This window comes from Rhodococcus sp. G-MC3 (genome assembly GCF_030063335.1).
Classification (GTDB): Bacteria; Actinomycetota; Actinomycetes; order Mycobacteriales; family Mycobacteriaceae; genus Rhodococcoides.
The window spans coordinates 288,356-380,519 of sequence record NZ_JASISW010000001.1; the positions used below are offsets into that span (position 1 = coordinate 288,356).

The 92,164-nt window shown below is 62.6% G+C and carries 84 protein-coding genes, 1 tRNA gene, 1 other RNA gene and 3 pseudogenes (1 of these 89 only partly in view); 28 read left to right on the forward strand and 61 right to left on the reverse strand.

From position 1 onward, the window contains the following. Positions 1-783, forward strand: the end of a protein-coding gene (gene ilvD, locus QMK17_RS01380; protein ID WP_283506541.1) for a dihydroxy-acid dehydratase. 1,059 nt of this gene lie to the left of the window's left edge; the window shows 783 of its 1,842 coding nt (coding positions 1,060-1,842); the start codon falls outside the window, past its left edge; its stop codon occupies positions 781-783. A 69-nt stretch (positions 784-852) separates the two neighbouring features. Here the strand turns inward: ilvD and QMK17_RS01385 are convergent, their stop codons facing one another. Beyond that, positions 853-1,728 carry a DoxX family protein gene (locus QMK17_RS01385; RefSeq protein ID WP_283506542.1) on the reverse strand — a complete coding sequence of 292 codons (876 nt, stop codon included), beginning with the start codon at positions 1,726-1,728 and terminating at the stop codon, positions 853-855. Positions 1,729-1,841: 113 nt separating this feature from the next. Here QMK17_RS01385 and QMK17_RS01390 point away from each other — a divergent pair, with 113 nt between their 5' ends. After that, positions 1,842-2,987, forward strand: coding sequence for a PQQ-dependent sugar dehydrogenase (locus tag QMK17_RS01390; RefSeq protein ID WP_283506543.1), 1,146 nt, complete (start codon positions 1,842-1,844; stop codon positions 2,985-2,987). On the opposite strand, the gene QMK17_RS01395 is transcribed toward QMK17_RS01390, so the two are convergent. The 3 genes from QMK17_RS01395 to QMK17_RS01405 are packed head-to-tail and all read right to left on the reverse strand — an operon-like array spanning position 2,984 to position 7,091. After that, positions 2,984-4,702, reverse strand: a complete 1,719-nt coding sequence (locus QMK17_RS01395) for a glycerol-3-phosphate dehydrogenase/oxidase (protein WP_283506544.1) — start codon at positions 4,700-4,702, stop codon at positions 2,984-2,986. The genes QMK17_RS01390 and QMK17_RS01395 overlap by 4 nt on opposite strands. Next, positions 4,699-6,219 (reverse strand): glycerol kinase GlpK, encoded by a 1,521-nt coding sequence (gene glpK, locus QMK17_RS01400; RefSeq protein ID WP_283506545.1) that lies wholly within the window; start codon positions 6,217-6,219, stop codon positions 4,699-4,701. Before glpK ends, QMK17_RS01395 begins: the two co-directional genes overlap by 4 nt. Positions 6,220-6,257: 38 nt before the next feature. Next, positions 6,258-7,091, reverse strand: coding sequence for an MIP/aquaporin family protein (locus QMK17_RS01405; RefSeq protein ID WP_283506546.1), 834 nt, complete (start codon positions 7,089-7,091; stop codon positions 6,258-6,260). 150 nt (positions 7,092-7,241) lie between these two features. Between QMK17_RS01405 and QMK17_RS01410 the strand changes: the two genes are divergently transcribed. Further along, positions 7,242-8,222 (forward strand): sugar-binding transcriptional regulator, encoded by a 981-nt coding sequence (locus tag QMK17_RS01410; RefSeq protein ID WP_283506547.1) that lies wholly within the window; start codon positions 7,242-7,244, stop codon positions 8,220-8,222. Positions 8,223-8,346: 124 nt separating this feature from the next. Here QMK17_RS01410 and gatB read toward each other — a convergent pair whose 3' ends face one another. After that, on the reverse strand, positions 8,347-9,852 hold the full coding sequence (gene gatB, locus QMK17_RS01415; protein WP_283506548.1) for an Asp-tRNA(Asn)/Glu-tRNA(Gln) amidotransferase subunit GatB: 1,506 nt from the start codon (positions 9,850-9,852) through the stop codon (positions 8,347-8,349). Between the two features lie 93 nt (positions 9,853-9,945). Here gatB and QMK17_RS01420 point away from each other — a divergent pair, with 93 nt between their 5' ends. Further along, entirely contained in the window at positions 9,946-10,410 is a 465-nt protein-coding gene (locus QMK17_RS01420) for an acyl-CoA thioesterase (protein WP_283506673.1), read from the forward strand. A 51-nt stretch (positions 10,411-10,461) separates the two neighbouring features. Here the strand turns inward: QMK17_RS01420 and QMK17_RS01425 are convergent, their stop codons facing one another. The 3 genes from QMK17_RS01425 to QMK17_RS01435 form a co-directional block, all read right to left on the reverse strand. After that, the gene (locus QMK17_RS01425) at positions 10,462-11,493 is read right to left on the reverse strand and encodes an ATP-dependent 6-phosphofructokinase (protein ID WP_283506674.1); all 1,032 of its coding nucleotides are present in this window, start codon (positions 11,491-11,493) and stop codon (positions 10,462-10,464) included. Positions 11,494-11,596: 103 nt separating this feature from the next. Continuing rightward, positions 11,597-12,259 carry a response regulator gene (locus QMK17_RS01430; RefSeq protein ID WP_283506549.1) on the reverse strand — a complete coding sequence of 221 codons (663 nt, stop codon included), beginning with the start codon at positions 12,257-12,259 and terminating at the stop codon, positions 11,597-11,599. A 10-nt stretch (positions 12,260-12,269) separates the two neighbouring features. Further along, positions 12,270-13,451 carry a sensor histidine kinase gene (locus QMK17_RS01435; RefSeq protein ID WP_283506675.1) on the reverse strand — a complete coding sequence of 394 codons (1,182 nt, stop codon included), beginning with the start codon at positions 13,449-13,451 and terminating at the stop codon, positions 12,270-12,272. A gap of 293 nt (positions 13,452-13,744) precedes the next feature. Here QMK17_RS01435 and QMK17_RS01440 point away from each other — a divergent pair, with 293 nt between their 5' ends. Next, on the forward strand, positions 13,745-14,413 hold the full coding sequence (locus QMK17_RS01440) for a hypothetical protein (protein ID WP_283506550.1): 669 nt from the start codon (positions 13,745-13,747) through the stop codon (positions 14,411-14,413). Then, the gene (locus QMK17_RS01445; RefSeq protein ID WP_283506551.1) at positions 14,410-15,837 is read left to right on the forward strand and encodes an alpha/beta-hydrolase family protein; all 1,428 of its coding nucleotides are present in this window, start codon (positions 14,410-14,412) and stop codon (positions 15,835-15,837) included. The genes QMK17_RS01440 and QMK17_RS01445 overlap by 4 nt, the downstream gene beginning before the upstream one ends. Here the strand turns inward: QMK17_RS01445 and QMK17_RS01450 are convergent. From QMK17_RS01450 to gatC, 3 genes are read right to left on the reverse strand one after another with little or no spacing between them, the layout of a single operon-like run. After that, positions 15,834-16,973 carry an alpha/beta hydrolase gene (locus tag QMK17_RS01450; RefSeq protein ID WP_283506552.1) on the reverse strand — a complete coding sequence of 380 codons (1,140 nt, stop codon included), beginning with the start codon at positions 16,971-16,973 and terminating at the stop codon, positions 15,834-15,836. The genes QMK17_RS01445 and QMK17_RS01450 overlap by 4 nt on opposite strands. 19 nt (positions 16,974-16,992) lie before the next feature. Beyond that, positions 16,993-18,465 (reverse strand): Asp-tRNA(Asn)/Glu-tRNA(Gln) amidotransferase subunit GatA, encoded by a 1,473-nt coding sequence (gene gatA, locus QMK17_RS01455; RefSeq protein ID WP_283506553.1) that lies wholly within the window; start codon positions 18,463-18,465, stop codon positions 16,993-16,995. Continuing rightward, positions 18,462-18,761 carry an Asp-tRNA(Asn)/Glu-tRNA(Gln) amidotransferase subunit GatC gene (gatC, locus tag QMK17_RS01460; RefSeq protein WP_283506554.1) on the reverse strand — a complete coding sequence of 100 codons (300 nt, stop codon included), beginning with the start codon at positions 18,759-18,761 and terminating at the stop codon, positions 18,462-18,464. The genes gatA and gatC overlap by 4 nt, the downstream gene beginning before the upstream one ends. Positions 18,762-19,025: 264 nt before the next feature. On the opposite strand from gatC, the gene QMK17_RS01465 reads away from it, so the two are divergent. Beyond that, positions 19,026-19,676: an ACT domain-containing protein gene (locus QMK17_RS01465; protein WP_283506555.1), complete on the forward strand. Its 651-nt coding sequence runs from the start codon at positions 19,026-19,028 to the stop codon at positions 19,674-19,676. Between the two features lies 1 nt (position 19,677). Here the strand turns inward: QMK17_RS01465 and ligA are convergent, their stop codons facing one another. From ligA to QMK17_RS01505, 8 genes are all read right to left on the reverse strand, one after another. Beyond that, the gene (gene ligA, locus QMK17_RS01470) at positions 19,678-21,870 is read right to left on the reverse strand and encodes an NAD-dependent DNA ligase LigA (protein ID WP_283506556.1); all 2,193 of its coding nucleotides are present in this window, start codon (positions 21,868-21,870) and stop codon (positions 19,678-19,680) included. 81 nt (positions 21,871-21,951) lie between these two features. Further along, entirely contained in the window at positions 21,952-22,971 is a 1,020-nt protein-coding gene (locus QMK17_RS01475) for a methionine synthase (RefSeq protein ID WP_283506557.1), read from the reverse strand. Next, complete coding sequence (gene mnmA / locus QMK17_RS01480; RefSeq protein ID WP_283506558.1) at positions 22,968-24,059, reverse strand: tRNA 2-thiouridine(34) synthase MnmA; 1,092 nt, start codon at positions 24,057-24,059, stop codon at positions 22,968-22,970. Before mnmA ends, QMK17_RS01475 begins: the two co-directional genes overlap by 4 nt. A 43-nt stretch (positions 24,060-24,102) precedes the next feature. Then, positions 24,103-25,341 (reverse strand): cysteine desulfurase family protein, encoded by a 1,239-nt coding sequence (locus tag QMK17_RS01485; protein WP_283506559.1) that lies wholly within the window; start codon positions 25,339-25,341, stop codon positions 24,103-24,105. Positions 25,342-25,396: 55 nt separating this feature from the next. Next, positions 25,397-26,311, reverse strand: coding sequence for a lysophospholipid acyltransferase family protein (locus QMK17_RS01490; RefSeq protein ID WP_283506560.1), 915 nt, complete (start codon positions 26,309-26,311; stop codon positions 25,397-25,399). After that, the gene (locus tag QMK17_RS01495; protein ID WP_283506561.1) at positions 26,308-27,162 is read right to left on the reverse strand and encodes a GNAT family N-acetyltransferase; all 855 of its coding nucleotides are present in this window, start codon (positions 27,160-27,162) and stop codon (positions 26,308-26,310) included. Before QMK17_RS01495 ends, QMK17_RS01490 begins: the two co-directional genes overlap by 4 nt. A 138-nt stretch (positions 27,163-27,300) precedes the next feature. Beyond that, a complete protein-coding gene (locus QMK17_RS01500; protein ID WP_283506562.1) occupies positions 27,301-28,257 on the reverse strand; it encodes an electron transfer flavoprotein subunit alpha/FixB family protein in 957 nt (318 codons plus the stop codon). Positions 28,258-28,301: 44 nt separating this feature from the next. After that, on the reverse strand, positions 28,302-29,102 hold the full coding sequence (locus tag QMK17_RS01505) for an electron transfer flavoprotein subunit beta/FixA family protein (protein ID WP_283506563.1): 801 nt from the start codon (positions 29,100-29,102) through the stop codon (positions 28,302-28,304). Between the two features lie 281 nt (positions 29,103-29,383). On the opposite strand from QMK17_RS01505, the gene QMK17_RS01510 reads away from it, so the two are divergent. From QMK17_RS01510 to QMK17_RS01520, 3 genes are read left to right on the forward strand one after another with little or no spacing between them, the layout of a single operon-like run. After that, positions 29,384-30,211 carry a class I SAM-dependent methyltransferase gene (locus QMK17_RS01510; RefSeq protein WP_283506676.1) on the forward strand — a complete coding sequence of 276 codons (828 nt, stop codon included), beginning with the start codon at positions 29,384-29,386 and terminating at the stop codon, positions 30,209-30,211. A gap of 32 nt (positions 30,212-30,243) precedes the next feature. Next, positions 30,244-31,764 carry a glycoside hydrolase family 57 protein gene (locus tag QMK17_RS01515; RefSeq protein WP_283506677.1) on the forward strand — a complete coding sequence of 507 codons (1,521 nt, stop codon included), beginning with the start codon at positions 30,244-30,246 and terminating at the stop codon, positions 31,762-31,764. After that, on the forward strand, positions 31,761-33,008 hold the full coding sequence (locus QMK17_RS01520) for a glycosyltransferase family 4 protein (protein WP_283506564.1): 1,248 nt from the start codon (positions 31,761-31,763) through the stop codon (positions 33,006-33,008). The genes QMK17_RS01515 and QMK17_RS01520 overlap by 4 nt, the downstream gene beginning before the upstream one ends. 51 nt (positions 33,009-33,059) lie before the next feature. Here QMK17_RS01520 and QMK17_RS01525 read toward each other — a convergent pair whose 3' ends face one another. After that, complete coding sequence (locus tag QMK17_RS01525; protein ID WP_283506565.1) at positions 33,060-33,821, reverse strand: acyltransferase; 762 nt, start codon at positions 33,819-33,821, stop codon at positions 33,060-33,062. A 133-nt stretch (positions 33,822-33,954) separates the two neighbouring features. Between QMK17_RS01525 and QMK17_RS01530 the strand changes: the two genes are divergently transcribed. Then, positions 33,955-35,262, forward strand: coding sequence for an outer membrane protein assembly factor BamB family protein (locus tag QMK17_RS01530; RefSeq protein ID WP_283506566.1), 1,308 nt, complete (start codon positions 33,955-33,957; stop codon positions 35,260-35,262). Here QMK17_RS01530 and QMK17_RS01535 read toward each other — a convergent pair. The 5 genes and pseudogenes from QMK17_RS01535 to QMK17_RS01555 all read right to left on the reverse strand — a co-directional run. Next, a pseudogene (locus QMK17_RS01535) lies at positions 35,250-36,410 on the reverse strand (THUMP-like domain-containing protein); the annotation flags it as partial. The gene QMK17_RS01530 and the pseudogene QMK17_RS01535 overlap by 13 nt on opposite strands. Positions 36,411-36,451: 41 nt before the next feature. After that, positions 36,452-37,501, reverse strand: coding sequence for a class I SAM-dependent methyltransferase (locus QMK17_RS01540; RefSeq protein ID WP_283506568.1), 1,050 nt, complete (start codon positions 37,499-37,501; stop codon positions 36,452-36,454). Between the two features lie 56 nt (positions 37,502-37,557). Then, on the reverse strand, positions 37,558-38,337 hold the full coding sequence (locus QMK17_RS01545) for an enoyl-CoA hydratase/isomerase family protein (RefSeq protein WP_283506569.1): 780 nt from the start codon (positions 38,335-38,337) through the stop codon (positions 37,558-37,560). 82 nt (positions 38,338-38,419) lie between these two features. Next, positions 38,420-39,220, reverse strand: coding sequence for an NUDIX hydrolase (locus QMK17_RS01550; RefSeq protein WP_283506570.1), 801 nt, complete (start codon positions 39,218-39,220; stop codon positions 38,420-38,422). A gap of 18 nt (positions 39,221-39,238) precedes the next feature. Next, positions 39,239-40,081 (reverse strand): ABC transporter ATP-binding protein, encoded by an 843-nt coding sequence (locus tag QMK17_RS01555; protein WP_283506678.1) that lies wholly within the window; start codon positions 40,079-40,081, stop codon positions 39,239-39,241. Positions 40,082-40,112: 31 nt separating this feature from the next. Here QMK17_RS01555 and glgX point away from each other — a divergent pair, with 31 nt between their 5' ends. Beyond that, positions 40,113-42,296, forward strand: coding sequence for a glycogen debranching protein GlgX (gene glgX, locus QMK17_RS01560; RefSeq protein WP_283506571.1), 2,184 nt, complete (start codon positions 40,113-40,115; stop codon positions 42,294-42,296). On the opposite strand, the pseudogene yczE reads toward glgX, so the two are convergent. From yczE to ctaD, 4 genes and pseudogenes are all read right to left on the reverse strand, one after another. Next, positions 42,287-42,889, reverse strand: a pseudogene (gene yczE / locus QMK17_RS26430) (membrane protein YczE); the annotation flags it as partial. The gene glgX and the pseudogene yczE overlap by 10 nt on opposite strands. 89 nt (positions 42,890-42,978) lie before the next feature. Further along, entirely contained in the window at positions 42,979-43,692 is a 714-nt protein-coding gene (locus tag QMK17_RS01565; protein ID WP_283506679.1) for a peptidyl-tRNA hydrolase, read from the reverse strand. Between the two features lie 74 nt (positions 43,693-43,766). Further along, positions 43,767-44,993, reverse strand: a complete 1,227-nt coding sequence (gene serB / locus QMK17_RS01570; RefSeq protein ID WP_283506572.1) for a phosphoserine phosphatase SerB — start codon at positions 44,991-44,993, stop codon at positions 43,767-43,769. Positions 44,994-45,131: 138 nt separating this feature from the next. Next, complete coding sequence (gene ctaD / locus QMK17_RS01575) at positions 45,132-46,922, reverse strand: aa3-type cytochrome oxidase subunit I (RefSeq protein WP_283506573.1); 1,791 nt, start codon at positions 46,920-46,922, stop codon at positions 45,132-45,134. A 298-nt stretch (positions 46,923-47,220) separates the two neighbouring features. Here ctaD and QMK17_RS01580 point away from each other — a divergent pair, with 298 nt between their 5' ends. After that, positions 47,221-48,285, forward strand: coding sequence for an ABC transporter substrate-binding protein (locus tag QMK17_RS01580; RefSeq protein ID WP_283506574.1), 1,065 nt, complete (start codon positions 47,221-47,223; stop codon positions 48,283-48,285). A gap of 1 nt (position 48,286) precedes the next feature. Continuing rightward, complete coding sequence (locus tag QMK17_RS01585) at positions 48,287-48,760, forward strand: NUDIX hydrolase (protein WP_283506575.1); 474 nt, start codon at positions 48,287-48,289, stop codon at positions 48,758-48,760. A gap of 122 nt (positions 48,761-48,882) precedes the next feature. Here the strand turns inward: QMK17_RS01585 and nrdF are convergent, their stop codons facing one another. The 6 genes from nrdF to QMK17_RS01615 form a co-directional block, all read right to left on the reverse strand. Then, a complete protein-coding gene (nrdF, locus tag QMK17_RS01590; protein ID WP_283506680.1) occupies positions 48,883-49,857 on the reverse strand; it encodes a class 1b ribonucleoside-diphosphate reductase subunit beta in 975 nt (324 codons plus the stop codon). A gap of 138 nt (positions 49,858-49,995) precedes the next feature. Beyond that, positions 49,996-52,158: a class 1b ribonucleoside-diphosphate reductase subunit alpha gene (nrdE, locus tag QMK17_RS01595; RefSeq protein WP_283506576.1), complete on the reverse strand. Its 2,163-nt coding sequence runs from the start codon at positions 52,156-52,158 to the stop codon at positions 49,996-49,998. Positions 52,159-52,185: 27 nt separating this feature from the next. Then, positions 52,186-52,614, reverse strand: coding sequence for a class Ib ribonucleoside-diphosphate reductase assembly flavoprotein NrdI (nrdI, locus tag QMK17_RS01600; protein ID WP_283506681.1), 429 nt, complete (start codon positions 52,612-52,614; stop codon positions 52,186-52,188). An 80-nt stretch (positions 52,615-52,694) separates the two neighbouring features. Further along, positions 52,695-52,928 (reverse strand): glutaredoxin-like protein NrdH, encoded by a 234-nt coding sequence (nrdH, locus tag QMK17_RS01605; RefSeq protein ID WP_283506577.1) that lies wholly within the window; start codon positions 52,926-52,928, stop codon positions 52,695-52,697. 523 nt (positions 52,929-53,451) lie between these two features. Further along, a complete protein-coding gene (ykgO, locus tag QMK17_RS01610; protein ID WP_283506578.1) occupies positions 53,452-53,574 on the reverse strand; it encodes a type B 50S ribosomal protein L36 in 123 nt (40 codons plus the stop codon). A 44-nt stretch (positions 53,575-53,618) separates the two neighbouring features. After that, positions 53,619-54,185, reverse strand: a complete 567-nt coding sequence (locus QMK17_RS01615; protein ID WP_283506580.1) for an NAD(P)H-dependent oxidoreductase — start codon at positions 54,183-54,185, stop codon at positions 53,619-53,621. Between the two features lie 117 nt (positions 54,186-54,302). On the opposite strand from QMK17_RS01615, the gene QMK17_RS01620 reads away from it, so the two are divergent. After that, complete coding sequence (locus QMK17_RS01620; RefSeq protein WP_442972672.1) at positions 54,303-54,884, forward strand: TetR/AcrR family transcriptional regulator; 582 nt, start codon at positions 54,303-54,305, stop codon at positions 54,882-54,884. Positions 54,885-54,925: 41 nt separating this feature from the next. On the opposite strand, the gene QMK17_RS01625 is transcribed toward QMK17_RS01620, so the two are convergent. Further along, positions 54,926-55,690: a fructosamine kinase family protein gene (locus QMK17_RS01625; protein WP_283506584.1), complete on the reverse strand. Its 765-nt coding sequence runs from the start codon at positions 55,688-55,690 to the stop codon at positions 54,926-54,928. Positions 55,691-55,747: 57 nt separating this feature from the next. On the opposite strand from QMK17_RS01625, the gene nadE reads away from it, so the two are divergent. Then, positions 55,748-56,587, forward strand: coding sequence for an ammonia-dependent NAD(+) synthetase (nadE, locus tag QMK17_RS01630; protein ID WP_283506586.1), 840 nt, complete (start codon positions 55,748-55,750; stop codon positions 56,585-56,587). Positions 56,588-56,653: 66 nt separating this feature from the next. Here nadE and QMK17_RS01635 read toward each other — a convergent pair whose 3' ends face one another. Then, positions 56,654-56,896 carry a MoaD/ThiS family protein gene (locus QMK17_RS01635; protein ID WP_283506588.1) on the reverse strand — a complete coding sequence of 81 codons (243 nt, stop codon included), beginning with the start codon at positions 56,894-56,896 and terminating at the stop codon, positions 56,654-56,656. After that, positions 56,889-57,959: a GTP 3',8-cyclase MoaA gene (gene moaA, locus QMK17_RS01640; RefSeq protein WP_442972668.1), complete on the reverse strand. Its 1,071-nt coding sequence runs from the start codon at positions 57,957-57,959 to the stop codon at positions 56,889-56,891. Before moaA ends, QMK17_RS01635 begins: the two co-directional genes overlap by 8 nt. Positions 57,960-58,113: 154 nt before the next feature. Here moaA and QMK17_RS01645 point away from each other — a divergent pair, with 154 nt between their 5' ends. Genes QMK17_RS01645 through QMK17_RS01655 form a run of 3 tightly spaced genes read left to right on the forward strand, consistent with a single transcriptional unit; the run spans position 58,114 to position 60,835 of the window. Then, complete coding sequence (locus QMK17_RS01645) at positions 58,114-59,388, forward strand: molybdopterin molybdotransferase MoeA (protein ID WP_283506591.1); 1,275 nt, start codon at positions 58,114-58,116, stop codon at positions 59,386-59,388. 11 nt (positions 59,389-59,399) lie between these two features. Beyond that, positions 59,400-60,413 (forward strand): bifunctional molybdenum cofactor biosynthesis protein MoaC/MoaB, encoded by a 1,014-nt coding sequence (moaCB, locus tag QMK17_RS01650; protein WP_283506593.1) that lies wholly within the window; start codon positions 59,400-59,402, stop codon positions 60,411-60,413. Between the two features lie 8 nt (positions 60,414-60,421). Next, positions 60,422-60,835, forward strand: coding sequence for a molybdenum cofactor biosynthesis protein MoaE (locus tag QMK17_RS01655; protein WP_283506595.1), 414 nt, complete (start codon positions 60,422-60,424; stop codon positions 60,833-60,835). 102 nt (positions 60,836-60,937) lie between these two features. Here QMK17_RS01655 and QMK17_RS01660 read toward each other — a convergent pair whose 3' ends face one another. Both QMK17_RS01660 and QMK17_RS01665 read right to left on the reverse strand, forming a co-directional pair. Further along, on the reverse strand, positions 60,938-61,981 hold the full coding sequence (locus tag QMK17_RS01660; RefSeq protein ID WP_283506597.1) for a CobW family GTP-binding protein: 1,044 nt from the start codon (positions 61,979-61,981) through the stop codon (positions 60,938-60,940). Between the two features lie 12 nt (positions 61,982-61,993). Further along, positions 61,994-63,046 carry an N-acetylmuramoyl-L-alanine amidase gene (locus QMK17_RS01665; RefSeq protein WP_283506599.1) on the reverse strand — a complete coding sequence of 351 codons (1,053 nt, stop codon included), beginning with the start codon at positions 63,044-63,046 and terminating at the stop codon, positions 61,994-61,996. 275 nt (positions 63,047-63,321) lie between these two features. On the opposite strand from QMK17_RS01665, the gene QMK17_RS01670 reads away from it, so the two are divergent. Together QMK17_RS01670 and QMK17_RS01675 are read left to right on the forward strand one after the other, a co-directional pair. After that, positions 63,322-65,025, forward strand: coding sequence for an FAD-dependent oxidoreductase (locus QMK17_RS01670; protein WP_283506601.1), 1,704 nt, complete (start codon positions 63,322-63,324; stop codon positions 65,023-65,025). A 180-nt stretch (positions 65,026-65,205) separates the two neighbouring features. Further along, the gene (locus QMK17_RS01675; RefSeq protein ID WP_283506603.1) at positions 65,206-65,553 is read left to right on the forward strand and encodes a histone-like nucleoid-structuring protein Lsr2; all 348 of its coding nucleotides are present in this window, start codon (positions 65,206-65,208) and stop codon (positions 65,551-65,553) included. 213 nt (positions 65,554-65,766) lie between these two features. On the opposite strand, the gene QMK17_RS01680 is transcribed toward QMK17_RS01675, so the two are convergent. From QMK17_RS01680 to prfB, 19 genes are all read right to left on the reverse strand, one after another. Continuing rightward, positions 65,767-65,839, reverse strand: a tRNA-Ala gene (locus QMK17_RS01680). A 114-nt stretch (positions 65,840-65,953) separates the two neighbouring features. Beyond that, complete coding sequence (locus tag QMK17_RS01685; RefSeq protein ID WP_283506605.1) at positions 65,954-66,706, reverse strand: DsbA family protein; 753 nt, start codon at positions 66,704-66,706, stop codon at positions 65,954-65,956. A gap of 37 nt (positions 66,707-66,743) precedes the next feature. Beyond that, positions 66,744-67,973 carry an MFS transporter gene (locus tag QMK17_RS01690; protein ID WP_283506607.1) on the reverse strand — a complete coding sequence of 410 codons (1,230 nt, stop codon included), beginning with the start codon at positions 67,971-67,973 and terminating at the stop codon, positions 66,744-66,746. Next, positions 67,970-69,610 (reverse strand): phosphoglucomutase (alpha-D-glucose-1,6-bisphosphate-dependent), encoded by a 1,641-nt coding sequence (pgm, locus tag QMK17_RS01695; RefSeq protein WP_283506609.1) that lies wholly within the window; start codon positions 69,608-69,610, stop codon positions 67,970-67,972. The genes QMK17_RS01690 and pgm overlap by 4 nt, the downstream gene beginning before the upstream one ends. 124 nt (positions 69,611-69,734) lie before the next feature. Next, positions 69,735-70,529, reverse strand: a complete 795-nt coding sequence (locus QMK17_RS01700) for a DUF1295 domain-containing protein (protein WP_283506610.1) — start codon at positions 70,527-70,529, stop codon at positions 69,735-69,737. Positions 70,530-70,531: 2 nt separating this feature from the next. Then, entirely contained in the window at positions 70,532-71,863 is a 1,332-nt protein-coding gene (locus tag QMK17_RS01705) for an SAM-dependent methyltransferase (protein WP_283506611.1), read from the reverse strand. Then, the gene (locus QMK17_RS01710; RefSeq protein ID WP_283506613.1) at positions 71,860-73,131 is read right to left on the reverse strand and encodes an SAM-dependent methyltransferase; all 1,272 of its coding nucleotides are present in this window, start codon (positions 73,129-73,131) and stop codon (positions 71,860-71,862) included. Before QMK17_RS01710 ends, QMK17_RS01705 begins: the two co-directional genes overlap by 4 nt. Then, positions 73,128-73,862, reverse strand: a complete 735-nt coding sequence (locus QMK17_RS01715) for a DUF1365 domain-containing protein (RefSeq protein ID WP_283506614.1) — start codon at positions 73,860-73,862, stop codon at positions 73,128-73,130. Before QMK17_RS01715 ends, QMK17_RS01710 begins: the two co-directional genes overlap by 4 nt. After that, entirely contained in the window at positions 73,859-75,139 is a 1,281-nt protein-coding gene (locus tag QMK17_RS01720; RefSeq protein ID WP_283506615.1) for an NAD(P)/FAD-dependent oxidoreductase, read from the reverse strand. Before QMK17_RS01720 ends, QMK17_RS01715 begins: the two co-directional genes overlap by 4 nt. Beyond that, positions 75,136-75,834, reverse strand: coding sequence for an alpha/beta fold hydrolase (locus QMK17_RS01725; RefSeq protein WP_283506616.1), 699 nt, complete (start codon positions 75,832-75,834; stop codon positions 75,136-75,138). Before QMK17_RS01725 ends, QMK17_RS01720 begins: the two co-directional genes overlap by 4 nt. Positions 75,835-75,964: 130 nt before the next feature. Next, positions 75,965-76,335: a transfer-messenger RNA gene (gene ssrA / locus QMK17_RS01730) on the reverse strand. Positions 76,336-76,416: 81 nt separating this feature from the next. Next, positions 76,417-77,784: an NAD(P)H-binding protein gene (locus QMK17_RS01735; RefSeq protein ID WP_283506617.1), complete on the reverse strand. Its 1,368-nt coding sequence runs from the start codon at positions 77,782-77,784 to the stop codon at positions 76,417-76,419. Positions 77,785-77,878: 94 nt separating this feature from the next. Continuing rightward, a complete protein-coding gene (locus QMK17_RS01740) occupies positions 77,879-78,730 on the reverse strand; it encodes a DMT family transporter (protein ID WP_283506683.1) in 852 nt (283 codons plus the stop codon). A gap of 67 nt (positions 78,731-78,797) precedes the next feature. Then, positions 78,798-79,271 (reverse strand): SsrA-binding protein SmpB, encoded by a 474-nt coding sequence (gene smpB, locus QMK17_RS01745; protein ID WP_283506618.1) that lies wholly within the window; start codon positions 79,269-79,271, stop codon positions 78,798-78,800. A 131-nt stretch (positions 79,272-79,402) separates the two neighbouring features. Then, positions 79,403-80,308, reverse strand: coding sequence for a permease-like cell division protein FtsX (gene ftsX, locus QMK17_RS01750; protein WP_283506619.1), 906 nt, complete (start codon positions 80,306-80,308; stop codon positions 79,403-79,405). 67 nt (positions 80,309-80,375) lie between these two features. After that, the gene (gene ftsE / locus QMK17_RS01755) at positions 80,376-81,065 is read right to left on the reverse strand and encodes a cell division ATP-binding protein FtsE (protein ID WP_283506620.1); all 690 of its coding nucleotides are present in this window, start codon (positions 81,063-81,065) and stop codon (positions 80,376-80,378) included. A gap of 79 nt (positions 81,066-81,144) precedes the next feature. Further along, complete coding sequence (locus QMK17_RS01760) at positions 81,145-81,612, reverse strand: hypothetical protein (protein WP_283506621.1); 468 nt, start codon at positions 81,610-81,612, stop codon at positions 81,145-81,147. Beyond that, on the reverse strand, positions 81,609-82,526 hold the full coding sequence (locus QMK17_RS01765) for a mechanosensitive ion channel family protein (protein ID WP_283506622.1): 918 nt from the start codon (positions 82,524-82,526) through the stop codon (positions 81,609-81,611). The genes QMK17_RS01760 and QMK17_RS01765 overlap by 4 nt, the downstream gene beginning before the upstream one ends. Positions 82,527-82,532: 6 nt before the next feature. Then, positions 82,533-83,645, reverse strand: coding sequence for a peptide chain release factor 2 (gene prfB, locus QMK17_RS01770; RefSeq protein WP_283506623.1), 1,113 nt, complete (start codon positions 83,643-83,645; stop codon positions 82,533-82,535). Positions 83,646-84,039: 394 nt separating this feature from the next. Here prfB and QMK17_RS01775 point away from each other — a divergent pair, with 394 nt between their 5' ends. Both QMK17_RS01775 and hisN read left to right on the forward strand, forming a co-directional pair. Then, positions 84,040-84,531: a beta-class carbonic anhydrase gene (locus QMK17_RS01775; protein ID WP_283506624.1), complete on the forward strand. Its 492-nt coding sequence runs from the start codon at positions 84,040-84,042 to the stop codon at positions 84,529-84,531. A gap of 59 nt (positions 84,532-84,590) precedes the next feature. Further along, positions 84,591-85,379, forward strand: coding sequence for a histidinol-phosphatase (hisN, locus tag QMK17_RS01780; protein WP_283506625.1), 789 nt, complete (start codon positions 84,591-84,593; stop codon positions 85,377-85,379). A gap of 21 nt (positions 85,380-85,400) precedes the next feature. Here hisN and QMK17_RS01785 read toward each other — a convergent pair whose 3' ends face one another. Beyond that, positions 85,401-85,769 (reverse strand): DUF1304 domain-containing protein, encoded by a 369-nt coding sequence (locus QMK17_RS01785; protein WP_283506626.1) that lies wholly within the window; start codon positions 85,767-85,769, stop codon positions 85,401-85,403. A gap of 125 nt (positions 85,770-85,894) precedes the next feature. Between QMK17_RS01785 and QMK17_RS01790 the strand changes: the two genes are divergently transcribed. From QMK17_RS01790 to QMK17_RS01805, 4 genes are all read left to right on the forward strand, one after another. Further along, positions 85,895-87,301 (forward strand): acyl-CoA dehydrogenase family protein, encoded by a 1,407-nt coding sequence (locus QMK17_RS01790; RefSeq protein ID WP_283506627.1) that lies wholly within the window; start codon positions 85,895-85,897, stop codon positions 87,299-87,301. A 45-nt stretch (positions 87,302-87,346) separates the two neighbouring features. Next, complete coding sequence (locus tag QMK17_RS01795) at positions 87,347-88,570, forward strand: acyl-CoA dehydrogenase family protein (RefSeq protein WP_283506628.1); 1,224 nt, start codon at positions 87,347-87,349, stop codon at positions 88,568-88,570. Between the two features lie 179 nt (positions 88,571-88,749). Further along, a complete protein-coding gene (locus QMK17_RS01800) occupies positions 88,750-89,085 on the forward strand; it encodes a YciI family protein (RefSeq protein ID WP_283506629.1) in 336 nt (111 codons plus the stop codon). 13 nt (positions 89,086-89,098) lie between these two features. After that, positions 89,099-90,367 carry an RNA polymerase sigma factor gene (locus tag QMK17_RS01805; RefSeq protein WP_283506630.1) on the forward strand — a complete coding sequence of 423 codons (1,269 nt, stop codon included), beginning with the start codon at positions 89,099-89,101 and terminating at the stop codon, positions 90,365-90,367. A 282-nt stretch (positions 90,368-90,649) separates the two neighbouring features. Here the strand turns inward: QMK17_RS01805 and QMK17_RS01810 are convergent, their stop codons facing one another. Further along, positions 90,650-91,933 (reverse strand): HNH endonuclease signature motif containing protein, encoded by a 1,284-nt coding sequence (locus tag QMK17_RS01810; RefSeq protein WP_283506631.1) that lies wholly within the window; start codon positions 91,931-91,933, stop codon positions 90,650-90,652. Positions 91,934-91,978: 45 nt separating this feature from the next. Here QMK17_RS01810 and QMK17_RS01815 point away from each other — a divergent pair. Continuing rightward, positions 91,979-92,164 (forward strand): annotated as a pseudogene (locus QMK17_RS01815) (IS3-like element ISPfr13 family transposase); the annotation flags it as partial.

Genomic DNA, 92,164 nt, shown 5'->3' on the forward strand with positions numbered 1-92,164 from the left:
CACACCAAGAGCTTCGACGAATGGCTCGACACCTGGGACATCCGTTCCGGCAAGGCGTCCGACGAAGCCATCGAGTTGTTTCACGCGGCTCCCGGCGGCGTCCGTACGGTCGAACCCTTCTCGACCGAGAACCGGTGGTCCTCGCTCGACACCGATGCTGCCGGCGGGTGCATCCGCGACAAGGAGCATGCGTACACCGTCGAAGGTGGTCTCGTCGTCCTGCGCGGAAACATCGCACTCGACGGCGCGATCCTCAAGACCGCCGGTATCGATGAGGACTTGTTCTCGTTCCAGGGTCCGGCACTCGTCGTCGAGTCTCAGGAAGAGGCCGTCTCGGCAATCCTGCAGAAGAAGATCAAAGCAGGCGACGTTCTGGTTGTGCGTTACGAGGGCCCCAAGGGCGGCCCCGGCATGCAGGAGATGCTGCACCCGACGGCCTTTCTGAAGGGCGCAGGGCTGGGCAAGCTGTGTGCGCTGATCACCGATGGCCGTTTCTCCGGAGGGACCTCCGGCCTCTCGATCGGTCACATCTCCCCCGAAGCCGCAGCAGGCGGCCTCATCGGGCTGATCGAGAACGGCGATCAGGTTCGTATCGACGTCGCCTCGCGTGCGCTCGAGATCCTCGTCGACGACGACGTTCTGGCCACGCGCCGAGCGAAGATGGATGCCTCCGAACGTCCGTGGCGGCCGGTGGATCGTCAGCGCACCGTCACGACTGCATTGCGGGCTTACGCAGCCCTCGCCACCTCGGCGGACAAGGGCGCTGTTCGTTACGTGCCGTAGAGCGCCCCGCGCATGTGCGTGAAAATACGTTCCCTGCGACGTATTTCCATGCACATGCGCCGAAGGCGCCTACTGAACGATCGGGTTCGCGCCGTTCAGGAAAATCCACATGCACGCGCCTGCGGCCACGCCGAGGATCAACGCGATGAACGAGCCGAAGCGTGGGCGCGTAGCCCAGCCGCGACGTCCGTCGAACGCAATCTTTCCCGGTCCGGTGAGGATGATCGCGGCCGCAGCGACGCCGAGAACGGTTTCGTACTCGACGCCGCTGGGTGCGAAGAACTGAAGGCCGGGCTCCATCACCTGCTTGAAGCACCACGCGTTGATGATCACGGCGAGGACTGCGGCACCGGCCAAGGGCGTCGCCAACCCCAGAATCAGCAGCGCACCGCCCGCTGTTTCACCTACCGCCCCGGCAATCGCCAGCACATTTGCCTGGTCGTATCCGGTGTCTTCCAGCAGTGAGCGGAAGCCGCCGAGCCCGGGTCCGTTCCAGATTCCGGTGAGCTTCTGCAATCCGTGGACGAGAAAAACTCCGCCGATGACGAGCCTGAGTAGAAGCAGCCCCAGGTCGGTCGTGCCTCGTCGCGCCGGAATCTCCACGGTCTCGGTCCGGACCACTGGTTCCGGGGCCACAGGCTCACTTGCGGGTGTAGCAGCCGATGTTGGTGGTACGTACGGCGTCGTTCCCTCGGTCGAGGTCTCGAGGTACTCAGTGGGCTTATCCGAGTATGCACTTCGGCTATCGGGTGCAATCGGCTCGTCGTACTTCGACGGGCGAAAGGACGGGATCTGCTCGGTGGGGTAGGAGCCCGATCCGCTTCGCCCGAAATCCAGCTCGTCTTCGGTTCGGGGCTGCAGCTGCTCTGTCGGTTGGTCGTACGGACTCGACGCGGGCTCGTAGCCGGAGTCGGGTCGGTCCTTGTCGCGGGGCTTGTCGGTCACGCCGTCCACAGTAGAACGGGTGAACACGGATTACGGTGCATTACGACAGGCGCGGCGTGCGAGCAACCGGCCGCGTGGCGCATCCGGACGAGGTTTCCGTAACGTTTGGTCATATGAAGCTGGCGCGAGCGTCCTCCCGTACATCGGCTGCCGCAGCCGCCGCCGTGGTGGTGGTTGCGACCCTCCTCGCGGGGTGCGCCCGCTTCGACGACTCCACCACCTCTCCCTTCACCCCGGAACCGTCGTTCGGAGCGGCCGAGATCAATCCAGCCGACCCCGATGCCCCCCCTACCTCGACGCCGCCCAATCCGAACGGTCCGCCGCCGGGGCCGTGTGTCGACCTCGATCCGAACGTGATCGCGACGTGCTTGGACACCACGGGTGGCCTCGTCATGCTCCCCGGTGGCGTGTCAGCGTTGGTATCCGAGCGCAGAACCGGCCGGATAATGCAGGTGACACAGGGTCAGTCTCCCATCGAGATCGCGCGCGTCGACGTCGATTCGAGTGGCGACGGAGGCCTCCTCGATCTGGCGTTGTCGCCGAGTTACAGCGAGGACGGGTTGCTGTATGCGTACATCACTACCTCTGCCGACAACCGAGTCGTGCGCATTGCTGCGGGCGACACCCCGAAACCGGTCGTGACAGGGATCCCGAAGGGGGCGCAGGGAAACCGCGGCGCACTCGATTTCTACAATCCGAGCCAACTTCTGGTGTTGACCGGCGATGCGGGCAATCCGGCATCGGCTGCCGACCCGTCCTCGCTGGGAGGAAAACTTCTCCGTGTCGAGTCGCTTGTACCTGCGCAGAGCGGTCCCGCACCTCAGGTAGCGCTCAGCGGTATCGGTACGGCCGGCGACGTGTGCATCGATCCGTCCGGCAGCATTTGGGTCACCGACCGGACTGCGGTGGAAGACCGTTTGCAGCGGATCGATCCCCTCGGTGCCGTCATCTCCCCTGTGTGGACGTGGCCGGATCGTCCGGGCGTCGCCGGGTGTGCCGCCGGGCCGGGAGCGGTGGCAGTAGCCCTCACCACCGGCAAGGCGATGGCAGTACTCACCACGGACAAGGACACCGGCGCGGTCACGGCGGCGCCCAGCCTTCTCGTCCAGGATCGATACGGTCAGCTCAACGGGGCCGCAATCGCCCCCGACGGCCAAATCTGGGCGAGCACCGTGAACAAGAACGGTGATGCGCCGGGACCGAACGACGATCGAGTCGTCAAAATCCCGATCCCGGCCGGCGGGGGCGGATTCGATTAACTTCCGGTTGCTCCGACGCCGGCACGAACGTCAGGAGCACCGAGCCTGGCGGCGTCGGCAGTGTCGTCGTCGGGCTGTTGCTGGGAATCTCGTTCGGCGAGAACACGCATTCGATAGTGCTCTATCTCTTCGTTCACGTGAGCCTCGGACCAACCCAGTACCGGCGCAACAAGTCGGGCGACTTCCTCCGCTGCCGCGTCACCACGGTCATCGACCTCGATCGAGATACGCGTCCGACGAGTCAGTATGTCTTCGAGATGACGCGCACCCTCGTGACTGGCGGCATAGTAAGCCTCTGCCTTCAGGTACTCGGGAGCGCTCGACAATGGTTCTCCCAGTTCCGGTTTGCGATCGATCAGGTCAAGGATTTCACCTGTGAGAGTTCCGTAACGCCCGAGTAGGTGTTCGATTCGCGACACCCTCATTCCAACCCGCTCGGCAGTGAGCGCGCGAGAGTTGAAGGCGCCGAAATATCCGTCGGCGCCCACTAGCGGAATACGCTCGGTGACACACGCCGGGACCGAACGCCCCAGTCCGTGCACCGCCGAATCCACTGCGTCCTTTGCCATCACACGATAGGTGGTGTATTTGCCCCCCGCGATGACCGTGAGGCCACGAACCGGACTCGAGACCGCATGTTCGCGAGAAAGTGTGCTCGTGGAATCCGATTCGCCGAACAGCAGCGGCCGCAATCCCGCATACACACCGACCACGTCGGCGCGATCGAGTGGATCGGCGAGCAGTTTGTTGACCTGTTCGAGGATGTAGTCGATATCGCTTCTGCTCGCGGCGGGATGGGCGAGATCGAGCTTCCAGTCGGTATCGGTGGTGCCGATAATCCACTGATTGCCCCACGGAATCACGAACAGCAGACTTTTCTCGGTTCGCGTGATGATCCCCGTCTCGCTGTTGATCCGGTTGCGCGGGACCACGAGATGCACACCCTTGGAGGCGCGAACCTGGAACTGCCCCCGTCCCCCGACCATCTGCTGAACCTCGTCCGTCCAGACACCGGCCGCATTGATAACCTGCTTTGCCCTGATCTCGATCGAATTGCCCGTCTCGAGGTCGGTCGCGGTAACCCCCACGACGCGATCGCCTTCCCGTAGAAAACCGGTCACACGGGTGCTGTTGACGATCGAAGCCCCGTAGCACGCCGCGGTGCGCGCCAACATCATCGTGTGGCGCGCGTCGTCGACTTGTCCCTCGTAGAAGCGGACCGCTCCGCGAATTGCCGATCTCTTGCCCGAGGGGAACGACTCGAGAGTCTTCTTCCGTCCGAGATGACGGTGATGGCCTGGCACCCCGCGCCCGGCGCCCATCACGTCGTACACGCCGATACCGAGTCCGACGTAGGGGCGGTCGATCCACTTTTCCAGCGGATAGATGAACGGCACCGGCCGAGCGAGATGAGGACACAACGTGTTCAACACCAGCGAACGTTCTTTCAGCGCTTCGAACACGAGCGAGAAGTTGAATTGCTCGAGATAGCGAAGCCCACCGTGGAACAGCTTGCTGGAGCGAGAGGACGTACCTGCGGCGTAGTCGCGGGCCTCCACAAGGCCGGTCCGCAAACCGCGAGTTGCGGCATCGAGCGCGGCCCCCGCTCCGACGACTCCGCCTCCGATCACGAGCACGTCCATCTCTTCCGTGGCCAAGACGCGCAGCGACGACTCACGCGCGGCGGGGCTGAGAGCATGTGCGAGAGAGGTCATTCGGTGTCTACCCAATCCAATGTTCGTGTGACGGCTTTCTTCCAGCCGGCGTAGAGCTTGTCGCGTACGGCATCGTCCATCGATGGCGTCCAGGTTTTGTCTTCGGCCCAGTTGGCTCTGATGTCGTCCTCGCCTTCCCAGAATCCGACAGCGAGGCCAGCGGCATAGGCCGCCCCGAGAGCCGTGGTCTCGGCCACGACGGGTCGGACCACATCGACGTTCAGGATGTCCGACTGAAACTGCATCAGAAGCTCGTTGACGACCATCCCACCGTCGACCTTGAGTACTTCGAGGTCGACTCCCGAATCGGCGTTCATCGCCTCAATTACCTCACGCGTCTGGTACGCAGTCGCTTCGAGGACGGCACGCGCAAGGTGACCCTTGTTGACGAATCTCGTCAATCCGACGATTGCGCCTCGGGCATCGGCGCGCCAGTGCGGAGCGAACAACCCCGAGAACGCCGGCACGAAGTAGGCGCCTCCGTTGTCCTCGACCGAGCGAGCATCCGTCTCGATATCGGCTGCGGTAGAGATCATTCCGAGGTTGTCCCGGAGCCACTGCACCAGCGATCCGGTGACCGCGATCGACCCCTCGAGAGCGTAGACGGTGTCCTGCTCGCCGATCTTGTAGCAGACGGTGGTGAGAAGACCGTTGTTGCTCATCACCTTTTCGGTACCGGTGTTGAGAAGCACGAAGTTACCTGTGCCGTAGGTGTTCTTGGCTTCTCCCGGCGAGAGACACGCCTGACCGAACGTTGCGGCCTGCTGGTCGCCGAGGATGCCCGCGATGGGAACCTCGCGAAGCGCACCTCGTTCGCGTACATGCCCGTACACCTCGGACGAGCTCTTTATTTCCGGCAGCAACGACATCGGGATGTCCATGTCGTTGCAGATCGACTCGTCCCATTGCAGCGTGTCGAGATCCATCAGCAGGGTGCGCGATGCGTTCGTCGGATCCGTGAAGTGCAGTCCGCCGTCGACCCCGCCGGTCATGTTCCACAGCACCCAGGTATCCATGTTCCCGAAGCAGAGCTCACCGGCTTCGGCACGCGCGCGCACACCGTCGACGTTGTCCAGGATCCACTTCACCTTGGGGCCGGAGAAGTACGTGGCGAGCGGCAACCCGGTCTTCGCGGTGTACCTGTTGGCGTCCCCGTCGCCGAGCGCCGTCACGATTCGATCCGTGCGGGTGTCCTGCCAGACGATGGCGTTGTAGACCGGCTCCCCGGTGGCGCGATCCCACACAAGCGCAGTCTCACGCTGATTGGTGATGCCGACTGCCGCGATGTCGGCGGCCGTCAGGTCCGCTGCGGCGAGCGCCCCAGCGGCGACGGCGCGGACGTTGCTCCAAATCTCTGTGGCATCGTGCTCGACCCAACCGGCCTGCGGGAAAATCTGTTCGTGCTCTTTCTGATCCACCGCTACGACGGCACCGCTGTGGTCGAAGATCATGCACCTCGTTGACGTGGTGCCCTGGTCGATGGCTGCTACGTACCGCGCCGATGCTCTGTCACTCATTCACTTGCTCCTTCGTGGTCGGAAAGACGATCGAGTAGTCATGCTGTCGCTTCTTCGACTTCGCGCTTGGGCTCGGGCTCGGGTTCGGATTCCGGAAGGAATCGCCCGATGAGCTTGTCGTACAAGAACACCCCGATGGGAGCACCGACCAGCGGACCGACGATCGGCACCCAGAAGTACAGGCTGCCGTATTGGTCTTTCCACGCCCCGTCATAGCCGGTGATGAACGACGCCAATCGTGGTCCGAAGTCCCTCGCCGGATTGATCGCGTAGCCGGCGTTCGTCCCCCATGCGAAACCGATTGCAACGACGATCAATCCAATGATGAATGGTGCCAGATTGGCCAGCGGTGGCGAGTTTCGACTGTCGGTGACTGCAACGATCAGGAACAGCAGGATTGCGGTACCGATGATTTGATCGAGCAGCGCCGACCCAACTCCGACGGGAAGTGTTCCGTTCCCGGGAAGCGTCGAGAAGATCGTCTGGGTAGCGGTCGTGTGCCCGGGGTCGATCGCGTTGATCATGTCGTTGTAGTTCCACCGCACGAGCAGCGCCGCAACGAAGGCACCCGACACCTGAGCCAGCACATACGGTGCAACCTTGCTCCACGGCAGGTCACGGAACAATGCGAACGCAAAGGTCACTGCGGGGTTGAGGTGAGCGCCGGTAGCACGCCCGGCGACATAGATTCCGAACATCACCCCCAGACCCCACGCCCACGCAATGCTGTCGTGATCGCCAAGACTTCCCCCATCGCCTCCTGACACCACCTGCGCCACAACGCCGGAACCGAACAGAATGAGAATCGCAGTACCGGCGAACTCTGCAGCCATCTGCGCCGGCAGACTCCACTTCGCGACTGTGCGCGACATACTTCTCCTTAGAACTTAAATGTGATGCGTGCCATAGCTCGCGCCATCCACGGTAATCATCGTGCACGTTCTTGCAAAGCTGATGCACATATGTGCATCTCTTCGGGGATCGATGGTGCTCTCGCCGGACGCGTGGGTCATGATCGCAGTATGCCGACAGATAATCTGGTCACTGCCGATCCGCGGTCGATCGACGCAGTTCAGGCAGCACGCATGTACTACTTCCAAGACATGACGATGGCCGCCATAGGCCGTGAAATGCGGGTATCCCGGTCCACGGTCTCCCGCTTGATCACCCACGCACGATCGTCCGGGCTAGTAGAAATCAAGATCAGCTCGATGTCGGGGCATTCGTCTGCGCTCGAGAAAGTGTTCGCCGATCGGTACAACGTTCGAGCGCACATCGTGCCCGTCGGCGAGACGGTAGGCGATCTCGATCGACTCGACCGCGTCGCAATGTTTGCCGGCCGCCTGGTGACATCGATGTTCGAATCCGACATGGTGATGGGAGTCGCATGGGGTACGACGGTCAGCGCCGTCAGCCGCTATCTGGCTCCGAAACGCACGCACAACTCACACGTCGTTCAGCTCAACGGTGCCGCCAACACACGAACTACGGGCGTCTCCTACGCGGCGGATATCATCAGGACCGTCGCTACCGCGTACGACGCTCTCCCCCAGGGTTTTCCGGTTCCGGCGTTCTTCGACTACCCGGACACCCGCCGAATGCTCTGGCGCGAACGCAGTATTCGAAGAGTCCTCGACCTGCAGGATCGGATGGATCTCGCGGTTTTCTCCATCGGGGTCATGGGCGGCGCAATCCCCAGTCACGTATACAGCGCCGGATATCTGGAGGACAGCGATATCGATGCACTCTCCGCCGACGGCGTCGTGGGTGATATCGCGACAGTCTTCCTTCGCTCCGACGGGAGCTACGACGGGATCGCCCTCAACGAGCGTTCCAGTGGGCCGAGCCTGCAACGACTGAAGGCCGTCCCGACCAGACTGTGCGTGGTGGCAGGTAATTCCAAGCGTGATGCGCTCCTCGGAGCTCTCGCGGGCGGACTGGTGACGGACCTTGTCATCGATGATGTCAGTGCGGCTTCTCTCGTCGTACAGGCCCGCTGGTGACCAGATCCGGTGCAAACAAAGTCGCTACGGCAAGGCAAGCATCGATACCGTGCTCACCCCTGCCGCAACGAGGACCGACGCCAGAACCGTGATGCTCGCGCCGAGGGCACCGCCCGACCGCAACTCAGCTGCAGGCAGCCAGAACCAGTTCTTTCACTCGGGCAGCGTCGGCCTGTCCACGTGTTGCCTTCATGACGGCACCGACAATGGCCCCCGCAGCCTGCACCTTGCCGGCACGAATCTTGTCCGCTACGCCTGGGTTCGCGGCGAGCGCCTCGTCGACCGCAGCCTGCAGCTTGGTGTCGTCCTTCTCCACGACCAGGCCGCGAGCCGCCATGACGGCCGCAGGCTCACCCTCGCCCGCCAGAACACCGTCGACGATCTGACGCGCCCCGTTGTTGTTGACCTTGCCGTCTGCCACGAGTGCGACCACCTCCGCCACCTGGGCAGGCGAGATGGCGAGCTCTACGAGCCCGACGCCGGCGATGTTGGCCTGCTGCGCCAGGTACGAGACCCACCAGGAGCGCGCCGACTGAGCAGGTGCACCCGCGTCGACCGTCGCGGCAACGAGGTCGAGCGCACCCGAGTTGACGAGGTCGCGCATCTCTTCGTCAGAGACTCCCCAGTCGGCCTGAATGCGTGCACGGCGCAGCCACGGCAGCTCCGGAAGGGTCCCGCGCAGCTCCTCGACCCACGCGGCATCGGGCGCGACCGGAGCCAGGTCAGGTTCAGGGAAGTACCGGTAATCCTCGGCTGTCTCCTTCTTCCGGCCCTTGGTGGTGGTGCCGTCGACCTCCTGGAAGTGACGCGTCTCCTGGGTGACCTCACCCCCGCTCTGGAGAACCGCGGCCTGCCTGCGCATTTCGTAGCGGACAGCAACCTCGACACTCTTGAGCGAGTTGACGTTCTTGGTCTCGGTTCGGGTGCCCAACTCGGTGGCAGTCTTCTCCATGAGCGATACGTTCGCGTCACACCGGAGCGAGCCCTGATCCATGCGGACGTCGGACACATCGAGCGACTCGAGCAGATCGCGCAGTGCGGTCACGTACGCCCGGGCGACCTCGGGCGCACGGGCACCGGTGCCGGTGATGGTCTTGGTGACGATTTCGACGAGCGGAACTCCGGCGCGGTTGTAGTCGAGCAGCGAGTGACTCGCCCCTTCGATCCGGCCGGTTGCACCACCGACGTGCGTGGACTTGCCAGTGTCCTCTTCCATGTGGGCACGCTCGATCTCGACGCGGAAGGTGCTGCCGTCGTCGAGAAGTACGTCGAGGTAACCCTCGGTCGCGATCGGCTCGTCGTACTGCGAGATCTGGTAGTTCTTCGGCTGATCCGGGTAAAAGTAGTTCTTCCGCGCGAACCGTCCCCACGGGGTGATCGAACAGTTCAACGCGAGTCCGATGCGGATCGCCGACTCCACGGCAGCAGCATTGACCACCGGCAGCGCTCCCGGAAGGCTCAAGCAGACTGGGCACACCTGCGTGTTCGGCTCGGCACCGAAGGCCGTCGGGCATCCGCAGAACATCTTGGTGGCTGTGCCCAGCTCGACGTGGACCTCCATGCCCAGAACGGGGTCGAAGCGGGTCAGCACGTCGTCGTAATCGATCAGATCGACCATGGCAGCAGTCATGCACAGAGTTTATGCGGTCTCCAGAACGCGCGGGTAACCACGGGTGCTCGCTACGGTTGGGCGGTGACCGATCCGCGCAAGCAAACATTGTTCATGACCGTGCTCATGACACCCGACATGGCTAATTTCTCGGGCAACGTGCACGGCGGAACGATCCTGAAGTTCTTGGATCAAGTCGCCTACGCGTGCGCAAGCCAATACGCCCGGGCATATGTTGTGACGTTGTCCGTGGACCGCGTCGTGTTCCGCGAGCCGATTCATGTCGGTGAGCTCGTCACCTTCTCCGCGGCGGTCAATTACACCGGGAGAACGTCGATGGAAGTGGGCATTCGAGTCGAAACCGAGAACATCCAGCGCGGTGAGACACGGCACACCAACAGCTGCTATTTCACGATGGTTGCCGTAGGCGACGATGGAAAACCATTGGAGCTTCCTCCGCTCCTACCGTCGACTGCTGTAGGCCGGCAACGTTTCGAAGCTGCACGACGGCGGCGAGACCTGCGGCGCGAGACCGAGCAGCGGGAGTCGGAGATCCAGCAAGCCGCCAGCCACATGTGAGCGAAAATACGTCCCCTGCGACGTATTTTCGCTCACATGCGCCGAAGGCGCCTAACCGAAGAACGCCGCCGCATCCACATAGCGGCTCTCCGGAACGCGCTTGAGTTGCTTGACCGCGTCAGCCAGTGACACGAGCCCGATTTCGCTGCCGCGAAGCGAGACCATTTTCCCGAAATCACCTGAGTGGGCGGCATCGGCAGCATTGACGCCGAAGCGGGTTGCCAGAACGCGGTCGTAGGGTGTCGGCGTTCCGCCCCTCTGGACGTGCCCCAGAACGGTCGTGCGCACTTCCTTGTTGATGCGGCGCTCGATTTCCTGGCCGAGTTGGTGTGCGACGCCAGTGAACTTGACGTGGCCGAATTCGTCGATGCCACCGTCGAGAAGCGACATCGACCCCTCCCTCGGCTTGGCACCCTCGGCGACGACGCAGATGAAGTGCGAGTCACCGCGCTGGAATCGTTTGCGCACCAAATCGCACACTTCGTCGACGTCGAACGGGTGCTCCGGGATGAGAGTCATATGGGATCCGGACGCGAGACCCGCATGAAGTGCGATCCATCCGGCATGCCGGCCCATCACCTCGACGAGCATGACGCGCTGGTGTGATTCTGCGGTGCTGTGCAGGCGGTCGATGGCATCGGTCGCAATCGTGAGCGCGGTGTCGAATCCGAAGGTGACGTCGGTGCAGTCGATGTCGTTGTCGATGGTCTTGGGAACCCCGACGACGGGCACGCCCTCCTCGGACAGCCAGTTGGCCGCGGTCAACGTTCCTTCCCCACCGATCGGGATCAGCACGTCGATGCCGTTGTCGTCGAGGGTTTGTTTGATGCGATCAAGTCCGGCGCGGAGTACATCGGGATTGGTGCGCGCCGTCCCGAGCATCGTTCCGCCCTTGGTCAGCAGACGGTCGTTGCGGTCGTCGTTGCGCAACTGGATCCGGCGGTCCTCCAGCAGTCCTCGCCATCCGTCCTGGAAACCGACGACGGTGGATCCGTAGCGCGCGTCCGCGGTGCGGACCACTGCCCGGATCACCGCATTGAGGCCCGGGCAGTCGCCACCCCCGGTGAGAACTCCGATGCGCAATTTCTGGCCTCTCGTCGACTCCATACTCATCACCCTAAATCTTGCCGCCTCGCACCGGTGTCGGCAGCGCAACTCGCAGCGCATGGCCCGGGGGGCGAAGCACTCAGCCCGGCGTGACCACGCCGGTCTCGTAGGCCAACACCACCGCCTGGGCACGATCTCGTAGATCGAGTTTGCCGAGCACTTTGCCGACGTGAGTCTTGACGGTTTGTTCCGCGACGAACAGAGCAGTAGCGATTTCCGTATTCGACATTCCCTTGGCGATCAGCTCGAGAACCTCACGTTCACGAGGAGTGAGCACCCCGAGCGTGGCCGCCGACGGCCGGCGGGTCCCACGCCTCGAAGTGACCTCGGCGATCAATCGACGTGTCACCGACGGCGCAAGCAGCGCTTCCCCTGCCGCGACTACGCGAACGCCGCGGATGAGTTCGTCGGCCGGTGCGTCCTTCAGCATGAATCCGCTGGCACCGATTGTCAGGGCCTCGTAGATGTAGTCGTCGATGTCGAACGTGGTGAGCATCAGGATCCGAACGGGGGGCACGAGTGCTGCGCCGAGGATCGCGCGGGCCGCATCGAGCCCGTTCATCTGCGGCATCCGCACGTCCATCAGTACAACGTCGGGTCTCAACCTTTTGACTTCGGTCACTGCCGTCGCACCGTTGTCGGCGTCGCCGATCACGCTGATGTCCGGCTGCGCCGCGAGTAAAGCGCCGAATCCTTGTCGGACCATTGCTTGGTCGTCGGCGATGAATACCGTGATTGCCACGGATGACACCCTATGCCGTGAGACCAGGCACCGGCATCGCAACTGCAGTCGACGGCAGCCGCGCAACCACTTCGAATCCCCCGTCCGGGCGCGGCCTGGCGTCGATCCATCCGGCCACCCCGAGTGCGCGATCGCGCATCCCTCGGACGCCATGACCACCCGTTGCACGCTCGTGCGACACCGCGGCGGACCCCGAGCCGTTGACAACCTCCAGGTAGACGACGTCGCTGCCGTAATCGAGCCGGACCCTCACGTCGGCTTCCGGTGCGTGCCTGGAGGCGTTGGACAGAGATTCCTGCAGGATCCGATAGAGCGCGAGGCCCGTGGTGGCCGAAACACCGTCGGGCGCTCCGGTCGACTCCCAGCTCAAGCGAACACCGGCACGCAGACGGCTCTCGAGGAGAGCGGGTACGTCCCCGACGCCTGGCGCAGGTGTGTCCTCGGCCGGGACCCCATCGCTTCGCAGCACCCCGAGCATTCCCCTGATTTCGTTGAGCGCCTCGCGAGCCGTAGCGCCGATCGCTTCGAATTCGGCTGCAGCCGATGGTGATACGCCTTCGATACGATACGGAGCGCTCTGTGCCTGGACGACAACGAGAGACATGTGGTGCGCAACTACATCGTGAAGATCGCGGGCAATCTTGGCTTTCTCTTCGAGAACGGTACGTCGCGCACGCTCGAGCTCGCTGACCTCTTCCTGCTTCGCCAGCTGCCGCCTGGAGAGCACGAGCCAGCGCACGAGAAGGCCGAACACCACAATCGCGGTGAAACCGACACCCCATCCGATGCCGTCCTCACCCGGTGCGTACCCGACAAACAGCAGCACCGTGGCCACCCACGACACGGCAACCACTGGAATCGCGCAACGCAGACTGACCGCGAACACCAGAACCATCAGCACCATGATGTGGGTGACCTGCCACGGGTAGTCCCACCCCGGTTGCAGATCGAATGCGAGCGGAATCACTACCGCCGACAGAGCCGAGATCGACCACCCCAGAGCCGGATTGGCGCGGATGAGAAGGAAGGGAAACACTGCGAGTGCAGACACGATCGGCAGCAGCGGAGCAGAAACCTGATGAGTCAGCAACAGTGTCGGCCACGCAACCGAATAGAGAATCAGCGTGACGACGACGATCAGGAAGTCGAGACGGCGGCCGACACCTAGTGTGCCCTTGGTCCGCGAGATCATTCCCGGTTCCGACGTTCGGCTCCCGCGGGAGAAGATTCTGATACCCATCCACAGAACACTAGGAACATTGCCTCGAAAAGTCCTCATACCTCGGAGTGAGATCGGACTACCTCTCCGGTAGTGCCTATCCGCCCTCGACGGGACATCGAGGGCACCCGAGAACAGCACTACAGAGCGACGACCCGCACGACTGCGTCTTCATAGCGTCACTCACCATGAGACGCAGAGCGGGGACACGGACAGCACGAACACGAGCAGCGGGGTCACGAGCAGCGGGGTCACGAGCAGCACGGATGTATGCCGGACTGGTCGTGATCGGCGCGGCTCTCGGAATCGGGGCGACAGTCGGAATTCCTGCAGCCGATGCCGAAGCGCCGACATCGATCAGAACCGCGGCGACGGTCGCCATCGATGCACTGACCAGCTCGAGCGCCGAAGATGCTCGCACCTCCATCCCGGCAGGATTCGCCGGCGCGTTCTACTCCCCGACGATCGAGAATGGCCTACTGGTGAACCCCGACGGGGGCTGCTCGTCACCGATCCCCCTTCCCCATGAGTTCGACACAGCCTGCAAGGCACACGATCTGGGATACGACCTTCTCCGATTCGGGTCGGCAGCGGGCGCGCCGTCCACTCGGGAGGCACGCAAAGCTCTCGATACGCAGTTGGCCGAACGCACACACGACACCTGCACTTCGCGTTCGGGAATCGGTTCTCGCACACTCTGCTACACCCTGAGCACGGTGGCATCCGATGCGGTCGAGTTCAACTCCTGGCGTCAACGCTTTGCGGCGCCGAGTCCAGAACCGATGCTTCCGTATCTGATTGCGAGCGGTCTAGGGGTAGGAGCGCTCATGGCGGCGTCCTGCTCGGTATCGATCGCGGCTCCACTGCGCGCCGAAAGAAGACGCGCCGAAAGAAGCCGCGCAAGAACACAGGGCGGAAGGGTCGCAGCGGCATGAGCACCAGGACACTCGTTCCCCACACCCCGCAATCAGAGACACCGCCGACGATGTCGACGCGCAACACCGCACCGCAAGGAACGGCGCAATCGGTTCCCCGCACCGCAACCTCAATTCTGGTGTCGGCTGCCGTTATCGCATCGCTGGTCCCCTCGCTTCTGCCACGCTCCTCGCTGATGCAGGCGATCGTGACCGGAGTGTTCGCCACCGCCGCACTCGGGTTCGCGGCGCTAGCGCATCGAATCGTCGCTGGGGTTCGAGGGACGGCGTTCCCGACGCCTGCCCCGCACCCGGTCGCTCGGCGTATCGCTGCAGCGGCGGGTGTTACCGCAATACTTGCTGCCGCGGTAGGCGATGCTCGGTGGCAGAACGATCTACGCGAAGCAATGGACGTCCCGAACGCAGGCGCGCTGCACTGGATCGGAGTGCTGTGCGGTTCGGTGTCGGTGTGCTCGATCCTGGTCGTCCTCGGACTCGGCATTTCCCGCGGAATCGGGCGCCTCGGACCCGCGAGAACCCTTGCGATGGTGACCGCGTGCACAGTCGTCGGATACCTCTTCGTGGTCCCTGCCGCACTATCGACACTCTCCCGAAGTTTCGCCGTCTCCGATGCGCTGATGGACACCTCGCTCGCAATTCCTGTGTCGCCGGCGAAATCCGGCAGTGCGGCATCGACCGTGTCCTGGGATCTGCTTGGACGCGAGGGGCGCAAGTTCGTAGCCGGTGGAACCAATAATGCTTCTGTTCGAACCTATGTCGGACTCGGTGCCGCGCCGACCGTGAGCGAACGCGCGGCCGCCGCGGTAGACGAGTTGAACCGTGCGGGTGGGTTCGCGAAGTCACACATCGTTGTCGCAGTACCGACAGGATCGGGCTGGGTGGACGAGAATGCCGTCAGCGGCGCCGAAGTGCGATTCGGCGGCGACGTCGCTACCGTGGCGCTGCAGTATTCCGCTGCCCCCAGCTGGGCGACGTTCCTGTTCGCCAAGTCGGAGGCGAACGATTCGGCAGCGGCATTGCTCGAAGCCGTGAGCCTCGAGATCGACTCGCTGCCCGAAGCCTCCCGGCCGTCCCTGTACGTCTATGGTCAGAGCCTCGGTTCGATCGGTGGTAGCTCGGCAGTGGCAAACTACTCCGATGACGTGTGCGGGACACTCTGGGCCGGACCACCCGCCAAGAACGTGATACTGGGAGATGCTGTGGTACTGGCCAATTCGTCCGACCCGGTGGTGCGATGGTCGTCGGATCTCCTCATGTCACCACCGGACCTCGATGCGGTGCGCGTCGATGCGCCGCTGCCGCAGTGGATACCGGTGGTGAGCTATCTGCAAACGACCATCGACATGGTATCCGCACTGGCCGCTCCGGACGGCCACGGCCACCGATATGGACGTGATCAAGGCATGTTGCTACCGCCGTGCTAGTCCGTGAGTCCCATTCTTACTCCTAACCAACCCATTTCGCCTTCCAGCGCAGGAGCCCACACATCCATCGAATGTCCGCCAGGCAGTTCGAGGTAACGCGAATCGATTCCCGCTGCCACCGCGGCATCGAATGCACGGTGAGTCTGGGGGCGAAACTCGTCGTCTTCGGCTCCCACCACAAAGGCTCCAGCGGAGCCCGAAAATGCGTTCTCGGACATCACGGTCAACGGCGCGACGTCGTCGAAGAGCTGCTGCGATCGTTCACTGTCGTCGCCGAACGCCGCCGTGATCGACTCTTCGCGCGAACCTCGCCGCGGTTCGTCTTCGCCGGAGATGTCGAGAAATGTCGGGTAGGTGATCGGGGCCCGGACGGCGGTCTGCAGCGCGCAGGTGCCCCCGTAGGAATAACCCCCGATGGCCCAGTTCTTCGTGTCGGTCGAAACCTGAAGGTGGTCCGCCGCCCATGCGGGCAAGTCGACGGACAAGTAGCTGAATACGTTTCCGAGAGCGGAATCCATACACATCGGATTGGCGTCGGCGTCGCCGAGTGCGTCCGCCACGATCACCACGGGTGCCAGCCCGTCGTGCCGAGCGGCGAAGGTGTCCATCGTTCGACCGAGATGCCCACCGTCGATCCAATCGACGACATGACCCGGCTGACCGGTGAGGAGAACCAAGACGGGAAGGTCCGCGCGCGGATCGGTCAGATACGCCGGAGGAACGTAGATCGATGCCGGTCTGGCGTGAAACCCAGACACCGGGCCTGGAATGTCCGCCTCGATGACGTCACCGATCGGTGGCATCGACCTGGGCGGAGTCCACCCGGCCTGTAGCGGCCCGTCGGCCACCACTAGGTCCGTCGGTGACTGGAGATCATCCAAATCCGCATCGACGACCGGAGGATGTCCCAGCACCGCGGCGATAGTCGGATACCCCACAAGGTGGGCATTGAGTTGCGCGAGGACCGCGGCTACCACCACGAGCGCGGCGACGATCCCGATCCGACGTTCTCGCACCAGCAGCCACAGCAGAACCGCCATTGCGGCAGCAACCGTGACGATCACCGGGAACACGTCGTCGACTCTGATGTGCACGACGTCCAGTGCGACGTCGTGCACCCAGCGATACGTCTGCATGCTTAATTCAGTCGCATTCTTACTTCAGTTGCCCGCGTGCAACCTCGTACGCGGCACCGATTCGGTATAGCCGATCATCGGCAAAAGCAGGCGCCATGATCTGCAGACCAACCGGAAGCCCGTCCTCGGCGGCGAGACCCGACGGCACCGACATCGCGCAGTGTCCTGCCAGGTTGGTCGGCAACGTGCACAGATCGTTGAGGTACATGGCGATCGGATCGTCGACCTTGTCTCCCAATGGGAATGCAGTTGTCGGGGTCGTCGGTGACACCAAAACGTCGACCTGCTCGTATGCCTTGTCGAAGTCGCGTGCAATGAGCGTGCGAACTTTCAGCGCCTGACCGTAGTACTCGTCGTAGTAACCAGCGGACAACGCGTAGGTACCGATCATGATGCGGCGCTTGACCTCTGCTCCGAACCTTTCCGCGCGCGTGATCGCCATGACCTGCTCCGCGCTGTGCTTTCCGTCGTCGCCGACCCGCGTGCCGTAGCGCATGCCGTCGAACCGAGCGAGGTTCGAGGACACCTCGGACGGCAGGATCAAGTAGTACGCGGCTAGCGCGTGCACGAAGTTCGGGCACGACACCTCGACAACCTCGGCTCCAAGCGACGTCAGCGTCGCGACCGCGGCGTCGAAGGACGAAATGACGCCCGCCTGGTAGCTGTCCGAGTGCAGTTCCCTGACCACTCCGACGCGAACGCCCACCAAGTCGCCCCGTGCACCTTCTCGCGCAGCTGCGACGACCGATGCGACCGAGGTCTCCACCGACGTCGAGTCGCGCGGATCGTGACCGGCGATCACCTCGTGCAGCAGAGCGGTGTCGAGCACGGTGCGTCCACATGGACCGCCTTGGTCGAGCGATGATGCGCACGCGATGAGGCCGTACCTGGACACGGTTCCGTAAGTGGGCTTGGTGCCGACGGTTCCCGTCAATGCGGCCGGCTGGCGGATGGACCCGCCCGTATCGGTCCCGATCGCGAGCGGAGCCTGGTAGGACGCCAAAGCAGCGGCACTACCGCCGCCCGAACCGCCCGGGATCCGGTTGGTGTCCCATGGGTTCTTGGTGGGGCCGTACGCAGAGTTCTCGGTGGACGATCCCATCGCGAACTCATCCATGTTCGTTTTCCCGAGCAAGGGAATTCCGGCTGCTCGCAGCTTGGACGTGACCGTCGCGTCGTACGGCGAGATCCATCCCTCGAGAATTTTCGACCCACACGTCGTCGGCATATCCGTGGTGGTGAACACATCTTTCAATGCCAGTGGAACACCAGCAAGCGCCGACGCTGGACGCTCACCCGCGGACAGCGAAGCATCGACTTCCTTGGCGGAGACAAGCGCTGCAGCCGCGGAGACGTGCAGAAATGCGTGGAACTCTCCGTCGACATTGTCGATGCGGTCGAGGTGAGCCTGCGTCACCTCGACCGCGGAAACCTCGCGGGAATGGATGCGCGTCGCGAGTTCGGACGCGTCGAGTGCGGTCAGGTCGGTCATTCGCTCTCTCCCAGGATCTGCGGCACTGCGAAACGGTCGTTCTCGGCATTCGGCGCACTCGACAACGCCTGCGCCGGAGTCAAACCAGGAACGATGATGTCCGGTCGCGTGACGTTGGTGATCTCACTGGGGTTTGCTGTCGGGGGAACGTCGCCGGTCGCGACTTCCGCAACCGCCTTCACGTGGTGAAGGATCGAATCCAGCTGGCCGGCGAACTCGTCCAACTCGGCTTCGCTGAGAGCCAGCCGAGACAGCCGGGCGAGGTGAGCAACCTCGTCGCGCGAGATATCAGGCACCGCGTAGACCCCTTTCACACATATATCGAGGCAGTCGCACAGCCGCACGACCCCTGCCAAGCCTAATGGCCGGACCCCGGGTCTCGTCATCCAGCAGTCACGAGGTGTGAGGAAGGTGTCGTAAAGGTCACGTGCGGCGCTGCGGTTTCGATCAGGGGGGCCGAGAATGCAAGGATGGCTCGCGGCACTTGCGCACGTGAGCCGCCGTTCGGGGCGCCGCTCGGCGAACCTTCGATCTCGAGAGTGTCACCGAAAGGGAGCGTTATGTCGTATCTGCTCCGCGTTCAGCTTCCCGATCGTCCCGGCAGTCTCGGATCGCTCGCCGTCGCTCTCGGTTCGGTCGGCGCCGACATTCTGTCGCTCGAGGTCATCGAACGCGGCGACGGCTATGCGGTGGACGATCTCGTGGTCGACGTGGCCCCCGGCGCACTGCCGGATACATTGATCACCGCGGCCGAGAACCTCGACGACGTACGCGTCGACTCGATCCGGCCGTATACGGGCGTCCTCGACACCCACCGTGAGCTCGAACTGATCGATCGCGTGGCTGCTGCATCGGACGACCGTCTTCAGGTACTCGTCGACGGCGCGCCACGCGTGCTCAGGGTGGGATGGTCCGTTGTGGTCGCGACAGGCAAGCACGGCGCGTACCGCGTGGTCGGCAGCTCGGGAGCGCCGGAGACTCACGCCACCGAGATGCCGTGGATGCCTCTCGCTCGCCCGGCTACGCTCGACGGCGAAGCCGAATGGGTGCCGCAGGTCTGGCGCGACATGGACACCAAAATCGCTGCCGCTCCACTCGGCTCCACCGGAACCGTCCTGATGCTGGGTCGCCCGGGCGGACCCGATTTCAGACCGTCCGAGGTGGCGAGACTCGGTTACCTCGCCGGCATTGTCGCCACCACTCTCGGCTGAACTACCCTTTCTTGTCAGCCTCTTTTTCGTCGGCCTCTGCTTCGTTCACACCCTGCTCCGGAGCAGTTCGGACTGCGTCGGGCCCTTCGGTGAGCAACAACGTGAACCCTGCTTCGTCGAGTACCGGCACTCCCAGTTCCACGGCCTTGTCGTGTTTGGTGCCGGGTGATTCACCGACGACGACGAACGCGGTCTTCTTCGACACCGACCCCGCTGCCTTGCCACCGCGAGCTAGGATCGCTTCCTTGGCCTGATCACGTGAGTAGGTTTCGAGCGAACCTGTGACGACAATGGACATCCCGTCGAGGTTGCGGACGATGGACTCGTCACGCTCGTCCTCCATCCGGACGCCTGCGGCACGCCACTTTTCGACGATGGTGCGGTGCCACGGCACACGAAACCACTCGGACACTGCCTTCGCGATTGTTGCTCCGACGCCATCGACGGCCGCCAGCTCTTCTTCCGTTGCGCTCTCGATGCGTTCGAGACTGCCGAATTCGCCTGCGAGCGCTCGCGCTGCGGACGGTCCGACGTGTCTGATCGACAGGCTCACCAGCACGCGCCAGAGCGGCCTGTCCTTGGCCTTGTCGAGGTTTGCCAACAGTCTGCGACCGTTCGCGGACAGCGCGCCCGCTTTGGTGCGAAAGATGGAAGTCTTCAGCAAATCTTCTTCGGTCAGCGAGAAGATGTCGCCCTCGTCGAGGATGGCCTCTGCTTCGAGCAGGTCCGAGGCGGCTTCGTAGCCGAGGCCCTCGATGTCGAAGCGTCCGCGCTCGGCAACGAAGAACACTCGCTCACGCCGTTGGGCCGGGCAGAATTCGGAGTTGGGGCACCGAAGATCTGCGTCGCCCTCCTTGGCCGGAGCCAACGGGGTGCCGCATTCCGGGCAGTTCTCGGGCATTACGAATTCGGTCTCGTCACCGGTACGAGCGTCGACGACGGGGCCCAACACCTCGGGGATGACCTCCCCCGCCTTGCGGATGGTGACGGTGTCGCCGATGAGTACACCCTTGCGCTTGACCTCGGAGCCGTTGTGCAGGGTGGCCAGCGACACCGTGGAGCCGGCTACGAGCACCGGTTCCATGTACGCGAACGGGGTGACGCGGCCCGTGCGGCCGACGCTCACACGGATATCGAGAAGCTTGGTCGTCACTTCTTCGGGCGGGTACTTGTATGCAATTGCCCACCGGGGCGCCCGCGAGGTGGTTCCGAGTCTGCGATGCAGCGACATCTCGTCGACCTTGACCACGAGCCCGTCGATTTCGTGTTCGACATCGTGGCGGTGATCGTCCCAGTAGGCGACCTTCTCGATCACGGTCTCGATGCCTTCGACTCGTGAGGTGTGTGAGGACACCGGAAGGCCCCACGCCTTCAGTGCCTCATATGCGTGCATCTGAGAGTCGGGAGAGAAGCCCTGCATGCGTCCGAACCCGTGACAGATCATTCCGAGACGGCGACGGGAGGTGACCGCAGGATTCTTCTGACGTAGCGAGCCTGCAGCCGAATTGCGTGGGTTTGCGAACGGGGGTTTGCCCTCCTCCACGAGGGAGGCATTGAGCGCTTGAAAATCCTCCAACCGGAAGAACACCTCGCCTCGCACTTCCAGCAACGTCGGCGTCGGGTAGTCGGGGCTTTCGGTCAGTGCCTCCGGAATGTCCTCGATGGTGCGAGCGTTGAGCGTCACGTCCTCACCTGTGCGGCCGTCGCCTCTTGTGGCGCCTCGCACGAGCTTTCCGTTCTCGTACACCAGGTTCAGAGCAACACCGTCGATCTTGACTTCGCACAGGTAGTGGAGGTTGGGGCCAGTCTCCCCTTCGACCCTCCTGGCCCAGGCACGCAGCTCATCGTGATCGAACACGTTGTCCAAGCTCAACATTCGATCGAGGTGATCGACTGCCGTGAATTCGGTGGCGAACCCGCCGCCGACCAGTTGCGTGGGCGAATCTGCGGTACGAAGTTCGGGGTGCGCATCTTCGAGGTCGTTCAGCTCACGAAGCCGGGTGTCGAATTCTCCGTCGGAGACGAGTGGTGAATCTCGTACGTAGTATCGAAACTGGTGGCCACGCACTTCCTCGGCCAACTTCTGCCACCGCTCGCGGTCCTCGCTCGTTGCAGGTGTACCCGCCGCTGTTTCCTCTGCACCGGGCTGCGCCCCAGCGTCGGTTCCTGGCGTAACTGCAGTCGATTCGTCCACTTGTGAAGATTAACGGAACCCTCCGACACTGATGATCGAACTCGGAGGCATCGGCTCCAACCGGACGATGCCGAACCTGCCCTACAAGGAATCGGGCGCGTCCTGGAACGCGTCGGCGACGTTGCCCGCCAGATCGAGTGCCTGGCGAGCCCAGGTGGGAGTGGCTCCGGAAAGCCCGCATGCCGGCGTGACCGATATCTGACTCGCGAGAACCGCCCGGGGGAATCCCAGTCGGTCGACGAGCGTCACGGCAGGGGTGGCCACCTCACGCCATGTCGGTTCGCGCTCTGGCGCGGCCGACGGGACCAACCCCAGCAGCAGCGTCTTTCCGGCCTGCAGGAATTCGCCGACAGAATCGAGATCTTTCGATGTCACCAGCGACATGTCGATGGACGCAGCTTCGGCAGCGGTGCGCCGAATCAGATCGAGGGGGGCATCGGAACTGCAGCAGTGGATCACCGTCGGAACGCCGATTTGCCGCACAACCGAGTCGAGCAGATCCACGGCTTCCGGCTCGGGAACTGCGCGCACCGTATCGAGACGGGTCACGCCCGACAGCGAACCAGCCAGTACCGCAGGAAGACTCGGCTCGTCGAGTTGCACCACCACATCGACACCGAGCCGCGCAGACACTTCGGCGCAGTGCCTACGCATGCCCTCGGCCAGAGACTCCGCAAAATCTCGCACGGCTCCTCGATCGGTGAGCACGCGGTGCCCGCCGCGGAGTTCCACCTGCGCTGCCATCGTGAACGGGCCCGCGGCCTGAAGTTTGAGCACGCGATGAGTGGCGGCAAAACCGCCTGTCTCCCATAGCTCTTCCAGTACGTCGAGATCCTCGTGCAGCAAGTCCAACGCGCGCTGCGCACTCTTCGACTTCCCTTGCGCCACGCGATAGCCCGATGTTCGTACATCGAGCTCGAGGTCCACCATCAAGGCGCCTGTCCGGCCGATGATGTCGGCACCGAGGCCCCGAGCAGGCAGTTCCACCAGATGGGGAAGTGCAGGAAGTTCACCCAGAACGATCGACGCCGCTTCCCGAATGTCCGTTCCCGGCCAGGACCCGATCCCTGTTGCCAACGCGCCGAAGACGCTGTTGCTCACTCGTTCTCGGAACGCGTGCCGGCGATGGTCGAGCTACCGATGACGATGTCTCCCTGCACGTCACTGCGGTAGAGAACCGCAGCTTGGCCCTTGGCCACACCGGTGAGCGCGGTGCGCAACTGGATGTCGACGCCGCCGTCCGCGGTGGCTTCGGCGACGGCTTCGGTCATTCCGCCGTGCGCTCGAACCTGGACGACGCATTCGATCGGGCCGGTCGGCGCAACGCCCTCGGTCCAGATCGCACGATTGCCGACGATTCCCCAGACATCGAGCCGCGTTGCGGAACCGACGATGACGTTCCCGCTCTCCGGCTCGATCGCCGTGACGTAGCGCGGCTTGCCGTCACCGGCGGGACCTTCGACGCCGAGCCCCTTGCGCTGCCCGATCGTGAAGCCGTGCACGCCGTCGTGATCCGCGAGCTCGGCGCCGGTGTCGGCATCGACGACCTTGCCGGGGCGAATGCCGATCTTGGCACCGAGAAACGCTCGGGTGTCGCCCGATGGAATGAAACAGATGTCGTGACTGTCGGGCTTGTCGGCAACCGCAAGTCCGCGTTCGGCTGCTTCGGCGCGGATCTCCGACTTGGGTGTGTCACCGATCGGGAACATCGCACGCGCAAGCTGGCCCCGCGTCAGGACTGCCAGGACGTAGGACTGATCCTTGTCCGCGTCGACTGCGCGGCGTAGAACACCGTCGTGCAGCTGCGCGTAGTGCCCGGTCGCGATTGCATCGAATCCGAGAGCGAGAGCTCGGTCGGCGAGGGCCGAGAATTTGATCTTCTCGTTGCAGCGCAGGCACGGGTTTGGCGTCTCCCCGGCGGCATAAGACTCGATGAAATCGTCGATGACGTCTTCCTTGAACCGATCCGCGAAGTCCCAGACATAGAACGGAATGCCCAGAACGTCTGCGGCGCGACGCGCATCGCCCGCGTCCTCCTTGGAGCAGCAACCGCGTGAACCGTTTCGCAGAGTCCCCGGCTCGGTCGACAACGCCAGATGTACACCGACCACGTCGTGACCGTCGTCGACGGCGCGCGCGGCCGCAACGGCCGAGTCCACTCCGCCGCTCATTGCAGCAAGTACCCGCATCAGGCCTGTCCTTTCCATACTGTCCTTCTCGCAGAACCACGCATCAGCGCTGTCCTCCCCGAGCTCCTACGCTCGCCAATCCCGCAGCACGGGCACGTTCGACAACCTGAGGCAACGCCGCCAGCAGGGCGTCCACATCCGAATCGGACGACTCGGTTCCCAGCGAAAACCGCAACGATCCGCGCGCGGTGGACGGGTCGGCGCCCATCGCGGTCAACACGTGGGACGCACTGGCCACCCCTGCGGTACAGGCGGAACCCGTCGAGCATTCTATTCCGGCGGCATCGAGCAACATCAACAGGGAGTCGCCCTCGCATCCGGGAAACGTGAAGTGAGCGATCCCGGGGAGTCGCTCGTCACCGAGCGCGCCATTGACGATCACATCGGGATCGATGTCCTCGACTCCCGAAATCATCCGATCGCGCAGCCGGCTCAGCTCAGCGCTACGCACGTCGAGACCGGTAACGGTGTCCGACAGTGCCGCAGCCATCGCAACGACGGACGCGGTGTCGTGAGTTCCGGATCTGACATCCCGCTCGTGGCCGCCGCCGTGCAGCAACGGTACACAGGCAACAGTGCGGCCGAGCAGAAGTGCACCGACGCCCTGCGGACCCCCGAACTTGTGGGCGGCGATGCTCAGCGCCGACAAACCGCTGTCCTTGAAATCGACCGGCAAGTGCGGCACGGCTTGGATCGCATCACTGTGGATGGGAATGTCGAACTCCCGTGCCACCGCAGCAAGTTCCCGGATCGGCATGATGGTGCCGACTTCGTTGTTGGCCCACATGATGGTGATCAGTGCGGTCTCGTCCGCGTGCAGCGCGAGTTCGGCGCGAAGTGTGTCTGGATGCACGCGTCCGAACGCGTCCACGGGCAACCAGGTGACCGAGGCCCCCTCGTGCTCGGCCAGCCACTCGACGGCGTCGAGGACGGCATGGTGCTCCACCGAGCTCGCCACGATCCGCGTTCGGCTGGAATCGGCATCGCGGCGTGCCGAATAGATTCCCTTGACCGCGAGATTGTCGCTTTCGGTTCCGCCTGAGGTGAAGATCACTTCGGACGGTCTGGCGCCGAGGTTCGCAGCGATGGATTCACGGGACTCTTCGACGCGGCGTCGCGCCGCACGCCCCGATCCGTGCAGCGACGACGCATTGCCGACGGTTGCGAACACAGCCGTCATCGCCTCGATCGCTACCGACGACATTGGTGTCGTCGCAGCGTGGTCGAGGTATACGGATGCACTCGTCGTGTGGGAAGCAGCCGAACTGCGTGCAGAAGGCATAACGTCCTTCAGGATAGCTGCTCGACGCCGGTCCTCTTCTCGACGCTCGACAACGTCAGAAGTCGACCGGGACCTCTGAGATTGCGAGTGCATCCGCATTCATCACGGCGTGCACCGCACGATCGTGGCCCTCACCGGCCCTGGCGGAGGCTTCGCACCGGCGAGCGAGATCACGACGATCGTTTCCCGGCGGCTCAGGCGCGGCCAGTTCGACGTGCGCGACGATGCCCTTCAGCCGGAAAACCCGACCGATCGACGTGCCGATCGTCTCGTCGCCCACGAAACACGTGGCGGTGGTCAAGATCCGATCGGAGTCGATGTACCGCAGACGCAGCGGCTGCACCCAGGTCTCCGTATCGACGGCCGCCTGGAACATCGCAGGCTTGAAAGATCCATATGCCCGCCCACACCAGGTCGTGCCTTCCGGAAACACGACCACCGTGCCGCCGCTACGGAGTCTCTGCGCAACCTGCTCGACGGTGTCCGGCAGTGAGCGCAGGTTCCGACGGTGGATCGGCAGCACCTTCATCGATCGTGCCAGCAGTCCCAGAATCGGCCAGTCGATCAGGTCGCCGCGGGCGACGAAGGTCGCCGGACGTAGGGCGGTGAGTACCAGAACATCGGTCCAGGAGACGTGGCCGGCAACCACGAGTGCCCCATCGTCGGTTCGTGACTTCTCGCGATCGGAGCGGAGATCGTTGACGGAGAGCCGAATTCCGACCGCGAAGAGCAGCATTCTGGAGCCGAATCCGGTGACTGTGCGCCGGGCCCGCGGCGACACGACGCCCACTAGGATCAGCACCGGTAACAGACTGAAAGCCAACAGCGCCACCATGACTCGCGCTACGACGACGACGTGACGGACAGTGACGAGATCACGCGGAACACACCCTTCGCCACACGGGCTCGACGGCATCCACGCGTGGTCGAATTCCTTCTGCGCTGGAGCGGGAAGTGCAGACCGGCTCATGCTCGCGTCCTCGTCTCGTAGGTGGTGGCAGCGCTTCTGAGTCGGTCGAGGTAGCGAGTGTTCGCCTCGTGCAGTCCCAGCAGGGCGACGAAATCCGCAACTCCGAAGTCGGGATCGTGAGCAGGCTCACCGCAAATGGTTGCACCGAGTCTGAGGTAGCCCTTGAGCAGCGGAGGAATGGCAGGGCGGACGGGCGCCGGGATATCTCCCAGAACGAGCCCGTTCACCACGACAGGGTTGTACGGCACTACCCGACGATCTTCCTCGGAGCCGTGCTTGGCCATGAGAAAGTCTCGGACAGCGTGGACGTTGGCACCCGCAGGGTCGTCCGGTTTTGCGTGCATGGGAACGGAGACGCATCCCATGCACCATTCGAGTCCGGTCACTTCCAGGTAGTGCAGAATCCCGGCCCACATGAGACCTAGCACCGATCCCGACCGGTGCTCGGGGCGTACGACGGCTCGACCCATCTCCACAACGCGGTTGCCTGCGGGATCGAGGGCGGACAGGTCGAATTCCGTTGCGGTGTAGTAGCCACCGGCTGCAATGGCAGCGTCGGGCGGAAGCATTCGGTAGCAGCCCACGAAACTGTCGTCGCTGTTGTCCCGTACGAGCAGGTGGTCGCAGTACTCGTCGAAGCGGTCTGCGTCCTTACCGTCGGTACCGTGGGGGATCTCGAAGCCCGGCTCGGAGGCGAAGACGTCGTAGCGGAGTCGCTGTGCGGCTTCGCGGTGGTCTCGGTCGGTGGAGAGAACGAGCGAGTACCGATCGGTCGCAGGCGGGGAGCCTGCGGACCGACCCAGGTGTACAGGCGGGGTGACTGCGTGCGAGGTCATGACTGAAGTGGTCATGATTGTGTGTCTAACGAGCCAGAACGGCGTCAGTGCGTCACGGGGGTAACGCGTCCACGGACGTTGCGTGAACTGCTGCAGACGCAGTTCGGCCCCCACCCTCGGCGAGGATGGGGGCCGAATCGACGAAACTGGGTGTCAGCCCTTGTGCTTCTTGACTGCTTCGGTGAGCTGCGGTGCGACGTTGAAGAGGTCTCCCACGATGCCGTAGTCGGCGATCTCGAAGATGGGTGCTTCCTCGTCCTTGTTGACCGCGACGATGGTCTTCGAGGTCTGCATTCCCGCGCGGTGCTGGATGGCACCCGAGATACCCAATGCGACGTACAGCTGCGGGGAGACGGTCTTACCGGTCTGGCCGACCTGGAACTGGCCCGGGTAGTAACCGGAGTCCACAGCAGCACGCGAGGCCCCGACAGCCGCACCGAGCGAATCGGCGAGTTCTTCGACGACGTTGAACTTGTCAGCGCTTCCGACGCCACGTCCGCCGGAAACGACGACCTTGGCCTCCGTGAGCTCCGGACGGTCGCCGCCGACGATCGGGTCGCGCGAGGTGACCTTGGTGACGCCCTCTTCCTGAGCCGGGACCTCTACGGTTTCGCGAGTGCCGGCGCCAGCCTTGGGCTGGGCTTCGATGGCGCCCGGGCGAATGGAGATGACCGGAGCGTCGCCGTTGGCCTTGGCCTCGACGGTGAACGCGCCACCGAAGATGGAGTAGGTTGCGCTGCCGTCGCCGTCGATGCCGACGACGTCGTTGTGGTAGCCGGACCCGAGACGCGCGGCGAGGCGGCCTGCGACTTCCTTGCCTTCGATGGTCGCTGCGGTGATGATGGCAGCGGGGCTCACGGACTCGGCGAGGGCGGACAACACGTCGACCTTCGGCGTGATGATGAAGCCGTCGATGTCGTCGGATTCGGCGGCGTAGATCTTCTCTGCGCCGGCTTCGGTCAGCGCGTCGGCAACCTTGTCCGTGGTTCCGGCGGGGCCGGTGACGACTGCGGACGGCTCGCCCAGCGCGCGGGCGGCGGTGATCAGCTCGAGGCTGACCTTCTTGAGGGTTCCCTCGACGTGCTCCACGAGCACGAGTACTTCTGCCATGACTTGCTCTCCTTATGTGGTGTGCGCGGCGTGTCTGGGTGAGATCAGATGATCTTCTGGCCGACGAGGTAGGTAGCGATCTTGTCGCCGCCGTCGCCCTCGTCGGTGACCCGCTCGCCTGCAGTCTTGGGAGGCTTCGGGGTGGACGACGTGACGGTGGTGCCTGCATTCTCGACACCGACGATGCCGTCCTCGACACCGATCTCCGCGAGAGTGATCGTCTGAACCGTCTTCTTCTTCGCGGCCATGATGCCCTTGAAGGAGGGGAAACGCGGCTCGTTGATCTTCTCGGTGACACTCACGATGGCGGGCAGCGACGCCTCGAGGCCGAAGATGCCCTCGTCGGTTTCGCGCTCGCCGGAAACCTTGCCGTCGGCGACGGTCAGCTTGCGCAGCTGGGTGAGGGCGGGGATCTGCAAGTACTCGGCGATGATGGCGGGCACGGCACCGGTGCGTCCGTCGGTCGCTTCGTTACCCGCGATGATCAGGTCGGCAGGCTCGTCGTTCTCGAATGCGACATTCCCGAGTGCAGCAGCCAGCGCGTACGCAGTCTGGATGGCATCCGAACCGTGCAGCGAAGGATCGTTGAGGTGTACCGCACTGTCGGCGCCCATCGAGAGTGCCTTCCGAATGGCGTCGGTTGCGCGATCAGGGCCTGCGGAGAGAACCTTCACCTCGCCCCCCTGCGACTCCTTGATGAGAAGGGCTTCTTCGACAGCGCGCTCGTTGATCTCGTCGAGCACAGCGTCGGCTGCCTCACGGTCGAGCGTGAAGTCCCCGTCGGTGAGCTTGCGCTCGGACCATGTGTCGGGAACCTGCTTGATCAAAACAACGATGTTCGTCATGGGTCTGCGTCGACCTCCTGGTCGTGTTCCATCTGATGCGGACGTGTAAATCGATGTCCTGCGTATGGGTTCTTGCTGTTCTAGGCCTTGCCGTAGATTACCCCATGTTTAGTTACTGGTGGGTAACTTACCGCAGATCTTGTCTGACCATACATCCGACCCGCAAGCGATGAACCGCCACTCTCCGATCCGGAGCCAACATGCGGCAGTGGACCGCCCCTGGCTGATTGAAGGGGCGAGGCACTACCCTCTCGTCGGTGAGCGATTCATCGAACGCCGAAATGCCAACGAACCCGGGGACGTCAACGAGCACGAGGACGTCAACGAGCACGGTCGTGGCCGCAGCACCCGAGCCACTTCCCCTCACCGGAGAGCGCACCGTGCCAGGGATCGCAGAGGAGAACTACTGGTTCCGTCGGCACGAGGTGGTCTACGAAGCCATGCGCGAGCGTTGCACAGGCCGTGTCGTGCTCGAGGCCGGGTCAGGAGAAGGCTACGGAGCCAACATGATCGCCGAAGTTGCATCGACGGTCCTCGGACTCGATTACGACGCTTCGGCCGCGTCTCACGTTTACGATCGCTACCCGAGGATCGGCATGCTGCGCGGCAACCTCGCGACACTTCCCATCGCCGACGGTTCCGTCGATGTCGTGGTCAATTTCCAGGTGATCGAACACCTCTGGGATCAGGCGCAGTTCCTGGCCGAATGCTTTCGCGTCCTCGCCCCCGGCGGGTTGTTGCTCATCAGCACACCCAATCGGATCACCTTCTCCCCCGGTCGCGACACGCCGCTCAACCCCTTCCACACTCGCGAACTCGACGCCGCGGAACTCACCGAACTGCTGAAAGAAGCCCGTTTTTCGGTGGACACCATGACCGGCGTTCATCATGGAGGGGCATTGCGGGCACTCGACGACAAGCACGGCGGGTCCTTCATCGACGCACAGATCGAACGCGCACTCGCAGGCGAACCTTGGCCTGCGGATCTGACCGCCGATGTCGCTGCGGTCTCCACCGCAGATTTCGACATCGAGTCATCCGACATCGACGCGAGCCTCGACCTCGTGGCAATCGCGATCAAACCTGAAGACTCACCGGTGAGCGGGTGAGCACACCCGATGCCGTCGTGACCGAGCCGGGCATGTTCTCTCTTGTTCTTCATTCCCACCTGCCGTGGCTCGCCAATCACGGCCGGTGGCCCGTCGGCGAAGAATGGCTCTATCAATCTTGGGCTGGTTCCTATCTGCCACTGACTTCGATGCTCAGCCGACTGGCCGACGAGGGTCGAACGAACCTACTGTCTCTGGGGATCACGCCGGTGCTCGCCGCACAGCTGGACGATCCACATTGCCTGTCCGGCATGCATCACTGGTTGGGGAATTGGCAACTCCGCGCCCACGAGGCGCAGAACCGAGAACTCTCGACACGAGAGCATCGCTCGGCATCGGCTGCGCTCCACGAATTCGAAACACACTGGCGCCATGGCGGTTCCGGGGTGATCAGGACTCTCGTCGACTCGAGAGCGGTCGAATTGCTCGGCGGCCCGCTCGCCCATCCTTTCCAACCTTTGATGGATCCTCGACTGCGCCAATTCTCCTTGACCGAAGGTCTTTCCGACGCGCAGGGACGGTGGGGCACGCGTCCCTGCGGCATCTGGGCACCGGAGTGTGCTTACGCCCCTGGAATGGAAAACGAGTACGCCACAGCCGGTGTAACCCACTTCATGGTCGACGGTCCGGCACTTCGCGGCGACACCTCGCTCGGTCGGCCGGTTCGTGATTCCGGCGTCGTAGCGTTCGGCCGCGACCTGAGCGTCAGCTACCGCGTCTGGTCACCGAAATCCGGATATCCCGGCCATGCTGCATACCGCGACTTTCACACCTACGACCACGACACCGGACTCAAACATGCTCGGGTGACAGGCCGTACCGTCGACTCTGCGGACAAGGCTCCGTACGACCCAGCCGCTGCTGCGGCGGCCATCGACAAACATGTGTTGGATTTCGTCGACGCTGTACGAATGCGCCTGAGGGAGGAATCGGCCCGCATCGGGCGACCAGCACTCGTCGTCGCCGCATTCGACACCGAGCTGTTCGGACACTGGTGGTTCGAAGGTCCTCAGTGGCTGGAGAAGGTCCTACGAGCACTCCCGGAAGCGGGCATCGACATCGGCACTCTCGAAGACGCTCGGACGAGAGGATACGTCGGAGCTCCGACGCAGCTCGAGGAGTCGTCCTGGGGATCGGGCAAAGACTGGCGAGTCTGGGCGGGCGAGCAAGTCCACGATCTCGTCACGCTGAACTCCGAGGTCGTTCTCGCGGCTCTCGATGCCATCGACAAGAACCGCGGACCCAGCGGCGGTGGACAACCCGAATTGCGCAACAGGACGAACGACCAGATTCTGCGTGAGACACTGATGGCAATAGCAAGCGACTGGGCTTTCATGGTCAGCAAGGACTCCGCCGCAGGCTACGCACGGGAGCGCGCACACATCCACGCCCACGCATCGAGGGAGATCGCCGATGCGGTGTCGCGGGGGCAGGGCGAACGTGCCGCGGAGCTCGCGGCGCAGTGGAATCGAGCAGACGGTCTCTTTCCTTCGCTCGATGCGAGGCGACTGCGCACGGAACGGTCGTATTGCAGGGACGGGGAAACCGAGTGAAGATTTTGATGGTGTCGTGGGAATATCCACCGGTTGTAGTCGGCGGACTCGGTAGACACGTCCACCACTTGGCCACCGAACTCGTCCGAGTGGGCCACGAAGTGGTCGTACTCTCACGCCGTCCGACCGGCACCGACGCCTCGACACACCCGACTCATCATCGAATCGAGGACGGCGTACTCGTCGTCGCGGTCGCCGAGGATCCCGCACACTTCGTGTTCGGCGAGGACATGCTCTCCTGGACTCTTGCCATGGGGCACGCGATGGTGCGCGCCGGAATCGCACTGGGAAAGCCTGGCCTCGGCGAAGGCTGGCAGCCGGACGTCGTGCACGCACACGACTGGCTCGTCGCTCACCCGTCGATCGCTCTGGCCGAACACTACGACGTGCCGCTGGTCTCGACGATCCACGCGACCGAGGCGGGGCGTCACAGCGGATGGATCTCGGGTCCGGTCAATCGTCAGGTGCACTCGATCGAATGGTGGCTTGCCAGCGACTCGGACGCCGTCATAACGTGTTCTGCGTCGATGAAAGACGAAGTCACGCGATTGTTCGGTGTCCGCCATTCTGCCGTGCACGTGATCCGCAACGGAATCGACATTCGAACGTGGAGCTACCGGCGCCGTGAACCCCGCCAGGAGCCCGCGAAACTTCTGTACGTCGGCCGTCTCGAATACGAGAAGGGCATCCAGGACGCGATCGCCGCGCTTCCACGGATTCGTCGCAGTCATCCCGGCACGACCCTCCACATCGCCGGCGAAGGCACCCAATTCGCCTGGCTCGCGCAGCTGGCGCGCACACACCGCGTCTCCCGCGCGGTCTCGTTTCTCGGCTCGCTCGACCACACCGAACTTCTCGGCTGGCTCCATGGCGCCGATGCGATCGTTCTACCGAGCCGCTACGAACCGTTCGGAATTATCGCACTCGAAGCAGCGGCCGCGGGGATTCCGCTCGTGGCGTCGACTGCAGGCGGACTCGGCGAGGCCATCGTCGACGGCGTCACAGGTCTGTCTTTCGAACCGTCCGATGTCGCCGGACTCGCCGCGGCCGTCCGCCGCGTCTTGGACAACGTGGACGCGGCACAGGACCGAGCGGCGGCGGCGCGGGAGCGGCTCACCGTCGACTTCGACTGGAAGCACGTCGCCGACGCCACCGCTCAGGTCTACCTCGCCAGCAAGCGCAAGGTTCGATTTCCACTGGCGCGGCCGGTCATCGTCGAGCGGGCTCTACCCGAGCGAGGCTGAGCCGCCTTTGACCCCGTAGAGGTCATCGTGGCACTACTGTGCCGGCACAGCTCAGTTTCTTCGGGCGGCCGCAGCCGCATCGAGTGCTTTCTTTCGTTCGATGTCCTCGAGGGCCGCGATGTACTTCGCCCGCTCGCCGGCACCGGCTTCCCAGTCCGCCTTGCGGTTGCGGACCACCTTTGCCGGGGCGCCGACGGCGATGCTGTAGTCCGGGATCGTGCCCTTCACCACTGCGTGCGCGCCGAGCACGCATCCGCGCCCGACGCTCGTTTCGCGTAGGACCGTGACCTTGGCCGCGATCCAGGTGTCGGGGCCGATCCGCACCGGTCCTTTCACGATGCCCTGATCCTTGATCGGAGTGTTGACATCGTCCATCCGGTGATCGAAATCGCAGATGTAGCACCAGTCCGCGACGAGAGTCGACGCGCCGATTTCTATGTCCAGATAAGTGTTGACGACGTTGTCCTTGCCGAACACCACTTTGTCCCCGATACGCAGCGAACCCTCGTGGCATCGAATCGCGTTGCCGTCGCCGATGTGTACCCAGCGTCCAATTTCGAGCCTGGCCAGCTCGGGAGTCGAGTGGATCTCGACGTTCTTACCGAGAAAAACCATGCCTCGGAGAATCACATGCGGGTTGGCGGCTTTGAAACGTGCCAACCTGAAGTAGCGCACCAGGTACCAGGGTGTGTACGCCTTGTTCTGGAGGACCCAGCGGAGCGAATCCAGAGTGAGGAAACGGGCCTGATCCTCGTCGCGGAGCCGCGATCCTCGCCACCGCGAACGCAGCGGCGCGTTCCACATACTCGTCATAGGAAGCCACACTAGTTTCGGATATGCCCTACGGTCCAACTCCCCCGCGAGCCGCCTCTCTGCTCCACCCGTCCGCCGCGATAGTCTCTGTCCTTGACGTTGGTGAAGAAAGAACAGCGAAGGAGAGCACAGGGTGCTTGGCGGCAGGGCGGATTTCGCTCGCGTAGCAGTGCTGGCGACGGTGGTCGCGCTGGTATCGGCAGCGTGCGGCGGTAGCGGCGACACCATCGACGCATTCGCCCCCGGAAGTTGGCCGGCAGTCCACGGCGACGCCCGAAACAGCAACAGCACCGGCCACACCGGCCTGTCCGATCTGTCACTCGAGTGGTCACGTCCGTTGGGCGGCACCGTGGTCACGCCACTGTCCATCGCGTCGAGCGGGCAGATGTTCGTTTCGACCACGACCGACGCGGGATGCAATGTGTTCTCGTTCGACATCGAATCGGGTAGGAAGCAGTGGTGCAACCGACTCGGGCCGTCGGTCGCCACGGCAACTCCGCTCGTCGATTCGGTTGCCAACGTGTACGTCGGGGATGACGGCGGGTTTTCCTCGTACAATGACCACGGCCAATTACGTTGGCGCACTCCGACGTACGGCGTTCCGCGCTCGGCACAGTTCCTCGGTGACGGAAGCGTTCTGGCGATCACCCAGCTCGGGCAGGTCAACATCCTGGACACTCAGACCGGGCAGTCCACCGTGGCGATCCACGACCTGATCTCACCGCCCGACTTCCTCGACGCCCCCGATACCGGATTCTCACCACCCGAGACCGGCCTCGCCGAATGCGCAACCGGCGCGGCCGACTGCCCCGTGGCCGCGGCGCCTGCCGTCGACCTGGAGGCGTCGAACATCTACCTGGTGCTATGGCGTCCAGGAGCCATTGCGCCGCAACTCGTTTCATTGCACTACGATGCCGATGCAACCCCGGCGGTCACCGAACGGTGGTCTTCGGATCTGCTCCCCGCAGGTGTCGCATCGTCTCCGGTGCTGTCGGAGGACGGAAACACCGTCTATGTGGCCGACGTCGACGGCAGACTCAACGCCTACAATTCCTCCGACGGATCCTCGAAATGGACGTTCGGCGCCGGCTTCGGCGCGTCCGCGACACCGTCGGTGGGTGCGGACGGATTCATCGTTCCGGCAGGGGGACCCGGCGTGCGGTCCATCAGCGACGACGGCGACCACGCGAGCGTGAGATGGTCCCGTGACGACATCGAGCAGGCAGGCACCCCGGTTCAGACCGCCGACGGTACGGCGTTGGTGGTCACTCGCCGCGGAGACGGGTTGATGCTCGAATCGCTCGATGCCAACTCCGGCAACACCACATCGAGCACATCCTTGCCCGGCGCGACAGGCTTCACTGTTGGCACCTCCATCGGCCCGGATGGTCAAGTAATCACCTCGACCTACCTCGGCGAAATCTTTACTTACACCGACTGATTCCATCCATCGGGGTGATTCTTACCGCCCGGCTTCCGCGCTTCACAGACGAACGCGACTGCCGAGCGGCCGATGCGGGTGATCACCACCGACATCGCCAGATCGCCCTCCAGCTTCAGCTTTGGCCTGAGCACTGCTGGATCGACATCGACTCCGCGGACCAGGATCTCGACCGATCCACAGCGGTGTGATGCCAACGCCTGCCGAAGAGTCTTCTCAGAGAACTTGATTCGATCGAGAACACGGAACCCGTTGACGCCACGGGGAACCGAATCACCCGTCAGGTACGCGATTCGGGGGTCGAGCTGCCACAGCCCGTGACGAGCGGCGTAGTGCCGAACCAGCCCCGCTCGAACGATTGCGCCATCCGGGTCGATCAACCACGCGCCCGGCTCGCGCTCCTCGATCTCATCGGATTCTGCTCCCGTGATTTCCTCGCAGGATCCGTCGGAGCTCAACACCGATGCACGCCGCGCGGTTGTGCTCGATCGCAGACTTCCGCGCGTCAGCTCTTGACTCGTCAATCCCGGCGACCACAGACATGCTTCCTTCACACCTCCGTCGAGGGACACCACTTCGATTTCTCCAGCCCAGTTCAGCGCATCGAAGTCCAGCCCAGGCGCGCACTTGACCACCAGATCACGACCTGAGTACACGTCGAGAAGCGCCGGTAGCGGCGGTTGCAATGCAGCTGGATCGCGGGTCCTGCGACCCCCGGCGCGCCTGCCAGGATCTGCGAGTACGACTGTGCCGCGGCTGGTCGGCGTCAGCGCATCGGCTCGGAAGACACTGGCACTCGGCGCATTGTGGGCTGCCATCCGCAGCCGAATCGAATCGAGATCGCTGCCGACGACGGCACCGGGTGTGGTCGACAACGCCGCCAGTTCAGTGCCGATCGAACAGGTTACGTCGTGAACGTCACGACCGGACAGTCGGACGGCCCGACGCGATGCGACGATCGACGGGGTCGCCTGCTGTACGGCGTCGTCGGTCAGCAGCCAGCTCTCACTGCCGGCGATCTTTGATTTCGCCTTGCGTCTGAGCGTCGCGGTTTCGACCAAGGACGCGCTGTGATCTCCGTACACACTGCGAGCGGACGCCACGTCGGACAGCAGTGAGGATGTCGTCAGCGGCATGCGATCGACGTCGAGCGTCGGTGAATGCGTAGGACATGGTTGCTAGGTGTAGATCAGTCGGACTTGACTCCGGTGATCATCACGTTGTAAAAGTATCCGCGAGGCACGACGTGCTTGAGCACCTTTTCGTCGACCCAGCTCAACGTCTTCCAACCACCGAAGGCGAACTTCGCCCAGTTCCAGCCGAGCTTCTCGGCCGGAACAGCGGCCTCGAAGGTCCGAACCGGCCATCCGAGCAACGCAGCGGCGAATTCTTCGGTGCGAGCCTCCACTTCCACCGCACCCGCACTGAGCGCAATGTTCTCGAGATCGGACGGATCGAAAGTGTGAATGTCCACCACGGCCTCGAGCGCAGCAGCGCGCGAGGACTCGTCGAGCTCCTCCTGCGGTTTGCGCCAACTGGCCAGGAACGGGAGCTTGGTAGTGCGTGTGGTGGCTTCCCAGGTGAGTCGGCCGAGCCAACGCGCGTAGAAGTTTCCGACGGTGGTCGGTTCGCCTGCGAAGACGAAGCGCCCACCGGGCTTGAGCACTCGCAGGACCTCGCGCAAAGACTGCTCCACGTCGGGAATGTGGTGCAGCACCGCATGCCCGACAACCAAGTCGAACGTGTTGTCCGCGTACGGAATGGTTTCGGCGTCGGCGACGCGGCCGTCAACGTCTAGCTTCAAGTGACCGGCATTGCGCAGTGCAACTTTCACCATGCCGGGGGAAAGATCGGTGACCGACCCCTTCTCGGCAACACCTGCCTGCATCAGGTTGAGCAGGAAGAAACCGGTGCCGCATCCGAGTTCGAGTGCGCGTCCGTACGGCAATGCGTCCTGGGCTCCCGGCTGCCCGGCGACGGCCTGGTCGAAACGACCGCGTGCGTACTCGATACAACGTTCGTCGTAGGAGATCGACCATTTGTCGTCGTACGTCTCCGCTTCCCAATCGTGATAGAGAACTTGGGCGAGTTTTGTATCGCTTCGCGCGGCCTCGACCTGCTCGGCTGTGGCGTGCGGATTCGGTGCGGGGTCCCCCGCGGCGTCGGAAACCACGTGCAGGGTGGCGTCAGCGCTTGTGGTCTCGGCGCTGTCGCTGCCGTCGTGAGAGCTTGCAGTCATCAGGGCAGCCTACTATCCAGTAGAGAATGAACAAGTTCCAGTTTGCGGAGCGACGATCACTCCCCGGTGAAGTCGGCCTTACCTGGACCGTTGGCGATGAACGATTCCATGCCGATTGCACGATCCTTCGTGGCGAACAGGGCTGCGAACTGCTGGGCCTCGATCTTCAGGCCCGTGTGCAAGTCCGTGTCGAGACCCTGATCGATCGACGCTTTCGCGGCGGCGAGTGCGCGTGATGCACCCTTGGTGAACTGCGACGCCCACTTCCTCGCGGCGTTGTACACCTCATCCGGTGCCACCACTTCGTCGACGAGACCGATGCGGAGCGCTTCCTCCGCACCGACGAAGCGACCCGTGAACACCATGTCCTTGGCCTTGCTCGGGCCGATGAGACGCGCGAGTCGCTGAGTTCCGCCGCCGCCGGGAATCACACCGAGCAATACTTCCGGTACTCCGAGCTTCGCGTTGTCACCGGCGATACGACGGTCTGCGCCGAGGGCAACCTCGAGTCCGCCGCCGAGAGCGTATCCGGTGATTGCGGCCACAACAGGCTTGGGAATCGCGGCGAGCGCGCCGAGACCCGACTGTAGATCGCCGGCGATGGCAGCCATCTGCGACGCCGACAGCTCAACCATTTCCTTGATGTCCGCTCCCGCGGCGAAGACCTTCTCGCCGCCGTAGACGATGACCGCCTTGACGGCGGAGTTCGTCGTCGCTTCCCGTGCTGCCAGCCGGATCTCTTCTTGGACTTGACGGTTCAATGCATTCATAGGGGGACGATCCAACCGGATCGTACCGATGCCGTCTGCTACCTCGAGTGCCACGAACTCTGCCATGGCCGCAACGGTACCGGTGTGGGAACTACCGACCGGTCCACGGGTGGGCACTGTCCGCGAAACAGGCCTCCGGCCCGGGACTTTACCTTCCAGACCACGGATGGACACTGTCCGCGTAATAGGCCTCCTGCCCGGGGAATTCCACACGAATCTCGCCATCCACGTGATGAATATTTGGCTGGATCGGCTCGATGACAGGAGTCGCGGTCAGTACGTCGGCCACGGTGCGAAAGGCGCTCAGTCCGTCCAATTGACTCCAGGTGGGAGGCAGCAGAATGGTGTGGCCTTCTCGCCATTCCTTCAGGGCCGATGCCAGCGAACGCCACCCGACCGACTTGGCCTCGCTGGTAGCGCCGTCGGCGTTCTGACCGTCCGGCTGAACTGCCACGAAGAATCGAGTGTCGTATCGACGTTTTTCGCCTACCGGGGTAATCCAGTTGGACCATGGCCGAAGTAGATCGGAGCGAAACACCAGTCCGTTCCGCGTCAAGAACTCACCGAATGTCTGCTCGCGGCGCTCGAGGCGACCTCGATCCTCGGCGTAACTGCTGGTGTCCGACACGACGGACTCGGCCGTCGCTCCGGCAAGCAGAATCCCGCACTCCTCGAATGTCTCCCGCGCCGCGGCGCATACGAGGGCCGCAGCTTTGCGCTCGTCGACACCGAACTTCGCGGCCCACCACGCTGCATCCGGGCCCGCCCACGCCAGATCGGCGTCGGCGTCCGATATGTCGACGCCGCCCCCGGGGAACACGGTCATTCCGCCCGCGAATGCCATCCCGCCCACGCGCTCGAGGAGAAAGACCTCCACCTCGTCGGTGCCGTCTCGCAACAAGATCACAGTCGAGGCGTCGCGCACGGGGGCCGCGTCGGTAGAAGTCATCCTCGGAACGTACAACGGCTAGAGGCGGTGCTGAGCGGCCGCCCTCGTTCGCCGCGCGAAAAAGCGACCGTCAACGCGATCCAAAGTAATCGACTGGCTGAACGCCTCTGTCAAGTTCTCCGCGGTAATGACGTCATCGACGAATCCCTGCGCGACGACGCCGCCCTCCTTCAGAAGCAACGCATGACTGAATCCCGGCGGAATCTCTTCGACGTGGTGGGTGATCAGGACGGTCGCAGGCGCGTCGGGGTCCGCCGCGAGATCGGCCAATCGAGCAACGAGTTCCTCGCGTCCACCGAGATCGAGACCCGCGGCGGGTTCGTCGAGAAGCAGAAGCTCAGGATCGGTCATCAGAGCGCGAGCGATGAGGACACGTTTGCGCTCGCCCTCGGACAACGTTCCGTAGGTTCGCTCCGCCAGGTGTTCGACGCCCAGACTCTCCAGCATGTCCACCGCACGCTCGGTATCCATCTCGTCGTATCGCTCACGCCAGCGGCCGAGCACGCTGTACCCCGCCGAGACCACGAGATCCTTCACCGACTCGTCCGCGGGAATCCGATGTGCCAGCGCAGAAGAGGACAGTCCGATTCTGGGCTTGAGATCGGCAAGATTCGCTGTGCCGATCACTTCACCGAGGACGTGGGCGGTGCCTGAGGTGGGATGAACCTCGGCGGCTGCGATACGCATCAGTGACGTCTTACCGGCTCCGTTGGGTCCGAGGACGACCCATCGTTCGTCGAGTTCCACCTGCCAGGTCACTGGACCGACAAGGGTCACTCCACCTCGTCGGATGAGAACGTCGTTGAAATCGATGAGCAAGTCGGGATCCGGTTCAGACACGTTGTCTATCTTGTCGCACATCAGTCGGGCTTTCACGGCAGGATCTGCATGCGTGTCGTCCAATTCTGATCACAGTGCCGTTTCAGCTGTCCCCGCTCCCGGATCGCCGTTCCCCCTCGGCGCAACACTGTCGGCAGGTGGCACTCAATTTGCAGTCCACTCGCCCGAGGCCGATGGTGTCGAGGTCTGTCTGATCGACCCGGACGGCAGCGAAACTCGGGTCGAGCTGCGTAGCCACACCTTCGGGATCTGGCACGGGTTCATCGGTGGAGTCGAAGCAGGTGCGACGTATGGCGTCCGCGCCCACGGACCGTGGGATCCGCCCACCGGGCGTCGGTTCAACCAGCACAAACTGCTGATCGACCCAGCTGCCCGACAGATCACCGGCTCGCTCGGATCGGCACAGGCACTGCTCCCCTACGACGACGAACCGTTCGGGCGGCCCAGTGCGATCGACTCGCTCGGGCACGTGCCCCTCTCCGTTGTCACCGCGAAGACCGACCGCAACGACCCCGACCGCAGTGGCCCCGACCGCAATAGCCCTCAGCGCAATAACATCGTGAAGCCCGATATTCCATGGGACCGAACGGTCCTCTACGAACTTCACGTCGGTGCCTACACAGCGCGCCATCCCGGCGTTCCGGTGGAACACCGCGGCACCTATCTCGGACTCACCGCCCCCGTGATACTCGAACATCTGACGCGAGTCGGTGTGACCACCGTCGAGTTGCTGCCGGTGCACGCCACTCTGACGGAGCCGGACGTGAGAGCGCGCGGGATGCGCAATCACTGGGGCTATTCCACGGGTGCCTACTTCGCACCCGATCCTCGTTTCGCCTCGGTGCCGGGATGCGAGGTGACCGAGTTCCGCACGATGGTCGACGCCCTGCACTCCGCCGGAATCGAAGTTGTGCTCGACGTCGTTTACAACCACACATGCGAGTCTTCGGTGTCAGGCCCGTCCATCAGTTGGCGTGGCCTCGATGCACCGGGTTACTACTTGCTCGACGGGCGTGGGTACGACGTCGATCTCACCGGGTGCGGCAACACACTCGATTCCGCGTCTCCTGCCGTAGTGAGGATGGTGTGCGACAGTCTTCGATACTGGACTCAGGAAATGGGTGTCGACGGCTTCAGGTTCGATCTCGCCAGTACCCTCGGCCGGCCCGGCGGCTGGCGGTTCGATACTCGCGCACCACTTCTGACTGCGATTACCAGCGATCCGGTGTTGTCGGAGGTCAAGTTGATCGCCGAGCCGTGGGACGCCACGGGAGCCGGTTATCAAGTCGGCGGTTTCGGCAGTATGTGGTCCGAGTGGAACGATCGCTACCGCGATACCGTGCGACGATTCTGGGCGGGTCAGACCGGTGTACGGGAACTTGCGTCGAGACTTGCCGGTTCTGAGGACATCTACGGAGGCGGCAGCCGGAAGCCCTGGGCCTCGGTCAATTTCGTGACCGCGCACGACGGTTTCACCGCTCGCGATCTGGTGTCGTATTCACACAAGCACAACGAGGCCAACGGCGAAGAGAACCGCGACGGCACAGACAACAACGTGTCGATGCACCACGGCGTCGAAGGACCGACCGACAACCCCGAGATCTCAGCTGCTCGTGATCGTCACGTCCGCGCACTGCTGGCAACCCTTACGCTGTCCACCGGAACGCCGATGCTGCTCGCAGGAGACGAGTTGGGGCACACCCAGTTCGGCAACAACAACGCTTACTGCGTACCGGCGGATACGTCCGCCGCCGATGCCTGGGCCCTCGACTGGTCGGCGGTGGACGAGCAGTTGATCTCGTTCGTTTCCCGCCTACTGAAGGTCAGGCGCAGCGCGCCCACCCTGCGACAACAAGAGTTCTTCATCGGTCGCGACACCCCCACCGGCCGACCGGACCTCGTATGGTTCGACGCCGCAGGCAGCGAACTGAGCACGGAGTCGTGGAACGACGATTCGGTGCGCACGCTTCAAGCGTGGGTGGACGGCGCCGACGTGCGATCCTACGAACCCGACGGTCGGCACGTGGACGATGCCAGTTCACTGCTGATACTGCATTCCGGCGCGCCCACCGAGGTGGTGCTCGCATGCCCGCCCTGGGCTGCCTCACGCTTCGTGCCGGTATTCGATTCTTCCACTGCCGACGGCATGCCTGCGGACACCACCCCAGTGGTTGCCGGGTCACCGATTTCACTGACCGGTTCTACGATCCTCGTACTGCGCAGCGACGGCAGGTAGTTCATGAACAGTTGCACGAGGGGCCCGATCCCGAAGGCGTAGAGCACGGTTCCGATACCGACATTGCCGCCGAGCAACCAACCCGTTGCCACCACGGTCAACTCGATGCATGTTCGCACCAACCTGACGGACAAACCGGTATGCGCAACCAACCCCGTCATCAACCCGTCCCGCGGTCCTGGTCCCATCCCCGCACCGATGTAGAGGGCAGTGGCGAACGCATTGATCACGATGCCGCCCGCGAGCATCGCGGCGCGAACAGCGACTCCGTCGACTTCGGGGAGCCAGGCCAGTGACACATCGACCGCGATCGCGATGACCACGACGTTGCTGATTGTTCCCAGCCCTGGCTTCTGCCGCAGCGGAATCCAGGCCAACAGCACAAGGACACCGGTGACCGCGGTGATCGCACCGAAGCTCGCGGCAACGTGTCTGCTCACTCCCTGGTGAAACACGTCCCATGGATCCAGACCGAGGCCCGCGGCGACCATCAGTGCCATCGAAAATCCGTACAGGCACAGTCCGACGTAAAGGGCGGCCAGTCGCAGTCCGAGTCGGCGGGCGTACAAAAGTCCAGGAGTGTTCGACGGCATGCATCAAGTCTCGGCGTTGACTGGCACTCCCAGAAACATCCAGTTTCGAAGTAGTGGACCCTGAACCTGTCCCAGCCGATGCTCAGGGTTCAAGCGTTGCGATGACCCGTCATCGATCCTGGCGCAACTTCGGTGAAGCCTGCGTCGCGAACGGCCACCGCGCGGCCGTCGTTCACACATTCGAGAGCGCCCAGCCACTGTTGTGGATCTGCGTCGCGCACCGAGCAGGCGAAACCGTTCGATGCCCAGGATTCGCACTGCTCGGTGGTCATGGCTCCGGCGAGGAGCATCGACGCGTGCCCAACCTGGGCTGCGGCTTTTCCCACGGTCATGTCGAGGGCGCGGTCGATCCACAGCACCGGCATCCCGGGACCGGCCTGACCAGGCTCGTTGTGCTCGAGGTCGGTACCTCCGATCTGGAGCTTCTTGATGCGTGTGTCCAAATCGCCAACTCGTCCGGGCACAAGGGCACGGGCCTGCGCATTGCCTACGGAGACCGTGACGCCGGGGATCTCCTGTGCGGCCGTCCACTGGGAGCCGCGCGCTCTCCGCGCCACCTTTCGGATGCGAGCTCCCGTCCAGGTCAGGAAAGCGTCCTGCCATTCACCACCGGTACCCACCCGCACGTCGAGACACAACGCGACCGCCGCCGATGCAGCGACCTGGAGAAGGTCCGTTCGAGAGGGTGTATCGACCTTGGGGATGTGCAGAATGACCGGCATCGCAAGGACATCGGCCGGGTCCGGTGGATCCTCCTGGCCTCCGTATCCTGCGGCGAGCACCGCGTGACGTTCCGCGAACAAGCTCGTCGGTGTCGGTGTCGGTGTCGGTGTCGGTGTCGGTTCGGGCGTGGGCGCGTCGTCGCCCACGGTGTCTGTCACAGAATCGGCACTCGCCGGACGCCGCCGTCGACGGCGTCGGCAGCTTCGATCTCACTGCGCGTGACACCGAGCATGAACAGCACCGCGTCGAGATACGGGTGCGAGATTGCAGTATCTGCGATCTCCCGTAAAGCGGGCTTTGCGTTGAAAGCCACGCCCAGGCCTGCTGCGGTCAGCATGTCGATATCGTTGGCACCGTCGCCGACTGCAACGGTCTGCTCCATCGGCACGCCAGACTGGGCGGCGAACTCGCGCAAAGCAGTTGCCTTCGCGGCGCGGTCGATAACCTCTCCGATCACTCGCCCGGTCAACTTCCCGTCGATGATCTCGAGAGTGTTGGCCTTGACGAAGTCCAGTTCGAGTTCGTGCGCAAGACCCTCGATCACTTGTCTGAAGCCTCCAGAGACGACGCCGCAGTGATAGCCGAGCCTGCGCAGCGTCCGAATGGTGGTTCGCGCACCGGCCGTGAGCTCCAACTCCTCGCTCACCTCGTCGATCACCGACGCGTCGAGGCCGGCAAGCGCCTGAACACGCTGATGAAGCGACTCGGTGAAATCGATCTCGCCCCGCATCGCCGCTTCGGTGACCGCGCGGACCTCGGCCTCACGCCCGGCCTTGGCCGCGAGCATTTCGATGACCTCACCCTGGACGAGTGTCGAATCGACGTCGAACACGATGAGTCGTTTGGACCGACGCGAGATTCCACCTCGTTCGACGGCGACATCGACTCCGACGCCTGCGGCGATCTCCGACAGACCGGTACGAAGCTGCTTGTCTGCGTCGGGCGAGGTATTGGTTGCGGTGACCGTCAACTCGAGCCCGGTCACCGGGTAGTCCGCGATGCCCCTGATGGAGTCGATGTTGGCGCCCTGTCTTGCCAGCTCACGTGAAATCGCGCTGAACGCACGTGCCGTCACGGGCCTCCCGAGAACCACGACGACGTGGGTCGCGAGCGTCTGGCGCCCCACCGGGTCCGCGTCGATCTCGACGTCGACGTGAACGCCGACGGTCGACATTGCCTCTTCGAGTTCCTCTTGGAGAGCTTCGGGGTCGTTGGGACACGTCAGTAGAACACCGAGGGTGAGACGCCCCCGAATGACCACCTGTTCTACATCGAGGAGGCTCACTTGATGCCGCGAGAGGGCCGCGAACAGAACCGAGGTGACACCCGGTTTGTCCGGGCCGGTCACCGTGACGAGTACTGCGGTGTCCTTCGACGGCACCGAATCTCCTTTCGATCCTGCGACACGACACCCTGCAGGGAGCGGGTCGAATGTTGACTGTGTGCTCGTAGGAGATTGTCGCAAGCGAAGAGCCCCGCCCGGATACCGGGAGGGGCTCTTCGCTGCTACTGAGAAACTCTACTTCGGATCTGAATCACCGGAGTGCTCGTGGTCGCTGGTTGCAAGTGGTGCTCGACGGGCCTGCTCGAGTACTTCGGTGGTGTGACCACCGTGGCTGCCCGGCCCGACGTGCGCTTCCGAGCGCATCCGCTCCACCATGTGCGGGTAGTGCAGCTCGAACGCCGGACGCTCGGACCGGATCCGGGGCAGTTCCGTGAAATTATGCCGCGGCGGCGGGCACGAGGTCGCCCACTCCAACGAATTTCCGTAACCCCACGGATCATCGACGGTCACCACCTCGCCGTACCGGTAGGACTTGAACACATTCCACACGAACGGCAACGTCGACGCACCGAGCACGAACGCACCGATCGTGGAAATGATGTTCAGCGTGGTGAACCCATCGGAAGCCAGATAATCCGCATACCGACGCGGCATACCTTCGTTACCGAGCCAATGCTGCACCAAGAACGTGCCGTGGAACCCGAAGAACGTCAACCAGAAATGCCACTTCCCGAGAGTCTCGTCCATCATCCGACCCGTCATCTTCGGGAACCAGAAGTAGATACCGGCATACGTCGCGAACACGACCGTCCCGAACACCACGTAATGGAAGTGCGCGATCACGAAATACGTATCGGTGACATGGAAATCGATCGGCGGCGACGCCAACAACACACCCGAGAGACCACCGAAGAGGAAGGTGATCAAAAAGCCGATGGAGAACAACATCGGAGTCTCCAACGTCACCTGACCACGCCACATCGTGCCGATCCAGTTGAAGATCTTCACACCCGTCGGTACCGCGATCAGAAAGGTCATGAACGAGAAGAACGGCAGCAACACCGCACCGGTGGCATACATGTGATGCGCCCACACCGCGATCGAGAGCGCCGCGATCGCAATCGTCGCGTAAATCAACGTCGTGTACCCGAACATCGGCTTACGCGAGAACACCGGGAAAATCTCGGACACGATCCCGAAGAACGGCAACGCGATGATGTAAACCTCGGGATGGCCGAAGAACCAGAACAGATGCTGCCACAACAACACTCCACCGGTCGCCGGGTCGAACAAATGCGCACCCAGATGCCGATCCGCCGCCAACCCCAACAGCGCCGCAGTCAGCAACGGGAACGCCAGAAGAATCAGGATCGAGGTGACCAGAATGTTCCAGGTGAAGATCGGCATCCGGAACATCGTCATACCCGGCGCACGCAAACAGATGACGGTGGTGATCATGTTGACGCCACCCAAAATGGTGCCCAGACCCGCGACCGCGAGACCCATGATCCACATATCCGCACCGACACCCGGCGAATGCAACGCCGACGTCAACGGCGTGTACGCAGTCCACCCGAAATCCGCAGCACCACCGGGAGTGATGAACCCGGCAGTGGTGATCAACGCACCGAACAGATACAGCCAATACGAGAAAGCATTCAACCGGGGAAACGCCACATCGGGCGCACCGATCTGCAACGGCAAAATGTAATTCGCGAACCCGAACACGATCGGCGTCGCATACAGCAACAACATGATGGTGCCATGCATGGTGAACAACTGGTTGTACTGCTCATTGGAGAGGAACTGCATCCCCGGAACAGCCAACTCGGCACGCATCAACAACGCCATCAACCCACCGACGAGGAAAAACGCGATCGACGTCGCGATGTACATGATCCCCAACACCTTGGGATCAGTCGTCGTCACCGCCTTGTGCAGAAAAGAACCCTTCGGTCCCATCCGCGGCGGAAAAGGCCGTGTTACGTCCACCACGGGAGTGGGCCTAGGCGCTAGGGCAGTCACAGATCCTCCTGAAGATGCGTCCGGTCCGAACGTGAGACGGGACGTCCTGATGTCTTGCGCTCCTCGAATCGTAGACGGTGAACCACGGGTCCGCCGAACCGGTCCTACGGTGCGTCGTATTGGACCGTTGACGCAGCAAGGGACCGTACAACTCCAAAATCTTGTCGTAGACAAATATCGGCAGCCTGCCCTCCTTGTAGTGACATCGAGGTGAATCCGCAACGAACGCAGCGACTGGATAAGGTGTGACCGCACCCCACTGGAGTTAGGAACGGACGAGTTGCCCAAACAGTCACGCATGACGTCGGTGTTCTCGGTGCGCAGTGCCGCCGTGGCACTCGCCGCGGGATCCGCACTGATTCTCTCCGGTTGCACCGACGCACCCGCATCCAGCGACGACGCGTCGACCATCGTGCGGAGTACGACGGTCGTCGCAGGCGCGGGAGTGGTCGGCAACAATCGAGAGACGGTCGGCCTGTGCCCCGAGACCGCTCCCGTCGATCCGACCGGAGTCGAAGGATCGGTCAGACCAGTGGGGCATGCCGAGGGAATCAGCGATGTGCCCGCCGACCCGATGCGAATCGTCGTACTCGATCCCGCCTCGCTCGATGCCGCATGCTCGGTCGGGTTGTGGGAACGCGTCGTTGGCGCGTCGACGATCGATCCCGATTTCAGGGGCGATGGTGACCAGGAACTGTATCTGGGGACAGGCATCGCGGAGATTCCAAGCGTCGGCGCCGTCGGATCACCGGACATCGACATGATCAAGGCCTTGTCCCCCGACCTCATCATCGGGGCCGATGCACTCGGGCCGGGCACATACGACGCACTGAGCGACATCGCCGCGACGGTATTCACCACATCCGACAAGGGCTGGAAAGACACGTTCCTGCAATCGGCGGCAGCCCTTGGTCGCGGCGACACGGCATTCGGTGAACTCGCACGCTTCAGCGCCGACGCCGAACGGGTTGGACGCGACGCCAATGCCACCCAGACCCAGGCTTCTGCGGTTCGGTTCCTACCGGACTCGATCGTCACCGACGGGCCGAGAACGTTCGCGAGCGAGGTCCTCACCGAGATCGGCGTACAACGACCACCGTCGCAGCGAAGCGAATCGGTGACCCTGTCCTCCGACGACGTATCCGCCGCCGAGGGCGACATCGTCTACGTTCGTTTCGACGGCGATGCCGGCCAGACTTACGGCACGTCCGTCATGACCGGCACACACTGGGAAGACCTGGGCGCGGTCAAGGATGGCCGAGTGTTCGCGGTGAACGACACGGTATGGTCCGGCAGCGGAATCGTCGCAGCACGTGCGATCCTCGCGGACGTGACCAACTCGCTCAACGCGTACGTTTCCTGATATGCCGATCCCCGAGTTCGTTCTCGCACTGCGTAGCAAGGTAGGAACGTCGCCACTGTGGCTGTCGGGTGTCAGCGCAGTCGTGCTCGACTCCGATGATCGGATTCTTCTCACCCGTAGACGCGACAACGGAATGTGGGCAATTGTGTCCGGAATCCTCGAACCCGGCGAGGAGCCAGGCCCCGCCGCCCTCCGCGAGATCGGCGAGGAAACCGGCATCGAGGCAGCGTTGGTTCGGCTCACGAGCGTCGATGTCACCGAGCAGATCACCTACCCGAACGGCGACGTCGCACAATATTTGGACATCACCTTCCTCGCCAGGCACATCGCCGGCGATGCCCGGGTCGCCGACGACGAGAACCTCGCGGTCGAGTGGTTCGACGTCGGTTCGTTGCCCGACAATCTGACGGACACCTCACGGCTTCGCATCGAGAAGGCCCTCGGCGGGGCGAGCGAAGCCTGGTTCCGCCGCTGATTCGGTCTTCTCGCTTTCGGACCGAATGCGTCATTCGGTGTCCAGGGTGAGCGCAAGCAAGGCCCCCCGGCTCGTAGCCGGAGGGCCTTGCTTGTCGAGCAGAACCGAATGATTCCAGTCCGTCAGAAATCCCAGTCGTCGTCTTCGGTGTTGACAGCTTTGCCAATGACGTACGACGAGCCGGAGCCCGAGAAGAAGTCGTGGTTCTCGTCCGCATTCGGTGACAGCGCCGACAGAATCGCGGGGTTGACGTCGGTCTCGTCCTTCGGGAACAGCCCTTCGTAACCGAGGTTGTTGAGCGCCTTGTTCGCGTTGTAGCGCAGGAACTTCTTGACGTCCTCGGTGAGCCCGATCTCGTCATAGAGGTCCTGGGTGTACTCGACCTCGTTGTCGTACAGCTCGAACAGCAGCTCGAACGTGTAGTTCTTGAGCTCCTCGCGCCGCGCCTCGCTGACCTTCTCCAAGCCCTTCTGGTACTTGTAGCCGATGTAGTAACCGTGAACGGCTTCGTCGCGGATGATCAGACGGATCAGATCGGCGGTGTTGGTCAACTTGGCTCGCGAGGACCAGTACATCGGTAGGTAGAAGCCGGAGTAGAACAAGAAAGACTCCAGCAGGGTCGATGCAACCTTCCGCTTGAGCGGATCGTCTCCGTGATAGAAGTTCAACACGATCTCTGCCTTGCGCTGCAGGTTCGTGTTCTCCTCGGACCAGCGGAACGCGTCGTCGATGTCGCGCGTGGAGCTGAGAGTGGAGAAGATCGAGCTGTAGCTCTTGGCGTGCACCGACTCCATGAATGCGATGTTGGTGTACACCGCTTCCTCGTGCGGAGTGATCGCGTCGGGTATCAGGCTGACGGCGCCGACAGTGCCCTGAATGGTGTCGAGCAACGTCAGCCCGGTGAAGACCCGCATGGTGAGCTGCTTCTCGACGGCGTTCAGCGTTGCCCACGACGGAATGTCGTTGGACACCGGCACCTTCTCGGGCAGCCAGAAATTACTGGTGAGCCGCTCCCAGACCTCGGCGTCCTTGTCGTCCTGGACGCGGTTCCAGTTGATGGCGGATACGCGGTCGATGAGCTTCGGTCGCCCCACCACCGCCGCTGGACTGGCTGGGCCGTTGTTCGCGACTGTCATTGAAAGATCCCCAGTTCGAGTTCTGTGCAGTTCTACAGTTCTGTGCAGTTCTATCGAGTATGCGCCGACGCCGAGTCGACCCCTACAACATCCCGCCGCCTACAGCATGCAGGAGACGCAGCCCTCGACCTCGGTGCCTTCCAGGGCCATCTGGCGAAGACGGATGTAGTACAAGGTCTTGATTCCCTTGCGCCATGCGTAGATCTGAGCCTTGTTGATATCGCGCGTCGTGGCGGTGTCCTTGAAGAACAGCGTCAGCGACAGTCCCTGATCCACATGCTGCGTCGCCGCCGCGTAGGTGTCGATGATCTTCTCGTACCCGATCTCGTAGGCATCCTGGTAGTAGTCCAGGTTGTCGTTGTCGAGGTAGGGCGCCGGGTAGTAGACGCGACCGATCTTGCCTTCTTTGCGGATCTCGATCTTCGACGCGACAGGGTGGATCGACGACGTCGAGTAGTTGATGTACGAGATCGAGCCGGTGGGCGGTACGGCCTGCAAGTTCTGGTTGTAGATGCCGTACTGCTGCACGGATGCCTTGAGCGTTGCCCAGTCCGCCTGAGTGGGGATGTGAACCTCGGAGTCGGCAAACAGCTTCGCCACCTTCGCGGTCGACGGCTCCCACACCTGATCGGTGTACTTGTCGAAGAACTCACCCGACGCGTACTTGGAGTCGGGGAAGCCCTTGAAGTAGCTGCTCCGATCCTTGGCGAGCTGGTTCGACGCCTGAAGCGCATGGAACAGCACTGTGTAGAAGTAGATGTTCGTGAAATCGATTCCCTCGACCGATCCGTAGTGAATCCGCTCACGAGCGAGGTATCCGTGCAGATTCATCTGGCCGAGGCCGATGGCGTGAGAGTCGTTGTTGCCCTGCTCGATCGACGGCACCGAGTAGATGTGCGTCTGGTCCGACACCGCAGTCAATCCACGAATCGCAACGGCGATGGTCTTACCGAAGTCAGGCGAATCCATCGTCTTGGCGATGTTCAGCGAGCCGAGGTTGCACGAGATGTCCTTGCCCACATGACTGTAGGAAAGGTCGTCGTTGAACTCCGACGGCGTCGAGACCTGGAGGATCTCCGAGCACAGGTTGGAGTGAGTGATCTTGCCCTTCACCGGGTTTGCGCGGTTCACGGTGTCCTCGTACATGATGTACGGGTAGCCGGATTCGAACTGCAGCTCGGCGAGCGTCTGGAAGAACTCACGCGCCTTGATCTTGGTCTTGCGAATCCGCTTGTCGTCGACCATCTCGTAATACTTCTCGGTGACGTTGATATCGGCGAACGGCACGCCGTAGATGCGCTCGACGTCGTACGGCGAGAACAGGTACATGTCTTCGTTCTTCTTCGCTAGCTCGAACGTGATGTCCGGGATCACAATTCCGAGGGAAAGCGTCTTGATACGGATCTTCTCGTCGGCGTTCTCACGCTTGGTGTCGAGAAACTTGTACACGTCGGGATGGTGAGCGTGTAGATACACAGCTCCTGCGCCCTGACGCGCACCGAGCTGGTTGGCGTACGAGAACGAGTCCTCTAGCAACTTCATGATCGGAATGACACCGGAGGACTGATTCTCGATGCGCTTGATCGGAGCGCCGGCTTCACGAATGTTACTGAGCAGCAGGGCAACACCACCGCCGCGCTTGGACAGCTGCAGAGCGGAGTTGATGGAGCGGCCGATCGACTCCATGTTGTCCTCGATACGAAGCAGGAAGCAGGAGACGGGCTCGCCACGCTGTTTCTTGCCGGAGTTGAGGAACGTCGGAGTAGCAGGCTGGAAGCGTCCGGCAATGATCTCGTCGACCAGATCGGTGGCGAGCGCCTCGCTGCCCGCAGCGAGCGTGAGGGCAACCATGCAGACACGATCTTCGAAACGCTCCAGGTATCGCTTACCGTCGAACGTCTTCAGCGTGTACGAGGTGTAGTACTTGAACGCGCCGAGAAACGTCGGAAAGCGAAATTTCTTCTTGTACGCGTGGTTGATGAGGAACTTGACGAACTCGCGCGAGTACTGATCGAGAACCTCGGGCTCGTAATAGTTTTCCTCGACGAGGTAGTCGAGCTTCTCGTCCAAGTCATGAAAGAACACGGTGTTCTGATTGACGTGCTGCAGAAAGTACTGGTTGGCCGCTTCGCGGTCCTTCTCGAACTGAATCTCGCCATTGGGGCCGTACAGATTCAGCATCGCGTTCAGCGCGTGATAGTCGAGATCACCGTCTGCTCGAACGGAATTGACAGGTGCTGCCTCGGTGATGGTCGGTGCCACGGCGATCGCTCCAGTTTCTGATTGTGACTAATGTGTGTGCGCTGCTCGGCGCGACTCTCGTTCCCAGAAGTCCGCGAGCCCTTCACGGACTCGCTCGACGTCTTCGGGAGTCCCCATCAGTTCGAATCGATAGAGATACGGAACTGCGCACTTCTGCGAGATGACATCGCCCGCAAAACAAAACGAATCACCGAAGTTGGTGTTACCCGCCGCGATGACCGCCCTGATCAGGGACCGGTTGTGCTTGTTGTTCAAGAATTTGATGACTTGCTTCGGGACGTAATTGGTATCCCGCCCAGCAAACGTGCTGCCGCCACCGTACGTGGGAACAACCAGCACGTACGGCTGATCCACGGTGAATTCTTCGGGGTGGTGAATCGGTACCCGACTCACCGGCATATCGAGCTTGGTGACAAATCTATGGGTGTTTTCTGACGCACTCGAAAAATAAACCAACGGGTGCGTCAACTGCGGGGCACGAGATGAAGTATTCAAACTTGCTCATCTCCATCGTCGGCTCCTGCAGCAGTGTCTGTTCACGCAACCTGTGCGGTGAGCAACCTGATGCGATCGGGACGGAATCCCGACCAGTGATCTTCGCCTGCAACGACGACGGGGGCCTGCAAGTAACCGAGCGCCATAACATAGTCCCGAGCTTCGGCATCCTGCGTGATGTCGATGACGGCGTACTCGATGCCCTCTTTGTCGAGAGCGCGATACGTGGCAGTGCACTGAACGCAGGCGGGCTTGGTGTAGACGGTGATGCTCATGAGGGGTTCCCTTCTCCCTGTCCGAAACCACGGTCTTCACCGAGATTTCGATATGCGCTGCGTGATGATTTCCTGCAAGTTGCGCCGGACCCGGGAACGAGCCCGGATTGGAGCAGTTTCGAGGCACTTTCACGTGTTTCAAGTCGATTGTTTCGGCTTGTCGTGTTGTGGCCTCTCGACTGCCCAAACACTACACCTAGTGTCCGACATATGCCTACAACACGAGATGTTGCGAACAACATCCATGGTATTTGCTGGTCAGCGCCTCATGAACCCAAAATCCCACGGCGGCGGCGGCGTGTCGCGGGTCACAGGCGATTCTTGTCCCGCGTCACACACGAAAGGGGTTCGGTTGGTGATCTGAAACAGCAAGCCGACACGCCGCAAACCGGCGGATGAAATCACCCTTTGCCAGTGCGTGATCCACTTCGCACCCGGACGGGCATGCACCGCAAACCCACCCCGCCTCACGAAAAAGGACCCCCGGCCCACTTCGGCCGGAGGTCCCCCTGGAGCGTCTACCTCAACGCTGGCGCGCCTTGAAGCGCGGCTCCTTCTTGTTGATGACGAACACCTTGCCGTGACGATGCACAACCTGCGCACCCGGCTTACCCTTCAGTGACTTCAATGAGTTGCGTACCTTCATGCAGGTGATACTACATGCAAACGATTCCCATTACCAGTAACAGCTCAGGCGCTGACGAGCTCATTGGAAGCCTTGACGAGTTCTTCGACGACGGTGGAGATCTGAGCCGACACTTCGGAGTTCTCGCGCGGGTGCGCAGAGCCGAACTTGTCGATGGTGCCGCCGATGGAGAGCACCACATCCTCGAGCACGTTGCCGCCGGCGATGCCGACAGCTTTGCGAGTGTCGTCGTGTGCCCACTTCGCACCGTTGCCACTCGGCGACGCGCTGATGACTGCGACGGGCTTGTTGCGCACGGCGCCTGCGCCGTAGGGGCGCGACAGCCAGTCGATGGCGTTCTTCAGGACGGCGGGAATCGTGCCGTTGTATTCGGGCGTGACGAGCAGGAAAGCGGTCGCCTTCTCGGCTTCGGCGCGCAAGTCGAGTGCAGCTGCCGGAACCTTTCCGTCGACATCGATGTCCTCGTTGTAGAACGGAACGTCGGCGAGCGCTCCATAGACGACTGCGGCAGCACCCTCGGGAGCGAGCGATACAGCAGTCTCGGCGATCTGCTTGTTGACGGAGTCGGCGCGGAGGCTTCCGACCAGGACCAGAACGTGTGCTTGCGACATAACCAATATTCCTTCGGGTTCGAATGACAGTCGGTGTTCGACCAATTCCTACCATCTAAACGGACCGCGGTCCACATCTGTTCCCGAGCGGGTACTGTAACCGTTGTGCCCGACTTCATGCTGCCCATCGTCGGCGAGGAGACCGAGCGATGTGACGCAGCTCGCAATCGCCGCCTCTTACTGGACGCGGCATCGGAACTGGTTGCGACCATCGGAGCCGACGCCGTCACAATGGATGGCCTCGCGTCCAAAGCCGGAGTGGGCAAAGGCACCGTGTTTCGACGGTTCGGAAGCCGCTCCGGGTTGATGCAGGCACTGTTGGATCACACGGAGAAAGAGCTGCAGCAGAGGTTCCTTTTCGGTCCCCCTCCGATGGGCCCAGGGGCAGATCCGATCGACAGGCTCGTCGCGTTCGGCCGCGCACGCCTGGATCTGGTCGAGGTGCAAGGTGAAGTGATGCGTGCCGCGGAGACATCGGCCGAGCTCCGGTACTCAGCACCGGCACACATGGTGAGCTACACCCACGTCCTCACCCTGCTGAGGGCGGCACATGTCACCGGCGATCTGGAGCTCCTCGCCTTTGGGCTTCTCATCCCTCTCGAAGCCACATTGGTACTGCACCAATTCCGCAATCTGAACATGTCCATGCAGCGCCTGGCCGACGGCTGGGAAGACCTGGTACGCAGGGCCACTCGGTGACCGGTGACCAACCCGTAATACAGGGCTGCACAGGGAGAAAGCTAGAGCATTCGCTGGACGGCAAGCGCTGCTCGATGAAGTTCCGCTCCGTAGGACGGACCGTGGCCAGCTGCATGCACAGCCAGCGGGTGGAGTTGGTGGAGCGGAATCCTCTTCTCCCATCCCCCGCGCAACGGGCACTCGGAGTGATATCCGTCGACTATGTCCGAGAGCAACGGACATCCGAACAATGCGAGCATCGCGAGGTCTGTTTCCCGATGGCCGCCGTGGGCTGCAGGGTCGATCATCACCACGCCTGCATCCGTCCACACCACATTGCCCGTCCAGAGATCGCCGTGTAGCCGCGCGGGTGGATCGTCGTCGTCGAATGCGCCGCCGGCCACGTCGGCGCAGACACGCTCGACGACTGCCGCGTCGGATTCCGAGAGGTTCCCGACCTCGACCGCGACCCGCACGTACGGCAGCACACGCTCGGTCACGTAGAACGCACCCCAAGACGGATGTACGACGCTCGACATCGGCCGCGCACCGATGAAGATCTGACCAACGAATCCTTCTGGTGGACAACCGAATCCAGGAGCACCTGACCGGTGGACCTCGGCGAGTTGCGCTCCGAACAGACGAGCGGCATCGGGACGCGGCGCCGAAGGAACGAGGCGAGCGAGATCGATGTGCGTCGGCCCGACGCTTCGAACGTCGACGACAGTGGCCCCACCTTCTCGCAGCCACCGCAGACCTGCAGCCTCGGCCGCGAAAAAATCCGGATGCGCGCTCGCATCGGTTTTGGAATACGTATCTGCTGGCATCCCCTGCGACCCTACCGCTCGCGGGTATTTGCGCAGGCCCCCACCTAGAATGGCCGAATGGCATTTCTTCGTTCGGAGTTGCGCACTCGTATACAGCGCGAACTGGCTGTCCAGTCCACCCTCGATCCGGCGACCGAGATCACGCGACGGGTCGAGTTCCTCAAACGCTATCTTCGCGCCACCCCGGCGAAGGGCTTCGTGCTCGGCATCAGCGGCGGCCAGGACAGCACCCTCACCGGAAAACTCTGCCAACGAGCAGCCGAGGAACTTCGCGCAGAAGGCGCGGAGGCACAGTTTCTCGCAGTACGACTCCCCTACGGCGTCCAGGCCGACGAGGACGACGCCACAGTTTCGCTCGGGTTCATCGCCCCCGACAGGACGGTGACCGTCAACATCAAAGGCGCCTCGGACGCTGCCGCAGCAGCAACGGCCGATGCCCTCGGAGCCAGTGAAATCCGAGACTTCGTGCGCGGCAACATCAAAGCACGCCAACGGATGGTCGCGCAGTATGCACTGGCGGGTGAGCTCGGCTACGTCGTGGTCGGAACGGATCACGCAGCCGAAGCGATCACCGGCTTCTTCACCAAGTTCGGCGACGGTGGAGTGGACATCACGCCACTCACCGGGCTGACAAAGCGTCAAGGCGCGGCTCTGCTGCGTGAACTCGGTGCACCTGAGAGCACCTGGAAGAAGGTACCGACGGCCGATCTGGAGGACGACCGCCCAGCACTTCCCGACGAGGAGGCACTCGGCGTGACCTACTCGCAGGTCGACGATTATCTGGAAGGCAAGGACGTCACCGACGAGGTAGCGGAGAAGCTCGAACGAATGTTCCTCGACACTCGGCACAAACGCGCAGTTCCCGTCACACCGTTCGACGAATGGTGGACAAGCTGAAACCGAGACTGCAGCAAAACCGAAACTGCAGCAAAACTGAAACTGCAGCAGGAGCTGAGCGGGCGCTCAGCCCCCGGCGAACGGCGGCAGGATGTCAACCCTGTCGCCGAACGTCTCGCTCAAATCGCGAGTGAGTTCGTCGCCGATGAGGTACGCCGACACGCGAAGCACGTCGGCCAGGGCATCGCCGTGGCGCGCCAACACCGCGTCCTTCAGCACCGCCAACTCCGAGCCTTCGGGTAGGTCGAATGTTTCCTTGGCACAACCGGATGCGTCGGCTGCGCCGGCAAAATAGCGAACCTCAACCACCGATGGCTCCCATACTCCTCGCAGGCGGAACGAAGTCTGCCGCGTCGATGCCGTGCCCGGCCCATTTGTTCCACATTGCGCCCCGCCACAGCTGCGCCAGTTCCTCGTCGGACGCACCTCCGCGCAATGCAGCACGCAAGTCGACTTCGTCGTCGCTGAACAGGCAGGACCGAACCGTGCCTTCGGCGGTCAGCCGCGTCCGGTCGCAGTCGGAGCAGAACGATCTCGTGACGGAGGCAATGATCCCGACGGTCGCGGAGCTCCCATCGACAGCCCACTCCTCGGCAGGGGCCGAGGGGTCTTCCCTGCCGATTTCACGCAGATCGAACCGGGTGGACAGAACGTCCAGCAAATTTTGTGCATCGAGCATGTTCGATCGCGCCCATTCTTGATCCGCATCGAGCGGCATCTGCTCGATGAATCGCAACGCGACACCTTCCTCCAGACACCATTGCAGGAGATCTGCGGCCCCGTGAAGGGTCTCGGGCATCAGAACGGCGTTGATCTTGACCGGCCTCAAACCCGCGCGGGCGGCAGCGCGGATACCCGCCAGTACCGACGGCAACCGATCGCGTCTGGTCAGCTCGGCGAAGTGTGCACGATCGATCGAATCGAGCGACACATTGACTCGGGTGAGCCCCGCGGCGACCAGTTTGTCGACGCGGTGCTCGAGACCCACGGCATTGGTGGTCATCGCCAACGGAATTCCCGGTACTCGCTGCGAGCAATGTTCCAGGATGTCGACGAGGTCGGCCCGCATCAGCGGCTCGCCACCGGTGAAGCGAACTTCCTCGACCCCGAGTCGATGTACAGCGACGGCTACGACTCGCCCGATTTCTTCCGGCGTCAGGAGATCCTGGGCCGGGATGGCGGGAAGTCCTTCCTCCGGCATGCAGTAGGTGCACCGCAGAGAACATTTCTCGGTTATGGATACACGCAGGTCACGCGCCACTCGCCCGAACCGGTCGATGAGGACCGGCACATCGGGGCGGTCGGCGACGGAGAAGCCCCGTACCCGGTTTACCGAGGGGATGCCCAGCCCCACGACACTCTCGACTGACACTGACCCTCCTTTTCGACATCGGTGTTCAGCACTGCTTCCATGCACACGCTTGGTCGTATGCACAACACCGAGCCTTGTTCCAGTATGCCGCTCATGGGAAATTTCGTACGATCCGCCGAACCTTCGACAGCCACGGCCCGCATAGGATCGTGACATGACGAGCCGCACCACAGGGCCGATTCGCACAACAGGGCCAGACCGAGACGCCCGCGGTGAATCGGCGTTCGAACCGACCGCAGACCGGCCCGTACCGGCCTCTGTCGAAGAGCACATCGACCACGTCCGACGGCTCCTGGACGCCTTGCGGACTCGCCCATCGGACACCGTGAGCGTTGCCGAGGCCTTGGGCCGCATTCCGACGTCGGACGTTGCGTCGCCGGTCGACCTTCCGCTGTTTCGGAACTCACAGATGGACGGCTACGCCGTCCGTGCAGTAGATGTCGCTGCTGTGCCGGTCAGCCTCCGTGTCGCTGGAACGATCGCGGCGGGGCCGTCCGACACGATTGTCGTCGAGCCCGGCACCGCGGTGAAAATCATGACCGGGGCTCCGGTTCCGGAGCAGGCCGACGCCATAGTGCCCGTCGAGAACACCGTCGCCGAGGGCGACTTCGTGACGATATCGATGTCGCGCGCCGCTGGAGAATATATTCGCGAGCAGGGCAGTGATGTCACCGCGGGCACCGTTCTCGTCCGTTCGGGGCAGACCCTGGAACCGCGCCACATTGCCGTGCTCGCTGCAGTCGGGCTCTCGCACATCGAGGTTCGCAGTCGGCCGAAGGTCGCCGTGATCACTACCGGTGCCGAGCTGGTCGATGCCGGATCTCCACTGCGACCAGGGCAGATCTTCGACTCCAACGGTGTGACTCTGGCCGCACACCTGCGCGCAAATGGTGCCGACGTGGTTGCGGTGCATCGCAGCTCCGACGTGCCGGAGGACTTTCGCCGAATACTGTTCCTCGCGACCTCGAAAGCTGAGCTCGTCATCACATCGGGTGGGGTTTCGATGGGCGACTTCGAAGTGGTCAAGGACGTGTTGGCTACCCTCGGTGGGCAATTCGGTTCGGTTCGAATGCAACCCGGCGGGCCCCAGGGCACCGCGGTGGTCGACGGCGTTCCGGTGCTGAGCTTTCCCGGCAATCCGGTGAGTACCGTGGTGTCGTTCCTGATGTTCGCGCGCGCTGTCATTCGCGAGTCGGCGGGACTCCCTCCGATAAGCGTCCGTTCTGTGCCGCTGGCACATTCGATCACCTCGATTTCAGGAAAACGGCAACTTCTTCGCGGCAAAGTCGAAGAAGACGGCGTCACGTTGATCGCGGGACCGGGATCGCATCTCGTCGCGGCGATGGCCTGGGCCGATGTGCTCGTCGACATCCCCGCCGATACCATCGAGCTGGCCGCCGGTACCAACGTCCGGGTTATCCCACTGTGAACGGCCATCACTTGTCGACGAATTCAAATTTCTCGCACCTCGATGCCGAAGGTCGCGCCCGGATGGTCGATGTCTCCCACAAGGCCGACACGGCTCGAATTGCGGTCGCTGCAGGTGAATTGGAGACCACCCCCGAGGTCGTCGCACTCGTTCGAGCCGACGGGATGCCGAAGGCGGACGTGCTCGCAACGGCGCGAATCGCTGGAATCTCGGGTGCGAAGAGGACATCGGAACTCATCCCGCTGTGCCATCAATTGGCGCTGTCCAAGGTGGACGTCGTATTCGGATTCACCGAGACCACGATCACCGTCGAAGCCACCGCGAAGACGACCGGCCCCACCGGCGTCGAGATGGAAGCCCTCACGGCCGTCGCCATCGCCGGCCTCACGTTGCACGACATGGTCAAAGCCGTGGACCCCGCTGCAACGATGAACGGCGTACGACTCATCAGCAAGGAGGGCGGTAAACGTGGCCGGTGGTCACGTGACGGCGTACCAGCACCTCTGGGTCCACAACTGGAGGCCAGGTCCGCCGTGGTGCTGGTCGCATCCACCGGCGGCGCGCGCGGTACCCGAGAGGACACAACCGGGCCCGTGATCGCCGCATGGTTGACGGACCGCGGCTTCTCGGTGCGCGGTCCCTTGGTGTTCGCCGACGCGGACATCGCGACAGGATTGGACGATGCCCTCACCGGCGGGCCGGCTCTCGTGATCAGCACCGGAGGTACCGGCGTGTCCCCGACCGATGCGACGCCGGAAGCGACGCGGGTCGTACTCGACCGCGAACTACCGGGCGTTGCCGATGCAATCCGGCTCAAGGGAACCGAAGTGACTCCGCACGCGACACTGAGCCGTGGCCTGACGGGAGTCTCAGGTCGCACCGTGGTCGTCAACCTGCCCGGTTCCCCAGGAGGGGTGAAAGATGGTCTCGCAGTGCTCGGACCAATTCTGGATCATCTTCTCGCGCAGGTCGCCGGACACGGTCTTCACGACCCCGATGTCCAGGATGCCGGCGAACGGAAGTGACCAAAAACATGACAGAACTGCTCGCACAGATTTCCGGTGAGCCACTCGACAGTGCGGTGGTCGAGAGCGCCGTGGCAGGCCCCGAGCACGGAGCTGTCGTGGTGTTCTCCGGAGTCGTTCGTAATCACGATGGCGGACAATCGGTGTCCGCACTGGAATATCAGGCTCATCCCGACGCCGAGCGCTTTCTCGCCGCGTGCTGTGCCGAAGTCGCGGCGGAGTCGGGACTTCCAGTCGCAGCGATCCACCGAGTCGGCGAATTGGTCGTCGGAGACATCGCGTTGGTCGCGGCAGTGGCATCGCCGCACCGCGCCGAGGCGTTCGCCACGTGTGCTGCGCTCGTCGAACGCATCAAGGCCGAAGTGCCGATCTGGAAGCGCCAGCACTTCGCGGCCGGCACATCGGAGTGGGTCGGGTTGTAGAAGGACCGAACCGCGCGGATTGCCACGGATCCCCAACCGCACCCGACGTCGACAAGCCACATTCCCGAGAGCCGAAACGTCTTCCAAGTCCCAGCAATATATTTAGTTTTGCGAAACATATCGGTGGACGGGAAACATCGCAGTCCCATCGAGAGGATCTCCGGATCGACGGACACAGTCGAGTAGACGGACCTCGACCAATTCTTCATCGATGTCCGTGCCGATCAAGACAAGTCGGGTGCCGCGTTCGTCCTCGGCACGCCAGTCCGTCTGCTCAATCCTGATGTGCCTGCCGACCGTGTTCAGCAGGTATTTGCCCATGTAACCTTCCGCCCCGAAGTAGACGATTCCTTTGATTCGATACACGTCACCGGAAGGATTCTCCAGCATCTCGACGAACCGCCGCGGATCGATTGGTTCGACTGTTTCGAAGCTGGCGGTGCTGTAGCGGGCATGAAGATGTTGCGAGTGATCGTCGTCCTCGTACATGAGCTCGTCCAACGACAGTTGACGTGCATGGCTCGGATCGTCGGCGCGTTCGGGGACCTCGAACAGCAACTCCGCGTCGACGCGGCCATGCTCGGTGGACAGAATGGGAACGTCGCCCACGATGGACCGCACCGACGCAAGGGCATTTTCTCGCGCTTCGTCATCCAGTCGGTCCGTCTTGTTGAGAACCACCAGATCCGCCAGTCCCAGATGTTGGTCGATCTCAGGGTGTGCGGACCGGGTCGTAGCGAACTCGACGGCGTCGACGAGACCCACCAGACCGCCGTAGGTGATGCGCGGATTATCACCCGCCAGCACCATACGGATCAGGTTTCGAGGTTCGGCGAGTCCGCTCGCTTCCACAACGATGACGTCCAGCCGAGACGAGCTGGTCGCGAGAGTGTCGAGCATCGCATCCATCTCACTCGCGTCGACGGCGCAGCACAGACAACCGTTCCCGAGCGAGACCATCGAATCGACCTGGCCGGCAACCATCATCGCGTCGATGTTGATGGACCCGAAATCGTTGACCACGACGCCGATCCGGATTCCGCGGTTGTTCCGGAGCAGGTGGTTGAGGAGCGTCGTCTTGCCGGCGCCGAGAAAGCCCGACACCAGTACGACGGGGATCTTTCGTAGTTCTCGCGTGCGCGCCACGCAGCGAGGTTACTAGCCTGCCATCAACTGCTTCAGCAGACCCTGCGCGAAGTTCGACACCGCATCGACGTTGTCCTCTGTCACCAAGTCGGACAAACCGTCGACACCCATCGAATCCACGTAGGGAGAGATGCCGGACAACAATCGAGCGAGCGCGCTTCCCCCGGAGGCGGGCGACCCACCCGCTGCTGCCGGGCTCGACGGCGCCGCGGTCGACGGCGTGGGCGCGGATACGTCCGATTGAGCGTCCCCTCCCGACGCCTCGACGGTGGTGTCCGGGCCGAGGAGATAGTCGATCACGCCGGTGGAGATCGCGATCGCGTGCTTCAGCTGACCTTCCGAGCTCTCCAAAACGGATGCGTCGCCGGGATTGGATCCATTGCCCATCTCGACGAATACGAGAGGCACGCCGGTCAGTGCCGGTCCTGCGATGTCGGCGCGTTCCTGCACACCGTCGTCGACGCCCGCGTAGTTCGCCGCGGTGAAGCCCGCGCGCTCGTACGAGTCACGCATCAGATTCGATGCCGCCCGGCCTCCTTCGGACTGCGCGGACTGGGCCGCAGCGTCGAGTATCGGCAGCGTCGGAACGATGAGGTGGAATCCGTGCTTGTCGTTGTCGGTGCCGGTCGTCGTCGAATCCGCGTGAATGCTGACCGCAACGTCTGCGCCCGATCGAGTTGCGGCGCGGGCTCGGTCGTCCACACACCCGCCCCAGCCCGAGTCGTCGGCCCGGGAGGTGACGACTGTGGCACCGAGGCTTTCGAGACTCGACTTCACCAGCTGCGACACATTCCAGTTGATGGTGTGCTCACCCACGCCGTCGATCGTGGTCATACCTGTCGTCTGGCAGTCCTTGGTGCCACCTCGACCGTCGTCGACCTGCTTGCTCAGATCCTCGGAATGCCCGGTCCCCTGATGACCGGGGTCGAGAAACACTGTCTTACCCGCAAGTTCGCTTCCCGGTGCCTGATCCGCGGCGGGCGCTGCGAGCACGGTGGCCGGGATGGTCACGGACAACGCCAGCACTCCTGCCGACACCATTGCGAGCACCGCAGATCTTTCCATCGACAATTTTGGTCGCACATGGTTTTGGACGCGCTCGGCCTAAGCGAACCGAGCAGGCCACTCCCCTTCCACATCGAGACTCCCGCAAACCCGGAACAAACCCAGGGCTCACACAGGTAACAGCAGACACTTCCGCACCAAGTGAAGCAGAGAAAGCGTTTTCCTTCGATTCAGGTCGAGGTTGACATCCGATCGTGAGCGCGCCGTGACTCAAATGTTGCACTCCGGGCAGCCGATCACTGCCCCCGCGACCGCGTCAGGCGGTAGAACAGATCATGACATTCGTGATTCTTCAGTCCTGCTGCAACGATGCCTCCTGTGTCGATGTATGCCCGGTCGACTGTATTCACCCGACCCAGGACGAACCCGAATTCATGCGGACCGAGATGCTACATATCGACCCGGGGGCCTGCATCGACTGCGGCGCGTGTGTGGACGAGTGTCCCGTCGACGCCATCAAAGCCGATCACGAACTCGACGTGGACGAAGGCCGATACGTCGACTTGAATGCGGACTACTTCGAGCAGCACCCCACCCGGACCACTGACTACACGAGCCAGATACCTGCATGGAAGGGAGTCGATTTTTCGGGCCGACGTGTCGCCGTCGTCGGATCGGGTCCTGCCGCGTTCTACGCCGCTACCGAACTCGCCGCCATCAGAGGCATCGAGATCGAGATGTACGAACGTGCGCTGACCCCCTACGGCCTCGTTCGCGCAGGCGTCGCGCCCGACCATCCGCAGACCAAAGCAGTGACCGATCTGTTCAGGTCGGTCGCAGGAAAGAAGTCCGTCCGCGTACACCTCGGAGTAGACATAGGAACCGACCTCACGCATCAAGACTTGATGGACCATCACGATGCCGTCGTCTACGCCACCGGCGCGGACGGAGACAGAGTCCTGGGCATCCCAGGGGAAGACTTACCAGGAAGCCACGCCGCCGCCGAATTTGTCGCCTGGTACAACGGGAACCCCGAGTTCACGGACAGAACTTTCGATCTGTCGTCGCATCGTGCCGTAGTGATCGGAAACGGAAACGTGGCACTCGATGTCGCCCGGATACTCACCATGCCCGTAGAAGAGTTGGCGCACACAGACATTGCCGACCACGCATTGCAATGTCTTCGCCACAGCAACATCGAGGAGGTCGTGGTTCTTGGACGACGTGGGTCGGCCCAGGCTAAGTTCACGAACCCCGAACTCATTGCTTTGTCGAATTCGTGTGATGTGGACATCGTGGTGCGCCCCGAAGAAGCAGAACCCGACCCCGAAACGCTGGCTGCGATGACACATCGAACAACGGAATCCGATGTCGCGACAAAAGTGAATCTCTTGCGCGAACTGTCGGGGCGACATCGCCGCGAAACCGGTAGCAATGCGAAAAAGAAACAAATAGTCTTTCGATTCTGCGCGACTCCAATCAGCCTTCTGGGCGATGAATCTGTTACCGGCATCCGGTTTGCACACAGTGAGTTGAAAAGGTCCGACGACGGAACCATCCGCGCTGAACAGACCGAGCGCGAGGAAACCTTGGACACGGGCTTCGTCGTGCGCTCGGTCGGCTACCGAGGACGGCCGGTATCAGGCGTGCCCTTCGATTCCCAGCGAGGCGTGATCCCCAATCTCAACGGCCGAGTGACCGACAATTCGGGGACAACTGTACCCGGCGTCTACGTCACCGGATGGATCAAACGCGGCCCAACGGGAGTGATCGGGACAAACAGACATTGCGCAACCGAGACTGTGCGCAACCTGCTGGCGGACTTGGCGACCGGAGTGGTGCACCCTTCACCGCACGGGCGAGATGCGCTCGATGAACTGTTGGCCCAGCGAGCGCCCTCGACGCTGGACTTTAGGGACTGGACCGCAATCGACAAGGCAGAGGTGTCGGCTGGATCGGAGTCCGGTCGTCCCAGAATCAAGTTCGTCGAACGTGAAGCGATGCGTGCAGCACTCTCACGAAACGGTGATCGTTACTGATTCGCTATCGGTCCGTTCCTGAAACTTGTTATTCGTAGCGGACGACAGGTAACTGCGTCCACTGATAACGGTAACCACACCTTCGGAAACCGTTACGTATGGATAAATAGCAGGCGCAGTCGTATAGTCGCCTAAAGTTCGATGCAGACGCACCCCGAATGATCATTGGAGAACTGCAGAATGGCCAAAAAAGTTTACGTGCAACTTGTCGATGATATCGACGATAGACCAATCGACTCCGGTGGCGAACACATAACATTTTCGGTCAACGGCGCGAACTACGAGATCGACCTCAGCGACAAGAACGCCAAAGAATTTCATCGCAAGCTGGACTACTACATCGAGCACTCCGCTCGAGTCGGCGGAAAACGAAACAAAAAGTCTGCGGGAACATCGGATTCCAGGTCGAAGCGAGACGCAAACCAGACAAAAGCGATCAGAGAATGGGCCAAATCCAACGGCCACACCATTTCTGCCCGTGGCCGCATCCCCGCGGACGTCGAGCAGGCATTCGACGCCGCGCACTGAGCGATACCTGTCGGCGGTGCAATACCTGTCGGCGGTGAGGCTGCCGAATCGTCGCGGTAAGTCCGCACCAGTGAAGGAAATATCTGCTGCCTTCACGAATAGCTCGGGAAAACCGCAATCTGCATGAGTCGAGATAACCCCGCTATCACACAGTGCCCGGCCTCGGAATCGAAAAAAGGAGTCACCTCGCGGTGACTCCCTTTTTCGTTCGAGTGGAGCTAAGGGGACTCGAACCCCTGACCCCCACACTGCCAGTGTGGTGCGCTACCAGCTGCGCCATAGCCCCGTACTTCACTTCCGCGTTACCTTGCGGTTGCTCGAACGAAGTTACACCATGTTCACTCGACGCGACAAATCCGCTGGTTGGCTTCGAGAGCGAGACTGGCGGTCCCCTGTCGGATCAGCCGATCGACTCCACCCAGCCGGAATCGCGCAGAGCGTCGACGAGGGAGCCGTCGACCAGCACACCGGGGGTTCCTGCGGCACCCGACGCTGCCAACGCTGCACGCGCAGTCTCGGCATCTGCTGCAGCAACTGTGGCCATCGAACCTGACGTGATGCAGTCGGCTATCTCTTCGCTCGCGCCGTTCTGCTTCGCCATATCGGCCAACTCGGCATCGCTGTGATCGGTGTCGCCGTTCTCCTTCGGTTGAAACTCGGAAGAGAACAACGTTGCGTGAAATGCCGAATAGACGACAGCGTCAGCAGAGTTCGACACGCAATGCGACGCGGCCACTGCCCTGCTCGAGTAGTTTCCACTGGCTGACGCTTCGTTCAGTTGCGGCAGGACCACCATGTGGTACCGAATTCCGATTGTTCCGTTGTCGATCTTCTGGGCCAGTTCCTGCCCGTGTTTCACTTCCAGCTGGCCGCAGAACGGGCACATGGGGTCTTCGAAGATGTCGACTGTTCGCGAAGCGCCAGGAACGGCTAATTGCACCACTCCGTCGCCTTGCACGACCAACTCGACTGCCGAATTGTTCACTGAGCCATAGCCGTCGTTACGCGGCTCGTCTCCACCTCGCTGCCACAGGATGGCCACGACGACAACAACGACGACGACCAACAACGCGACTCCGGCGAGAATGTACGTGAATCTGTTCGACGTCGGCTGCGGTGTGTATTTCGTATTCGAGGTTCTCTTTTGGCTCACCGTCCTCATGATACGTAGCCGGGTGGACGCCGATCGTTCACGAAGGCGGTTCGGCGACCTGTTTTCGGTCGGTCGTATCGGGGACGAGGAGCCACCCGCCTGCCGCTACCAGAAGTATGACCCCGGACAGTACGAACGCCGTGCCGTAGGAATACGCCTCGACCACGGCGCCCGCTACGACGGGGCCGAGAATCGCACCGACGTCGGCGGACATCTGAAACGTCGACAGGACCGGCCCTCCGCGAGCCTTGGATCCGATGACATCGGCAACCGATGCCTGCTGCGCCGGCGTCATCAGACCGGAACCGACCCCCGCAACGAACGAGGCGATCATGAACAGGACGATGTCATCGGCCAATCCCACCGCAGCGGTCCCCAGACCGGCGACGACGAGTCCGAACACGACGAACGGTTTACGCCCATGGGCGTCCGACAAGCGACCCGAAGTGATGAGCACCAACGCGTTGCCGACTGCGAAGACCGCGAGAGAGACCGCGGCAACGGCTGCCGATCGATCCAGAACCGCGATGACGAACAGAGGGACGAGGGCGACTCGAACTCCGAACACGGTCCAACCGGTGGCGAAGTTCGACGCGAGGGCCGCCCGGTACGCGGGAACGCGAAGCGCCGCCCGCAGCGACAGAATAGGAATGGACGAATCATGAGCACTCGCCGGTTCCTTCATGCTGTCCAGGCTGAAGAACACCACCGCCGCAGCGATCACGAGCGCAATCGCATAGATGATGAACGGCGCACGTAAACCGAGTCCGACGACTGCACCGCCCAACAACGGACCGCCGATCGATCCGAGTAGAAAACTGGTGGCGTACAACCCGGAAACGCGACCACGACTCTGCGACGGGCTCATTCGGATCAGCAGACCTAGCGCCGAGACGGAGAACATCGTCGAACCGACGCCACCGAGCCCACGGAACACGAGCAGCTGCCAGTAGGTCTGCGCGAATGCACATGCTCCCGTGGACAATGCGACGATCAACAATCCCGTCAAGTACACCGGGCGCTCGCCCAACTTCTGAACGAGCGCTCCGCTGGCAGGAGCGAAGAGCAGCCGCATCATCGCGAACGTGCTGATCACGGCCGACGCCGCGAACACGCCGACGCCGAACTCCGTGGCGAACTGCGGCAATGCGGGTGAGACGATGCCGAAACCGAGAGCTATGACGAAGCTGGCCGAGATCAGAACCCAGATGTCGGACGGTAACGCAGTGGATCCGGCGTGGTTCTCGGGTGAGTTGGTTTCTGTCACGACTCGTTCAAAGCCTGCGCCACCACTTCTTTCGCAGCGGCTTGTACTTCGGCCAAATGGGCTTCACCCTCGAAGGACTCGGCATAGATCTTGTAGACGTCCTCCGTACCGGACGGCCGCGCCGCGAACCATGCATTCTCGGTGGTCACCTTGAGGCCACCGATGGCAGCGCCGTTGCCGGGCGCCGTGGTCGATGTCGCGGTGATCTTCTCTCCCGCAAGGTGCGTTGCCGTCACCTGTTCCGGTGACAGCTTTGCCAGAATCGCTTTTTCCTCGCGCGTTGCCGGCGCATCGACACGAGCGTAGGCAGGGCTGCCGTACTTCGCGGCGAATTCCGCGTAGCGCTGCGAGGGAGTCTTTCCGGTTACGGCAGTGATCTCGGATGCGAGGAGTGCCATTGTGATGCCGTCCTTGTCCGTCGTCCACACTCGTCCGTCGGACCGCAGGAACGATGCGCCTGCGCTCTCCTCGCCGCCGAAACCGAGATCACCGTCCAATAATCCTGGCACGAACCACTTGAAGCCGACCGGCACCTCGAGAAGTTGGCGACCGAGACCGGCAACCACCCGATCGATCATCGACGACGACACGAGAGTCTTGCCGACTTTGGTTGCAGGTGACCAACCTGATCGATGCGTGAACAAATAGTCGATGGCAACGGCCAGATAGTGGTTCGGATTCATCAGACCACCGTCGGGTGTGACGATGCCGTGACGGTCCGAATCGGCGTCGTTGCCTGTTGCAATGTCGTAGGAATTGCGCGCCGCGATCAACGACGCCATCGCGTTCGGTGACGAACAGTCCATCCGGATCTTACCGTCGGTGTCGAGCGTCATGAAACGGAACGTAGCGTCGACCAGTGGGTTCACAACCGTCAGGTCGAGGTTGTGGCGTTCGGCGATCGCGTCCCAATAATCCACACTCGCGCCACCGAGCGGATCCGCTCCGATCCGCACACCCGCCGCTCTGATCGCATCCATATCCACCACGTTGGGTAGGTCGTCGACGTACGTCCCCAGATAGTCGTACTTGTCCACGACGGTGGCAAGGGCAGTCGCAAGCGAGACTCGCTTGACGCCGCGCAACCCCTCTTTCAACAGTTCGTTCGCACGTGCGGCGATGATGGATGTCGCATCACTGTCGGCAGGGCCGCCGTGTGGCGGGTTGTACTTGAATCCGCCGTCACGGGGTGGGTTGTGCGATGGCGTCACGACGATGCCGTCGGCGCGCGCCGAGGAGCCGGAGTCGTTGTACCGAAGAATCGCGTGGCTTACCGCGGGAGTGGGCGTGTAGCGATCGCCCGAGTCGATCAGAACCGAGACATCGTTCGCGGCAAGCACTTCGAGCGCAGTGGTCCAGGCCGGCTCGGAGAGCGCATGGGTGTCCCGGCCGATGAACAACGGCCCTGTGATGCTCTGCGAAGCACGGTATTCGACGATGGCCTGCGTCGTCGCAAGAATGTGTCCCTCGTTGAACGCCGTGTCGAGGCTCGACCCGCGATGGCCCGAAGTTCCGAAGACCACCTGCTGATCCGGATCCGATACGTCCGGCGTACGTGAGTAGTACGCAGTGACCAACTGCGCGATATCAACGAGATCCTCCGGTGCAGCAACCGTTCCTGCTCTAGCGTGCGCCACGATGCGCCTCCTTCTCGAAACAGCGACTCAGACCGCAGTCAACACTAGGCCCATCGCCGAGCCCGTGTCGGTGCACCCGGCATCGAACGTCATCCGGCGTCGAACATCACGGCTGCTTCGAACATCACGGCTGCTTCGGCGGCAGTGGAAAGAAGTAACTGGTTCGGCGCTGGTACTCGGGGTACCCGTCCCGCTTGGCCATGGACCTCTCCAGCAATCTCGCTCCCGTCGCAAAGACCAGAAAGTACGTCATCGCAACTGGCGAGAGAATGGTCAGGATCCCCGGCCACGCAGAGGCACTCACGAGGTAGATCCCCCACCACACGCACGCGTCCCCGAAGTAGTTGGGATGCCTGGTCCACGACCACAGACCGCGGTCCATGATCTTTCCTCTGTTCGACGAATCGGCTTTGAACGCGTTCAATTGCGCGTCGCCAACGGCCTCGAACGTCAGACCGACCGCCCACAGCAGTACACCGATCACCACCGGAGCAGCGACGGAACCATGCGCGACCGCCGACACCTGAATCGGAAGGGAGACGAACCACAGCGCTATTGCCTGGGTCAGATAGATCTTGCGCAGTGCATAGAGCGTGGTGTTGCCCGTTGCTTTGGACAGCAATTCCTCGTACCGCGGGTCTTCACCTTTGCCGATCGATCGACGAAACACGTGCCACGCCAGCCTCAGTCCCCAGAGTGCGACGATCGCGAGCAGAAGGAGCCTGCGCCATAGTTCGCCGGTGCCCACAAGTGCGGCAACCACTGCGATCAAGACGAAGCCGCCGCCCCACGTCACGTCGACGACGCTGTGCCGTCCGATTCGTGCGCCGATCAGCGCGGTAACGACCATCAGTATTGCTGTGGCGATCAGGGATGCAGCCGAGACGGTCGAAAACTCGGACCAGTCGAAGGAACGCATGGCTACTCGCCGACCCCTCGCTCGCCGACCCCATGCTCGCCGACCCACTGTGGCCGCACTGGTTCCATGTCGACGCGACCGGATGGTCCCGGCCGAACAGCCAGTATCTGGTCGACGCCCATCCTCCCGTCCCGGAACGCCATTCCGCCGCCGACAAGATACAACCGCCAGACACGTGCGACCTCCTCACCGACCAAGGCGACAACATCGTCCCACCGGGATTCGAAACGCTCGGTCCACACATCGACCGTGCGGACGTAGTGCTCACGCATCGCGTGCACATCGCGGACCTCGAGCCCGGCTTCCTCGATCATGGCGACGGTTCGTCCGACTGGACGCATGTACATGTCCGGCGCAATGAATTGTTCGATGAATGCCCCTCCACCCGGATTGTCACCCTCTTTGCGCGACATCTGCTGAATCAGCACTCGACCCCCCGGGCGCACGTTCTTCGTGAGTGCTGCGGTGTATGTCGGGTAGTTGGATTCGCCGACGTGCTCACCCATCTCGATCGACGCAACGGCGTCGAACGGACCGTCGGGAATTTCGCGGTAGTCCTGAATTCTGATCTCGACGCGGTCCTGCAGTCCACGATCGGCAATTCGCTTGTCGATGAACGCTTTCTGCTCTCGAGAAATGGTCACGCCGACGACACGAGCGTCGTAATGTTCGGCCGCGTGCAGGCTCAGTGAGCCCCAGCCGCACCCGACATCGAGAAAACGCATTCCGGATTGTGCGTCGAGCCCGATCTTGCGGCATACGAGATCGAGTTTGTCGCGCTGGGCATCGTCGAGTGTGTAGTTCTCTGCCTCCGACGTCCAGTAGCCCGAGGAATAGGCCATGTTCGAGTCGAGTACCAACTCGTAGAAATCGTTCGACAGGTCGTAGTGATGACTGATCGCGGCGCGGTCCCGCACCAGAGAATGCAGACGGCCCTTGACGACGGCCTGCGACGGAGGCGCGGCGAGTGGGCGACCGAATGCACCGAGTTCGCGCGCCAGCTTGGCCAGCTTGATCAACGCGGCGGGCGAAGGCCGAACGGCCTCGAGATTCCGCGAACGTACCTCCGACCACACGTGATCGAGTGCGGCAGCGACATCCCCGTCGACATCCAGTTCGCCGGTGACGTATGCCTGCGCGGCGCCGAGCTCACCCGGGCTCCACAGCAGCCGACGAAGAACGTTGGGACTCTTCAGCAGAACTTTCGGCGCATCGGCGGGTCCTGCGATGCTCCCGTCCCATGCGGTCAGGTGCACTGGCAGCTCGCCGCCGACGAAGGGCGCCAGTAGCTCCGCGATACGCGGAGCGATGGACGAAGACGAGGTCTTGCTCATTTGTCGCCCCTTCGGTCGAGCACTATTTGTTGCACATCGAGGTATCCGGAGCGGAAGCCGGCCTCCGAGTAGCAGAGGTAGAAATGCCACATCCGATCGAAGATGCCGTCGAATCCCAGCTCGGCGGTCTCCTTGGGGTGAGCACGGAATTCCTCGTCCCACCGGCGCAGTGTGCGCGCGTAGTGATCACCCATCGAGAGTCGCTCGCGAACACGCAGACTCGTCTGACTCTCGGTGACTTCCTCGATCGCGCGAATCGAGGGAAGGAACCCGCCGGGGAAGATGTACTTGTGCACCCAGGTGTAGGTGTTTCTCGTCGCTACCATGCGGTCGTGCGGCATCGTGATCGCTTGGATCGCGACCCTGCCGCCCGGGGCGAGCAGCCGGTCTATCGTCTGGAAATACGTTCCCCAGTATTGATGTCCGACCGCCTCGATCATCTCGACCGACACCACGGCGTCGTACTCACCGTCGACCAGCCGGTAATCAAGCAGATCCACTTGCACCCGCTCCGCGAATCCAGCGGCCGCAATACGCTTGCCCGCAAGCTCCTGCTGTTCGGTCGACAGAGTTACCGAGCGCACCGTCGCCCCACGCGCCGCTGCCCGGATCGCGAGTTCGCCCCAGCCGGTCCCGATTTCGAGCACCCGAGAGCCTTCGCCCACCTGAGCAAGGTCGAGGAGACGGTCGATCTTTCGTCGCTGCGCGTCTGCGAGGTCCTCGTTGTCTTCGTGTGTTCCCGTGGCCGCGAACAACGCCGCCGAATACGTCATCGTCTCGTCCAGAAAGAGTTCGAACAATTCGTTCGACAAGTCGTAGTGACGCGCTATGTTCGACCGCGTATTCTTCGTCGTGTTGCGTTCCGCGCGCGGCTGTTTGGGTACATAGAGACTGCGCAGGCGCTGCAACGAATTCGGGATCAAGGACGCCATGCGGGTCGCGAACACCTCGAGAACAGCCGTCAGATCGTCGGCATCCCAGTCACCGGCCATGTACGCCTCGCCGAAACCGATGAGTCCGCTCTGGCCCACCCGCGCAGCGAAGTCGGCGGGGCGCCTGATCACCATCAACGGTGAGTGTGCATCACCTCCCCCGATCTCTGAGCCGTCATCCATCCGGACGCGGACGGGTAATCTTCCCACCGCACGTCGGAACAAGAAGCCGGCAACGGGCGCAGCGACTTTCGCTTTGGTTCCGGCGGGGACGTAGGCGATGCCCGGCCACACATCGGTGTCCACTCCGGATTTGGACCTGATCACAGTTGTCAACTTCTTGCCTTTCCTACTGCCGGCGCCTGCGGGCGTGCCTTGATGGGGAGACCCCGTGCCCACAACCGAATGCCCTGCCAGCGAATCTGAAGTACTACGCGAAGCGGCGCCAACGGCACCGCGAGTGCTGAGATGACAACAGCACGGGTGGTGGCAGGCGATCGAGTACCTGCGACGGTGGCAACGAACGGTGGCGAGCCCTCACGCTCGAGAACAATCGAGAGCTTCAGCGCCTCGCCTGGTTCAGGCAACCTCATCCGGTACTCACCGTCGACGTCATTGAAGGGCGAGACGTAGAACGCCTTTGGTGTCCTCGCCGAACCACGTTCGTCAGTCTTCAGCAGGTACGCATACCGCTCACCGTGAGTGTTGTGTACCTCGGCGACGACGCACACGAGGATGCCGCTACGGTCATGGCACCAGAACACACTCAATGGATTGAACGTGTGACCGAATACGCGCGCATTCGCGAGCATCGTGATTTGTCCGCCGCCGAGATCGATGTCGTTGCCGGAGAGAAACTCCTCGATGTTGTCTCGGATGGATCGCTCCGGGTCGCCGATGTGATCTCGTGATACGAAGCCCGCAAGGGGCCTCGCCCAGGGCTTCAGCTTGGGCAGGTCGTCGAGATCCACGAACCAGCTGTAGCTCTTGTACCGGAAGCTGTTTCGAATCGGTGCCGTCCGCACGTGCTCGATTGTCGTCGAGTAGATGGCGTTCGAACCCGTCATGTCCACCGACCTCCGATTCGTTCGGCGGCAGCCTTGCCGGAAGCGGCACCGTCCTCGTGGAATCCCCAGCCGTGGTAAGCACCTGCGAAAGCGAGTGTAGCGGTATCGATTTCAGGGAGCCGACGCTGCGCGGCGAGTGATTCCGGCGTGTATTGGGGATGCTCGTAGGTCATCTCGTCCAGTACGGCGGCAGGATCGACGACATCCGCCCCTCCGAGCGTGACCAGAAATCTACCCGGACCGTCGAGCCGTTGCAGGCGGGTCATGTCGTAGCTGACCAACACGCTGTCCGGAGTTGCGCCGCATTCGGGAATTCGATAGTTCCACGACGCCCGTGCACGCAGCGTCTTCGGCAGTACCGTCTCGTCGGTGTGAAGCTGAGTGTGGTTGACCGAGTATGGCATCGCACCGAGAACTTGATGCTCGGTCGCCGTCGGTTCTGCCAGAAGCTTCAGCGCGTGCTGTGGATGGACTGCGACGACGGCAGCATCGAACTTTCGCAGCACATCGAATCCATCACGGATGTCGACGCCGCCGCTGTGACGATATACAGCACGTACGGGAGTGCCCGTATGGATCTCGTCGATGTGCTCTGCTACTCGTCGGACGTATTCGATCGATCCTCCCGTGACCGTCCGCCACACCGGTGACCCGGTCACACTCAGCATTCCGTGGTGATCGAGAAACGTGAACAGATATCGAGCCGGATAACTCAGCGCGGTAGCGGGGTCACACGACCAGACAGCCGATACCACCGGCGCCATGAAGTGCGAGCTGAAGTACTCGGAGAATGTGTTTCTGCGGAGGAACTCGGCAAGCGTTTCGTCGTCGTTCGACGAATCTGACCTGAGAACATCCGCAGTGAGAACGGCCTGGGCCGCTCGGTGAAAACGCTTCACCTCGAGCAACATTGCGAGGTATCGCGGACGCGCCAACGTACGCAGTGACGGGAAAACCCCACTCATCCCCTGCCCGCCCGAGTATTCGAGCCCACATCCGTCGCAACGGATGGACATACTCATGTCCGACTCCTGAGTCGGCACCGCGAGTTCGGCGAACAACCGCAGCAGGGTGGGGTAGGTGCGATCGTTGTGGACAATGAATCCGGTGTCCACACCGACCTTGCCCGATGGATCGTCGATGTAGTGAGTGTCCGCGTGCCCTCCGAGTCGCGAGTCCGCCTCGAAAACGGTGACGTGAGCTGACTTCGACAACACATAGGCCGCCGTGAGACCTGCCACACCACTACCCACGACAGCTACCGACCGACGCGTCATGCCGTTACTCCATTGTCTTCAGAGCAGACATTTCGAGGACGGCTGCCTCGAGGTCGGAGATGTTCAGCGACGTCCATCACCGACTCCGTGGCCGTCCTCACCCACGATCGCGCACAGCGAATCATGAAATGACCGCCAGGCATCTCGATGTAGCGCGCATCCACGCCCCTGGACTTTGCTGCCTCGACTTCGCGCCTCGACTTCATCGGATCCGTCCAACTGTCCGAACGACCATGGAGCACGCGAATTGTCTGATCCACACGAACAGTGCCCAGTTCGCCGCCGTCGGGCCACCACGGCGCAAGCGCCACGATCCCGATCACCTGCGGATCGTCGGCCACCGCCGCTGCGGTCCGCCCTCCCATCGAGTGCCCTACCACTACCACCGGGGTGCCCGGGTGATCTCGATGAATTCTTCGCAGCGCCCACCGGGCGTCCTCGACGGGGCTCCGCTCCGCACCGTTCCATCCACGGAACCTGTTCTGCAATTGCACTGCCAACACGCCATGTTGTCGGCCGGCTCTCCGAATCGCCCACGTGAACTGCCACATACGTAGACCGGACAGATGCCAGGGGCGGCTCGGCGCGCGACTGTCCGGCTTCCCGCCGTGCACGACCAGGACGACGCACCGAACCGGTGTACCCGACGCCAAATTTGGACCTGTCCACAACCTGGGCTCTGGGCAATCGCTCATAGCTACTATTCGTCACCGCCACCGTTTCGGGTTGGGTTCAGGCTGCGCGGTCCGATTGTGACGTGAATTACAAACACCTGCCGACATCACAAAGCCGGGCCGACGAGCGTGTGCTCGCCGACCCGGCTTGTGGTGGAGCTGCCGGGAATCGAACCCGGGTCCTCTGCTGCATTGCCAGGGCTTCTCCGTGTGCAGTCTGCTATGCCTCTACTTGGATCTCCTGATCTCGCAAACAAGCCAGGATGACGATCCCAGCCACTGTTTGATGTTCCTCATCACTCCGTGGCCGAGTGAATCGGTAAGCCCTCTTGCTGATGCCAGTACCCGGACCGAGGGCAAGCCCGGACTGACAGACACGCAGTCGCTACTTAGGCAGCGAGTGCGTAGTCGCGCTGATTGGAATCGGCGCTTATAAGGTTGCGATGACGCTTACGGTGGTCTCTCGCCTGCACCGACACGCTTCCCCTGACTCAACATACAAAGTCGAAACCGTTCAGCCCCGTATGTTCCCGAACACTGTGCTCGGGCTTGTCAGTGTAACAAGCCGCGCGGACAGAATCATCCCGATATACCGCGCACGTTCTATGCGCGGTCGACGTGCGCCATGACGGCCTGCAACGTCCGGCCCAAAAGCACCTTCCGAGCGGGAAGCGATCCGTACCAGAACACACGTCCGGCGAGGCCACGCGGGAAGAAGTCGGTGCACTGTTCCAGTCTGGTCCCCCCGCCCGCCGATGATGCCCGATAGAGCATCCACGCCTTTCCGGGCAGCGCGCTCGTCGACACCAGCCGCACGGTGTTGGACGACCCGTCGTCGTCGATGCGCCAACCTTTCAGACCGCCGGACTCGACCGCGTCGCGCAATCGCTTGCGGATCTCGTCCGGCCCACTTCCGAGATAAACGCTGCGCACGTCGGTATACACGACTTCTCCGGCCCAATCCGGGTCTGAGGGCAGCGGATCGGACGGCGCGGACACTGCGTCGGACCACGTCGTTTCCGACTCGCCTTCGTCGATGTTTCGAAGCGCCAACCGAACCGACTCCCTGAACGACGTCAGCCCGTCCTCGGGTAGATCTACAACACTGTCGATGTCGGACTCGCTGGCCACGGCGTCGAACTGAAGCGACTCGATCAGTGGCATCGCCAGCCCCCGGGGGATGGGAGTGACCAAGCCGATCCAGTGGCCGGCCAGCCGCGGGGTCAGCACCGGAAGCACCAGCATCTGACGCTTGCGCAGTCCTGCAACATCGGCGTACGTGTTCATCATTTCGCCGTACTCCATGACATCCGGGCCGCCGACGTCGAACGTTCGGCTCACGGGGAGTTCGGCTTCTGCAGCACCGATCAAGTAGTGCAGAATGTCACGCACGGCAATCGGCTGAATTTTGTTGTGGACCCATCGCGGCGTGGTCATCACCGGCAACCTGTTGGTCAGATGCCTGATCATCTCGAACGATGCCGAGCCGGAACCGATGACCACTCCAGCCTGCAGTACGAACGTCGGAACTGGAGACTCGATCAAAATGCGCCCTACCTCGGCGCGTGACTCCAGGTGCTCGGACAGCTCTCCAGTCTCGGGGTGCAGACCGCCGAGGTACACGATTCGGCTCACCCCGGCCTCTGCAGCAACAGCAGCCACGTTCTCGGCGCTCTCACGTTCGGTCTTGGCGAAATCACTGTCTCCCGGCGAGCCCATGGAATGTACGAGGTAGTAAACGACATCGACGTCGACAAATGCCTTCTTCAAGGAATCGCGATCGCCGAGGTCCCCGCGCGCTATCTCGACATCGGCCGCCCACGGAACGCCATCGAGTTTGTCGGGATTCCGAGCCAGCACTCGCACTGTGTATCCGGTGTCGAGCAATCTTGGCGCCAGGCGCCCGCCGAGATACCCCGTGGCACCGGTGACGAGAACGCGGCGAGGGCTGGCGCTGGAATTGTCGGTCATCTCCGGTCAATACCCTTCGAGGCGCGCTTCAACCGCCGGATACTCCAACTGCTCGGATACTCCAGCTGCTGGGGTGCGTCAATCGCTGGGTGCGTCAACCCAGCGCGATCAGACTCACTGCGCCGAGGGCAAGAACCATTCCGGCCTGTTGCGCTCGCCCGACACGCTCGCCAAGCATCACCATCGCCAGCATCACTGTTGCAGCTGGATACAACGACGCGATGACGCTGACCAACGACAGCAACCCGCCCTGATAGGCGTAGAGCAGCGCGGCATTGGCCACAACGTCCAACGTCCCGACGAACGCGGCCAATTTCAAAACACTTCCGTGCGGCGGCGAGAAGTGGCCCGACGCGAGCGCGACACACCACACCACTGCCGTCGCGGATGCCCGTGACGCGGCCAATGGCCACAACCCGGACCCGTCACCGATCTGGTGTAGGCAGATGAAAGCGATCGCGAACGTCACTCCGGATCCGACGGTCAGCCACCCGACCATCCTCGTGAACTTCATCTTTCGTCCGCCCGCTACCTCACCGGCGGTCTCGTCGGGCGATTCCCTGCTGACGAGGACCACGGCGAACAGCGCCAGCGCGATGCCGACGAACGCGAGTGAGCCTGGACGCTCACCGATCGCAAAACCCGCGGCGACCGGTATGCCCGCCACGAGCACCGCGGTTAGGGGTGACACAACTGCCATCGGTCCCGATGCCAGCGCCAGGTAGAACCACCACACCGCGAGGCCGCCAGCGACTCCCGACGCCAGCCCCCACAGCATCGGCATCAGAGATATCGACCCGCCGACGAACGGCGCGATCAGCAACACGACGACGAGCGAGAATGGATACGAGACAATGACGACGCGCAGTGCCGCCACTCGACGGGAAGCGACACCGCCGACGAAATCGCTGACGCCGTAGCCGACCGCGGCGACGAGCGCCAGCAGGATCGCGGTCAGCGCCTTCCCCTCATCGCGTGCAGTCTCACCGCACGCAGTCTCACCGCACGCAGTCTCATCGCATGCCCTTGATGCGTCGCCCCATTTCGCGAGTGACTTCGCGCTCGGCGGTCCGGCGCGCAAGGTCCTGACGCTTGTCGTAGTCCTGCTTACCCTTTGCCAGAGCAAGTTCGACTTTCACTTTGCCGTCGGAGAAGTACATCGACAGCGGCACCAAGGTGAGCGAGCCTTCCTTCACCTTGCCGACCAGTCGTTCGATCTCGCGCTTGTGCAGTAACAGCTTTCGATTGCGACGCGGTGCGTGGTTGGTCCAGCTGCCCTGCGTGTACTCGGGAATGTGCAAGCCGCGCAACCAGATTTCGCCGTCATCGACCGTCGCGAACGAGTCCGCCAGCGACGCCTTACCCTCTCGGAGGCTTTTCACTTCGGTACCGAGCAACGCAATTCCGGCCTCGTACACATCCAGAATCGAGTAGTGGTGTCGTGCTTTTCGATTGGTCGCGATGGCCTTGCGGCCCTTTTCTCTCACTTCAGGGCCCTTTCTCGAGCGCTGCACCTGTGTCACGCGCGCCGTCGCGCACAACCGTTCCAGCATAGAACCGCGGCGCAATCGATTTTCTTTTGCGTCTCCTGCGTGGGCGGAGACCAGCGCCGTCGGAGCTATTCGCGCACGTACAGACGCAAGGTGATGTATCCGGTGACAGCAGCCATTCCGACGCCGACGAGCGCAAGGAACGGTGACACCAGCAGAACGTCGCTGTTGGAGATCCGCGCGAGAATATTCGCGTCGTAGACGTCCGAGAGCACATCGTCGATGAAGAGGTTCTTGGCCGTGAACATTCCGGCTATGGCCAGTGCCGAACCGATGAGCGCCGCAACCACGGCTTCGAGGAGGAACGGCAGCTGGGTGTACCAGCGAGTCGCTCCGACCAGACGCATGATCCCGACTTCCGTCCGCCGGGTGAAGGCCGCGATCTGAACCATGTTGGCGATCAGGAGCACAGCCGCGACCGCTTGGACGATTGCGATCGCAAACGCCGCGTTCCTGACCCCGTTGAGCACACTGAAAAGACGCTCGACGAGATCTCGCTGATTGAGAACGCTTTGCACACCCGGTCGACCGGAGAAGTTGTCGTTGATGACGCCGAATCGCTCGGGGTCACTGAGCTTGACCTTGAACGAAGCGGGGAAGCTGTCCGGGCTGACCAGCTGCGCGAGTTCGGGCTGATCTTTGAAAACACGTTCTGTCGCATCCTTCACGGCATCGTCGCGATTCAGGTACTGCACGGATACAACTGCGGGTGTCTGTTCGAGTTCGGAGCGAAGACTGCTGCACGTCTCCGCGGCGCAACCGGGGTCGGTCGCCGAGATGTCGTCGGTAAGAAATATCTGGACCTCGACGCGGTCGAGGAAGATTTGCTGGGTCTTGCCTGCCATCTGGACCACGAGAAGTCCACCGCCGAACAGGCCAAGAGAGATTGCTGTCGTGAGGATCATGGCAATGGTCATGGTGATGTTGCGGCGAAGTCCGGTGAGGACTTCGCTGAAGATGAAACTTGCGCGCATCGGAGAATCCGGGCCCTTCGGTGTTTACGGTCGAGAAGGTCTGATGGTCAGAGCTGGACAGGTACAGCTACCTGCCGACGCCGTAGACCCCTCGGGCCTCGTCACGCACCACTCGTCCGTTGTCGAGTTCCACGACCCGACGACGCATGGAGTCGACGATGTGGTTGTCGTGCGTAGCCATCAGAACGGTGGTTCCAGTTCGGTTGATGCGTTCGAGCAGCATCATGATGTCCTGACTCGTGTCCGGATCAAGATTTCCGGTCGGCTCGTCGGCTAACAGGACCAACGGCCGGTTGACGAACGCCCGCGCGATTGCCACCCGCTGTTGCTCACCACCGGACAGTTCCGTCGGAAGTCGATCGGACTTGCCTCCGAGGCCGACCAGATCGAGTACTTCGGGCACCGTGCGTTTGATCATCGACCGCGGCTTGCCGATCACTTCGAGCGCGAAGGCGACGTTCTCGACGACGGTCTTCTGCTGCAGCAAGCGGAAATCCTGAAAGACGCATCCCATGCTCTGACGCAACTTGGGAACGCGCCGCGACGACAGACGGTTGACATGGAAGTCCGCGACATGAATATCCCCTGAGGTCGGAGTCTCCTCCTTGAGGAGCAGCCGCATGAACGTCGACTTCCCTGAACCCGACGGACCGATGAGGAACACGAACTCGCCTTTCTCCACCGACACAGTCACGTCGTCCAAGGCAGGCCTGGTCGACGTCTTGTAGGACTTGGAGACATTCGAGGTGCTGATCACGGGTCGCCAGTGTAGTCCTTACCCGCCGGTAACCCACTCGCCGAACATGTGTGTCGCCTGAGGATCTGAGCTTCGAAATCTAGGGGGTTCCGGTGCCGCTCGGCCCAGCAGGCGCAGGTGGGAGCAGAGAGCGTAGCTGGGGCGGAACGGTGAGTCCAGGCAGGTAGGTCGGATCCTGCGAGGTGGAAGGACGCGACTGCCCCGACTCCCCCGACGTACCGGGCTCGCCCGACGTCCCCGCAGTGCCCGATGTTCCGGCAGAGCCGGACGGTTCCATGGTGGTCGACGGGTTGTCGGTGGTGGTCGGCGGAACAGAGGTGTATTGCTCCTGATACGTCCGCTGGTCGGTCTGATACTGGCTTGTGTCGACAGCGGTCGGGCCGGTAACGGGTGTGTCGGGCAGCGGCCTGACCTGGTCGTACAGCAGGGCGGTCAGAATGAAACAGATGCCAATGAGCACCGTCGAGGTGCGGACCCGTCCGTAAATGCGGGTAGGAATCTTCCAGTTCCTTCTCGGCCGGTCCGGATCGGCTGGATGTTCGGTCACAGATCGTCCTCCAGTTCGCGGGGGCGACCCTCGGGCTCGACCCCGGCCGTGGACACGTCGGGGCTCACCGTAATCCCTTCCGGCTGTAGAGCCGCTGCCACCCGAACCCGAAGCTCGCGACCGACCTGAAACTGCTTTCCGGGGAGCGTTCTTGCGACGAGGCGCACGTTGACCTGATCGACCTCGATGCTTTCGACACCCATCACGGTGGGTTCGTCGAGCAGCAGGGGCTTAAGTCGGGAGTCCTCGAATGCAGTCCGCCCCACGCGCTTGAGGATCTCGTTCACCCTGTTCAGGTCGGAGCCCGTCGGGATAGGAACATCGACGACGGCGCGAGCCCAGTCCTTCGACAGGTTGATGGCTTTCACGATCTGTCCGTTCGGAACCGTGATCACCTCCCCGTCGACGCTGCGCACTCTGGTGACTCGCAGTGTTACGTCCTCGACAGTGCCGACCGCATCTTCCGCGGAACCGTTGACCGCGATCTGCACGACATCACCGAACCCGTACTGCCGCTCGGTGATGATGAAGAAGCCGGCGAGAATATCTTGAACAACCCGCTGCGCACCGAAACCGAGGGCTGCACCGAGAACGGTTGCAGGCGCGACGAGGCTGGTGACGGCGAAACCGAATCTACGGAGAACTTCGATCGTCACGAGGACGTAGACGATAGTCACGGCAACCCACGTGATCACCTGGGCGAGAGCATGCCGATGCTTGGCCGCCTCGGACCGAACCAGCGCATCGCTGTGCCGGTAATTGGAATCAATTCTCGAGGTGATTCGCGAGCCGACGTAGCTGATGAATCTCGCGATGAGCATGCCGCCGAGGATGTAAAGCACTATCTCGAGTCCGCTGCCGCTGAGCCAAACTTTCAGGTCCGGCGGCAAGCCGAACGACAAAGCTGTGATCATGACTGGTTACTCTTCCCCCCGCATACGCCAACGAATCCCAGCCTCCAGGAAACCATCGATATCGCCGTCGAGCACGCTGGAGGGATTGTTCACCTCGTACTCGGTGCGAAGATCCTTGACCATCTGGTACGGATGCAGCACGTAGGACCGCATCTGATTGCCCCACGAGCTACCGCCGTCGCCCTTGAGTGCATCCATCTCGGCCCGCTCTTCTTTGCGCTTGACCTCGAGGAGCTTCGCCTGCAGGACCCGCATAGCAGACACCTTGTTCTGCAGCTGAGACTTCTCGTTCTGGCAGGTGACGACGATGCCGGTCGGGACGTGCGTCAGGCGCACAGCCGAGTCGGTGGTGTTGACGGACTGACCGCCGGGGCCACTCGACCGGTAGACATCGACGCGAATGTCGCCTTCGGGGATCTCGATGTGATCGGTGGTCTCGACGACGGGTAGCACCTCGACCTCGGCGAACGAAGTCTGACGGCGGCCCTGATTGTCGAACGGGCTGATGCGGACCAGCCGGTGCGTGCCCTGCTCGACGGACAGGGTTCCGTAGGTATAGGGAGCCTTCACCGCGAACGTCGCGCTCTTGATTCCTGCTTCTTCGGCGTAGGACGTGTCGTAGACCTCGACGCTGTAGCCGTGCTTCTCGGCCCAGCGGATGTACATCCGCATGAGCATCTCGGCCCAGTCGGCCGCATCGATGCCGCCCGCGCCGGATCGAATGTTCACCAGCGCGTCTCGCTGGTCGTACTCGCCGGACAGGAGTGTGCGCACTTCGGCTGCGGCGATGTCCTCGCGAAGCGATGCGCGCTCGGCGTCGGCGTCGGCCGTCGCCGAGACTTCGGCGTCGCCTTCTTCACCCTCCGCGAGCTCGTAGAGCACAGGGAGGTCGTCGAGGCGACCGCGCAATTCCTCGGCGCGGCGCAACTCTGCCTGGGCATGCGAAAGTTGGCTCGTCACCTGTTGCGCATGCTCCTGGTCGTTCCACAGGTCCGGAGACGCAGCTTGATGCTCGAGCTCGTCGATCCGGCGACGTAGTTCCTCGACATCGAGAACCGACTCGATGGTCGTGAGAGTGACGTCGAGTTCGTTCAGGTCTGCGGACACGTCAGGATGCACGAGAGTCAAGGTTACCGGCACTTGAATCGCGACAGGACCATGCCGCCTCACGACCGAGCGATGCGGATCACATTTTTCGCGATCGCTTCGACCCATCCGTGTCGTGAGCAGGTTCGATGGGCGCCACAGCTCTGTTCAGTAAGGGCTCCGACTGCTAACTTCAGTCCTCATCGACACATACGCATGCGGCTATTCCTCTCGAACCGCCGCCGAGACGCCCAACGGGTTCAGCACATGCTGCGCACGTGATCCATTGCTGGTTGCGCGTCGGCACGTCGATTTCTGCAGGACCGGCACCAGCCTCTGTCGCTGAGCCGGTTCACCCCAGTTGGTCGATCACGGGGTTCCAGCCGCGGTACCCCGTGTACCTGCAGAAGCACAAAGAGGAGCGCACATGTCTGTCACCGACGAGTACCTGAAGAACAACGAGGCGTACGCAGCCCAGTTCTCTGGACCCCTGCCTCTCCCGCCGTCGAAGCACGTCGCCGTTGTCGCCTGCATGGATGCGCGTCTCGACGTCTACCGAGCCCTCGGCCTCAACGAGGGCGAAGCGCACGTGATCCGCAATGCGGGCGGCGTCATCACCGATGACGAGATCCGTTCGCTCGCCATCAGCCAACGTCTCCTCGGAACGAAGGAAATCATCCTCATCCACCACACGGACTGCGGCATGCTCACCTTCACCGACGACGATTTCAAGAAGGGCATCCAGGACGAGATCGGCATCAAGCCGAACTGGGCGGCCGAGTCGTTCCCCGACCCCGATGAGGATGTGCGCCAGTCGCTCGCGCGAATCGAGGCCAGCCCGTTCGTCACCAAGCACGAGTCCGCTCGCGGGTTCGTGTTCGACGTCGCCACCGGCAAACTCAATGAAGTAGTGGGCTGATCCAATGACGGCCGGAGGTGGATACAGCCGCGTCTGTATCCATCTCCTAGGCTGGCCGAGTGACCGATCGCAATGCTGACCTGCAACTCGCTCTGTCGATGGCCGATCAGGCCGACGACATCACGCGGAGCCGATTTCTCGCCCTCGACCTGAAAGTCGACGACAAGCCGGATCTGTCTCCCGTCAGCGATGCCGACCTGGCGGTCGAAAGGCTGATTCGTTCGATCGTCGCCGAAGAGCGAAACGAAGACGCGATACTCGGTGAGGAATTCGGCGGCGACCCCGTCTTGGCCGGTCGTCAATGGGTAATCGATCCCATCGACGGGACGAAGAACTTCGTTCGCGGCGTGCCGATCTGGGCAACCCTCGTTGCACTGCTCGAGGACGGTGTTCCCGTCGTTGGCGTGATCAGCGCGCCCGCTCTCAACCGGCGTTGGTGGGCCGCCGAGGGTTCCGGAGCCTGGACGACATACGACGGCGGCGAAGCGCGGCTGATCACAGTCTCATCGGTAGGTGATCTGCCCTCCGCCAGCTTGAGTTTCGCGAGCTTGTCCGGCTGGAAGGAACGCGGAATTCGCGAGCGTTTCATCGAACTCACCGATGCGGTGTGGCGAGTACGGGGTTATGGCGACTTCTTCTCTTACTGCCTCCTGGCGGAGGGAACACTCGACATTGCGGCCGAGCCCGAAGTATCACTATGGGACCTGGCGCCGCTGGACATCCTCGTCCGCGAGGCCGGTGGGCGCTTTACGTCCTTGGACGGGACTGCAGGTCCGCATGGAGGAAGCGCTGTGGCGACCAATGCACTGTTGCACGACCAGGTACTGGCACACCTGCGCTCACACTGATCGGCCGAGCCGGAACCGAACTCAGAGAACAGCAGCGAGCACGAGCGCGATCAATGGGGTGATGCCTTGAGTGAACGCAGCCCTGAAGTATTTTGAACCGCCTGTTGCCAGCACGACTGCCGCGCCGACGATGCTGAGGCAGGCAAACACCACGATCGCGTCACCGGCGGCGCCGCCGACGATCAACCCGACGACAATTCCGACAGCCAGGAACAAGTTGTAGAACCCCTGGTTGAACGCCATCGGCCGGACAACGTCGGCGTCGGCCGCAGTGGCGACACCGAATCGCTGCCACACCGCGGGCTTCGACCACAACAAGCTCTCCATGACAAAGATGACGACATGAAGCGCAGCTGCCACGGCAGCAAATATCTGAGCGATTGCAGGCACGTCGTCGAATGCTGCCACACAATGCCTGACATGCAGTGGCCTTCCACTTCTTACTCGTAAGTAGACAGCTATCTTACTCGGGAGTAAGATAGCTCTGGTCCGAGCCCGACACCGAGAAACAGCTGGTGATCATGAGCAAGCAAGACAGTGTGGTCGAAACGAAGCGCACAGCGCCTCGCGACACATCCGCAGTTGGCCTCAATCCGTTCAAGCGAGACGCCATCGGCACCGCTATGCGCGTGCTCACGGCTATCACCGGATCCGACCTGGCGGAGAAATACAACCTCCGCCAAACAATCGACCGCGTCACATACGAGAGCACGAAGACCGGGTTCAAGACTCTCGGCACGGCCACTCGTACGTTCGCCAAGGTGACCGGCAGCGAGAAGCCGAAGCGCCTCGACGACGCGGCCGTCAAGAACCTCGACTACTTCGATCTGACTCCCGACGACGAGCAGCGCATGATCGTCGAGACGGTCAAGGAGTTCGCCGAGGAGATTCTGCGTCCCGCCGCACACGACGCCGACGCGTCCGCATCCTCGCCCGAGGACCTCGTCCGACGCTCGGCCGAACTCGGAATCACTCTGATCAACATCCCGGAGGAACTCGAAGGCGCAGCCTCCGAGCGCGGAGCCGTCACCAATGCCCTGGTCGCAGAAGCACTCGCCCACGGAGATATGGGCTTGGCGCTGCCGATCCTCGCGCCGAGCGGTGTAGCCATTGCTCTCACGCAGTGGGGCACCGACAGCCAGCAAAAGACATACCTTCCGGCCTTCGCGGGCGAGAGGGTCCCCAACGCGGCGGTCGTCGTGAACGAGCCTCGTGCCTTGTTCGACCCCTTCGCGCTGAAGACGAAGGCGGTTCGATCGCCGAGCGGATTCAAACTCAACGGCGTCAAGAGCGTCGTACCGGCCGCCGGTAGCTCCGAACTCTTCGTCATCGCGGCCGAACTCGAAGGGCGCCCGTCGTTCTTCATCGTAGAATCCGACTCCAAAGGCCTTGTCGTCGAAGCTGATCCGAGCATGGGCCTTCGGGCGGCGGGCCTCGGTCGACTCATTCTCACCGACGTTGCGGTCCCCGAATCCGCACTTCTCGGTGACGGCGATGCCGATCGACGCGCACTCGACTATGCGGACGCAATCAGCCTCGCACGCCTGGGGTGGTCAGCTCTCGCAGTGGGCACCGGCCAGGCTGTACTCGACTACGTCATTCCCTACGTCAACGAGCGTGAGGCATTCGGCGAGCCGATCAGCAACCGTCAGGCGGTTGCGTTCATGGTCGCGAACATCGCGATCGAACTCGACGGCCTCAGGCTGGTGACACTGCGCGGCGCATCTCGCGCCGAGCAGGGCCAGTCCTTCGCCCGCGAAGCAGCCCTGGCTCGCCGTCTCGCTTCGGAAAAGGGCATGCAGATCGGCTCGGACGGTGTCCAACTGCTCGGCGGACACGGCTTCACCAAGGAACACCCCGTAGAGCGCTGGTACCGCGACCTGCGTGCCGTCGGTGTCACCGAGGGCATCGTCCTCATCTGATTCGCGCCCATCAACCTTGACTGACATGACCCAAGGACTAACACGATGATCAATCTCGAACTACCCAAGAAGCTTCGGGCGCAGGCGAATCAGGCACATCAGGTCGCAGCCGAGATCTTCCGTCCGATCTCCCGCAAATACGACCTCGCCGAACACGAGTACCCGGTCGAGCTCGACACCATGGCGTCCATGGTCGAGGGCATGTCCGACGCAGGCAACGAAATCGGCGGTGCAACCGGCGGTCGCGAGAAAGACAGCGAGTCCGCATCCAAGCCGAGCAAGACCGCAAATGCCAATGGCGGCAACATGTCCGCGCTCGTCAACGTCATCGAGACATGCTGGGGCGACGTCGGTCTGACCTTGTCGATCCCCTACCAGGGACTCGGCAACTCCGCCATCGCCGCGGTCTCCACCGATGAGCAACTCGAGCGTTTCGGCAAGGTGTGGGCCTCCATGGCGATCACCGAGCCCAGCTTCGGCTCCGACTCGGCCGCAGTCACCACCACAGCCGTTCTCGACGGTGACGAGTGGGTACTCAACGGCGAAAAGATCTACGTCACGGCAGGCGAACGGTCCACCCATATCGTCGTGTGGGCCAGTGTCGACAAATCGGCAGGCCGGGCAGCGATCAAGTCCTTCGTCGTTCCTCGCGACGCTCCGGGTCTGAGCGTCGCTCGTCTCGAGCACAAGCTAGGGATCAAGGCATCGGACACCGCTGCACTGCTGTTGGAGGATTGCCGAATCCCGAAGGACAACCTTCTCGGTAGCGCTGAGGTGAACACCGAAAAGGGATTCGCGGGCGTCATGCAGACGTTCGACAACACTCGTCCACTCGTCGCGGGAATGGCGGTCGGTGTTGCTCGCGCAGCTCTGGAAGAACTGCGTTCCATTCTCGACGAAGCCGGCGTGGAGATCTCCTACACCGCCCCCGCCTACAACCAGCACGCCGCTGCTGCAGAATTCTTGCGGCTCGAAGCGGACTGGGAGGCCTCGTATCTGCTTTCTTTGCGGGCAGCGTGGATGGCCGACAACAAAGAGCCCAACTCGCTCCAAGCGTCGATGGCAAAGGCCAAGGCTGGACGCTCGGCAACGGACATCACCTTGAAGGCCGTCGAACTAGCCGGTAGCTACGGCTACTCGGAGCGTGTGTTACTCGAAAAATGGAGTCGAGATGCCAAGATCCTCGACATCTTCGAAGGCACTCAGCAGATCCAGCAGCTGATCGTTGCTCGCAGAGTTCTCGGGAAGACTTCTGCTCAGCTGAAGTAGTCTTTGTCTCGACGCACAACCCCGCAGCCGCTCGGCTGCGGGGTTTTTGCGTTCGACGTGATGGTGTCTTCGAGGCATATTTCGGTTAGGTGAAAAAATTTGCGAAGCGGTGTCGAAAGCGAAGATCCCCGTTCGTCGTCATCATGTAAGTCACGGAACACGAGATACGGGAGACCACCATGAAGTACATGCTGCTGATCAACGCACCGAGCGCAGACTTCGACAACGGGTGCAGTGTCGAAGACTGGGTGCAGTTCGGTAAGGAAATGCAAGACGCAGGAGTGTGGGTGGCAGGCCACGCACTCGCTGATCTCACCACAGCGACAACGATTCAAGTCGACAGCGACGGTGACCGCACCATCACGGACGGCCCGTTCGCTGAAACCCGCGAAGTATTGGGAGGGTTCGAGGTCATCGACGTCCCCGACCTCGACGCAGCCCTCGATTGGGCGGCCCGCTGCCCAGGGTCTCGCGGCGGAGGGTCCGTCGTCGTTCGTCCCATCGCCGACTACTGACGAGAACGCCGCGATGAGCGAGAGCGCCCGACCGTCGTTGGAGTCGGTGTTCCGTGAGGAACACGGCCGGCTGCTGGCTACACTCGTGCGTCGATACGCCGATCTCGACCTGGCCGAGGAAGCGGCGTCGGACGCGATCGAGGCGGCGCTCGAGCACTGGCCCGTCGACGGAGTTCCGGAGAAACCCGGCGCCTGGCTGCTGACGACAGCCAGGCGACGGGCGGTGGATCGACTCAGACGCGATCAGGTGTACGCGGCACGGCTGGCGATCCTCCAGGTGGAGCAGGACCGAACTGGGCCGTCCCCGGCCGCCGACGCGACAGGTCGAGAATTCCCCGACGAACGACTTCAGCTCTTCTTCGCATGTGCGCACCCTGCACTGCACGCCGACGACCGAGTAGCCATCACACTGCGATGCCTGGCGAACCTGACCACGTCGGAAGTGGCCCGCGCCTTTGTCATTCCCTCGGCGACGGCCGGACAACGAATTTCCCGCGCCAAGAAGAAAATTCGCGAGGCACGGATTCCATTCAGAGTGCCTGAGCCCGACGAGCTTCCTGCGCGTCTACCGGGTGTTCTCCAGGTCGTGTACTCGATCTTCACCGAGGGATACTCGGCGTCCTCGGGCGAGGACCTGATTCGCGGCGACTTAGCTGATGAAGCAGTGCGCCTCGGACGAATACTGCATCGGCTTCTCCCCCAGGAGCGAGAGGCAGCAGGACTGCTGGCGCTGATGCTCTCGACCCACGCTCGTCGGCATGCCCGTACCGATGCGTGTGGCAACATCATCATGCTCGACGAGCAGGATCGCGGCCTGTGGGACCTCGACATGATTGCAGAAGGCGCCGATTTGGTTGTCGAAGCGCTGACCGGAGGTGCTCCCGGTCCATATGCGGTACAGGCTGCCATTTCCGCCTTGCACGACGAGGCGGCGACGGCCCAGGACACCGACTGGCCTCAGATAGTGGAACTGTTCGGGGTGTTGGAGTCCATCGCTCCCTCTCCGATAGTGTCGGTCAACCGAAGCGCCGCTGTGGCTATGTGCAGGGGGCCCGCTGCGGGCCTGCAGATGTTGGACGATCTATCGAATGTGGCGCTGTTACAAAATTACTCGCCATACTTCGCTGCTCGCGGCGACCTCCAACACCGACTGTGCCGTTACACCGAAGCGGCACAATCGTTTCGAAGAGCCTTCGAGCTGGCCGGTTCCGCACCCGAGCGTGCGTACTTCCAGCGCCGCGCGGAGTCGGCGGAATCTTCGAGGGCTGCCGGGTGCGAGTAGACCGACTGCCGCGCGGTTCTAGTGCAATACGAATTGCGGACGTGGGCTGCCGTGGAATCGAGACGTGCTCAGGATCTCTCGTACCGGACTGTGTGCGGGCAAACATCTATTCTCGGACATGGCTGTGCGGCGCCGCAGGTCTCTCGTTCTGCGTCGCACGCTCGTCGGTGCAGTTGTGCGCCTGATAGGCGGGCCCAGAGCCGGGCTGATCGGGAGTCCGTCCCTCTTCGGACGGACCCCCACCTGACCATTCCCGCGCCGGCACCGGCCACGGCACCGCTCTTACGGCCCTCCGGGCTCCGGTCCGCCGGGTTCGGCGGTGTTATCTCCCGGCCCGGCGGCTTCCCGCCCGCCGGCTGCTCTCCCGGCGGCTTCCCGCTGGCTCGGGTTCTCGATGGTGTCATTGCTGTGGTCTGCGGAGTAGATGTATTCGTTCGGGTGATGGTAATGATTCACCACACCAGTTCTGGTGGGATCCAACGTCACCGGTGGATGCCACAGTGTCCGCCCCGGGTAAGCATGATCAGGTCCGGCTTTCGTGGTCGCCCAGTCGTTCTCGGATGAGCCGACGAGTCGGTGGTGCATATCGCAGCCGAAAGTGAGCGAGGTGATATCGGTACCGCCCCCAGCACCCCATTCATCGATGTGATGGACCTGCGACCAGGTCGCGGGACGGGTGCACCCCGGGAAAGTGCAGCCGCGATCGGACGCGATGAGCACGATCCGCTGATCCGCGGAGGCGATGCGTCGGGAACGCCCCAAGTGCAGCGCCCTGCCGTCGTCATCGAAAATCGCCAGGTAATGGTGAGCATGCGCAGCCATCCGGATCGCATCACGCATCCGCACCAGAGATCCGGTCGCGGTGACGGCATACCCGGTAGCAGCTTCGAGATCGGCGAGAGTCATCGTGAGCACCGCGGTGACCGGTAAACCACGATGGGTACCGAGCTGCCCGGAAGCGAGCATCTGCCGGACGATGACCTTCAGCGCATCGTGCTGACGCCGTCCTTGGCTGCGGTGATCACGTTCGGCGCGGCGTGCAGCATCGGCATCGTTCACCGAATCCCGAGCACCATCACCAGCACCAGCACCAGCACCAGCAGCGTCAGCGTCGCTGTCACCTTCAGTGTCAGTGTCATCGGATCCGTCGGGACTGGGGCTGTCGCTGGACTTCTCGGTATCGCTGGGCTTTTCGGTGTCGAACAGCGACGGATCCGGTAGGTCGGCGCCGGTGTTCCCCGAACCCGAGCTGCCGGTCCCACTCGAACCCGCCCCGCCGGTTGCCCCGTCCGCCGGGCCGTCCGCGGGGTTCTCTGCTGGGTTCTCGGCTGGGCCATCGGCTGGATCATCGACGCCGGGCTTGTCGTCGGCCGGGTTGCACATCCCTGGTTTCGCCCACTTCGCGAACGCCGCCTCCAGATACGCCCGCGTTTCGGCGTCGACGACGAACGTGCCCTTCGACAACCCATCCTCGCCCTGATCGCTGAACTTGACGAAGCACCGATTCGCGACCTGCTCCTCATCGACAAGCTTTCCATCAGGATCGAGAGTGTCGAACTGAATCACCCCAGGTTTGATGCCGCTTCCTTCTGAGTTTGGAAGGATGAGCACATGCCCAAGAAAATCGATCCAGAGGTCCGCTCGAGGGCCCTTCGGTTGCTGGAAACTCACGGTGGGGAATACGCCTCGCTGACCGCCGCAGCGGAGGCGATCGCCAAGCAGGTCGGTGTCGGTCAGGAGACGGTGCGGCGCTGGGCCGTGCAAGCCCAGGTCGACCAAGGCACCCGCGCCGGCACT

Bases quoted from the DNA above. Each gene is read 5' to 3' on its own strand.
- QMK17_RS01390 (WP_283506543.1), top strand. From the start codon at position 1,842: ATGAAGCTGGCGCGAGCGTCCTCCCGTACATCGGCTGCCGCAGCCGCC.
- QMK17_RS01395 (WP_283506544.1), bottom strand. From the start codon at position 4,702: ATGACCTCTCTCGCACATGCTCTCAGCCCCGCCGCGCGTGAGTCGTCG.
- glpK (WP_283506545.1), bottom strand. From the start codon at position 6,219: ATGAGTGACAGAGCATCGGCGCGGTACGTAGCAGCCATCGACCAGGGC.
- QMK17_RS01405 (WP_283506546.1), bottom strand. From the start codon at position 7,091: ATGTCGCGCACAGTCGCGAAGTGGAGTCTGCCGGCGCAGATGGCTGCA.
- QMK17_RS01410 (WP_283506547.1), top strand. From the start codon at position 7,242: ATGCCGACAGATAATCTGGTCACTGCCGATCCGCGGTCGATCGACGCA.
- gatB (WP_283506548.1), bottom strand. From the start codon at position 9,852: ATGACTGCTGCCATGGTCGATCTGATCGATTACGACGACGTGCTGACC.
- QMK17_RS01420 (WP_283506673.1), top strand. From the start codon at position 9,946: ATGACCGTGCTCATGACACCCGACATGGCTAATTTCTCGGGCAACGTG.
- QMK17_RS01435 (WP_283506675.1), bottom strand. From the start codon at position 13,451: ATGATCTCGCGGACCAAGGGCACACTAGGTGTCGGCCGCCGTCTCGAC.
- QMK17_RS01440 (WP_283506550.1), top strand. From the start codon at position 13,745: ATGTATGCCGGACTGGTCGTGATCGGCGCGGCTCTCGGAATCGGGGCG.
- QMK17_RS01445 (WP_283506551.1), top strand. From the start codon at position 14,410: ATGAGCACCAGGACACTCGTTCCCCACACCCCGCAATCAGAGACACCG.
- QMK17_RS01450 (WP_283506552.1), bottom strand. From the start codon at position 16,973: ATGCAGACGTATCGCTGGGTGCACGACGTCGCACTGGACGTCGTGCAC.
- gatA (WP_283506553.1), bottom strand. From the start codon at position 18,465: ATGACCGACCTGACCGCACTCGACGCGTCCGAACTCGCGACGCGCATC.
- QMK17_RS01465 (WP_283506555.1), top strand. From the start codon at position 19,026: ATGTCGTATCTGCTCCGCGTTCAGCTTCCCGATCGTCCCGGCAGTCTC.
- mnmA (WP_283506558.1), bottom strand. From the start codon at position 24,059: ATGCGGGTACTTGCTGCAATGAGCGGCGGAGTGGACTCGGCCGTTGCG.
- QMK17_RS01485 (WP_283506559.1), bottom strand. From the start codon at position 25,341: ATGCCTTCTGCACGCAGTTCGGCTGCTTCCCACACGACGAGTGCATCC.
- QMK17_RS01490 (WP_283506560.1), bottom strand. From the start codon at position 26,311: ATGAGCCGGTCTGCACTTCCCGCTCCAGCGCAGAAGGAATTCGACCAC.
- QMK17_RS01495 (WP_283506561.1), bottom strand. From the start codon at position 27,162: ATGACCACTTCAGTCATGACCTCGCACGCAGTCACCCCGCCTGTACAC.
- QMK17_RS01500 (WP_283506562.1), bottom strand. From the start codon at position 28,257: ATGGCAGAAGTACTCGTGCTCGTGGAGCACGTCGAGGGAACCCTCAAG.
- QMK17_RS01505 (WP_283506563.1), bottom strand. From the start codon at position 29,102: ATGACGAACATCGTTGTTTTGATCAAGCAGGTTCCCGACACATGGTCC.
- QMK17_RS01510 (WP_283506676.1), top strand. From the start codon at position 29,384: ATGCCAACGAACCCGGGGACGTCAACGAGCACGAGGACGTCAACGAGC.
- QMK17_RS01515 (WP_283506677.1), top strand. From the start codon at position 30,244: ATGTTCTCTCTTGTTCTTCATTCCCACCTGCCGTGGCTCGCCAATCAC.
- QMK17_RS01525 (WP_283506565.1), bottom strand. From the start codon at position 33,821: ATGACGAGTATGTGGAACGCGCCGCTGCGTTCGCGGTGGCGAGGATCG.
- QMK17_RS01540 (WP_283506568.1), bottom strand. From the start codon at position 37,501: ATGACTGCAAGCTCTCACGACGGCAGCGACAGCGCCGAGACCACAAGC.
- QMK17_RS01545 (WP_283506569.1), bottom strand. From the start codon at position 38,337: ATGGCAGAGTTCGTGGCACTCGAGGTAGCAGACGGCATCGGTACGATC.
- QMK17_RS01550 (WP_283506570.1), bottom strand. From the start codon at position 39,220: ATGACTTCTACCGACGCGGCCCCCGTGCGCGACGCCTCGACTGTGATC.
- QMK17_RS01555 (WP_283506678.1), bottom strand. From the start codon at position 40,081: ATGTGCGACAAGATAGACAACGTGTCTGAACCGGATCCCGACTTGCTC.
- QMK17_RS01580 (WP_283506574.1), top strand. From the start codon at position 47,221: ATGACGTCGGTGTTCTCGGTGCGCAGTGCCGCCGTGGCACTCGCCGCG.
- QMK17_RS01585 (WP_283506575.1), top strand. From the start codon at position 48,287: ATGCCGATCCCCGAGTTCGTTCTCGCACTGCGTAGCAAGGTAGGAACG.
- nrdH (WP_283506577.1), bottom strand. From the start codon at position 52,928: ATGAGCATCACCGTCTACACCAAGCCCGCCTGCGTTCAGTGCACTGCC.
- ykgO (WP_283506578.1), bottom strand. From the start codon at position 53,574: ATGAAGGTACGCAACTCATTGAAGTCACTGAAGGGTAAGCCGGGTGCG.
- QMK17_RS01615 (WP_283506580.1), bottom strand. From the start codon at position 54,185: ATGTCGCAAGCACACGTTCTGGTCCTGGTCGGAAGCCTCCGCGCCGAC.
- QMK17_RS01620 (WP_442972672.1), top strand. From the start codon at position 54,303: ATGCTGCCCATCGTCGGCGAGGAGACCGAGCGATGTGACGCAGCTCGC.
- QMK17_RS01625 (WP_283506584.1), bottom strand. From the start codon at position 55,690: ATGCCAGCAGATACGTATTCCAAAACCGATGCGAGCGCGCATCCGGAT.
- nadE (WP_283506586.1), top strand. From the start codon at position 55,748: ATGGCATTTCTTCGTTCGGAGTTGCGCACTCGTATACAGCGCGAACTG.
- QMK17_RS01645 (WP_283506591.1), top strand. From the start codon at position 58,114: ATGACGAGCCGCACCACAGGGCCGATTCGCACAACAGGGCCAGACCGA.
- QMK17_RS01655 (WP_283506595.1), top strand. From the start codon at position 60,422: ATGACAGAACTGCTCGCACAGATTTCCGGTGAGCCACTCGACAGTGCG.
- QMK17_RS01665 (WP_283506599.1), bottom strand. From the start codon at position 63,046: ATGGAAAGATCTGCGGTGCTCGCAATGGTGTCGGCAGGAGTGCTGGCG.
- QMK17_RS01670 (WP_283506601.1), top strand. From the start codon at position 63,322: ATGACATTCGTGATTCTTCAGTCCTGCTGCAACGATGCCTCCTGTGTC.
- QMK17_RS01675 (WP_283506603.1), top strand. From the start codon at position 65,206: ATGGCCAAAAAAGTTTACGTGCAACTTGTCGATGATATCGACGATAGA.
- QMK17_RS01700 (WP_283506610.1), bottom strand. From the start codon at position 70,529: ATGCGTTCCTTCGACTGGTCCGAGTTTTCGACCGTCTCGGCTGCATCC.
- QMK17_RS01705 (WP_283506611.1), bottom strand. From the start codon at position 71,863: ATGAGCAAGACCTCGTCTTCGTCCATCGCTCCGCGTATCGCGGAGCTA.
- QMK17_RS01715 (WP_283506614.1), bottom strand. From the start codon at position 73,862: ATGACGGGTTCGAACGCCATCTACTCGACGACAATCGAGCACGTGCGG.
- QMK17_RS01720 (WP_283506615.1), bottom strand. From the start codon at position 75,139: ATGACGCGTCGGTCGGTAGCTGTCGTGGGTAGTGGTGTGGCAGGTCTC.
- QMK17_RS01725 (WP_283506616.1), bottom strand. From the start codon at position 75,834: ATGAGCGATTGCCCAGAGCCCAGGTTGTGGACAGGTCCAAATTTGGCG.
- QMK17_RS01735 (WP_283506617.1), bottom strand. From the start codon at position 77,784: ATGACCGACAATTCCAGCGCCAGCCCTCGCCGCGTTCTCGTCACCGGT.
- ftsX (WP_283506619.1), bottom strand. From the start codon at position 80,308: ATGCGCGCAAGTTTCATCTTCAGCGAAGTCCTCACCGGACTTCGCCGC.
- QMK17_RS01765 (WP_283506622.1), bottom strand. From the start codon at position 82,526: ATGATCACAGCTTTGTCGTTCGGCTTGCCGCCGGACCTGAAAGTTTGG.
- QMK17_RS01775 (WP_283506624.1), top strand. From the start codon at position 84,040: ATGTCTGTCACCGACGAGTACCTGAAGAACAACGAGGCGTACGCAGCC.
- QMK17_RS01795 (WP_283506628.1), top strand. From the start codon at position 87,347: ATGATCAATCTCGAACTACCCAAGAAGCTTCGGGCGCAGGCGAATCAG.
- QMK17_RS01800 (WP_283506629.1), top strand. From the start codon at position 88,750: ATGAAGTACATGCTGCTGATCAACGCACCGAGCGCAGACTTCGACAAC.
- QMK17_RS01805 (WP_283506630.1), top strand. From the start codon at position 89,099: ATGAGCGAGAGCGCCCGACCGTCGTTGGAGTCGGTGTTCCGTGAGGAA.